At 42.3% G+C, this 96683-nt stretch carries 93 protein-coding genes, 2 tRNA genes, 1 other RNA gene and 1 pseudogene; 42 read left to right on the forward strand and 55 right to left on the reverse strand.

The genetic code is table 11. The features are described from left to right. Window positions 1-174 precede the first annotated feature (174 nt). The 4 genes from AC13CC_RS16440 to AC13CC_RS16455 all read right to left on the reverse strand — a co-directional run bounded on the left by AC13CC_RS16440 (window position 175) and on the right by AC13CC_RS16455 (window position 3292). Window positions 175-1158 carry an MlaD family protein gene (locus AC13CC_RS16440; RefSeq protein ID WP_482877053.1) on the reverse strand — a complete coding sequence of 328 codons (984 nt, stop codon included), beginning with the start codon at window positions 1156-1158 and terminating at the stop codon, window positions 175-177. A 1-nt stretch (window position 1159) separates the two neighbouring features. Continuing rightward, a complete protein-coding gene (locus AC13CC_RS16445; RefSeq protein ID WP_482877134.1) occupies window positions 1160-1942 on the reverse strand; it encodes an ABC transporter ATP-binding protein in 783 nt (260 codons plus the stop codon). Then, the gene (locus tag AC13CC_RS16450; protein WP_482877136.1) at window positions 1942-2733 is read right to left on the reverse strand and encodes an MlaE family ABC transporter permease; all 792 of its coding nucleotides are present in this window, start codon (window positions 2731-2733) and stop codon (window positions 1942-1944) included. Before AC13CC_RS16450 ends, AC13CC_RS16445 begins: the two co-directional genes overlap by 1 nt. 172 nt (window positions 2734-2905) lie before the next feature. After that, window positions 2906-3292, reverse strand: coding sequence for a hypothetical protein (locus AC13CC_RS16455; protein WP_482877055.1), 387 nt, complete (start codon window positions 3290-3292; stop codon window positions 2906-2908). A 121-nt stretch (window positions 3293-3413) separates the two neighbouring features. Between AC13CC_RS16455 and AC13CC_RS16460 the strand changes: the two genes are divergently transcribed. Next, entirely contained in the window at window positions 3414-3794 is a 381-nt protein-coding gene (locus AC13CC_RS16460; RefSeq protein WP_482877057.1) for a hypothetical protein, read from the forward strand. A gap of 14 nt (window positions 3795-3808) precedes the next feature. Here AC13CC_RS16460 and AC13CC_RS16465 read toward each other — a convergent pair whose 3' ends face one another. From AC13CC_RS16465 to AC13CC_RS16480, 4 genes are all read right to left on the reverse strand, one after another. Then, window positions 3809-5524, reverse strand: coding sequence for an adenosylcobalamin-dependent ribonucleoside-diphosphate reductase (locus AC13CC_RS16465; protein ID WP_482877058.1), 1716 nt, complete (start codon window positions 5522-5524; stop codon window positions 3809-3811). A 49-nt stretch (window positions 5525-5573) separates the two neighbouring features. Continuing rightward, window positions 5574-6422 carry a universal stress protein gene (locus AC13CC_RS16470; protein ID WP_482877059.1) on the reverse strand — a complete coding sequence of 283 codons (849 nt, stop codon included), beginning with the start codon at window positions 6420-6422 and terminating at the stop codon, window positions 5574-5576. A gap of 165 nt (window positions 6423-6587) precedes the next feature. Further along, window positions 6588-6719 carry a hypothetical protein gene (locus tag AC13CC_RS16475; protein WP_326278018.1) on the reverse strand — a complete coding sequence of 44 codons (132 nt, stop codon included), beginning with the start codon at window positions 6717-6719 and terminating at the stop codon, window positions 6588-6590. Beyond that, a complete protein-coding gene (locus AC13CC_RS16480) occupies window positions 6716-6970 on the reverse strand; it encodes a hypothetical protein (RefSeq protein ID WP_326278019.1) in 255 nt (84 codons plus the stop codon). Before AC13CC_RS16480 ends, AC13CC_RS16475 begins: the two co-directional genes overlap by 4 nt. Window positions 6971-7253: 283 nt before the next feature. On the opposite strand from AC13CC_RS16480, the gene AC13CC_RS16485 reads away from it, so the two are divergent. Then, window positions 7254-7874 (forward strand): phosphoribosyltransferase, encoded by a 621-nt coding sequence (locus tag AC13CC_RS16485; protein ID WP_482877061.1) that lies wholly within the window; start codon window positions 7254-7256, stop codon window positions 7872-7874. Between the two features lie 47 nt (window positions 7875-7921). Here the strand turns inward: AC13CC_RS16485 and AC13CC_RS16490 are convergent, their stop codons facing one another. From AC13CC_RS16490 to AC13CC_RS16505, 4 genes are all read right to left on the reverse strand, one after another. Next, window positions 7922-8332 carry an archease gene (locus AC13CC_RS16490; RefSeq protein ID WP_482877063.1) on the reverse strand — a complete coding sequence of 137 codons (411 nt, stop codon included), beginning with the start codon at window positions 8330-8332 and terminating at the stop codon, window positions 7922-7924. Beyond that, window positions 8329-8967: a class I SAM-dependent methyltransferase gene (locus tag AC13CC_RS16495; RefSeq protein WP_326278022.1), complete on the reverse strand. Its 639-nt coding sequence runs from the start codon at window positions 8965-8967 to the stop codon at window positions 8329-8331. The genes AC13CC_RS16490 and AC13CC_RS16495 overlap by 4 nt, the downstream gene beginning before the upstream one ends. A gap of 126 nt (window positions 8968-9093) precedes the next feature. Then, entirely contained in the window at window positions 9094-9306 is a 213-nt protein-coding gene (locus AC13CC_RS16500) for a dodecin family protein (RefSeq protein WP_326278023.1), read from the reverse strand. A 48-nt stretch (window positions 9307-9354) separates the two neighbouring features. After that, complete coding sequence (locus tag AC13CC_RS16505) at window positions 9355-9864, reverse strand: nicotinate-nucleotide adenylyltransferase (RefSeq protein WP_482877064.1); 510 nt, start codon at window positions 9862-9864, stop codon at window positions 9355-9357. A 968-nt stretch (window positions 9865-10832) separates the two neighbouring features. Here AC13CC_RS16505 and AC13CC_RS16510 point away from each other — a divergent pair. Both AC13CC_RS16510 and AC13CC_RS16515 read left to right on the forward strand, forming a co-directional pair. Continuing rightward, window positions 10833-11234 (forward strand): DUF302 domain-containing protein, encoded by a 402-nt coding sequence (locus AC13CC_RS16510; protein WP_482877065.1) that lies wholly within the window; start codon window positions 10833-10835, stop codon window positions 11232-11234. A 21-nt stretch (window positions 11235-11255) separates the two neighbouring features. Continuing rightward, window positions 11256-11438 (forward strand): zinc ribbon domain-containing protein, encoded by a 183-nt coding sequence (locus tag AC13CC_RS16515; RefSeq protein ID WP_482877066.1) that lies wholly within the window; start codon window positions 11256-11258, stop codon window positions 11436-11438. 27 nt (window positions 11439-11465) lie between these two features. Here the strand turns inward: AC13CC_RS16515 and AC13CC_RS16520 are convergent, their stop codons facing one another. Next, complete coding sequence (locus AC13CC_RS16520) at window positions 11466-12143, reverse strand: WG repeat-containing protein (protein ID WP_326278027.1); 678 nt, start codon at window positions 12141-12143, stop codon at window positions 11466-11468. Window positions 12144-12391: 248 nt separating this feature from the next. Here AC13CC_RS16520 and AC13CC_RS16525 point away from each other — a divergent pair, with 248 nt between their 5' ends. From AC13CC_RS16525 to AC13CC_RS16535, 3 genes are all read left to right on the forward strand, one after another. Beyond that, window positions 12392-12934, forward strand: a complete 543-nt coding sequence (locus AC13CC_RS16525) for a flavodoxin domain-containing protein (RefSeq protein WP_326278028.1) — start codon at window positions 12392-12394, stop codon at window positions 12932-12934. Between the two features lie 310 nt (window positions 12935-13244). After that, a complete protein-coding gene (locus AC13CC_RS16530; protein ID WP_482877068.1) occupies window positions 13245-14048 on the forward strand; it encodes a helix-turn-helix domain-containing protein in 804 nt (267 codons plus the stop codon). A gap of 90 nt (window positions 14049-14138) precedes the next feature. Further along, the gene (locus tag AC13CC_RS16535) at window positions 14139-14684 is read left to right on the forward strand and encodes a cupin domain-containing protein (protein WP_326278030.1); all 546 of its coding nucleotides are present in this window, start codon (window positions 14139-14141) and stop codon (window positions 14682-14684) included. Window positions 14685-14814: 130 nt separating this feature from the next. Here AC13CC_RS16535 and AC13CC_RS16540 read toward each other — a convergent pair whose 3' ends face one another. From AC13CC_RS16540 to AC13CC_RS16555, 4 genes are read right to left on the reverse strand one after another with little or no spacing between them, the layout of a single operon-like run. Further along, window positions 14815-15258, reverse strand: coding sequence for a hypothetical protein (locus AC13CC_RS16540; RefSeq protein ID WP_326278031.1), 444 nt, complete (start codon window positions 15256-15258; stop codon window positions 14815-14817). Window positions 15259-15298: 40 nt separating this feature from the next. Further along, window positions 15299-17068, reverse strand: coding sequence for a carboxypeptidase-like regulatory domain-containing protein (locus AC13CC_RS16545; protein ID WP_482877070.1), 1770 nt, complete (start codon window positions 17066-17068; stop codon window positions 15299-15301). A gap of 10 nt (window positions 17069-17078) precedes the next feature. Then, complete coding sequence (locus tag AC13CC_RS16550) at window positions 17079-18407, reverse strand: DUF4249 domain-containing protein (protein WP_482877071.1); 1329 nt, start codon at window positions 18405-18407, stop codon at window positions 17079-17081. Next, on the reverse strand, window positions 18407-21160 hold the full coding sequence (locus tag AC13CC_RS16555; RefSeq protein ID WP_482878290.1) for a TonB-dependent receptor: 2754 nt from the start codon (window positions 21158-21160) through the stop codon (window positions 18407-18409). Before AC13CC_RS16555 ends, AC13CC_RS16550 begins: the two co-directional genes overlap by 1 nt. Before the next feature lie 294 nt (window positions 21161-21454). Between AC13CC_RS16555 and AC13CC_RS16560 the strand changes: the two genes are divergently transcribed. Beyond that, entirely contained in the window at window positions 21455-23065 is a 1611-nt protein-coding gene (locus AC13CC_RS16560) for an amidohydrolase family protein (protein ID WP_482877073.1), read from the forward strand. Between the two features lie 62 nt (window positions 23066-23127). Here the strand turns inward: AC13CC_RS16560 and AC13CC_RS16565 are convergent, their stop codons facing one another. The 6 genes from AC13CC_RS16565 to AC13CC_RS16590 all read right to left on the reverse strand — a co-directional run bounded on the left by AC13CC_RS16565 (window position 23128) and on the right by AC13CC_RS16590 (window position 27717). After that, a complete protein-coding gene (locus AC13CC_RS16565) occupies window positions 23128-23730 on the reverse strand; it encodes a hypothetical protein (protein ID WP_326278036.1) in 603 nt (200 codons plus the stop codon). A gap of 164 nt (window positions 23731-23894) precedes the next feature. Further along, window positions 23895-24170, reverse strand: coding sequence for an ATP-dependent Clp protease adaptor ClpS (locus AC13CC_RS16570; protein WP_326278037.1), 276 nt, complete (start codon window positions 24168-24170; stop codon window positions 23895-23897). A 23-nt stretch (window positions 24171-24193) separates the two neighbouring features. Next, on the reverse strand, window positions 24194-25027 hold the full coding sequence (prmA, locus tag AC13CC_RS16575) for a 50S ribosomal protein L11 methyltransferase (RefSeq protein ID WP_482877074.1): 834 nt from the start codon (window positions 25025-25027) through the stop codon (window positions 24194-24196). A 3-nt stretch (window positions 25028-25030) separates the two neighbouring features. Next, entirely contained in the window at window positions 25031-25780 is a 750-nt protein-coding gene (gene tpiA / locus AC13CC_RS16580; RefSeq protein ID WP_482877075.1) for a triose-phosphate isomerase, read from the reverse strand. A gap of 48 nt (window positions 25781-25828) precedes the next feature. After that, window positions 25829-26968: a BT_3928 family protein gene (locus AC13CC_RS16585; protein ID WP_482877076.1), complete on the reverse strand. Its 1140-nt coding sequence runs from the start codon at window positions 26966-26968 to the stop codon at window positions 25829-25831. A gap of 182 nt (window positions 26969-27150) precedes the next feature. Continuing rightward, window positions 27151-27717: a DUF1599 domain-containing protein gene (locus AC13CC_RS16590; RefSeq protein WP_326278041.1), complete on the reverse strand. Its 567-nt coding sequence runs from the start codon at window positions 27715-27717 to the stop codon at window positions 27151-27153. Between the two features lie 95 nt (window positions 27718-27812). Here AC13CC_RS16590 and folP point away from each other — a divergent pair, with 95 nt between their 5' ends. Further along, the gene (gene folP / locus AC13CC_RS16595; protein ID WP_326278042.1) at window positions 27813-28646 is read left to right on the forward strand and encodes a dihydropteroate synthase; all 834 of its coding nucleotides are present in this window, start codon (window positions 27813-27815) and stop codon (window positions 28644-28646) included. A 44-nt stretch (window positions 28647-28690) separates the two neighbouring features. Further along, window positions 28691-29479: a diadenylate cyclase CdaA gene (gene cdaA, locus AC13CC_RS16600; RefSeq protein ID WP_326278043.1), complete on the forward strand. Its 789-nt coding sequence runs from the start codon at window positions 28691-28693 to the stop codon at window positions 29477-29479. A gap of 8 nt (window positions 29480-29487) precedes the next feature. On the opposite strand, the gene AC13CC_RS16605 is transcribed toward cdaA, so the two are convergent. Further along, window positions 29488-31260, reverse strand: a complete 1773-nt coding sequence (locus tag AC13CC_RS16605; RefSeq protein WP_482877077.1) for an ABC transporter ATP-binding protein — start codon at window positions 31258-31260, stop codon at window positions 29488-29490. Continuing rightward, window positions 31244-31999: a tRNA pseudouridine(38-40) synthase TruA gene (truA, locus tag AC13CC_RS16610; protein ID WP_482877078.1), complete on the reverse strand. Its 756-nt coding sequence runs from the start codon at window positions 31997-31999 to the stop codon at window positions 31244-31246. Before truA ends, AC13CC_RS16605 begins: the two co-directional genes overlap by 17 nt. Window positions 32000-32087: 88 nt before the next feature. On the opposite strand from truA, the gene AC13CC_RS16615 reads away from it, so the two are divergent. Further along, complete coding sequence (locus AC13CC_RS16615) at window positions 32088-32582, forward strand: metallophosphoesterase family protein (protein WP_482877079.1); 495 nt, start codon at window positions 32088-32090, stop codon at window positions 32580-32582. A gap of 66 nt (window positions 32583-32648) precedes the next feature. On the opposite strand, the gene AC13CC_RS16620 is transcribed toward AC13CC_RS16615, so the two are convergent. Continuing rightward, window positions 32649-33059, reverse strand: coding sequence for a DUF4293 domain-containing protein (locus AC13CC_RS16620; RefSeq protein ID WP_163625981.1), 411 nt, complete (start codon window positions 33057-33059; stop codon window positions 32649-32651). Window positions 33060-33250: 191 nt separating this feature from the next. Here AC13CC_RS16620 and rho point away from each other — a divergent pair, with 191 nt between their 5' ends. The 4 genes from rho (at window position 33251) to AC13CC_RS16640 (ending at window position 37136) form a co-directional block, all read left to right on the forward strand. After that, window positions 33251-34876: a transcription termination factor Rho gene (gene rho, locus AC13CC_RS16625; protein ID WP_482877080.1), complete on the forward strand. Its 1626-nt coding sequence runs from the start codon at window positions 33251-33253 to the stop codon at window positions 34874-34876. 133 nt (window positions 34877-35009) lie between these two features. Further along, on the forward strand, window positions 35010-35651 hold the full coding sequence (locus AC13CC_RS16630; RefSeq protein WP_293168958.1) for a hypothetical protein: 642 nt from the start codon (window positions 35010-35012) through the stop codon (window positions 35649-35651). Between the two features lie 128 nt (window positions 35652-35779). Continuing rightward, complete coding sequence (locus tag AC13CC_RS16635; RefSeq protein ID WP_293168960.1) at window positions 35780-36346, forward strand: hypothetical protein; 567 nt, start codon at window positions 35780-35782, stop codon at window positions 36344-36346. A gap of 103 nt (window positions 36347-36449) precedes the next feature. Further along, a complete protein-coding gene (locus AC13CC_RS16640; RefSeq protein ID WP_482877082.1) occupies window positions 36450-37136 on the forward strand; it encodes a hypothetical protein in 687 nt (228 codons plus the stop codon). Window positions 37137-37199: 63 nt separating this feature from the next. Here the strand turns inward: AC13CC_RS16640 and rpsT are convergent, their stop codons facing one another. The 4 genes from rpsT to proS form a co-directional block, all read right to left on the reverse strand. Further along, the gene (gene rpsT / locus AC13CC_RS16645; protein WP_207032733.1) at window positions 37200-37451 is read right to left on the reverse strand and encodes a 30S ribosomal protein S20; all 252 of its coding nucleotides are present in this window, start codon (window positions 37449-37451) and stop codon (window positions 37200-37202) included. 35 nt (window positions 37452-37486) lie between these two features. Beyond that, a tRNA-Glu gene (locus tag AC13CC_RS16650) sits at window positions 37487-37558 on the reverse strand. A gap of 74 nt (window positions 37559-37632) precedes the next feature. Continuing rightward, window positions 37633-37704: transfer RNA gene (locus AC13CC_RS16655), tRNA-Glu, on the reverse strand. A gap of 80 nt (window positions 37705-37784) precedes the next feature. Beyond that, the gene (proS, locus tag AC13CC_RS16660) at window positions 37785-39260 is read right to left on the reverse strand and encodes a proline--tRNA ligase (protein WP_482877084.1); all 1476 of its coding nucleotides are present in this window, start codon (window positions 39258-39260) and stop codon (window positions 37785-37787) included. Window positions 39261-39355: 95 nt separating this feature from the next. Between proS and AC13CC_RS16665 the strand changes: the two genes are divergently transcribed. Both AC13CC_RS16665 and AC13CC_RS16670 read left to right on the forward strand, forming a co-directional pair. Beyond that, complete coding sequence (locus AC13CC_RS16665; RefSeq protein WP_482877085.1) at window positions 39356-40657, forward strand: hypothetical protein; 1302 nt, start codon at window positions 39356-39358, stop codon at window positions 40655-40657. A 36-nt stretch (window positions 40658-40693) separates the two neighbouring features. Continuing rightward, on the forward strand, window positions 40694-42196 hold the full coding sequence (locus tag AC13CC_RS16670) for an OmpP1/FadL family transporter (protein ID WP_482877086.1): 1503 nt from the start codon (window positions 40694-40696) through the stop codon (window positions 42194-42196). Between the two features lie 161 nt (window positions 42197-42357). On the opposite strand, the gene AC13CC_RS16675 is transcribed toward AC13CC_RS16670, so the two are convergent. Both AC13CC_RS16675 and AC13CC_RS16680 read right to left on the reverse strand, forming a co-directional pair. Beyond that, window positions 42358-43797, reverse strand: a complete 1440-nt coding sequence (locus AC13CC_RS16675; RefSeq protein ID WP_482877087.1) for a T9SS type B sorting domain-containing protein — start codon at window positions 43795-43797, stop codon at window positions 42358-42360. 113 nt (window positions 43798-43910) lie between these two features. Further along, complete coding sequence (locus AC13CC_RS16680; protein ID WP_482877088.1) at window positions 43911-45713, reverse strand: T9SS type B sorting domain-containing protein; 1803 nt, start codon at window positions 45711-45713, stop codon at window positions 43911-43913. A 133-nt stretch (window positions 45714-45846) separates the two neighbouring features. Here AC13CC_RS16680 and folE point away from each other — a divergent pair, with 133 nt between their 5' ends. Both folE and cysS read left to right on the forward strand, forming a co-directional pair. Continuing rightward, entirely contained in the window at window positions 45847-46527 is a 681-nt protein-coding gene (gene folE, locus AC13CC_RS16685; RefSeq protein ID WP_482877089.1) for a GTP cyclohydrolase I FolE, read from the forward strand. 15 nt (window positions 46528-46542) lie between these two features. Next, window positions 46543-48024 (forward strand): cysteine--tRNA ligase, encoded by a 1482-nt coding sequence (gene cysS / locus AC13CC_RS16690; RefSeq protein WP_163625991.1) that lies wholly within the window; start codon window positions 46543-46545, stop codon window positions 48022-48024. Here cysS and AC13CC_RS16695 read toward each other — a convergent pair. Beyond that, window positions 48021-48929: an AraC family transcriptional regulator gene (locus AC13CC_RS16695; protein ID WP_163625992.1), complete on the reverse strand. Its 909-nt coding sequence runs from the start codon at window positions 48927-48929 to the stop codon at window positions 48021-48023. The genes cysS and AC13CC_RS16695 overlap by 4 nt on opposite strands. A gap of 213 nt (window positions 48930-49142) precedes the next feature. On the opposite strand from AC13CC_RS16695, the gene exaC reads away from it, so the two are divergent. From exaC to AC13CC_RS16735, 8 genes are all read left to right on the forward strand, one after another. Then, complete coding sequence (exaC, locus tag AC13CC_RS16700; RefSeq protein ID WP_482877090.1) at window positions 49143-50666, forward strand: acetaldehyde dehydrogenase ExaC; 1524 nt, start codon at window positions 49143-49145, stop codon at window positions 50664-50666. Window position 50667: 1 nt separating this feature from the next. Continuing rightward, the gene (locus tag AC13CC_RS16705) at window positions 50668-51054 is read left to right on the forward strand and encodes a DUF779 domain-containing protein (protein WP_163625994.1); all 387 of its coding nucleotides are present in this window, start codon (window positions 50668-50670) and stop codon (window positions 51052-51054) included. Between the two features lie 63 nt (window positions 51055-51117). Next, entirely contained in the window at window positions 51118-51339 is a 222-nt protein-coding gene (yidD, locus tag AC13CC_RS16710) for a membrane protein insertion efficiency factor YidD (RefSeq protein WP_163625995.1), read from the forward strand. Between the two features lie 293 nt (window positions 51340-51632). Next, complete coding sequence (lgt, locus tag AC13CC_RS16715; RefSeq protein WP_482877091.1) at window positions 51633-52595, forward strand: prolipoprotein diacylglyceryl transferase; 963 nt, start codon at window positions 51633-51635, stop codon at window positions 52593-52595. Window position 52596: 1 nt separating this feature from the next. Then, window positions 52597-53085, forward strand: coding sequence for a DUF192 domain-containing protein (locus AC13CC_RS16720; protein ID WP_326278060.1), 489 nt, complete (start codon window positions 52597-52599; stop codon window positions 53083-53085). Further along, the gene (locus AC13CC_RS16725; protein WP_482877093.1) at window positions 53086-53610 is read left to right on the forward strand and encodes a GNAT family N-acetyltransferase; all 525 of its coding nucleotides are present in this window, start codon (window positions 53086-53088) and stop codon (window positions 53608-53610) included. It abuts the gene before it with no gap. A gap of 31 nt (window positions 53611-53641) precedes the next feature. After that, window positions 53642-54892: an ATP-binding cassette domain-containing protein gene (locus AC13CC_RS16730; RefSeq protein WP_482877094.1), complete on the forward strand. Its 1251-nt coding sequence runs from the start codon at window positions 53642-53644 to the stop codon at window positions 54890-54892. Between the two features lie 131 nt (window positions 54893-55023). Further along, window positions 55024-56487 (forward strand): glycosyltransferase, encoded by a 1464-nt coding sequence (locus AC13CC_RS16735; RefSeq protein ID WP_326278063.1) that lies wholly within the window; start codon window positions 55024-55026, stop codon window positions 56485-56487. Window positions 56488-56574: 87 nt separating this feature from the next. Here the strand turns inward: AC13CC_RS16735 and secDF are convergent, their stop codons facing one another. Together secDF and AC13CC_RS16745 are read right to left on the reverse strand one after the other, a co-directional pair. Then, on the reverse strand, window positions 56575-59541 hold the full coding sequence (secDF, locus tag AC13CC_RS16740; RefSeq protein WP_482877095.1) for a protein translocase subunit SecDF: 2967 nt from the start codon (window positions 59539-59541) through the stop codon (window positions 56575-56577). 226 nt (window positions 59542-59767) lie between these two features. Then, a complete protein-coding gene (locus AC13CC_RS16745; RefSeq protein ID WP_293168991.1) occupies window positions 59768-60694 on the reverse strand; it encodes a malate dehydrogenase in 927 nt (308 codons plus the stop codon). A 246-nt stretch (window positions 60695-60940) separates the two neighbouring features. On the opposite strand from AC13CC_RS16745, the gene AC13CC_RS16750 reads away from it, so the two are divergent. After that, on the forward strand, window positions 60941-61312 hold the full coding sequence (locus AC13CC_RS16750; RefSeq protein WP_326278066.1) for a hypothetical protein: 372 nt from the start codon (window positions 60941-60943) through the stop codon (window positions 61310-61312). 76 nt (window positions 61313-61388) lie between these two features. On the opposite strand, the gene AC13CC_RS16755 is transcribed toward AC13CC_RS16750, so the two are convergent. The 3 genes from AC13CC_RS16755 to asnB form a co-directional block, all read right to left on the reverse strand. After that, window positions 61389-62399 (reverse strand): DUF6588 family protein, encoded by a 1011-nt coding sequence (locus AC13CC_RS16755; RefSeq protein WP_482877096.1) that lies wholly within the window; start codon window positions 62397-62399, stop codon window positions 61389-61391. 73 nt (window positions 62400-62472) lie between these two features. Beyond that, window positions 62473-64413 (reverse strand): DNA topoisomerase (ATP-hydrolyzing) subunit B, encoded by a 1941-nt coding sequence (gyrB, locus tag AC13CC_RS16760; protein ID WP_482877097.1) that lies wholly within the window; start codon window positions 64411-64413, stop codon window positions 62473-62475. A 259-nt stretch (window positions 64414-64672) separates the two neighbouring features. Further along, window positions 64673-66343: an asparagine synthase B gene (asnB, locus tag AC13CC_RS16765; RefSeq protein ID WP_326278069.1), complete on the reverse strand. Its 1671-nt coding sequence runs from the start codon at window positions 66341-66343 to the stop codon at window positions 64673-64675. Between the two features lie 239 nt (window positions 66344-66582). Between asnB and AC13CC_RS16770 the strand changes: the two genes are divergently transcribed. Next, entirely contained in the window at window positions 66583-67116 is a 534-nt protein-coding gene (locus AC13CC_RS16770; protein WP_326278070.1) for a DUF2911 domain-containing protein, read from the forward strand. 150 nt (window positions 67117-67266) lie between these two features. Here AC13CC_RS16770 and AC13CC_RS16775 read toward each other — a convergent pair whose 3' ends face one another. The 3 genes from AC13CC_RS16775 to AC13CC_RS16785 all read right to left on the reverse strand — a co-directional run bounded on the left by AC13CC_RS16775 (window position 67267) and on the right by AC13CC_RS16785 (window position 73758). After that, window positions 67267-68886 (reverse strand): amidohydrolase, encoded by a 1620-nt coding sequence (locus AC13CC_RS16775; protein ID WP_482877099.1) that lies wholly within the window; start codon window positions 68884-68886, stop codon window positions 67267-67269. Between the two features lie 81 nt (window positions 68887-68967). Beyond that, window positions 68968-70722 (reverse strand): TonB-dependent receptor, encoded by a 1755-nt coding sequence (locus AC13CC_RS16780; RefSeq protein ID WP_482877100.1) that lies wholly within the window; start codon window positions 70720-70722, stop codon window positions 68968-68970. A gap of 12 nt (window positions 70723-70734) precedes the next feature. Continuing rightward, window positions 70735-73758 (reverse strand): tetratricopeptide repeat protein, encoded by a 3024-nt coding sequence (locus tag AC13CC_RS16785; protein ID WP_482877102.1) that lies wholly within the window; start codon window positions 73756-73758, stop codon window positions 70735-70737. Window positions 73759-74207: 449 nt separating this feature from the next. On the opposite strand from AC13CC_RS16785, the pseudogene AC13CC_RS16790 reads away from it, so the two are divergent. The 4 genes and pseudogenes from AC13CC_RS16790 (at window position 74208) to ppgK (ending at window position 76824) form a co-directional block, all read left to right on the forward strand. Further along, a pseudogene (locus AC13CC_RS16790) lies at window positions 74208-74657 on the forward strand (LemA family protein). Window positions 74658-74754: 97 nt separating this feature from the next. Continuing rightward, window positions 74755-75189, forward strand: a complete 435-nt coding sequence (locus AC13CC_RS16795) for a hypothetical protein (protein WP_482877103.1) — start codon at window positions 74755-74757, stop codon at window positions 75187-75189. A gap of 95 nt (window positions 75190-75284) precedes the next feature. Further along, window positions 75285-75968, forward strand: a complete 684-nt coding sequence (locus tag AC13CC_RS16800) for a cell division ATP-binding protein FtsE (protein WP_326278075.1) — start codon at window positions 75285-75287, stop codon at window positions 75966-75968. Between the two features lie 97 nt (window positions 75969-76065). Beyond that, window positions 76066-76824 (forward strand): polyphosphate--glucose phosphotransferase, encoded by a 759-nt coding sequence (gene ppgK, locus AC13CC_RS16805; RefSeq protein WP_482877105.1) that lies wholly within the window; start codon window positions 76066-76068, stop codon window positions 76822-76824. 376 nt (window positions 76825-77200) lie between these two features. On the opposite strand, the gene typA is transcribed toward ppgK, so the two are convergent. The 4 genes from typA to AC13CC_RS16825 form a co-directional block, all read right to left on the reverse strand. Then, entirely contained in the window at window positions 77201-79000 is a 1800-nt protein-coding gene (typA, locus tag AC13CC_RS16810) for a translational GTPase TypA (protein ID WP_482877107.1), read from the reverse strand. Between the two features lie 97 nt (window positions 79001-79097). Then, a complete protein-coding gene (locus tag AC13CC_RS16815; RefSeq protein WP_482877108.1) occupies window positions 79098-79655 on the reverse strand; it encodes a hypothetical protein in 558 nt (185 codons plus the stop codon). A 65-nt stretch (window positions 79656-79720) separates the two neighbouring features. Next, entirely contained in the window at window positions 79721-80080 is a 360-nt protein-coding gene (locus AC13CC_RS16820; protein ID WP_482878291.1) for a hypothetical protein, read from the reverse strand. Then, complete coding sequence (locus tag AC13CC_RS16825) at window positions 80050-80307, reverse strand: hypothetical protein (protein ID WP_482877111.1); 258 nt, start codon at window positions 80305-80307, stop codon at window positions 80050-80052. Before AC13CC_RS16825 ends, AC13CC_RS16820 begins: the two co-directional genes overlap by 31 nt. Before the next feature lie 73 nt (window positions 80308-80380). Between AC13CC_RS16825 and kdsA the strand changes: the two genes are divergently transcribed. From kdsA to AC13CC_RS16855, 6 genes are all read left to right on the forward strand, one after another. Then, window positions 80381-81199: a 3-deoxy-8-phosphooctulonate synthase gene (gene kdsA, locus AC13CC_RS16830; RefSeq protein ID WP_482877113.1), complete on the forward strand. Its 819-nt coding sequence runs from the start codon at window positions 80381-80383 to the stop codon at window positions 81197-81199. A 163-nt stretch (window positions 81200-81362) separates the two neighbouring features. Next, window positions 81363-83825 (forward strand): TonB-dependent receptor domain-containing protein, encoded by a 2463-nt coding sequence (locus tag AC13CC_RS16835; RefSeq protein WP_482877114.1) that lies wholly within the window; start codon window positions 81363-81365, stop codon window positions 83823-83825. Window positions 83826-83834: 9 nt separating this feature from the next. Then, complete coding sequence (locus AC13CC_RS16840) at window positions 83835-84551, forward strand: DUF4198 domain-containing protein (RefSeq protein WP_482877115.1); 717 nt, start codon at window positions 83835-83837, stop codon at window positions 84549-84551. Between the two features lie 3 nt (window positions 84552-84554). Beyond that, window positions 84555-84887 carry a hypothetical protein gene (locus AC13CC_RS16845; RefSeq protein WP_482877117.1) on the forward strand — a complete coding sequence of 111 codons (333 nt, stop codon included), beginning with the start codon at window positions 84555-84557 and terminating at the stop codon, window positions 84885-84887. Window positions 84888-84890: 3 nt separating this feature from the next. After that, window positions 84891-85190: a hypothetical protein gene (locus tag AC13CC_RS16850; protein WP_326278085.1), complete on the forward strand. Its 300-nt coding sequence runs from the start codon at window positions 84891-84893 to the stop codon at window positions 85188-85190. Between the two features lie 4 nt (window positions 85191-85194). Further along, complete coding sequence (locus AC13CC_RS16855; protein WP_482877118.1) at window positions 85195-86766, forward strand: PepSY-associated TM helix domain-containing protein; 1572 nt, start codon at window positions 85195-85197, stop codon at window positions 86764-86766. Here AC13CC_RS16855 and AC13CC_RS16860 read toward each other — a convergent pair. From AC13CC_RS16860 to AC13CC_RS16870, 3 genes are all read right to left on the reverse strand, one after another. Continuing rightward, the gene (locus AC13CC_RS16860; RefSeq protein ID WP_326278087.1) at window positions 86763-87131 is read right to left on the reverse strand and encodes a DUF1801 domain-containing protein; all 369 of its coding nucleotides are present in this window, start codon (window positions 87129-87131) and stop codon (window positions 86763-86765) included. The genes AC13CC_RS16855 and AC13CC_RS16860 overlap by 4 nt on opposite strands. A 22-nt stretch (window positions 87132-87153) precedes the next feature. After that, window positions 87154-88023 (reverse strand): DUF808 domain-containing protein, encoded by an 870-nt coding sequence (locus AC13CC_RS16865; protein WP_326278088.1) that lies wholly within the window; start codon window positions 88021-88023, stop codon window positions 87154-87156. A gap of 103 nt (window positions 88024-88126) precedes the next feature. Next, complete coding sequence (locus tag AC13CC_RS16870; protein ID WP_163626030.1) at window positions 88127-88585, reverse strand: COG2426 family protein; 459 nt, start codon at window positions 88583-88585, stop codon at window positions 88127-88129. 214 nt (window positions 88586-88799) lie between these two features. Between AC13CC_RS16870 and AC13CC_RS16875 the strand changes: the two genes are divergently transcribed. Continuing rightward, window positions 88800-89915 (forward strand): Sb-PDE family phosphodiesterase, encoded by a 1116-nt coding sequence (locus tag AC13CC_RS16875; protein WP_326278089.1) that lies wholly within the window; start codon window positions 88800-88802, stop codon window positions 89913-89915. A 1-nt stretch (window position 89916) separates the two neighbouring features. Here the strand turns inward: AC13CC_RS16875 and AC13CC_RS16880 are convergent, their stop codons facing one another. Both AC13CC_RS16880 and AC13CC_RS16885 read right to left on the reverse strand, forming a co-directional pair. Continuing rightward, entirely contained in the window at window positions 89917-90186 is a 270-nt protein-coding gene (locus AC13CC_RS16880) for a hypothetical protein (protein ID WP_482877120.1), read from the reverse strand. Between the two features lie 80 nt (window positions 90187-90266). Then, the gene (locus AC13CC_RS16885) at window positions 90267-91472 is read right to left on the reverse strand and encodes an NAD(P)-dependent oxidoreductase (RefSeq protein WP_482877122.1); all 1206 of its coding nucleotides are present in this window, start codon (window positions 91470-91472) and stop codon (window positions 90267-90269) included. A 223-nt stretch (window positions 91473-91695) separates the two neighbouring features. On the opposite strand from AC13CC_RS16885, the gene ssrA reads away from it, so the two are divergent. Beyond that, window positions 91696-92095: a transfer-messenger RNA gene (gene ssrA, locus AC13CC_RS16890) on the forward strand. 72 nt (window positions 92096-92167) lie between these two features. Here the strand turns inward: ssrA and AC13CC_RS16895 are convergent. From AC13CC_RS16895 to AC13CC_RS16915, 5 genes are all read right to left on the reverse strand, one after another. Next, entirely contained in the window at window positions 92168-92674 is a 507-nt protein-coding gene (locus tag AC13CC_RS16895; protein ID WP_482877124.1) for a hypothetical protein, read from the reverse strand. Between the two features lie 30 nt (window positions 92675-92704). Next, window positions 92705-93268, reverse strand: a complete 564-nt coding sequence (locus AC13CC_RS16900; RefSeq protein WP_482877126.1) for a hypothetical protein — start codon at window positions 93266-93268, stop codon at window positions 92705-92707. Further along, the gene (locus AC13CC_RS16905) at window positions 93268-93441 is read right to left on the reverse strand and encodes a hypothetical protein (RefSeq protein ID WP_482877128.1); all 174 of its coding nucleotides are present in this window, start codon (window positions 93439-93441) and stop codon (window positions 93268-93270) included. The genes AC13CC_RS16900 and AC13CC_RS16905 overlap by 1 nt, the downstream gene beginning before the upstream one ends. 640 nt (window positions 93442-94081) lie before the next feature. After that, the gene (locus AC13CC_RS16910; protein ID WP_482877130.1) at window positions 94082-95320 is read right to left on the reverse strand and encodes a type II toxin-antitoxin system HipA family toxin; all 1239 of its coding nucleotides are present in this window, start codon (window positions 95318-95320) and stop codon (window positions 94082-94084) included. Next, window positions 95317-95571 carry a helix-turn-helix domain-containing protein gene (locus AC13CC_RS16915; RefSeq protein WP_326278095.1) on the reverse strand — a complete coding sequence of 85 codons (255 nt, stop codon included), beginning with the start codon at window positions 95569-95571 and terminating at the stop codon, window positions 95317-95319. Before AC13CC_RS16915 ends, AC13CC_RS16910 begins: the two co-directional genes overlap by 4 nt. Before the next feature lie 388 nt (window positions 95572-95959). On the opposite strand from AC13CC_RS16915, the gene AC13CC_RS16920 reads away from it, so the two are divergent. Beyond that, complete coding sequence (locus AC13CC_RS16920) at window positions 95960-96292, forward strand: DNA-processing protein DprA (RefSeq protein ID WP_482877132.1); 333 nt, start codon at window positions 95960-95962, stop codon at window positions 96290-96292. Window positions 96293-96683: the final 391 nt, after the last annotated feature.

A 96683-nucleotide genomic window follows, 5' to 3' on the forward strand; every position in this document is an offset into this window, starting at 1 on the left:
TTTGAAACCAACTATCCCAAGGGCATGCCACAGGGGGTATTTCACTCATCCCATTTTGACGCCAGGGTCAAAAACCGAAATTCCATTATTGGATTCCCGTTTTCACGGGAATGACAGTTGCAATGGAAACCCCGATGCAAGCATGCGGGGAATTCCTTTCGATTAAATAACCCTTCAATCTTTTTGGGCCTTGGCCTTTTCTTTTTCCAGTTTCCGAAAATACCTCCTCGTTAAAAAGTTGTGTTTTAGGGCCTCCATATTCTGGTTGAACTTATCCGTTCCCTCTTCTATGTTGTGCATTGTCTTCATAAGAAGCTTCGCCATAGTCGTATCTTGGGATACCAAATGGAGCATCCCTTCCTCCGTGTCCATACCTTGGACCAGTTTGGTCAGCTCGCGGGTCATTTGCCTAATTTCTGCGCTTGATGTCTCCAAATTTTCAATGCTGCTTCTGATATTTTCAGCTGCCACGGTATCAGTCAGTATTACCCCGGCAACACTTTCTTCCATATCAATTTGTCCCACAATGGTCTCCAGTTCCATGAGTGTGGTATTGGCATGATGGCTACTCCGTTCAAGATTTTTTATGATCCCCTGTAAGTCCTTTACCATCACCGTATCATTGAGCAAACGGCCCAAAACCCCTTTTCCTTCCATCAAGGATTGGGTCACCTTCAAAAGATTGGATGTCAACAAAGCTGCATTTTCGTTCGTAACGTTGAGCGTACTGAGCATATCTTGGGATGAAATCCTACTGTACGATTGGAGTTCATCTCCGTTTTGCACCAAATCGGCCTTTCCCACACTTGGAACGATGTTCACTAACATGCTGCCCACCAAACCATCGGAGCCTATTGTGGCAATGGCATTTTTTCTGATGTGATCGCGCATTTTATCCTCAATGGTCATGTAAACATAAATGGTGGTATCGTTCACCATTTCCATTCGGTTTACCGTACCAATGTTAATGCCCGAAAAGCGCACATTGTTGCCATTTTGTAATCCGTTCACATTTTTGAAAACAGCGCTGAGGGTGAAGGTTTTCACAAACATGTTCTGTCGGTTTCCAATAAGATAGGCCGCGATGAGCAGCAGTAAAGTTCCGGCCACCACGAAGATGCCTAGCCTTAAATTTTCAGAAGAAGTTTTAGAAGCCATATTACTTTTTAAAAAATGCGTTTACCATAGGGTCCGACGATGCCAACAGTTCCCTGTAAGTGCCCTCGGCATAATTTGTTCCATCCACCAGCAAGACCATCCGTTCCGAAACAACCCTTGCACAATCCACATCGTGGGTAATGATCAAAGCCGAGGTGCCATACTTTTTTTGGATGTTCCGCATCAACTCGATGATTTCCTTTGCTGTTATGGGGTCCAATCCACTGGTGGGCTCATCGTACATGATCAATTTTGGCCTTAAAATAATCGCTCGGGCCAAAGCAACCCGTCTTTTCATTCCTCCCGATAATTCAGCGGGCATCAAATCCAAGGTGTGGGCCAAGCCAACATTCTCCAAGGCTTCCATAACAAACGGAAGCGTATCTTGATCTGCACCAAATTTATTCCTGTGCCTTCGCATGGGAAATTCCAGGTTTTCCCGCACCGTCATGGAGTCGTAAAGGGCACTCCCTTGAAAAAGGAACCCGATATTGGAGCGGAGTTCATCCAAAGCATGCTGGTCCAGGGTACTGATGTCCTCACCAAGAACTTCCACATAGCCCTGATCTGGATTGATGAGCCCTACCATGCACTTGATCAGCACGGACTTGCCCGAACCGGATTTTCCCATAACCACCAAGTTTTCCCCCTTCTTCAAAACCATATTGAACCCTTTTAGCACATGGTTGTCCCCAAAACTGATGTGGAGGTCTTTGATCTTGATGACTTGGTTCCCATTGGTTCCAAAATCGGTCCTTGTTTCAATTTGCTCTTGTCTTTCCATCATAGCTCATAAAAAATATCAGAAACAAAAACAGCAATGAAATCGACCACGAACAAGAGCAGGGATGCCATGACCACGGCCGAATTTGCCGCAACACCCACCCCTGCGGTCCCCTTATCCGAGTTATATCCCTTGTAGCAGCCTGTAAGACCAATGACAAACCCAAAGAAAAAGGACTTGATGGTCGCTGGCACCAGGTCTCCGAAGGAGAGTGCATCAAAAACCGTGTTGAAATACAACCTGAAGGAGACATCCCCCTTCATGTTTTCCACGAGCGAGGAACCATAAAGAGCTACCAGATCCCCAAAAATGACCAGCAAGGGAAGCATGAGCGTAGCGGCCCAAATACGGGTCACTACCAAATATTTAAAGGGATTGGTGCCCGAAACCTCCATGGCATCTATCTGCTCCGTGACCCGCATGGAACCGAGTTCTGCACCAAAACCAGAAGCTATCCGGCCCGAACAGATCAGGGCGGTAATCACAGGGCCAATTTCACGCACTATGGAAATCCCTACCATGTTGGGCATCCAAGAAACAGCCCCAAATTCTATGAGTGTTGGCCTGGATTGTAAGGTAAGTACCAGACCGATGATAAAACCTGTGGCCATCACCAAGAGCAGGGACCTGTTCCCCACTTGGTAACATTGCCTCAACAATTCCTTGAATTCGAATGGAGGGTTCAGGGCCTGTTTAAAAAAACGGCCCGCAAAATGGGAAAGACTGCCTACCTCTTTAAAAAAGAGTTTGGTCCTTTCCTTAACCTTCATGGGAATTGCCAAGTCTTCCATACTCAAAAATAGCTTGGCAAAACGGGCGCTGAAATGACGGCTATCATAAAAACCGTCATCTAGGTTGAAGGTCAACTGGTTTTATGAAGTATTGGACCTTCCATCAATCAGCAAATACAACTTCCCAAATTTTGTCCGCACATGGGGAATCGGCCATGACAAGCTGTTATTTTTACATGTGTTGCGACAAGAATCGAAAGAATTCCTTCTTCAAATCTGCATAGATCTGTCGCTGTTCTTCCATTTTCTTTCGGAAATCAGAATGATTCTTGACCAGAATGGTATCCAGTGCGAGCCTGCCCGTACTTTCTTGGGCCGCTATGCTTGTTTCATGGATTTGTATTTCTTCCTGAAGTTTTTCGATGACACCTTTGTGGAGCGTGAACTCGTTTTGGTAGTGTTCCAATTTTTGGAGCACCTCCTTTTTGGTCCATCGGTTTACCAATTCATTCAAGCGAAGGTTGAACGATTTCAGCTCATCTTTCCAAAAAGCAAGTTCTGAATTCCACTGTTTGTGTTCAAAATGCAGGTCACTGTTGTATATAGTTACTTTTTCCATGATTATTAACCGTTTAATGTTCTATCCCAAAACTATCCCGTCCAATGCTTTCGTGGAATGATCTGGATCATTTTTCCTGGGCTCTCCTTTACATTACTTTGTCTTACTAAAATGGAATACCATGAAAAGAATTTGGTCATACGCAGGAATGTTCCTATTGTTTATGGCAATGCAGGGTTGTGGCCCGGTATTGGTTTCGCACAATTTGGCAGACCCTCCCCCACCCTGGTTTTACCCAAATAGGGTGGAGACGGTACGATATGTTTATTTCCCGGAATTGAGCATTTATTACGATTTATCTGCCAGAACTTACATTTATTTGGATGGTGGGGTATGGTTAAGGAGAAAAGTATTGCCACCCCGGTATCGTACACAAGACTTGAACCGATCTAGGTATGAACGCATCAGGAATTACTACGAGGATGATATCAGGCGGTATCACAATCAGAACAATGCGGACAGGGGACGAAGCAATAGAAGTGTTGGGAGAAGGAACAAATAAGCTATGAAGGTTCTTCAGCAATTGGGGCTCCTGTTCAGCCTACAGGCTTGCAAAACTTGATCCGCTTTGCTGCCGTCCCTGTATATGGTGATTCCCTTCAAACCATATTCCCAAGCGTTCCAATATATCTCCGAAACGGTTTCCACTGGGGTTTCTCTGGACAGGTTTATGGTCTTTGACACGGCATTGTCCGTATATTTTTGAAAGGCACGTTGGTGGCGCAAATGATATTGCCAGGGTATCTCCAAACTGGTCTCGAACAACTTTTTGAGCTCTTTTGGAACCATTTTCGAGTGCTGGACACTTCCCGTTTCCAACACCTCCGATTTCAACTTTTCCGTCCATAGCCCAAGTGCCTTCATACTTTCTACAAAAAAGGGGTTTATCTCGGTCTGGGTTTTGTTCCCCATGATTCCAACGCGACGATATCCAACGGCATACAAGGGCTCTATGGAATATGAAGTATCCGCGATGATCGAAATGTTTCCCGTAGGGGCAATGCTGTTGCAGGTGGCATTTCTCATGGGTCTGTTTGGATGGAAAACGCTATTTGACCATTTGGGAAACACGCCTCGTTCCCCTGCAAGGGATTCGGATACAGCATAACTTTTGGATTGAATGAACTGCATGATTTTTTCTCCCAGTTCGACAGCTTCCACAGAGGCATAGGGGATTTCCAATCGGGCCAGCATTTCCGCCCAGCCCATCACGCCCAGTCCCACCTTACGGGTATTCGTGGTCTGGGTCTCAATCTGGGGCAGTAAATAATGGTTTGCTGAAATTACATTGTCCAGAAACCTCATTGAGGCTTCGATGGTCTTTTCGAGCATATCCCAATCAACCCTTCTTTTACCATTATCTGTTTTTAGTATTTTGGAGAGGTTAAGGGAACCCAGATTACAGCTTTCATATTCAAGAAGGGGCACTTCCCCACAGGGATTGGTGCTTTGGATAATACCTTGGTCGGGAATTGGGTTATGTTTATTGATCGTATCCAAAAAAATAAGCCCGGGATCCCCGGTTTTCCATGCTTGGGAAACAATCAGTTCCCATAAGGATTTCGCCCTGATGGCTTTTGTTGCTTCTCCTGTTCTTGGACTGATCAGGTTCCAATCCGCATTGGCGCTTACCGCTTTCATAAAATTATCGGTGATACCCACGGAAAGATTGAAGTTTTGGAGTGTATTGCCTTCGGATTTTGCCAAAATGAATGCTTCAATATCCGGATGGTCCACATTTAGGATTCCCATATTGGCTCCTCTCCTTTTACCGCCTTGTTTTACATGCTCCGTGGCCGTGTTGTATATTTTGATAAAGGCGATGGGGCCCGAGGAGGTCCCTCCGGAAGATAGAATTCTGTCTCCGCGGGGCCGAAGCTTGGAAAAATTATACCCTGTACCCCCTCCATTTTGATGGATCAGGGCTGTGCTCTTCAGTGTGCTAAAAATACCGTCCAAGCTATCCTCTACCGGAAGCACAAAGCATGCACTCAACTGTCCTTTGGGCAATCCTGCGTTCATCAAGGTCGGTGAGTTGGGCAAAAAGTGGAGATTGACCATCAAATCGTAAAATGTACCCTCCCAGCCGGCTTTATTCTTCTCCTCTACACTTGCAACATGTTTGGCTACTCTCTTAAAAAGCCCATGGGGCGTTTCAATAATTTTTCCCGAAGGGTTCCTGAGCAAGTACCTTGCCTGGAGCAACTGCTGTGCATTGGATGTGCGTTTCATGGTATTTTGAAATAATCCCCTCAACTATGGTGGAAACCATGTCTTGTGTTTACTTCCCTTCGAGATGGGGCAAGACCATAAAAGGGATATTGAGATGCATACCTATTTTTCTGATAACCGGCCGGATGAACAGGCTTTCCAAAAAAGTATGCTTGTTCATGATCATAGCCAAAAGGTTTATCCTGTCCTTTTTTTGAAAGTCATTGATACCCTCTATAACCCCATTGACAGGTGTTTCATGAAATATATAGGTATGTGGTTTTAAAAGTTGGTCGAGCTTTTTCTTGTTCCTCATCTGGAATTCTGTCATACTATTACCGGTTGAAATATGCAGGATATTGATGTTCCCCTTATTTTCACTTGCCAAATAAAGAAGTTCCTCAATTATTTTTTTATCATAATCAACCTCAAAATCCACAGGAAATAAGATCTGTTTAGGGCTTTCGTATTTAAATTCCCCAGGGACTGCTATAAGTGGGCATTTTGCTTTTTTAATGGCATGGACGGTATTACTGCCAAACAGCAATTCCTTGGCTCCCGTGACCCCCTTTGTTCCCATCACAATCAAGTCTATTCCTTCTTTTTTTACCACTTCCCCTATTTCATCCACGAGTTGATTGAAGGCTCCTTGCAATACAAATTGGTGCTTGGGGTTTGCATGGTCAGCTTCCAGTTCTTCCTTCAATGCATTTAGTTGATCCATTGTTTCCTTTTGGTAATGGGCTATCGGGTTTGATTCGTGGAAATCCATCGTCCAATTTTCAATACTGTACACGGGAATGCCATAAGCGTGCAATAAGTAAAAGGTACATGGTGTATCCTTATATAGCTTTAAAGCATAGCTAATGGCATTTTTTGCATTTTGGGAAAAATCAGTTGGAAGCAATACCTTTTTCATATTACATCTATTTGGATATGTCCACCAAAATTAGAATATAAGAAGCGACCAAACCATGACTTAGGTCATTTCCAAAACCTTACCGCACATTATCTGTTTTTTGCGAACCAGAGAATCCTTGAAAGTACTACTCTGTGTTGCAATAAGCAGTTTCTTGTCAAAAGTTTATGAATACATCGCGTATGGTTCCGCAGCGTCCATCGCATACATATTCTTGTACCAAACTGCAAGTAAAAAGAAAAGAACCAAGGCACCGATCAATATCCAAACCACTATTTTGTACCATTTCACTTTCATGTTTTCCTTTTTTGATGTTCTTTTTTTTGTGTTGGACGGATACCATAATTATGGGTTTTTACATGATGCCCCAACAGTTCTTGTAAACTTTGTAGATAGTCCTCCAAGGCCTCTTTGCCAACATTGGGATGGCCCAACACAGGAAGGGTAACGGGGTCTTCGTCCAAAAAGTGGTACAGTTCAGGGTATTGCGATTCCATGGTATGGGTCAACATGGTAATACTGTTCAATAGGGAATTCAACTCTCTCATGGTTTTTGGGCAACTGTTAACTACAATGTATGTACACTTTGTTCACTTTTTAGGATGATTCAATAAAAATAATGGCTGGGATGCACTTTGAAAATGATCTTAATCACCCTAGAACAACTACCGTGAGTGACCAATGTCATTGATGTGGGCAGGTCTTTGCCCTAACTTTCCGTTTAAATTGGGCAAGACGCGGTGTAAGACATTTTTTGCTCCCCATTTATGGGGGTAATGCTTAAAATTCCAATGCTATAAGAATCTATAAATTTCAAGCAAAGAGAAGATCATGTTTAGAGACAGGGAAGATGCCGCACTGCAATTGGCAGAAAGGCTTGAAAAATACAAAAATCAGAATGTAGTGGTACTTGCCATACCCAAAGGCGGGCTTCCCTTGGGTGTCATCATTGCCAAAGCCCTAAATGCCTCGTTGGATGTAGCCCTTTCCAAAAAAATTGGACACCCCTACAACAAGGAATACGCCATTGGGGCGGTAAGCTTGGAAAATGTGGTTCTCACCAATGACCATGGAGTGGCCAAAAGCTACATCACTGAAGAAACGGAACGAATCCGTAAAAAACTTCAAAGCAGATTTGAAATGTACCACCGGAACAGAGAGCCCATATCTTTGAAGGGCAAGACCATTATTATTGTGGATGATGGTATCGCCACCGGAAATACCATAAAAATAACAGCCCAGTTGGTCCAAAACCAGCATCCACAAAAAACCATAGTGGCCGTTCCTGTAGCCCCTCTGGGTGCCATCCAAAACCTTCAGGATTATAAATACATTGATGAGGTAATCTGCCTGACCACTCCCCATAACTTTCATGCAGTTGGGCAGTTCTATTCGGAATTTGAACAGGTCTCAGAAGAAGAAGCCTCAGAATTGCTGAGGCGGACGAGTTAATATTTGGAAATGTGACATTCAATTAAATGATACATTTGGCCACTCATCTACATATCAAAAATGACATGGCTTTCCCAAACATTTTCTTCATTCCTTTTTACATGGGTGCCGAGATAAGAAACCCCTCTTATCCTTTCATCAAAACCACCCAACCATTTGCCATATAACAGGGCCGAGATGCTATTCTCCGAAAGCTCGGCAAAATAAACATTACAGAAAAGGATTTTTTGCATATAGGTAAGGGAAAGAGTATCTGAGAGGAAATCGATCAAGAGGTCGGTCGCATTATCGGTGGAAATCTCCGTACACATTTGACAGTCAAAATGACCCGCTTTGTCACATCCTCCCTTTTTCAGGATATCGTTCATGATTCCAAGATTATCCCTTAAAAGTACTTCAAGCGAAGGTGCCAAGATCTTTATCTCAATTTCTGTCTTATATTTTACCGACCCATTCATGGCTTAACCGCTTTAACGGTGACAAAAGACCCCGTTCCGTAGCCGTTTTTGGGCATTTGTACTTCCTCTATGTCCTCAAGATCTCCAAAAAGGGTTTGGTTATACACCAAGTTCCTAAAACCTACATTTTTGAGCAATTGTTCCACTTGGTCAACCGAATGGAAAGTGGCCGTTTTGTAAAAATTGCTTCGATCTCTTTTGGTCATGTACGCTTTTGCAACACTTTGATCCCTATCCAAAAAACCAATAATTATAGCTCCATCGGACTTTAACACCCTATACGCTTCGGAAAGGGCTTTCTTAAGGTTTTTCAAGTAACAAATGGTAACGAAGAGCACAAAATCAAACTGCATGGCGGCATAGGGCAAGTGCTCTGCTTTTCCCTTCATAACCTCAACGCCCCTTTCAAACGCTTTTTTTGCCATTGCCACCGAAGGCTCAATTCCTTCCTTGATACCCAAAGGTTCGGAGAACCTTCCTGTGCCCAGACCTATCTCAATGCCCCTAATGTTATGGGGCAGCTCCAAAAACTGCTCTTGTAGTGCCAATATTTCGGATTGGTACACTTCGGGATGGTCCTCGTACCATTGTTCGTATTGCGATACGTGTTCATCAAATACTTCTGTAGTTGCCATAGCTTGTTGTTTTTTAAAAAATCCAGTTATTGGTTGCACCGGCCACAATAATACAGGTCAACCCTTGCAAATTATATGGTCCGAAGCCAGGAGACCGGCACGGACCATACAAACAAAACCGACTAACTAGGAATTATTCCCATCAATTCCGAAAGTGACCTTTGCATTCACACGGTATTCGGTAATTTGGTTGTTTTTTACACAAACCTGCATGTCCTTCACATAAACAGACTTGATGTTCCTCACTGTTTTTGATGTCTCCTTGACAATGTTGTTTACGGCATCCTCAAAACTCTCTTTTGAGTTTCCCATGATTTCGACGACTTTTAATACTGACATAACGATTGATTTATTGTTTAATAATTAGACCAAAGACGACCCCGGTTTCTATAGAAACTCACCTTTTTCATCCACTTTTACCCGCAGCGTCTTATCTCCATTTTCCAGTTTCAATTTGTATTTTTTGGAAACGCCCTTTTCGTTGTGATAAGTAACCCGGTAAACATCCTTGCTAATGGTCCATTCCGGAAACCTATCCAAGATGGCCTTCTTTACGGAATTTGGCAGGTTAATGTTTTTAAACCTCTCGGCAGTTCTGATGATTTTACCGTCTTTGTCGTAGGCGGCAAGGATTTTTCCTTCCGGGATAAAGAAATTGATGTTGTACAGATCATAGTCATCCTGATAGAATTCAGAATCTTTCACATCGAAGGCTGCGACTTTTCTTCTGAGCATTTCTACAGGTATGGAAGCTTCTTCCTCTGTATCTATGTTGTTCAAATACTTGTAATTGGTCGCATACACAATTACCTCGGACAATTCTTCCGTTTTGATGATCTGGGAGTGCAAAGAGATTGCGAGTCCCACGGAAAATAGGGTCAATACTATTTTTTTCATAATCTTAGTGTTTTTGTTAATACTTCAATGGCTGCTGAGCCATCCTTTTAAATTATCGCTCTATACATTCAAAACTAGTAGAGATAGATACATTCAAAACTAGTAGAGATAGGTTCTTCGCACAATGACCCAGATCACCCTAAATTATTTTAACCGACTCATTTACAAGCCATTGAAAACAGCACGATTATTGCTAAAATTGGCATACAGAGAATCTGATGGACTGACCCAAGTCATAGGGAAATATTTGCCGTGCCTAAAAGTTTGTCAATTAAATTGTAAGGCATGGATGTTTACATCAATCCTTTCAGGGCAATACATTTTGATGGAGAAATTAATGCCCAAAATGTTAAAATTCGAAAAATAACGCTAAGATGACCCAGGTCATTCCACAAGCTCAACAATCGTCTTAATTTAGTGCCAGGATTACGATACAATACGTTCTTTGAAGATAAAACCAATGGTGTAAGAAATACAGAAGGAGATACAACTATTCTTTGACTCCTCTTGGAATTGCGAAAACGTTTAGTGATAAACACAAGTAGTTTATACAAGAAAAAGAGCGTTGGATAGGATAACTTCTTCTGTGGAACCGGGGCATTAAAACGCCCCGGTTTCTTCAAAGACTACAAAAAATAGTCAATTGGAAAAAAAGCCAACGGTTATAAAAGGTGTTTTAAGGCACGAGGATTTGAATATCAACCACATTCGTCCTCCTCTCCATAAAAAACACCCCATAGAATGTTTATGGTCTGGGAAGATGCATAAACTAGAAAGGTTTGGATTGTCCACTGAACAAGCGTTCTTAAGCATTTTAGCAATAAGATGGTAAAGAGAAAGTTTAAGGCAGAAAGCAACTCAAGCCTTTCGAAGAAACAGGGAGTTTAGGCTCCCTGTTTCCATTTAAATTCCGTCCATTTTCCTTAGCAGTGCCACATTATTTACCTAATTAATTCATTCTGATAAAAATGGAATATTACTTTAATACCGTTCTCAGTGATACCACTTTCGAGAAAGCCATACAAAAAACAACACAAGCCCTTAAAAATGAAGGTTTCGGGGTTTTGACTGAAATTGACATCAGTGATACATTGAAGCAGAAATTGGATGTAAACTTTCCCAATTATACAATTTTGGGAGCATGTAACCCATCGTTTGCCCATAAAGCATTACAGGTTGAAAATAAGATTGGAACCATGCTACCGTGCAATGTTATAGTACGTAAAGCCGAAGGGGGCAACATAGAGGTGGCCGCCGTAAACCCAATTGCTTCGATGATGGGGGTTCACAACGAGGCTTTGATGGGCATTGCCGAGGAGGTCCGGGACAAACTAAAGAGGGTGATAGAAGCCCTTCAAGAAAATCATTGATCCATACCGATAAATAACACCATGGAACCTTCAAATATCTGCGAACATTGTGGCGTGCCCATGTACCACCTTACCGATTTTGGCACCAACCGGGATGGCAGTATCAACACAGAATACTGTCACAAATGCTATAAAAAAGGTAGGTTTATCCATGCAGGGGAGGAAAACTTTGATAGTTCTTACTCCTGTGACACCCCGCTATAATTGTACCCGTTGCATTGTCCAGTTCCTTTATGGTTTCTGGGTTTGTTCACTGATCTTGCAAATTTGTAAATCATTGTCACCTGTCTTTATCAGTATCAGATCGGACGAGATGAAGGATGCGGCCATGTTTGGTGTCTGGTACCGTCTTTTGGACATAGAAATGTCTTCCCTTTTGCTGATGGGCCAAATAATTTCACCCATGTTGTTTAGCACAACTTCGGTAAGGGCATAATCATAAATATTCAATTGGAAGTCGTTTTTCCCCCTGAAAGTTCTTCTACAATAGATTCCTATGGCCCTATCATCTTTAAAACCGGTAACGTTTAAATACTCCGGTTCGATTGCGACCTTTCCTTGGGTGTTCATAAAACCATAGTACGGGATTCCCTCATCCTTTATCATTTGTATGGCACATAGACCATTTTTAAATTTCGGATACTTGATGCCCTTGATATCATTACGGGATTCATCCGCATTTTGATTCCATACCACGTCATCCCTAAAATCTACGGCTAAATTACCTTCCATATCGATGAAGCCCCATTTACCGTCTTTCCGGACGGCTGCCAAACCTTCACTGAAAGGCCCGACTTCTGTTAGTTCCTTTATTTTAATTGTAGGATCATTGATCGTTTCAAGGGTTTGTGCGCCCATTAAAAATGGGATGGCCATAAAAGCCAAACCCACCAAATATTTTAGTCTCATAACTCATGTTTTAGATTATATGAAGGTAGTGCGCAAGCTGGTCTACAACAATGACCTAAATCATTGTGCCACGCAAGGCAAGGGGGTAAGTTTACATTTAAGATAAAACCTATTTGGAGTTTTGAAATGTCCTGCAAGAATTATGTGGACAGACGTGGTTAAGTACATCAACCTTACTAAAAATAATGGAAAAGGAAGTCACAAAGTAATTATCGTTACCCAAATATGAATCACTAAAATTAGACAAAATGAAAATCCTAATTGTATATGGCACAAGTGAGGGGCAGACCCGAAAAATTTCCAGATTTATGGAAGAAGTGCTTCAGGGAGGAGACCACAAGGTGGTTATTGCGGATGCCACGGATGAGCCTCCTTCCCCTGCCCATTTTGAGGTTGTATTGATAGGTGCCTCTGTTCACATGCAAAAATATCAAAGCTCCGTGACCAATTATGTAATGCAACATTTGGACATTCTCAATAAAAAACATTCCGCATTCTTCTCGGTTTCCATGGCCATTGCTTCCAACATAGAAAAGGAGCACGAAGAAATCAAAAAAATTGCTTTGGATTTCTTCGCAAAAACAGGATGGAAGCCCAATGAAGTGCGCCATTTTGCAGGAGCATTAAAATATACCCAATACGACTATTTTAAAAAGCTCATCATGCGAATGATTGCAAAAAAAGAGGGAGGCAGCACAGATACTTCCCGTGATCATGAATATACGGATTGGGACAACGTAAAGTCGTTTGTCCTCAACTTTTGCGCAGAAAATGTACAATCGACTGTGTAGGGACAGGTAGGCTTAAATTATCCTAAAAACCATTTTTTCAAAGCGGTACATCCACATGAAATAGACCTCTTTACCTTTGCCTCTTTTCTTGCAGGTCAACTTCGGGCAACTCTTTTAAGTAATAAATTTGGTTTACATACTATCCAATTAAATGGGCAAATGGAAGGATTTTTGCTGATTCAATCAATAAAACCCCTACTTTACTTTAACCCAAATGTAAATCTTCTTTCATTTTTTATGTAACTTCCTGTCTAAGAAGGAACAAAAAACCGATTTTAATCGAGTGAACACTACTTTGGGCGGCTTAAAAATGAATATAGACACCCTTAAAATATCACGTATTCTACACAAAACAACATCCAATCAGAACAGTGGTTGCTATGCTGTTTGTTGGGTTCAAAATGGTGCTGAGGCAATTGAAATAAACAAGATTTTGTACAACAATGTATCGAACGCTGTTTTTTTCTTAAGCCCAGATCATGACTGGAAAATCTTAAAGAAGGGTACTACAACTTCATCGGGGTATGTGCTTTATATTCCCAAAGGTGTTTTAAACCACCCCACTTTCAAAAATCTCCACATAACTGAAGTCCGTCTTTTAAACAGCAATGAAATACCGAAAATCAACCTTTCTCCAGGTATAGAAACACGCATAAAAGCTATTCTTGAAATGATGGACGAGTTGCCCAGCACTAACTTAAAACATCGTGAAGAGGCTATACTTTCCCTCTTAAATACCTTTTTTGTTTATTGTGACGGTAAGTGCAACATCAAGTCGGTGATTACGGACAACAATTCAAGGTCTGCATTGGTTTATAAGTTCAAAAAAAGCATTGACCAAAACATTACTGAACATCATGAAGTGGGCCACTACGCCAAAAAGCTCAATATATCCGACAAATATTTAAATGAATGTGTCAAGGAAGTTTTGGGCATCAATGCCAAGCATCTTATAGATGAACAACTGGTCATGCGCGCAAGGCATAACCTGAAATTCACGGATAAGACCATTAAAGAAGTTGGCTACGAGCTGGGATTTTCCTCGCCCGACTATTTCAGCTATTTCTTTAAAAAGCATACTGGAATCACTCCATCCCAGCTTCGGAAAAGCTGATTTTCCGAAAATCCAAGGAATAGCCGTGTTTTTCACAATATTCGAATAACTCCCACCCCTTATTTTTATCCAAACAACAAACCAAATGTCATGGACAGAAAAAAATTCATTCAAACTTCGGGTTTGGGGCTTGGGCTCGCCTTGGTTCCTGGAATCGCCAACAGCAAACAACTATTCAAAAAAGCAGCATCTCCCAACAACCCCAGCCCAAAAATCATAAAGGACAGCGAAGGCGATGTTTTGAATGTTATTGGGGATATCCAGACCCATAAACTGGTCGGTAGCGACACCAATGGTCAAATTGTGGAATGGGTCGACAATGTAGGTCCCGGAGTTGGTATTCCTCCCCATATTCACACAAAGGAAGATGAAATTTTCAGGGTGATCAAAGGACAAGTTGAAATAATGGTGGATGGGAAAACCACGGTTTTGGAAGCTGGTGATACCGCCTTTGCCCCGAAAAATATTCCACATTCTTGGAAGGTTGTTGGAACTGAAAAGGCTAAAATGATCACAAGTGCCTTTCCCTCAGGAATTGAAATCATGTTCAGGGAATTGGCCGATTTACCTCCTGGTCCGCCAGATTTTGAAAAAGTCGCCATAATATGTGGAAACCACGGTATCTCTTTTCTCTGAAAATTGTTTACAACCGCAAGTTTGCTTGTTGGAAACAAGCATTTACTTTATTGTACCAAAAAATGGGTGAGGCAACGGCAGAATATCCATATGCCTCTCCTTAAAAGGATTAACTGGTCACTAAAGTAGTTTAATACGTCAATGTATTATACCCCTTGGCCTGAAGTTGGAGTATTCGTACAGACCACGTTGGTACCGGCACCAATCCGTCGATAAGTTGCTTCGTCGACACATTTAATTTTTCCATGGCCACACTGCATATACTAACGCGCACCTTGGACTTGTATTTTTGAAAAAAGGTTTCCAATTTGGATCCCTTTACCAACTCGGCAACGACCTTTCCTTTAACAACGACTTCGTAATCGACTATCTCTACCCCGTTTTCCATCAAAAGATCATACATGTTCAATGCGCCTTTAAAATGGCGTTCATCGCTGACCCCAATGGCAAATTGCTTGGTGCTTTTTAAATCGTTGACCGTTTCGGCATTCAATTGAGCTTGCGCAAAAACATCAACCCTGTAAAAAATAACTAGGGCAATAAATATGATCAATGTTTGGAGTGATCTTGTCATGGTTTATATGATTTTAAAAAGCAATGCTTTAAAGGTACAATTATTGACTTGTATTTTTTACAACAATGGTTTTATAGACGGTTATTGGTTTGCCATAAGAAGTAAATCCGTCCAAAACCACTTCAAACTCCCCTGTAAGGTCAGAGGTATAGAACTCAAACTGTAAATCGGACTCTCCTACCTCAACATGGGGTTCCCACAACAACACTCTTCTGTAATCGGGAATTCTCTTGCCCATTTGCTGCGTAGTATAACGCTGCTTAAAATAATTCTTTTTAGACATAGGTTTTTCAATAGGAACATTAATACCATGGGTAGGAGCATAGTTTTCAAAAAAATCGCCATCTATGGTCTTTACCGCCATCATGCCTTGATAAACCTTGCCTGCCATCCTAAACTGATCTCGAACCAAACTGATGGATCGTATTTTCCCAGCATCAAAGTCCTTGATTTTTTCATGGTCTGGAATATAAACCCCGTCAAACAGCACAATGGCAGGAAAATCGTTGGCCTCTTCGTTATAGGTTTCAAAATCTTGGGCTATGCGAATGTAATCGCTTCCATCGGGGTTGTTTCTATACCCAGCATAGTTGAGTACCTCCACCAGCGTCTCCTGAAAGGTACGAAAGCGTGTAAACTCATCCAATTTTATGGTTTCGGGCATACCACCATCAAAAGGATCTATGGGGGTTCCCAGAAGAATGGAATCCGGTTTTACGGAATAAAATTGATTCTCCAATTGATTGTGTATGCTACGTTGTGCAATAGCTTCGGAATATTCGGGTTTTATATGGAATTGATTAAATGTCAGTTGGGAAGCATCAAGGTTAGGAACCTTACCAAGAGAGACCTCAACGTCTTGAGCGTTTGCTGCAACTTGCACAATGGCCCTACCCAGTTTGTAATTTTTTCTCAAATAGGTATAGAAGTTGCCATGATTGTCCGTTGTGGTAAATTTTAGTAGAAATTCCTCACCGGGAACGGACACCACCATTTTGGCATCGGAAACAGGGCTTCCTTGTCCATCGGTCACTTTTCCATACAATAGCTCTCCGCGCTGTTCCGGCAGAAACAGACTGTCGCCAACCGTTTTATCCAATGCTCCCTTTGCATTAAAATATTCGTTGGCGTAGGAAATGGCATTTGCAGCGTGCCGGACCTCCATTCCATCCTTCTTTTGGACCCTCAGCGTGTAATTTCCATGACCCAACCGCGCCTTGTAGTTTTTTAGGCTTAAGGCCACTCGCTCCCTTGGCCCAAAGACATCCCTCTCCATTTTTATTTGAACAACCGACGAGTCGATAGGCCTATTCATTTTTTCGGCGTGTATTGAAGCTTCTTCCGAATTATCGGACAATAATTGCGACTGATCTACTTGGTAGGGGTTGATGATGACCAAATCATCCTTAAATATTTGCTCCATCCCATTGTTCTTCATCCATTGGGTATAGCCGAGCAATTTGTAATTTCCTGAAGGTATGTCGGTATTGACAAAGAAATCGCCTTGGGATTTGCCCTTTTGAAATCTCACCTTCTGTTCCAACACATATTCCCCTTTTTGGTTTACCAGGGCAACATAACCCACAAAACTTACATTGCTGGCCCGGTTGTTCTGCGCATTGAAGCAATAAAAGGCATAGTGCAGGTACTCTCCCGTAAACACAATGGGGCCGGTATGGTGTAAATACACCTTTTCTTGCGGTAGGCTTTTTAAGTTTTGTAACTCGTCCACACTACTTATCACATATTGAGCATGAGCGTGCAAGGATAGTGCTGTGAGAACCATAAGTATTGCCCATTGTTTTTTCATAAGCTGTGTTTTAATCGATCCAGAAATCCGGCTTTACATTACTTCCCAAAAGGGTACAATCTCCACATATTCGGGGCACAAACACATATGGTCCAGGACAGGATGCATTGGGCACCAAATTCTCATCGTAGCCCGAAAAATAGCTAATGGTCCCTATGTTCACTCTTTCTATTATGGATTGTGGACAGGGATTTGAAACAGGTTCTTGAATACAGTATGACGGGTGGGATTCAGGAACGGATTGCAAGAAACAATCAAAAGGAAAGGCAGGTAGCTCTTCGTCGGGGAAAAAATCCTCAAAATTAAAGAACAATCTCCTGTCCGACACCCCCACGGCCTCTACATACCCCAAGACATTTTCACTTGTCCCATCTTTTCTATGCACGTTTGCATAAAGTGCTCCTGGCTGTATCTGGGAAAATATATTATCCGATTGCGAAAAACTACTCAGGGTCTCGTAGAACGAATAGGCATCGGCAGACTGCACTTGCTGTTGCACCAGAATACTATATCGTTCCGAAATAATAAAATTGTCCTTACCAATAAAACGTACCATGTACTTGGAAACTTTGCTTTCAGGATTTCCTGCAGTACTCAACTGTTCAATGGTATTGGAAGAAACGGTGTTATAACATACCCTATTCTCCACTTCCTTGGGTACAACTTCTAAATTGTATGTAGGCACAGGCAAAGCACAGGGGTCATAATCTGTTAACACAAAATCACTGCCTGTCCAAAAAGGAGAAACTATTTTATAGGTTTCTTCAAAAGTATATCTATAAAACTCCGTGTTTCCTTGTTCAGGGGCACTATCCACATAAATGGCCACACCTTCCGCTCCGCTGTCGCTGACGGCCTTTTCGGCATACACATTGGTGAGCTGTGACTTTCCCTGAACGCTCAAAGGGTCCGACACGTACTCTTGGCCATTGCTGGTCTGGATTTCCAAGGTGTACCCAACACCCATTTCCAAGGCAAACTGTTGGTTGGAGAGGTAGATGCCCTCCTCTCCTTCCGTAAAAGCGTATTGGGCACCATTGTCACCCAATACACGAACCGTGGCACCACTTTCCATATCCACGGAATCAATGGGGCGACTGCCCAAGGGAAGGTATGGGTTGTAAACCGTGTCCGTCTCAAGATCCAAACGAAGACTGCTCCTGCTCAAATACACTTTTTGGGTAATCATCCCATCGGTCAGCACAGCTTCCACCACCAAAGCGGCGGTTTGTTCCTCCTCGTCAAGCGTATCAAGTTCGAGTTCGTCCAAGCATGCGCCCAAGATCATCAATGAAACTAGGCTCAAAACAATCTGATATGTAAATTTATAGCGCTTCATCAAAACTTGAAATTATAGGTTATGGAAGGTATGGGCATTCCAAAAATGGAACTTTGCAATGCTTTGACTTCCCCATCATCCGTCACAAAAAAAACAGAGTACGGGTTGTTCCGGCCCAGCACATTGTACACCTGAATGGTGATAAAACTATGGGCCAATTTGTCCTTCTTATGATTCCCTTCAATGTTGATTCCCAGATCCAAGCGATAAAAATCGGGTATCCTGTATTTATTACGATCACTGAACACGACATAATCGGCATTGTTGAACCTATAGGTTCCCACGGGATAGGTAATGGGTCTTCCTGTCTGATATACAAAGTTCATGGATACGCTATAACGTTTTGTAAATCTGTAATTGGCAATGACACTCAGGTCGTGCGGTTTATCAAAATTGGACGGAAAAAACTCCCCGTTGTTGATGCGTTCCTCACTGGTTTCCCCATCAAACCTATATTTGGAACGGGAATAGGTATAACTTAGCCATCCATTCAGGTCCCCCCTGTTCTTCTTTAAAAGAAATTCCACACCATAGGCCTTTCCTTCTCCTTGGAGTACTTCGGTCTCCACATTTTCATTGAGCAAGAGGTCGGCACCCGTTTTAAAATCGAGCACATCGTCCATTCGTTTGTAATACCCCTCCAAACTCAATTCATACATGTTCTCATTGAAATTTTTGAAGAATCCGAAAGTTGCCTGATACCCTTTTTGAGGCTTGATATTCAAATCCGAAAGTTTCCAAGTATCAATCGGGGACACCGTTGTATTATTGGAAAGTGTATGTATAAATTGATACGAATTATTGAAACTGGCCTTTACCGAGAAGTCCGGGGCAAACAAATATCTGGCAGCAACCCTAGCCTCCGGTCCACCATACGTTTTAATAAATTCACCGCTATCATAGCTTATAGTGTCCCGCACAGTAGATTCGCTTCGCGGTGCACCCTCTTGGTAGGTATTTTGTGTGGCTTCGCCCATGGCCGCATAAAAAGCGTATCGGGCTCCCACATTGAGCAGCAGTTTATCGGATATTTTAAACTCGTCCCCGACAAACAAAGCTCCTTCCAATGCCTGTTCCCGATCTATGTCAATAGGTTCTACATTGGAATCATTGCCTTTAGGTTCAATGCTTCCGGGTTCCACCGAGTAATATTTACCCGATATACCATAATCGAGTGTATGGGCATCGTTCAAACGGGTGTTCAACCGATACCTGAGCTCTGATTCGTTGATGGTATAGTCCAGTTCAAAATCACTGTTCCCATCGTCATCGTAATCAATTCCAAAATTATAATTGCTGTTACTTGCCGTGAGCACTCCGGTGCTTTTCTCGCTCAGCTTATGTGCCCAACGTACGGAGCCCAAACGGTTACTGTAATTATAAAGGGAATCGGAAGTGATGCTAAAATTGTCCTTGCTGTAATAGGCGGTACCACGAATTTCGCTGTTTTCACTGAATTTATGATGATATTTTACGATTCCATCAAAAAATGATGCCTCGCTGTTGCTCAGGTCCTCATCATCCAAAGCTTTCAATATCCAATCGGCATAGGCGCCCCTACCTCCTATAACCAAGGAGGAAACCTCCTTTTTCAATGGAATTTCCAAAGCTAGGTTTCCGGTAACCGGGCCTATGGAGCCCTCTCCCGATATTTTTTGGGTATCCCCGTTTTTGGTCTCAATATCGAGCACCGAAGAAAGCCGACCACCAAATTCCACGGGCGGTGCCCCTTTGTAGATGTTGACTTTTTCCGTTGTGAACGGGTTCAATGCCTGAAAAATCCCAAAGAAATGGGTTGGGTTGTAAATGACGGCATCGTCCAACAAAACAAGGTTTTGGTCGGTCTTGCCCCCTCTAACATTGAGCCCAGAAGCCCCTTCACCGGCCGAGGAAATCCCGGGCAGGGCCTTGGCCACTTCCAATATATTGCGTTCCCCGAGCACCAAAGGGATATCCTTGGACTCCTCGGAGCTTATCTCTTCGCTGCCGGAAACTGCCTCTTGAACATTGCTCACTGCATCTGCTTCGACCACAACTTCCTGCAACTGTTCCAGACTTTCCTGTAATTGAAGGGTCAGGGTGCCTTCGTTGTACATGATGACTTCGCGTTCCGAATCCCTTATTCCCATGGCACTGGTAGAAATAAGGTTATATCCGGCCGGCAATACCAACTCGTACTCCCCTTGCTCGTTTGTAACGGTTACACCACTCCTACCTTTCACCCTAATGGCCAAGTCAGGTATAGGGGCACCTGTTTCGGCATTGATTGCCCTCCCGGACAATCGGTAGGTTGGCCTTAAATACTTTTCATCGGCTCTTCCTATACGAACAACTGGAACTTTTTCCGTGGTTTGGGATACTTCATCATTATAAAATGTGGGAGGAGGAATATTTCTTTGACCTTGCACAACCGTTGTATTCCCTAAGGTGTCCTTTGTTTGATGAAAGCTGGGAGGGAGTTCATCGTAGATAACCGTGTTTTGAAGCAAAAACACACGTTTTTCCTCTTCAAAAAGGTAAAAGTTCAATTGAGTCTCGGATAGAACGATTTCCAAAATATCGGAAATAGTAGCCTCTTGAAAGTTTTGTTCCACCTTAAGATCTTCAACCCAGGCATCGAGGTAGAAAAAGGAATAACCGGATTTTTCCTCCAATTCCTTAAAAAATTCAGGGAAGGTCCTTGATTCGCCCAATAGAGTTATTGGAGCATTTTGCGAGAAAGTAAATTGCACCACAAAAAGGATTGCGAACAAACTTCCTTTCTTTATCGAAAAAGAACGAGGTTTAGTAAAAAAAGTCAATGGTTTGTTGAATTAGCTTGTAACAATTTAATAAAAAATCAACAGCTTGGTTAAATTAGCATGTCAAAAAAAATGTTTTAATACGTAAAAATTGCATTTGGATTCCCGTTTTCACGGGAATGGCAGTTTCAATGGAAACCCCAATGCATGCATGCGGGGAATTTTTTTCGATTAAAAAAACAACAACATCCTTACAAAGACCTTTATAAAACTTTTGCCTAATTTACATCCAACCAAACCGATCCTATGAAGAATCTCAAAGCCAAAACTTTTCTATTTGCATGCTTGTTATTAAGTATTTATGTGAAGGCTCAAATTGAAAAGGCCCCTCCAAGAACCGATGGAGAAGGGCCTTGGTCGCAATTAATTATACGGGGGGTAACCGTAATAGATGGAACCTTGTCGCCTCCTATCGGCCCAGTGGACATTGTAGTGGAAAACAATCGGATTTCCTCCGTGCAAGTGGTAGGTTTCCCGGGAATGGACATTGACCCTAACAGAAGACCAAAGCTCAAACCTGGCGGAAAAGAGCTCAATGCGGAAGGTATGTACTTGCTCCCTGGGTTTGTGGATACGCATGCACATATCGGGGGCACCTCACAGGGAACACCTGCCGAATATGTTTACAAGTTATGGATGGGGCATGGCATTACCACCATTTGCGACCCAGGTTCGGGCAATGGAATTGATTGGGTGCTGGACCAAAAGGAGAAAAGTGCAAAAAACGAAATTACCGCTCCAAGAATACAGGCTTACACTTGGTTCGGCAGCAATTTAAACGGAGAACGGGGACGAGGGGACATCACTACCCCCGAAGCTGCCCGGGAATGGGTCAGGGCCAACGCCAAAAAAGGTGCAGATGGCATTAAGTTTGGTGGAGGCCTGCCCGAGGTAATGACCGCGGCCTTGGACGAAAACAAAAAAATGGGGCTGCGCTCCAAGACCCATCATGCCCAATTGTATGTAGGCAGGTGGAATGTGCTCCATAGTGCTAGAGCAGGACTTACTTCCATGGAACATTGGTACGGATTACCGGAAGCCATGTTCGATGACAGAACTGTTCAAAACTATTCTTTGGATTACAATTACCAAAACGAGCAAGACCGCTTCGGTGAGGCTGGTCAACTTTGGGCACAAGCTGCAAAGCCATTTTCCAAAAAATGGAACGAGGTGATGGACGAACTGATTTCCTTGGATTTTTCCCTCTCGCCCACCATGGTTATTTACGAGGCCAACAGGGACTTACAAAGGGCCAGACGTGCCGAATGGCATGAGGAATACACACTCCCCTCTCTTTGGGAGTTTTATGCGCCGAGCAGACAATCCCATGGATCCTACTGGCATTATTGGGGTACGGAACAAGAAATTGATTGGAAGGAAAACTATGAGCTTTGGATGGCTTTCTTGAATGAATATAAAAACAGAGGAGGAAGGGTCACGGTGGGCACCGACGCTGGATTTATCTATCAGCTTTATGGTTTTGCCTACCCCCGGGAGATGGAACTTTTGCGCGAAGCCGGTTTTCATCCCTTAGAGGTAATTAAGGCCGCTACCCTAAATGGTGCGGAAGCCCTTGGCTTGGATGATGAAATAGGAACCATAAAAGTTGGGAAACTGGCGGATTTTGTGATCATCGAAGAAAATCCCTTGGAGAACTTAAAAGCGCTCTACGGTACAGGGGCCATTGAACTACAGCAGGACAATAGCATTGAACGTGTTGGAGGAGTAAAGTATACCATAAAAGATGGGATAATCTACGATGCCAAAAAGTTATTGGAAGATGTAAGGAAAATTGTCGAGGAAGCTAAAGCCAAGTCCAATTACCAAATCGTTCAGCCTGGGATGAAGCCTGAATAACCATAATTGCAATAAAAATCAAAAGGCGATGACCGGAATTGGTTACCGCTTTTATATGAGGTTTATTTTGCCAATGAGTCCAACATACGTTGGGTGTTTTCCAATTCCCGTTGCATTTTCTCGTTCTCCAAAATATACTGTTCTCGCAACTGATCTATTTTTCGTTCAAACTCGTCGGCAGGGACATATTCCGGCTCCAGGAGAGTTTCTTTAAAGATACTGACCAATGTAAACAAAAAGCTGATCGCCACCGCTACTATAAGTCCTACGAGCATCACTTTTTCCCGTTTCAAATCTGGAGTGTTCTTCTTCAGTAGTTCCCTTTCCTCCTTGGTCAATTTTGGCGTACCCGATAACTGCCCTAGAAACGCATCCCACTTCTCCTCTTCCTTTACATAAAGATTCATAAATCCACCTTCATCCAAAAAATCTTCGGTATGGGATGTAGAGGCCAACATAAAAATATCCATACCATTGCCACTCATTACATCCAGTAAATCGGGGTCGTAAGTTTGGATTTCATGCACCAATTTTTGAGCATATTCCAGACTATAATTGGGTCTTAAAAATTCATCGTAAAGGGTTTGGATTTGGAAGTAATCGCTTCGCTCCAAGGCATATTCCAAAAAACGATCTTTTAATTCAGCCTTAAAAAATTCACTCATTTTTCAGAATGGGTGGTTAGTGGGTTGGTTTTTGGTTGTTTAGGCTAAATATGAAGAATTGGGATGGTAAGAGATGCTAGTTCAAGGTAAAGAATTCATGAGCTTTAGTTTTGAAATATTGTTATGTCGGTTTGAGGTGGAGAACTTTTGCTGGAATTGGCAAGTTAAACAATCTCGGCACTTAAGCCCGCCTGCAACAGCTTACTGCATTTAGGCTTTAGGGCAGCATACTCTCCCGTTTTTACGGTGCACTTTCCTTTGTAATGCACAATCAAAGAGCACTGTTCGGCTTGTTCTGGCGTATGCTCACAAACATTGATCAGTGTTTGAATAACGTGATCAAAGGTATTGACATCGTCATTAAAAAGAACTATCTCGTGCTCATTTATGGTCTCTTCGTCCAGAAGGACACCTTCCAACTCTTTTTCTTTAGTTCCCATAATCTCTTGGAGTTTACGTATTTCTAATTTACATATTTTGCTGCAACCCAGTTATTCTTCTCAATATTTTTTTCAAATTCCAAACCGTAGGCGTCACATTTTGAAGAAATTGCATCTAAATCCTCCAAATAGAAGCCACTTAAAAATAAGAAACCTCCCTTTTTTAAGCAAGTTGTGTATATAGGAATATCTTCCAATAAAATATTCCGGTTGATGTTGGCCAGAACAACATCATATTTTTTTCCATCCAGCAAACTACTGTCGCCCTGAAAAACTTTTATATCTGCACAGTCATTGCGCTCCACATTTTCCTGGGTATTCAAATAACACCACTCATCAATATCAATGGCCTCTACTTCGGCAGCTCCTTTCTTTTTGGCCAAAATGGCAAGAACACCTGTTCCGCAACCCATATCCAAGACCGATTTTCCTGAAAAATCCGTATCCAGAATATGTTGCAACATCATGTGCGTGGTTTCGTGGTGACCGGTGCCGAAACTCATTTTCGGCTCTATGACAATATCATAATCAACCTCAACGGCCTCGTGGAAAGGTGCACGAACCATACATTTTTCCCCTACTTTAATGGGATGGAAGTTCTTTTCCCATTCTGCGTTCCAATTCTGCTGTTCAATTTCTTTACTGGTCCAGCTTATCTCAAAATTTGGATTTTGGCATACGAACAGATCCTCCAATACCCCATCACGCCATTCGCATTTTAGGATGTAGGCCAAAAGTCCTGTTTCATTTTCCACAAAACTTTCGAAACCCAATTCCCCCAACTCCGCAATCAAAATATCTGTCGCGGGTTGGAGCGGGTCAATCTTAAAATCGTATTCGAGGTATATCAAGGACATGGTTTAAATCGCCTTGATGATATCCGTAAAATCGCTAGCCACCAAAGAAGCGCCACCGATCAAACCACCGTCCACATCCGGCTTTGAAAATATCTCGGCCGCATTGGCAGGCTTTACACTTCCTCCGTACAAAATGGAAATATCTTCGGCAATGGAAGCATTGAATCCTTCGGCAATTGTCTTTCTGATGAACGCGTGCATTTCCTGAGCCTGCTCCGGGCTTGCAGTTTCACCTGTACCAATGGCCCAAACCGGTTCATAGGCAAGTACTATTTTACTCCAAGCGCTGGGATCCAAATCAAAAAGGGCGTTTTTCAATTGGCTTTCCACAACAGCAAAGTGCTTATCGGATTTTCTATCTTCCAACTCTTCTCCAAAACAGAAAATAACCTTCAAATCCTTCTCAATGGCTGTTTTTACCTTTTTGGCCAAAAGAGCATCGTCCTCACCAAAGTAAGCACGTCTTTCGGAGTGGCCCAAGATTACTACATCCACACCTAAACTAAGTAGCATATCCGCTGAAATTTCTCCTGTATAGGCGCCACTTTCGGCAAAATGCATGTTCTGCGCAGCAACTTGCATTTTGGAATCCTGAAGTGCTTGTTGTGCAGCTTGGAGGTTTACAAAGGTCGGTGCTACGATTACATCGGCATCGGTATCGGGTAGTTTGGCGGAAAGCTCGGCCAACAATTCCTCCGTTTCTTGAAGGTTTTTATTCATTTTCCAGTTTCCTGCCACAATCTTTGTTCTCATGTTATTTGTTATTATGTTATACTGTTTGGTGTTTCGATTCCTTTATGATCAGAAAGTAAGTTCATCAAAATCGTTGTAGTGTACTTTTTGCTGAATGGTTCCCTTGCTGAGCACCAAAATAGCTGGATTGGAACGCACAATGGTCTTCAATGTGGTCTCATCGGTAAAATAAAACTCAAAGTCCAGTCCGTAGGTATCTATCAACTTATTGGCCATATCGCTGCTCGAAGCGGACATCCCAATGACTTTGTATCCTTTTTGTTTTGCTCTATCGACTGTTTTCTTGAGCTCAGGATAAATTTCATTTTGTGCGGCCTCAATTTCTTCATTGGTTGCACCTGTGGTCAAACCACCTGTTTTTCTTAAATCATAGGCTATCACCATCACCAATTTATCTTCTTCCAAAAGTTCCGCTGCATAATCCTGACCTTCTTGTTCTATGGTAAAATCGTGGATGGGTGGTTCGTACCCTGCTTGGATTTCGGTAGTTTCCACATCAATAAATTCGCCATCCACCGTTGGGTAATCTCCCTCAGTAATATAAATTTGCTCTTCTCCGTTTACCATAAAACGCCATGCATACTCGTAAATAGGTTGTGGAGCATTATCGGGGACGGACATTCCTTCTTGGATATTTGCCCCAATTTTATAAGGCCTAAAATCTACCGTAGGTAAATGGGCCAAAACATGGTTGGCGAACAAAATACAGGCCAACAATGCCACTCCCCCAACAATCCAATTGGTTTTGGGACTGAACAAGGGTTTGATATATTCTCTGCCGAAAAACAGTATCAGAATAAATATCAGCAGAACCACATCCTTGGTGAAGGATTCCCACGGGGTTAGTTTGATGGCGTCCCCAAAACATCCACAATCGGTTACTTTATTGAAATAGGCCGAGTAAAAGGTAAGAAAGGTGAAGAAGACAATCATGAGTAAAAGACTCCAAACCGTGAATTTGGGTTTAAACCCGATTAGGAGCAAAACTCCAAGAATCACCTCAACAATCACTACAAAAATGGAGATTCCCAATGCCAAGGGGGTTAAAAAAGGTAAGTCCAACACACCTGGGCTAAAGTATTCTTCCAGTTTAAAGGAAAACCCCATGGGGTCGTTCAGCTTTATAAGCCCGCTGATAATGAACAGCACCCCCACTATAATTCTTGATATCCAAACTAAATATTTCATATACTATCAAAATAATTTTTTCACGAAACAAAAAACGCCGACCTGACGCGGATCCCACCAATTTTCAACAAAGTATAGGAAGCCATAGACACAATATGTGATTGACGATAAACCCAACTATCTTCTTTTGTCTTTGTTCTTGTCTCTTTTCCCCTATATCCACATTGCTCTGTCATGCGCTGTTATTTGGATTTTGGTGCTTGGATTTTGGAATTTTCGCTCAAGTGTATGAGCGCAAAAACTGCATAATTAACCATATCCTGATAGTTGGCATCCACACCTTCACTCACCAAGGTAGCCCCTTGATTGTCCTCAATCTGTTTTACGCGCAACAACTTTTGCAAAATTAAATCCGTAAGTGAGCTTACCCGCATATCCCTCCAAGCTTCACCATAGTCGTGATTTTTGTCTTCCATCAATTTTTTGGTGATGGTGACTTCCTCATCATAAAGTGCAATGGCTTCATCAGCCGTTAGGTCCGGTTGTTCCACCACACCTTTTTTAATTTGAATAAGCGCCATAATGGAATAATTGATAATTCCGATAAACTCCGAACGCTCATCCTCATCCACTTTACGCACCTTGTTCTGTTGAAGGCTTCGAATGCGCTGGGCCTTTATAAAAATCTGATCTGTTAATGACGGTAACCGTAGGATTCGCCAAGCTGTGCCGTAATCCTTGGCCTTTTTCAAAAACAATTCCCGGCAGGTTTGTATCACCTCATCGTATTGTTGGGAAGTATGCTGCATGTATTGTTGCTAATTTGCGTAAATTTCGTCCAACTTGCTTGTGCCCAAAAGCACTTTGCCAAAGATAATGAAACCCAACAAAGCAGATATTTTTTATGACCATAAACTGCAAAGGTGAACTTGTAGACCTAAAAAGGCCCAAAGTAATGGGCATCCTCAACCTTACACCAGATTCTTTTTTTGATGGTGGAAATTACAAGAATGAAGGTTCCATACTCACCCAAGTTGAATATATGCTCGACCATGGTGCCACTTTTATTGATATGGGCGCCTACAGTTCGCGACCTGGTGCCGAACATGTTCCAGAGGATGAGGAATTGCGCAGAATGGTTCCCGTTATCGACCTTATCCTAAAAAGGTTTCCCGATACTTTGATTTCTGTGGATACATTCAGAAGCAAGGTGGCTGCAGAAAGTATTGAGCATGGTGCGGCCATTATTAACGACATTGCTGCTGGAAATTTGGATGATGAAATGTTTGGAACCATCGCAAAGTACCAAGTTCCGTATATTATGATGCACATGAAAGGCACCCCGCAATCCATGCAAAAAGAAGCTACCTACCATAACTTGATCAACGACCTCAGGATTTATTTTTCAGAAAAAGTCCAGAAGGCCACATCCCAAAAAATAAATGATCTTATTATAGACCCAGGCTTTGGCTTTGCCAAGACAACGGAACAAAATTATACGCTTTTAAACCATTTGGATATGTTCCAAACCTTTGGTTTGCCTATTTTGATTGGGTTGAGCAGAAAATCCATGATCTACAAAGTGTTGGAATCATCCCCACAAGAGGCATTGAACGGCACCACGGCCCTGCACACCATTGCCCTTTTAAGGGGTGCAAACATTATTCGGGCCCACGATGTAAAAGAAGCTACGGAATGTGTTAAACTTGTGGAAGCCTTAAAAGAGAACGCACTCTGATTTGAGGTTCTCCTATTTTTGCTAATTTTACAAAAACACTGCGGTTGGATTTTTTAAATTTTCTCGAGTTCAAGATTACGGATATTATCGACATAGTCCTCGTGGCCGCACTCCTGTATTACATTTACAAATTGGTCAAGGGTACGGTCGCCATCAATATTTTTATTGGGATAGTGATTGTTTGGGCGCTGTGGAAACTAACCGAATTGCTGCAAATGAGAATGATCAGTAGCATGGTCGGCGGCTTTATGAACATTGGCTTGATTGCCTTGATCATTGTGTTTCAGCAAGAGATTCGAAAGTTTTTGCTGATGATCGGCTCCACCAACTTCGCCTCCAAACGCAATATTTTTAAACATTTTAAATTCCTAAAGCAAGAGGCCATTGCCACCAATACCGATGTGGATGCCATAATTGGTGCCTGCGAACGCATGGGCAGCTCCAAAACGGGGGCACTGATCGTAATTGAACGCAACAATTCCATGGATTTTGTTAAATCTACGGGGGATGCCATGAACATAAAGGTGACCCAACCTATATTGGAAAGCATTTTCTTTAAAAACAGCCCGTTGCACGATGGGGCCATTGTGATCCAAGATAACTTTATTACCGCTACAAGAGTGATTCTACCGGTTTCCAACGACCGAAACATTCCCCTCCGTTTCGGATTGCGACATAGGGCTGCCGTGGGAATCACGGAAAAAACCGATGCACTGTGCTTGGTAGTGAGCGAGGAAACAGGTTCCATATCCTACATTAAAAATGGGGAGTTTGTTCCATTTAAAGGAAGAGAGGAATTGATACATCGTATTAAAAAGGATTTGGAGCAATAAAATCCAGATTAAGCCACCTCCTCGGCCAAAAATTGTGCAGTGTACAAATCGTTGTAGTAACCGCCTTTTTCAAGAAGTTCTTTGTGGGTGCCGATTTCGACAATCTCCCCCGCATCCATCACTATGATCTTATTCGCTTTTTTGATGGTCGCCAAACGGTGTGCAATGATAATGGAAGTCCTTCCCTCGGTAATCTTATCCGTAGCGCGTTGTATTAATTGCTCGGAATAGGTATCTACGGAAGATGTGGCCTCGTCCAAAATCAAAATACTTGGGTTGCTCACATAAGCGCGCAAAAAGGCAATAAGCTGACGTTGACCACTGGAGAGCATGGTGCCGCGTTCCTTTACATTATATTGGTAACCTCCCGGCAAACTTGAAATAAACTCGTGTACGCCAATTTGCTTGGCCGCGGCTTCAATCTGTTCCGTGGTAATGGACTCATCGCGAAGCGAAATGTTGTTTGCAATGGTATCGGCAAACAGAAAAACATCTTGCAGTACAATCGCAATGTGGGAACGTAGTGATTTTAAGGTGTAGTCGTCCAAACACACATCATCCACCAAAATTTTTCCGGAACTGATTTCATAGAATCGATTGAGCAGATTGATGATGGTAGATTTACCCGCACCCGTTGCACCAACTATGGCCACCGTTTCCCCTGCTTTCACTTTAAAGGAAATTCCGTGAAGTACTTCTTCATCGGGCACATAACCAAAACGGACATCTTTAAATTCAATATCGCCTTTTACATCTTCTTTCTCAACGGTTCCCTTATCATCAATATGGCTGTCGGTATCCAAAATCTTGAACACACGGTTGGCAGCTACCATCCCCATTTGCAGGGTGTTGAACTTATCCGCAATCTGACGAAGTGGTCGGAACAACAGATCCATCAAGAAAAAGAAAGCGACAATGGCCCCTTTGTTGTCCATCCCCACATTTTCTATATTCTGAATCACACCGAAATACACCACCAATCCAATACCAATGGAGTTGGAAATTTCCGCTATCGGAAAAAATATGGAGTTGTACCATACCGTTTTCAACCAAGCGTTTTGATGCTTTTCGTTGATGGCCCGGAACTTTTCCTTTTCAATTTCCTCACGGTTGAAGAGTTGCACGATTTTCATTCCTGCGATGCGCTCTTGCACAAAGGAATTAAGGTTGGACACTTGGGCGCGCACTTCCACAAAAGCTACCTTCATGGCTTGTTGAAAGAGACGGGTGGCAATCAAAATAATGGGCATAATTGCAAAAACAATCAAGGCCAGTTTCCAATTAATGACCACCATAATGATGGCTGCCGACAACATTTTAAGGGCATCGGCCACAATCATAAAAAATCCCTGACTGAATATTTCCCCTATTCGCTGCATATCCGCCACCGCCCTTGTGACCAAAACGCCGATGGAAGAATTGTCGAAATAGGTCATTTTAAAGCTGGTCATCTTCTCAAAAAGATTGATTCGGATATCGCGTATTACAGACTCTCCGAGTAAGTTCGCGTAATAGTTGAACAACAATTGTGTGGTTACCTGACCCAACAAAAAGGCCAACATGTACAAGACGTTCTGAAGCAGCTGACCCGAGTCCTTATTTTCCAAAGATTGATTTATGATGGTTTTGACCAACAACGGAATCCCAATGGCAAATGCTGCGGAGAGGATGGCCACAATGGCCACCAACCAAAAAATGCCCCTATAGGGTCTGGTCCGTGAAAAAACCCGTTTGAACAGTCTAAAATCAAACGCTTTTCCTACATCATCCTTTTTGCTCATCAAAAATTTCTTTTGGATATGAAACCTTGGTCAAATATAATCCTTTTGCTGGGACGGAGACACCTGCCTCCCCCCTATCTTTACTCGCAACAATTTGATGGATATCCTCAGGAGGCATTTTTTCCATGCCCACATCCAACAAAGTACCTACCACAGCGCGGACCATATTTCGTAAAAACCGATCGGCGGTTATGGTGAACACCCATTTATCACAATCAATTTTCCAGTGAGCTTCGCGAACATCGCAATTAAACGTTTTTACATCGGTATTGGATTTGGAAAAACATTCAAAGTCGGTGTATTCCAACAATATTTTAGCTGCCTTGTTCATGGCTTCTATATCCAACGAATGTTTTACAAAATGGGCATGATCGAAAAGAAATGGATCTTTTTCTTTCACCAACCAATATTCGTAGGTACGTTGCACGGCATCAAACCGGGCATGGGCTTCAATAGCAACTTGATGGATTCTTTGCACCGCGATATCATCTGGTAAAAAAGCATTCAACCGATATATTAAGTCATCTGTATCGGAGATGGGCTCAAAGTCAAAATGGCCAAACATCTGCCTTGCATGTACACCTGCATCGGTTCTACCGGCTCCCACCACTTCCACCTTTTTACGTAAAAGTGTGGACAGTGCCTTTTCCAAAACCTCCTGCACGGTTATGGCGTTCGGTTGATTCTGCCATCCGTGGTATGCCTTACCGAAATAAGAAAATTGGATAAAATATCTCAATGTGATCCCTTACTTTTAAGCCCATAAAGATAATTCAATCCTTTCCAACACAAATTCAACCTTGAGGTTTTAGCATATTTTTAGCGAAATGACGAAGATTTTATTGCTTTCCGACACCCATGGCCACATGGACAACACCATTTTAAAGTATGCCGCACAGGCTGATGAAATTTGGCATGCGGGCGATATTGGAAGTTTATCCGTTACCGACCAGTTGGAAGCTCTAAAACCTGTTCGGGGGGTACACGGGAACATTGATGACCATGTGATTCAAAAAGAATTCCCGGAAAACAACAGGTTTATGTGCGAGGGTGTGGATGTATGGATCACGCACATTGGGGGTTACCCCAACAGGTACGATGCTCGGGTACGGGAAGAAATTAGAAATAATCCACCTAAACTTTTTATTTGTGGCCACTCCCATATTTTAAAAGTGATGAACGATAAAAAATTGGGGGTTTTGCACATGAACCCAGGAGCTTGCGGCAAATATGGTTTTCATCAAATGCGTACCATGCTTCGTTTTGTGATCAATGGGGATAAGATTAGCGACCTTGAGGTAATTGAACTGGGCAAACGATAGCCCAAAACATAAAAACCCCGGCCAAAGCCAGGGTTTTTTCGCACTAATACTACTAAGATGTTAGGTTCAACGTAAGCGATCGACAGATTTTACAAGATCTTCATCCTTTTTGATAGCCCTGTTGGCCAGGACAAGAAAAACGATAGAAAATACAGGAATCAGCATCCCAATACCCTTCTCAGAAACCACAGTTTCTCCGGATAGGCTTAGTGATCGATAAACGAAAAATCCTAGTAAAAAAAGGTTCAATATCATATTCAATCTGTTTACCACAAATTGATTTTGTCTTTTCTTGTACATTACAATCGAAACTACGGCCAAGACGGTTACCACATAAAAAACCAAGCTTACAATAACTTGATCTTGGGCAAATACTTCTCTTCCGCCTACTTCCACCCATAAATTCAGAAAAAACGGAAGTATGCCCGATATAAGGCCTACTATCAGTAAAAATAACGTTTGTATTCGCTGAATCATTGTGCAAATTGATTTCGAATGCCAAAAATAGGCGTCTTTTTGATAAATAAGGCCTTATTCTTGAAAAATTATTTGTAATATTGTCACGTTATTATAAAGCACCTACCTCGGAATTCTTACTCCAGTAGTATCCAAAGATAACTTTACTTCAAATTTTAGAATAACACAAGTTTAACTTATTCCATTACTTAATGTTCGAGATTTCAGATCTAAAAGCTAAAAAGCTTCCTGAGTTGCAAGAAATTGCAAAGGGTCTTAATGTTCCCAAATTCAAATCATTGAAAAAATTGGACCTAGTATATCAAATACTGGACGTCCAAGCATCCAACCCTAAAGCTGTTGCAGAAACTGTTACAGCAAGCGCAGACGAAAAGCCAGCGCCAAAACCTAAAAAGCCCAGAGCTCCTCGCCCTAAAGCTTCGGAGACGAAAAGCACGGAAGGTGACGCTCCAAAAAAAGCACCTCAAAAAAGAGAGCCCAGGAGCAAAAAAGAGGACTCCAAACCTCAAGGAAAACCTCAGAAAAAGGACAACAAGCCACAGGACAACAAGTCTCAAGACAATAAAGCCCACGGCAGCAGCAACTCCCAAAAGAACCAAAACAACAGGAGAAACAACCAACATAACAAACCACACCACGATAAAAAGAACAGCAATTTTGACAAGGATTTAAAGAACAGGTACAAAGAGCCTGAATTTGAGTTTGATAGCATTATTGAGAGCGAAGGTGTGCTGGACATTATGCAGGATGGTTACGGATTCCTACGGTCCTCCGATTACAATTACCTGTCTTCTCCCGACGATATTTATGTTTCCCAATCACAGATAAGATTGTTCGGACTTAAGTCCGGGGATACAATTTTAGGAAACATTAGACCTCCAAAAGAGGGTGAAAAATATTTCCCGCTGATCAAAGTGAACAAAATCAACGGATTGGACCCACAAGTGGTTCGTGACAGAGTGGCTTTTGAGCACCTTACCCCATTGTTCCCTAAGGAAAAGTTCAAGTTGGCGGAAAAACAAAGCACTATTTCCACAAGAATTATGGACCTGTTCTCCCCTATCGGGAAAGGACAAAGGGGAATGATCGTTTCCCAACCCAAAACGGGTAAAACCATGTTACTTAAGGATATTGCCAACGCCATTGCAGCTAACCACCCCGAGGTATATCAAATCATTCTATTGATCGATGAGCGCCCCGAGGAGGTTACCGACATGCAACGCAACGTACGTGGTGAAGTAGTTGCCTCTACCTTTGACAAGGAAGCCACCGAGCACGTAAGAGTAGCCAACATTGTATTGGAAAAAGCAAAACGATTGGTGGAATGTGGTCATGACGTAGTGATCCTTTTGGACTCCATTACGCGTTTGGCCCGAGCCTATAACACCGTACAACCAGCATCTGGTAAAGTATTGAGTGGTGGTGTGGACGCAAACGCACTACATAAACCAAAACGTTTCTTTGGTGCGGCCCGTAACATTGAAAATGGTGGGTCATTATCCATTATTGCAACGGCCTTGACCGAAACCGGTTCCAAAATGGACGAAGTTATCTTTGAGGAATTCAAGGGTACAGGTAACATGGAGCTTCAGTTGGACAGAAGAATCTCCAACAGAAGAATCTTCCCTGCCATCGACCTTATTTCTTCCTCAACACGAAGAGATGATCTGTTGTTGGATGAAAACACCATTCAACGTATGTGGATCATGCGCAAATATCTTGCAGACATGAACCCTATTGAAGCAATGGAGTTTATGGAGCAACGTATAAAGCAAACCAAGAACAACGAGGAGTTTTTACTCACCATGAACGAGTAAAACCACACAACACTCCATATCATAATGTTACAGGCCCTTCAAGTTTTTTGAAGGGCTTTTTGTTGAGCCAATTTATAGAAAAGGCATATCTTTAGTCCGGTTTCCTCAAAAACTGAACATTAAATACTTAACTATGAAAAACAACCAAAAGGCCGTAATTGCATTTTTTGGGGCCATATTACTTTTACTTGGAGCTTGCCAACAAGGGCCCAAGAAAGATGAACCAACCGAACCAGAAGAAGTTTTACCACCCGAAGGCATTATTTCTTTAGAAGAATCCAAATCACTCTACGATAATTACACCAAGAACAGGGTAGGTGTAATCGAAGAATATGAAATGGAGCGATATCCTGACAGAAAGCATATTCCCGCTCGCTTTACATCCTTTAGCTATGCAGACATAAAAGACTATATGGCCTACGTAGAACAAGAGGCCAAAGAAGCTGGCGTTGAAGTTGCATCGCTACGTCTATATTTTGCCAATTATCCGGATAAAGAAAGGTTTCCCGACGGAAAAAAAGTTGTACATCCAAGGCAGAATTCTATTTTTTTAGTCCCCACCACAATTATTGATGGCAAAGAACTCGGATTCTATATTGGTGCAGACGGAAAGGCAAAACCAATAAAAGGTGTTGTGGGCAACTCGGAAACAGGTGAAAAAGATGGAACAAACACATCCCAAGCGGGTTTTGCCCCATCACTCTTTCAGGATGACATTAAGAGTTTGAACCTCAACCACGGAGGTTCAGGACCACCCCCTTACACCGACTTCTAAAAAGTATGTTTGAAGAGCTCTTTAAATATCTGACTGAGCATTTTTATGTACCACTATATCTGATAACTTGGGTAATATCGATATTTCGGTATCGTAGGTATTTCGACACACCGCTTAAATATCTCCCAATGATAATCATTTATACTTTTTTCACAGAGCTCTTGGGCGTACTGATTAAATACAACAACAATTTTCAGTTTTTCTCTGATGGCAGATATGCTTGGCACAATGTTATAATTTATAATGTTTACCAGATTGTGTTTTTTATTTTCTTCTTTGAGGTATACCGAAAAGTGGCCCAGAATGGAACGATCAAAAAACAGATTCGTTATTTAAGTATTCTTTGCATACTATCCTATATTGCCAATGCAATAATCTACAATCCCTTGCACAATCAAATGACCTATGGCCATATCATAGGATCTCTCATGATGGTCTATGTCATTATTCAATATTTCAAGGAAAAAATACAAGAAGAAAAGACGCAACCATTAAAATTCAATCTAATGTTTTGGATTAGTTCGGGTTTGATGGTCTTTTACACATTGTTTCCCATAATTTCTGTAATCTATCTGTTAGATCTTAATATAGGCATCCAAATTTATTTTAGACCATTATTGTTAACATCCATAGCCTTAATGTATGGACTTATCATTTTGGGCCTGCTCATAGGAAAAAGAAAAGCATTCAGGTAAAAAAAAGCCTTCCAAGTAAAAATTTAAGCCTCCAACCTCGAAGGCTTTTATTTCTTATCTTGATTTACCTTTAAAAGCTTTGAGAACCAGACAGCAACCAATAATGGAAGGATTTTACAACTTTATTACCGAACAATACATTCTTCCATTCTATCTTATCGTCTGGATTGTGTCCATGGCCTGTTACCGATCGTATTTTGACACCCCACTAAAGTACTATCCCATTTATTTGATGTACACTTTCCTTACGGAGCTATTGGGGTATTTCATTAAACACTATAACGAATTCCAAGTAGTGAATGTTGAAAAGTATAGTTGGTACAACGTCATTATATTCAACATCTATTCCGTGATTTCATTTTTGTTTTTCTACTATATCTACTGGAAAATGGTTCAAAACAAAAAACATAAAAAGTGGATACAAATTGGGGGCTTGGCAAGTATTTCCGGTTATGTGATAAGTCTATTTTTTCAAAATCCTTTGTACAGCAACCTTTACTATGCCGACATGATCGCTTCCTTTATTTTACTTTTTAGTATATGGCTTTATTTAAAAGAAAAAAAGAACGAACCTACACCCTACCCCAAGAAATACAACCTCATGTATTGGATGGGTTTGGGGTTGATAATCTTTCATTCCGTTTTTCCATTTTTGTTTTGGGTTGGATATGAAGCCCCAAAAATTTGGGTAGATTATCACTTTCGGAGCATATTAAGAATATTGATCCTTATCATGTACGGCACTTTTCTCTTGGGCGTACTTATTCATAAAAGAAAGGCTTTCAGATAAGATTGTTAAAAACAAAAACGCCCCCAATTTGGAGGCGTTCAGAATATTGTGGTCAAACTAAAATTACATTGCTGCAACTTGAGTCATCAATTTACTCTTTAGGTTTGCGGCCTTGTTGTTATGAATGATATTTTTCTTGGCCAATTTATCAATCATACCAACTACGGTAGGCAACAAAGCCTCAGCAGCTTTTTTATCTTCCTCGTTACGCAATTTTTTGATGGCGTTACGCACAGTTTTGTGCTGGTACCTGTTACGCAAACGTACTGCTTCGTTTCTTCTGATTCTCTTTAATGCTGACTTATGGTTTGCCATTGCTTAAATTTAATTCTTTCTAAATCCTTTTGTTGTAGCCCGTAGGGGAATCGAACCCCTGTTACCAGGATGAAAACCTGGCGTCCTAACCCCTAGACGAACGGGCCATTATTTCAATTTCAAAATTTTAAGCTACAAAGTTAAAAAAATAAGCAGCTTTTTAGCCTAAAACTTTTCTTCGTAGCCCGTAGGGGAATCGAACCCCTGTTACCAGGATGAAAACCTGGCGTCCTAACCCCTAGACGAACGGGCCATTTGGTTGCGTAATTGCGGATGCAAAAATACAACTATTTTTAAGTCTTGCAACAGTAATTATTATTTTTTGCAACCTACCTAATAGGCCTTTGCAAACAACACCCGCTGAACAGATGGTTTTCCTGTTACAATACACTTTCCTTCCTCCTTTTCTGCATGCAGTGGAATACAGCGAATAGTGGCTTTGGTCTCCTCTTTTATTCTATCCTCTGTCTCCGTTGTTCCATCCCAATGAGCCGAAACAAAGCCACCCTTGTCCTCAATAATTTTTTTGAACTCATCATAGGAATCCACCTTGGTGATATGGTTTTTTCTATAATCCAACGCCTTGTTAAAGATGTTCTCTTGGATTTCATCCATCAGGGAAACCACCTTGTCCACAACTTCATCGGCCTTTACAATTTCCTTGGACAGGGTATCCCTGCGAGCCACTTCAAAAGTTCCATTGGCCAAATCGCGCTGACCTACTGCCAAACGCACAGGAACACCTTTTAATTCATATTCATTGAACTTAAATCCGGGCTTGTGCGTATCTCGGGTATCATATTTAACTGTTATGCCCCTATCACGCAATTCTTTTACCAATGGCTCCACTTTCTCCGAAATAGCGTCCAATTGATCCAATCCTTTATATATAGGGACAATTACAACTTGAATTGGCGCCAACTGTGGCGGCAATACTAGACCATTGTCATCGCTGTGGGTCATTACCAAAGCTCCCATCAATCTTGTGGAAACACCCCACGACGTGGCCCAAACATACTCTTGCCCACCTTCTTTGTTGGCAAACTTCACATCAAAAGCTTTTGCAAAATTCTGACCCAAAAAGTGAGAGGTACCGGCTTGCAGGGCCTTTCCGTCCTGCATCAATGCTTCTATACAATAGGTTTCTTCCGCACCCGCAAAACGTTCGCTCTCTGTTTTGGTCCCCTTTATCACGGGAACCCCCATATATTTTTCAGCGAATTCGGCATATATATCCATCATAAGCTCCGCTTCTTCCAAAGCTTCTTCACGAGTGGCATGTGCGGTATGCCCTTCTTGCCATAAAAACTCAGCAGTCCTCAAAAAAAGCCTTGTCCTCATTTCCCAACGTACCACATTGGCCCATTGGTTGATCTTCAAGGGAAGGTCTCGGTAAGATTGAATCCACCTTCTGTATGTATCCCAAATAATGGTTTCGGACGTGGGGCGAACAATCAGCTCTTCTTCCAATCTTGCATCTTCATCCACCACAATGCCACTTCCATCCTCGGCATTCTTCAATCGGTAATGGGTAACAACAGCACATTCCTTGGCAAAACCCTCTACATGACTGGCCTCCTTACTCAAGTACGATTTTGGTATGAACAACGGAAAATAGGCATTCTCATGACCTGTCTCCTTGAACATCTTGTCCAACTGCCCCTGCATTTTTTCCCATATGGCATATCCATAGGGTTTTATCACCATACATCCTCTAACTCCCGAGTTTTCAGCCAAATCTGACTTTACGACCAGTTCATTATACCATTTGGAATAATCTTCCGCTCTACTCGTTAACTTTTTACCCATCTATTGTAGTTTGGCACAAAACTTGCGACTTTATTAATAAAAATGATTGGGTAAAACTAATTATTTTTAGTATGTTCAACAATAAAAATTGCGCCATGTTAAAGACTTTACTCCATAAAAAATTACGAATCCCGTCCATTTTGATGGTCAGTGCCATCTTTATGGCATCTTGTGGTTCTTATCAGCAAGCTTCTTATTACGATGATGGCATCTATTCCACCAACAACCGTGTTGTCGGGGTTGAAAAGAAAAATGCCGAAGCAGTAAGAATTGAAGAACAGGAGAACAACATTTACGGCGATTATTTTGGCGACAAAGCAAACGAATACGGTGAAATTTTGGATAGCGAAGTTTTTACCGATATAGACAGTTATTCGAGTCAGGCCCAAAACGACACCATTCCTTACGGAGAACAAACCGATTACATTGCCTATAATAACAACTATAACGGAAACCCTGGTTGGGGCGACAATCCTACAAGCATTTCCATCAACGTTTACGACAACAGTTGGGGCTGGGGCGGCTATTATGGTTGGAACGACCCATGGCTATGGAACGGATGGGGATGGAATGCCGGCTGGGGCTGGGGAGGCCTTGGCTGGGGATGGAACAACCCATGGAGATATAACCGTTGGGGCTGGGCCGGGTATTACGGCTGGGGATACCCCTACAACGGATGGGGCTGGGCTGGTGCTGGCTTCGGATGGGGTGGATACTATGGCTGGGGCGGCTATTACGGTGGTTATTGGAACCGCCCATACTATAACAGAGGATACTATGGCAGAAACTACGCCTACATGTCAGGACGGAGAGGCTATGCTTCCCGTATTCCAGGAACTACACTAACATCTAGATCAAGCGGATATTCCTCTAGGTTCAGAAACAACAGTGGACGTTCCAATGGAACAGTTTCCAGAAACAACGGCTTGGCCAACAGAAGAAGTTCCAATGGCTACAGTAACAGGTCCAACGTTAGAAGGTCGGTAAGCGCAGACGCCGTTGCCAGAAATAGAAACTACAGAACAAGTAGAAGCACAAGAACTTCCCCAAGTTACAATAGAAGTTCAACAAGCTCACGTCGTTCCTATGGGACAACTCCTTCAAGAAGCAGCCGAAGCTACAATAGAAGCAGTTCTCCCTCATCCAGAAGCTATAATTCTGGACGAACCACTAGGAGCTATCAATCCAGAAGTGCTACGCCAAGTAGAAATTACAGTCGTTCTTCCAGTAGGTCGAGCTCCAGAAGTTACCGTAGCAGCGGCTCATCAAGAAGCAGCAGATCCAGTGGCACCTACCGAAGCTCAGGAAGTAGCTCTAGAAGCTCAGGTGTAAGTAGATCTTCAGGAGGCGCATCACGTTCTTCCGGAGGTAGAGGCGGTAGAGGTGGCAGACCATAATCCACAAACTATTTTGATTAATCTAAATCATAAGAAATGAAAAGAATCTCAACTTTCATAATGGTATTGGCATGCACTTTCGCAAGTGCACAGACCATTGATGATGTATTGCGCTACAGCACGGAAAACATTCAAGGAACCGCAAGGTTTCAGGCTATGGGCGGTGCATTTGGAGCCTTGGGCGGTGATTTATCCGCACTAAATGTAAACCCAGCAGGTTCTGCCGTATTCAATTTTAGTGAATTGTCCATAACGGGTTCCAACTATCATAGAAACAACGACGCCCTTTATGGCAACACCCTAAGCAACACTACTGCCAACTCTTTGGATTTTAACCAAGTGGGCGGAGTGTTCGTATTCAATTCATCTACCGATAGCCCTTGGAAAAAAATTGCATTGGCCTTCAATTACGATATGGTGCAAAATTTTGACAACGAGTTTATTGCATCCGGAACAACATCCGTGGGTATCGACAACTACTTCCTCAACTTTGCACAAGGTGAACCCCTGGGGCCACTGCGCACACAAGAGGGGGAATTTATTGAAGATGCCTATTTGGATATTGGTGCCAATCTCGGCTACTCTGCCCAACAGGCATTTCTTGGCTTTCAGGCGGGGATTATAGAACCCGTTGAAGATGACGATCAAAACACTTCCTATTTTCCCAATGCTCAATATAGCAATGTCAATCAACGATATTTACAGAATACATCCGGATACAACAGCAAGTTCACTTTGAATTTTGCCAGCCAATATAAAGAAGATTTGTATTTAGGTGCATCCGTAAATTTCCACAATGTACTGTATGATAGAATTACCTATTTGGACGAGGAAGGCTATGATGCGGAATCGCCCATCCAATACACCTCTTTCGACAATTTATTGCACACGGAAGGTTATGGTTTCTCCTTCAGCTTGGGAGCCATTGCCAAAGTAAACCAATCCATTCGTGTGGGCGGTAGTTACCAATCGCCAACATGGTACACTTTGACAGATGACACATCACAAAGAATCAATTCCAATTTGGCGGTATCGGATATTGACTTTATCAACTTTGGTATTGTAAACCTTTATGATGAATACAGGATAAAAACACCTGAAAAGTTTACCGGTAGCGTGGCATTGGTTTTTGGGCAAGATGGACTTATCAGTTTGGATTACTCCTATCAAGATATGTCCAAAGCAGAGCTTAGACCCACTTCCGACCCTAGTTTTGCCGCAGAGAACGATTTTATTGCAGGTACTTTGGGTGCGGTCAACTCCTACCGTTTAGGAGGTGAATATAGGATAGACCAAGTTAGTCTTAGGGCAGGTTACCGATTTGAAGAAAGCCCTTATGCCGACAGCGATTTTGTGGGCGACCTCAATGGATTTTCCGCAGGTATTGGTTACAATTTTGGGGCAAGTCGCTTGGATTTGGCCTACAGTAGAACCGAGCAAGATGTGAATTCCTATTTTTTTGATGGAGGGATTGATAGTGCTGCCCTCATAAGCAGAATAAACACCAATATCTCTCTAGGGTATACTTTAAAATTCTAAAGCACAGAAAAAGAAAATATAATACAAGAGGCTGTCCAAAAGCAATAAAATTTTGACTTTGTCAGGTTGAGCGCAGTCGAAACCCCTTGGTTATCAGCTTGACTTAGGTTCTCGACTGCGCTCGAACTGACAGATAACAAGCTTTTTAGATTGCCTCTTTTTTATCGAACCAAAGAAAAGTGCCGCCGAACAGATTTGGCCACTAAAATGCCCTCGTCATCACGCTCATACTCCAAACGGAACCAGTAATCGGAGGAAGGCATATCCCTACCATTATAGGTTCCATCCCATCCTACGTTCACATTAATTTGTTTTAAAAGCTTGCCATAGCGATCAAAAATGTAGACCACAGGGTTTGTTAACTCCTCTACCCCGTAAACAGTCCAATTGTCGTGAAACCCATCATTATTGGGCGTAAAGAATTTTGGATACCCCACCACCAAAAACTCTTCAGGTTCCGACATTCCACAACCATTTTTATCGTTAATGACCACAGTGTTTATTCCAGGGGGCACATCCCTAAAAACAGGATCATCCTGAAATTCACCCCCATTAATGGCATATTCATAGTTGCCATCCCCCACGGGAACAATCTCCACATTGTATGGGTCTGTCTGGTCACTGTGCACCAAATCATCTATAACACGCACCTCATCCAGCTCTGGAGTGCCGTAAAAAGTTATCAAAACATCATCGTTATATGTTTGTCCCAAATTATTCTCAACAATAACATAATAGCGCCCTGAATTTGGACTAGTAACAACATACTCCGTTTGACCAGGACTTGTTGGCAAGACCTCTATATTACCGTTATCTTCTCGATCAACGATCCAATCTACTCTACTAATATTTGGACCAAATGGAGAATTCAAAGCTGACAAAATGATATCCGGATCGCCTTCACAAGCAACAATATCAAACCCTAAAAATTCATCCCTAAGTGTACAATCCAAGGCACTGTTTTGATCCTCATCTACCGAAGTTCCGGTAAAAGTCAGCTCAAAAGATTCCGGTTCATCATCAAAATTGGTGTTGTAGTTATTAATATAGAGGTAATAGATTTCTCCTTCCCTAACATTCAACCATTCATCATAAGTGTTCTGACTCCCCTTTACAAAGGGTGCTCCTTCTCGTCCATCTACAGGGTTTACCCCAATTCCTGTAAAACCCGTATCGTTGTATTCATAGTTGCATCGGATGGGCTGCGCACTTCCATCGCCGATTATGGTACAAAAATTTTCATTGGAAGTTTCATCAAAAGGGCCGTACAGTGCAAAATCCCACTCTGCGGTAATTGGGCTGCCAGGGTTTACGGGCAATGCTTCAATATCAAAACCAATTTGTCCATCGACACCTGCTCTAAATACATACCATTCCGTATTGTTCTCAATATTGGCCGAGCTCACACTTCCTTTTTCCAAACAACCTGTTTGGGTGATCACCTCTGGATCAAAATCATCAATATCGCCGCTGCCATCGGTAGTTCCCAAAATGGGTTCATCGGCGCAAACGGGTATGGCGGTTCTGCAATCTGGTGAGTTTTGGGCGCTAACTACTTGAAATAGAAAGAAACAACAGATAGCACTGAATAGAGCTCTCATAGAATTTGGGGCTAGTGGTTACGCTACTTACACCCCATATAACTCTATTAATAATCCTTTTAGTATGTATTTATGCAATAAAATTTGATACTGATGAAAAAACGGGCTGCTTGTTATCGGCGAAGGGAAAAATGGCTTTGTAAATACTTGGCATAAGTTCGGTTGCCATCATCATCAACATAGGATAGTTTGAACCAATAATCTGTGGATGGCAATGGCTTGCCTTGAAAACTTCCATCCCAGCCCGTATCGAACTCGTTCATCTGTTTGATGAGCTTACCATAACGGTCATAAATCGTAACAATCGGCGAGTTTAAGGTAGAAAGCCCCTCTATCTGCCAAGTTTCGTTCAACACATCGCCATTGGGAGAGAAAATCGCCAAATATCCAACCACTACAATATCTTCTTCGACCTCCCCGCAACCATAAGGGTCGCGCATTCTCACGGCATGCACGCCCGGTGGAACACCTTCAAACACATTGCTGCTCTGGTATTCGCCCCCATCTATACTGAACTCATACGCACCATTGTTTTCCGTATTGATGGTTACTGTATTGTTAGCGCTCATATCGTCAATATCAATACTTGAAATCTGTGGCATGGTTGAAATTTCTACGGACACCGTCCTACTCGCTTCACAAACAATTCCATTGGATTGATTGGTGACCGTTACCTTATATTCCCCAGCTTCCGAAACCATAATGGATGGTGTTTGCTCACCCGTGCCCCATTGATAACTATAATTGGCATTCGGTTGCGTTTCCCCGATTTCCAAACTTCCAACGGCCTCGCAAATGACCACTTTCTCATCAAAGCTCAACACAGGTGCCTCTATAGCATTCAAAGCAAAGCTTTGGGATGCATCATAACAATCAGGGTTTGCCAAGGAGGTGGTTCGAACGTAAATCGTATCAGAAACACCTGTCAATATATAGTGTTTTTCCAAAGGATTTATCCCTGCTTCGGCATCGGTCTGTGAGTTATGGTAGCTGACCACAAAATCATCTTGATCCATATCGCCCAATGCCTCATAATTTTTACTGTTCAAATCAAAGGTCATATCCGCTTCGTAACAAAAAGTTTCGTCCAAAACTGTTCCTGTAATCGGAACATCATTAAAACCAACCTGCACATCGCTCACAATGCTTTCTGCGGATGTATCTACCACAACACGGTACTGACCAGAATTTTGAACAGTATGGGTTGCACCATTGGCTCCCGCGATTAATTGATAACCACTTCCCGAGTCCATATACCATTCGTAATTCATGGCCCCAGAGGTAGAGGCATCCAAAACCACACTATCGCCCTCGCAAGCAGCAATGGGCGGTCCCAACAAATTGCTTACAATGGAACAATCCAAGGCACTATTGGGGTAGTTTGCCCAAATATTTCCCGTAAACTGGATGGAAAAGCCCGAATTTATATTGCTAAAATTATTGATAAAGAGGTAGTACTCCTCGCCCGCTTCCACTTGAAGCCAATCCTCGTAATGCACCGAATCCTCATCGCCCGTAGGGTCTTCCCCTACACCGATGAAGCTGGTGTTTTCACTATTATCAAAAAAATTACAACGGATAGGCTCCCCTAAATCACTACAATCGCTCGCACGATACAGGGCAAAATCCCAATCTTCGTTACTATTATGACCAATATTAAAGCCCAACTGACCAGATTCAGCGGTTCGAAAACGGTACCAAGCTGAATTGGATTCAATTACACCCGTAGTGGTCTGCTCTAGGCATCCACTGGAAGCCGCACCATTAAAATCATCAATCCCAAAACCATTTGTTCCACCATTTATAGGCGTATTGCTGCATATAGGAACGGCATTAATACAATCTTGGGCCACCTGCGCTTGCGCAGTTTGCCAAAATAGCAGCAACAGTAAGGTCTTGGCAAAAGGTTTAATCATAAAAGACTGTAGGTTTGGATATTATAAAAGTACCGTGGTACTTGCCTTAACAATAATTTATGTTGTCAAACCTCGACAAGCAGATGTTAAATCCCTCATTAATGTATATCTTTGCTCTCCTTAAGCAATAGCTATGAAACTAGAGCAGGCATTGGAAGAACAATATGAAGAAAGAGGAAACGACCACGTAGGTTCCTCATCGGACACACCTTTAAGAGACGATGCTTTTGTATTGAGCGATGAAGAAAAAATCGAAAGAATACAAAAAAGCGTAAGGGAAATTATGCTTACCCTGGGTCTCGATTTGGATGACGACAGTTTAAAAGGCACACCTAAACGGGTGGCCAAAATGTACGTACAAGAAATTTTTGGCGGATTACATCCCGATAGAAAACCAAAATCATCCACTTTTGACAACAAGTACAAGTACGGCGAAATGTTGGTGGAAAAAAACATTGTGGTTTACTCTACCTGCGAACACCACTTATTGCCCATTGTTGGGCGCGCGCACATTGCCTATATTTCCAATGGAACGGTCGTTGGTCTTTCCAAAATGAACCGTATCGTGGATTACTTTGCAAAGCGTCCGCAAGTTCAGGAACGGATGAACATCCAGATTGTAAAAGAGCTTCAAAATGTGTTGGGAACGGATGATGTTGCCTGTGTTATCGATGCCAAACACCTTTGTGTAAATTCCAGGGGCATACGGGATATTGATAGTAGTACCGTAACCGCTGAATATGGTGGGAAGTTTAAAGATGAGGCCACAAGAAGGGAATTTTTGGACTACATCAATCTCGATACCGAATTTTAAACACCAACCGTTTAAATGCAATTGTACAAAGACCAATCCTTACGAATCCATAATTCACTTACTGGGAAAAAAGATGTATTCAAACCTATAAACGAAGGCCATGTGGGCATGTACGTTTGCGGTCCCACCGTTTATAGCAATGTGCATTTAGGCAACTGCCGCACTTTTATGTCTTTCGACATGATTTTTCGCTACTTCAAGCACTTGGGGTACAAAGTGCGCTACGTCCGTAACATTACCGATGCAGGGCACTTGGAAAATGATGCAGACGAAGGTGAAGATAAAATTGCAAAAAAGGCCAAGTTGGAGCAAATTGAACCTATGGAAGTGGTTCAACGCTACACCGTGGATTTCCATAACACCCTACAACAGTTCAATTTATTGCCGCCAAGCATTGAGCCTACGGCTACAGGTCACATTATTGAGCAGATAGAAATCATCAAGGAAATCCTTGAAAAAGGATTCGCTTATGAGGTAAACGGTTCCGTTTATTTTGATGTGGTCAAATTCAACCAAGATCACGATTACGGCAAGTTAAGCGGTAGAAGGTTGGAGGATATGATCACCAACACTCGCGAACTTACCGCACAGGATGAGAAAAGAAACCCACAGGATTTTGCCCTTTGGAAAAAGGCAGAGCCGCAACATATTATGCGCTGGCCATCGCCTTGGGGAGATGGTTTCCCTGGATGGCATTTGGAGTGTACGGCCATGAGCACCAAATATCTGGGCGAAACCTTTGATATCCACGGTGGCGGAATGGATCTTAAATTCCCCCACCACGAGTGTGAAATAGCACAAGCCGAGGCCAGTACGGGAAAATCCCCTGTCAACTATTGGATGCATGCCAATATGTTGACGCTTAACGGTAGAAAAATGTCCAAGTCCACGGACAACAACATTTATCCTTCGGAAATCTTTAGCGGGGACAACAATATTTTGAGCAAACCCTACACCCCGGCCGTGGTTCGCTTTTTTATGATGCAAGCCCATTACACCAGTATTTTGGACCTGAGTGATGAAGCCTTGCAAGCATCCGAAAAAGGATACAACCGTTTAATGGATGCCCTAGATAGCATCGATACATTAAAAACAGGTGATACGTCGGATTTTGATGTGGCCGCTTGGAGGCAGAAATGCTACGATGCCATGAACGATGACTTCAATACACCGATTTTGATTGCACAGTTGTTCGAGGCCGTGAAGCACATCAACCTCATAAAAGAGAACAAAGAAAGTATTACAGCCGACGACAAAGAATTATTGGCCAATACATTAAAAGCCTTTGTTTACGACGTTTTAGGCGTAGAAGGTCAAGCCTTGGCAAAAGACGATTCCAATGCTTTAAAAGGAGTTATGGAACTATTGATCGAGATGAGAAATGATGCCCGCGCCAAAAAGGATTTTGCAACATCCGATAAAATCAGGGACGAACTCAATGCTTTGGGCATCCAATTAAAAGACGGCAAGGACGGTACAACCTTTAGCGTAAACTAGTGTTTCACAAATTTTGATTGGTATTCACCTGGTGAAACATGGATTTTTCGCTTGAACAAGCGGTTAAAATAAGAACGGTTCTCAAAACCGCATTCCAAATAAATCTCCTTTATTTTCCTATCGGGATTTTTTAAAAGGTCAATGGCCATTTTTATTCGCTCGCTATTGATATAGTCAATGGGTGTTATCCCCAATTCTTCTTTAAAAGTTTTATGGAAATGGGATTCGCTCATGCAAGCCTTTTTGCTAAGCTCGCCAACGGATAGTGTTTCGTGTAGGTGTTGGGAAATATATTCAATCACATAGGCCAACCTATTACTGGAACTTAATTTTGAAGCGTTTTGGGTATATTTTTCTCGTGTATTGCCCTGTAAAATTCGAATAATCAATTCTTGCAGCATATTGTCCACAAAAAAGTCCTTGGACGGATGGTTTTCCGTAAACAAGTACAATAACCGCTGAATGATTCCATAAATGCTGGCATCGTTGGTAAAATGATAATTGTAATCCATCAAAGCCCATTCAGACCCATCGTGCTTAGGCATGGATTCGTTCATCAAGTTGATAACCTTATTGATTTTTTCATCTGAAATCGCCATGGCCAAACAACGTGTCGGATTCTCTTCGTTCGCCTCAGGAAAATCAATACACATGACTTCGTTGGAAGGAAGTATCAAGGATTCACCTGGAAGAAAGTCAAAAGATTTTTTATCCCGAAGGTGCATTATTTTTTTCCCTATCAACATAGATGCAAGTACAGGTTTATTAAATTGAAGGAGCACCTTTTCTGCTTGTAAGTGGGTTTCAAAAACATGCATGGAGGCATTGTTCAATGTATATGAAGTTTGGTTCTCGACCAAATTTTCAAGTTTTCTTTCCTTAAAAAATTTATCTGGCAACTGCATATTTAAATACCTACTTATCAAATTAAAACCTCAATACTTACTAAATATAAAAAATATGACTCCATTTTTTGTTAAAACCATAAAAACAAAGAGGATTGGTCATGTCATTAATAGTATACGTCAGATGTACAGGATGTAAAATCAATACTTTTATAATCAGTCACTTGCACAAAGTAGGCAGATACATAAAATTTAACTTTAATAAACAGTATTATGAGCAATGTTCAAACTACGGAACAAAGTGTTTTGGAAAAACCTAAGTTCAAAGATCAGTATGAAAACTACATCGGTGGAAAATGGACCCCGCCGACCAAAGGAGAGTATTTTGACAATATTTCGCCAGTAGACGGAAATGCATTTACCAAAATTGCCCGATCCACTGCCGAAGATGTGGACAAGGCCATTGATGCCGCTTGGGCAGCCGCCCCGGAGTGGAACAACTCCTCGGCTACCTACCGGAGCAATCTATTATTAAAGATCGCCGATGTAATGGAAAACAACCTGGAAGCCCTGGCCCGTGCCGAAACCTGGGACAATGGTAAAGCCTTACGCGAAACCCGTGCTGCAGATATGCCATTGGCCGTAGATCATTTTAGGTATTTCGCTGGAGTGATCAGAGCCGAGGAAGGTTCGGTAAGCGAGTTGGATTCCAATACCGTATCCATGAATATTATGGAACCTTTGGGCGTTGTGGGCCAGATTATTCCATGGAACTTCCCTATTTTGATGGCAGCTTGGAAATTGGCACCAGCATTGGCTGCGGGGAACTGTGTGGTATTAAAACCTGCAGAGCAAACACCTGTTGGAATCCTTATTTTGATGGAGCTTATAGAGGACATTCTACCCGCGGGTGTACTCAACATCGTAAACGGATTTGGCTTGGAAGCAGGAAAACCATTGGCTTCCAGTCCACGTATTAAAAAAATCGCCTTTACGGGAGAAACCACCACAGGGCAATTGATTATGCAATATGCCTCTAAAAACATCATTCCCGTTACTTTGGAATTGGGCGGTAAGTCCCCAAATGTTTTCTTTGAAAGCATTATGGATGCCGATGACGAATTCTTCGACAAATGTTTGGAAGGTGCCGTAATGTTCGCCTTAAATCAAGGTGAGGTATGTACCTGCCCATCCAGGATTTTGGTACAGGAAAGTATTTATGACAAATTCATTGAACGTGTTGTAGAACGCACCAAAGCTATCAAACTGGGGCATCCCCTAGACCCTAACACCATGATGGGTGCCCAGGCATCCAACGATCAGTTTGAAAAAATCCTGAACTACATCCAAATCGGCAAAGAAGAAGGATGCGAAGTGCTAGCTGGTGGAGAAGCCGCCTACAACGAAGGACTTGAGGGCGGATATTACATACAGCCCACCATCTTAAAAGGAAACAACAAAATGCGCGTATTCCAAGAAGAGATTTTTGGTCCCGTGGTCTGCGTAACAACCTTTAAAGATGAAGCTGAAGCACTGGAAATCGCCAACGACACCCTTTATGGATTGGGCGCAGGAGTCTGGACAAGGGATATGCACCAAGCCTATAAAATATCCAGACAAATTCAGGCCGGTCGCGTTTGGGTAAACTGTTACCACAACTACCCGGCACATGCACCGTTTGGAGGATACAAGAAGTCAGGTATCGGAAGAGAAAATCATAAAATGATGCTCAGCCATTACACCCAGACCAAGAATATGTTGATTTCTTACGATAAGAACAAATTGGGCTTTTTCTAGGATGGAGCAATTGATAAAACGCGTGTTGGTATCGGACAATGCCATAAAAATCATTGATCAATTGAGGGAACGCCATGGTGAATTGATGTTTCACCAAAGTGGAGGCTGTTGTGATGGCTCCTCCCCCATGTGCTTCCCTAAGGGCGAGTTAATGCTCGACAACAACGATGTAAAATTGGGCACCATTCACGGAAGCGACTTTTTTATGAGCAAGGACCAGTTCGAATACTGGAAACACACACAACTCACGGTCGATGTGACTACGGGACGTGGTGCCAGTTTCAGTCTGGAAATTCCACTGGGACTCCGTTTTGTCATCAAGTCACGATTGTACACGGATGAGGAGCGGGAACATTTGGAACCCGTGCAACCCGCCGAAGAAGTTTAAATCAGGCCCCGACTTTATCGGGGCTTTTTGCTACCTTGTAACCATCTTTTACCAATAGATAGCATGAAGAAAATTTTGATAGCGCCATTTGTTCTGTTGGTACGGTTTTACCAACTTTTTATTTCCCCTATGTTCCCTTCTACATGTCGCTATTCCCCCACATGCTCTCAATACACCTTGGAAGCTTTAAAAAAGCATGGACTGTTCAAAGGTGGTTGGCTTTCCATCAAACGGATAGCGAGTTGTAACCCTTGGGGCGGAAGCGGTTATGACCCCGTACCTTGATGAAGTTCAAGCTTCAAGTTCAAGTGCAGACTTCGGGCATCGGGCATCGGGCATCAAGTCCCGAATTCCAAAAAACAAATTCCAATAACTCAATAACAAAATAACCCAGCAACCTAAACCCAAAAACGGTAATTGGCAGTAAAAAAACTTAGCCTTCAAACAAAGTACGACAAATCCCATAAAGTATGTATGGAGCAAAAAGGAGGTTTAGAAAAGTTAATAGTGACCAAAAATCCTACAAACCAACCGCCTAACCATTCAAAGTAGTTATATTAGTCCCAAAATTTATCTAAATGTACTTTCTAGGATTTGACTGGAACCCCGAAGGAACCCTTTTTAAACTGGGCTTTTTACAAATAAAATATTACAATCTTTTGTGGATTGCAGCCTTTGTTCTCGGCTGGTTCATTATGAAGAAAATCTTCCTGAACGAAAAGAAATCCATGGAAAAACTGGATTCCCTTTTTATCTACACCGTGGTATCCATTATGCTCGGTGCACGTTTGGGGCATGTCTTTTTTTATGACTGGGACTATTACAAGGACCATTTGGCCGAAATCCTTTTGCCCATACGCGAAAGTGCAGACAGTTCGCTCTTCGGCATCATCAATGGTTATGAGTTTACCGGCTTTACCGGATTGGCCAGTCATGGGGCTACTATCGCTGCCATTATTGGCATTTGGTTGTATACCCGTAAATGGAAGGACATTAAAATGCTTTGGTTATTGGACAGATTGGTGGTTCCATCTGCCATCGGAGCAGCATTTGTAAGGTTCGGTAATTTCTTCAACTCCGAAATCAACGGAAAAGTAGTGGACAAATCTTATTTTTTGGCCACAAGGTTTATAAGGGATTCGGATGATATGCCGGCATATCAAGCTATGGCACTCACCAAGGAACAAACTCCGAATGCCGCTTACAAAGCCATTCAACATAACCCTGAATTTTCGGAGATTTTACAATCCATTCCCTATCGCCATCCTGCCCAATTGTACGAAGCGGTTTGCTACATATTTGTATTTATGGCCCTATACCTTTTATATTGGAAAACAGATTGGAAGAATAAACCGGGCTTTCTCTTTGGTTTGTTCATGGTGCTATTGTTTGTAGTTCGATTCTTTGTGGAGTTCTACAAGAAAAGTCAAGGTGGCTTTGAAGATACTTTGGGAATGCTCTCCACAGGACAATGGCTCAGTATTCCAATGATATTTATTGGCATCTATTTTATGCTTAAACCGCCTCCTGTAGAACTTTAATATGATATACAAATTTGAAAAAATAGTCTTTTTTGTTTTAGTCCTTGTTCTGGCATCGTGCAAAACGGAATCCAAACAAGCACTTAAAACAGAATCCATATCCTTTACCAAGGAAGGGGATCTCGCCGTGATAGCTGCGGAAACTGATTCCATAAAGGCAAGTTTTGATATAGAGATTGCAGAAACGGATTATGAGACCAAAACAGGGCTCATGTATAGAAAATCCATGGAAAAGAAGCAAGGAATGCTGTTTATACAGCCTACCGAATCCTTGCAATACTTTTATATGAAGAACACGGAAATCCCTTTGGATATCATCTACATTAGTCAGGCCCAAAAAATAGTCAGCTTTCAAAAAAATGCAAGACCGTTTGATGAAAACACCCTGCCCTCCAATGCACCTGCAAAATATGTACTGGAAATAAATGCGGGGCTTTCAGATCAACTAGGGTTGCAAGTGGGTGACAGTATTAGCTTTTCACGTAATTAAATGCCCAAATATTTACTAGAAAACCAAGCTTCGGAGCGATTGATCTTTCGAAAATTGAAAGCATCGGATTTTGATGATTGGCTGCCCTTTTATCACAATCCAAAATCTACGCAATTTTGGGAAGGGCTCCCCACAGACCCCGTTAAAGCTTGTCGAGAACAGTTCAATCGGGTTTTTGAACGTTATGAGAACGATTTGGGCGGGATGAATGCCCTAATTTCAAAAGAATCGGGAGAATTGGTAGGAATCTGTGGCCTGCTTGTACAAACCGTGGATAATGTACAAGAATTGGAAATCGGTTATTCCATACTACCAAAGCATTGGTTGCAGGGCTACGCTATAGAAGCTGCCCAAAAATGTAAGAAATATGCCTTTGACAATAACTTTTCGGACTCTTTGATCTCCATTGTTCATGTGGATAATGTACCATCCCAAAAAGTTGCCAAGAAAAATGGCATGTGCTTGGACAAAACCAGGACCTACAAGGATAATCCAGTCCATATTTTTAGGGTGAATCGAGGATAATCGTATTTTTGGGACAATACCATTTTACCACATGAAGCTACCCAAAAGCTACGCCGTCCTAACACAAAACAATTCCAATACACAGCAATTGGTGCATAACCTGCTCCGCAACCAACCTATTGATGGTTTAAAGGAACTACAACCATTGAACGGGCTGCTTTTTTCACGGTCAGAAATCAATCGCTACATGGATGAAGAAGAACGCCATGATATCAAAATTTTGACCCAGAAAAGTGACCAAGCATTAAAAACCATGAGCAGCGGCGAACAAAAAAAGGCCTTGCTCAACCATTTACTGCAACAAGATCCTGATTTTATGGTTTTGGTGAATCCTTTTGATAATTTGGATATGACCTCACAGACCAAGTTGAAAAAACAGCTTTTGGATATTGCTTCCAACAAAATCCTGGTTCAATTGGTGAGTCGATTGGATGATATATTGCCCAACACTTCCAACTTTTTTAAGCTTGATGGAGGTAATCTTCATCAATACGATTCGCCCGAAGCTTTTTGGAACGAAAACAAAAACGAACCCATCAGCTTTAGCGGTGCAATTCCATCACCCTTGTCCCCGGTTAAAGTCGAGGGCACGGAATTGGTCAGTTTTAAAAAAGTATCCGTTAGTTTTGATGGGCGCCAAGTACTGGACCAAATCGATTGGACTATCCAAAAAGGCGAGTTTTGGCAATTGATCGGCCCTAATGGCAGCGGAAAATCCACCCTTCTATCCATGATTACAGGTGACAGCCATAAGGGCTACGGCCAAGATTTGACGATTTTCGGGCAAAAAAAAGGGAGTGGCGAAAGTGTTTGGGACCTTAAACAAAAAATCGGCTATTACACCCCTGCCATCACCAATACGTTTGGAGGCTATCACAGTCTGGAAAATATGATCATATCCGGCCTTCACGATTCCATTGGGCTCTACGTGCAACCTACGGATAGCGAAAAACATTTGGCCAACCAATGGTTAAACCTTTTAAACCTAAAGGGCAGAAAAGAAGACCACTTCCGAGATTTGACCACTGGGGAAAAGCGGTTGGTAATGGTCGCAAGAGCCATGGTAAAGCACCCTCCGCTTCTTATTCTGGATGAGCCTACGGCGGGCCTGGACGATGCCAGCGCCAATCTTTTTGTTGCCCTAGTGAATAAAATTGCCAAAGAAAGCGACACGGCCATCGTTTTTGTTTCACACAGAAAAGAACCTCAATTACATCCAGAATATATTTTTGAGCTCCTTCCTTCGGAAAAAGGCTCAACAGGCATCAAAACACCATCTTAAGCTGTTGTGTATTATGAAGCCAACAAAATACACAACGGGACAACCTTAATTTACTTATAAACAACAACTTAGTCAACTCAACCGTTTTTTTGCTATCTTATTGGGAATTCAAACGTTAACTATTCCCTCACATGCAAAAAATCAATGTTAAGCCAGGTGCCAAACTTGCAGATTATAAGGCGTACGGATCCCTTTATTCTTCTGTGCTGGATTTTATGGAACAGGCCAAGGAGCCTATTGAATCCCTTAGGGGACGAACCATTTGGATGATAAATTCCACTGCCATCGGTGGTGGTGTGGCCGAAATGCTACCTAGTCAAATGCGGATACTCCGCGAACTTGGTGTATCTATCGAGTGGCTGGTCATCGAAGCCGAAAAAGATGCATTTTTCGATTTGACCAAACGTATCCACAATGCTATTCATGGCAGTGGCAACGGGATTTTCACTGAGGAAGACCGAAAAATTTATGAAGAAGTCAATCAAAACAATCTTTCCAAAGCGTTGGAACTGATCAAGGATGGCGATATTGTCGTGGTACACGACCCACAACCTATGCCATTGGCCGCCATGATAAAAAAGAAAAAGAACGTTTCCATTATTTGGCGGTGCCATATTGGTTTGGAAGAAGATACTGAGGTAACGGATGCGGTATGGAAATTTTTAGAGCCCTACACCAACGATTATGACCATTTCGTGTTCAGTTTACCGTCATATGCGCCTAAGTCGTTACAAAAAAGAACATCCATTATTCCTCCAGCGATCGACCCATTGAGCCATAAGAATCGGGAGCTTCAGTTACACAAATGTATCGGCATTTTGTATCAATCCGGAATTTTGGATGACCACAAGGCGATTCTTTATCACCGTTACAAACATTTGGTAAGAAAAGTGATGCCCGATGGCTCTTTTGATTTTTTAGATGCGGATAAGAATCTGGATTTAATCTATCGCCCGATTATTACCGAAATATCTCGATGGGATAGACTCAAAGGTTTTAAAGAGTTAATGGAAGCCTTTATTAAAATGAAACTGGACAACCGTAAAAATGGCGACCCAAAGAGCCTTGAATACAAACGGATTGAAATGACGCTTCTGGTAATGGGTGGCCCCGACCCTGCTTTTGTGTCCGATGACCCCGAAGGCAAAGAAGTCTTGCAAGAGCTTACCGAAACTTATAAGGATGTGGACAGCAACATGCAAAACGACATTGCCATTTTGCTGCTTCCGTTGGACAATCCAAAAGAAAATGCCTTGATCGTAAACGCCCTTCAACGAACCTCTAGTTTTATCGTCCAAAATTCCATCCAAGAAGGGTTTGGACTTACCGCAACGGAAGCCATGTGGAAAAGGAAACCTGTTTTGGTATCCAATGCGGCCGGACTGAAATATCAGGTAGTTCACAATAAAACAGGGCAAATTAATCCAGACCCAACCGATATAGAAAGTTTGTCCAAAACCATGGCCTATATGCTCAACCATCCAAAAGAGCGTGACAAATGGGGTTTTAATGGACAGTTACGGGTAATTCAGAACTTTACCCTGTTCAGTCAATTATTGTCATGGTTGGAAACATTATCCAAAAATAAAGCATAACCCAATACACGAACAAAGCGTGATCATAAATAAACAAAGGGCCTTAAAAGGCCCTTTGTTATAAAGTGTAATATAAAAAACGAAAAACTATGCTCCTGTAGCAGCAGCAATTTTCTTCTTTAATGAATCGAACATTACAGGTGTTGCAATAAACACAGAGGAGTACGTACCTACAATTACACCTATAATCATTGCAAACATAAATCCTCGTAAGCTTTCACCTCCAAAAGTAAAGATGGCCAATAGCACGATCAATGTGGTAAGGGATGTATTCAACGTTCGGCTCAATGTACTGTTTAAGGCTTCGTTGATATTTTCACCCCCCTTAAACCCTTTAATAAGAGTGATTTCACGGATACGGTCGAATACTACCACCGTATCGTTCAGGGAATAACCGATTACCGTAAGAATGGCCGCTATAAAAGCTTGGTCAATTTCCATATTGAAAGGCATAATGCTTCCAGTTAGGGAGAAGATGCCCAATACGATCATTACATCGTGGAATACCGCAACAACGGCACCCAATGAGAATTGCCATTTTCTGAATCGCAATAGAATGTAAAGGAAAACTACCGCCAATGATCCAATAATGGCCAAAAAGGCATTTTTCTTGATATCATCCGCGATGGTCGGTCCTACTTTAACGGATTGCAGGATACCTATTGATTTTTCGGAAGCGCCCACTGTAAAATCTTCAAAAGAAGTGCCGTCTGGCAAATAATTTTGCAGCGTGGTATAAAGCATATTTTGAATTTCGGTGTCCACCTCAACCCCTTCTTCATCTACTTTGTAGGGCGTAGTAACTTTTATCTGGTTGGCATCTCCAAAAGTCTTCACATTGGTTCCACTACCGAAAACCGTATTTAGTTCAGAAGCAATTTCTGATGGGTTGACCGCTTTTTCAAAACGAATTTGATAAGAACGTCCCCCGATAAAATCAACCCCTTGATTCAGTCCATTTGTAAGCAATGAAAAGGTGCTCACGGCAAGTAAGATTCCGGAAACAACATAGGCAATCTTACGCTTGGACAAAAAGTCAATATTTATTTTGGTGAACAGGTTTTTGGTGATTCCTGTACTGAAATCCAGCCTGCGTCCTTTCTTGTTGGTATAGGCCTCGATCATCAATCTGGTCACAAATATCGCTGTAAACAAGGAAGTAACAATACCGATCATCAAAGTAGTGGCAAAACCTTTAATGGGTCCTGAACCAAAAATAAACAGGATGATCGCGGTCAATCCAGTAGTAATATTGGCATCCAAAATGGAGGACAAAGCGTTTCCAAAACCATCTGCAATGGCTTGGGCCTTTCCTTTTCCGCGGGCCAATTCTTCTTTTACCCTTTCAAAAATAAGTACGTTGGCATCAACCGACATACCTATGGTCAAAACAATACCTGCAATACCCGGTAAGGTCAATACTGCCCCCAAACTGGTCAACACCCCAAAAATCAATAAAATATTGAATATCAAAGCAATATCGGCAAAAACCCCAGCCCTTCCGTAGTAGAATATCATCCAGACCAATACAAAAACCATGGCAATGATGAAGGACATAAAACCACTATCAATGGCTTCTTGTCCCAAGGACGGACCTACAACTTCCGATTGAATAATATCGGCCGAAGCAGGAAGTTTACCTGCGCGCAATACGTTGGCAATATCTTTGGTTTCGTTTACGGTAAAGGTACCCGTAATTTCGGAACGTCCTCCAGAAATAGGCCCTGAGGAAACACCTGGTGCGGTGTATACTTTATTGTCCAAAACAATGGCTATACCTGTTTGATTGTTATAGGCATCTCCCGTCAACTCTTCCCATTCCTTGGCGCCACGTGTGTTCATGGTCATGCTAACGGCAGGTTTGTTGAACTGGTCAAAGGTATCCTGTGCATCAGAAACTACGTCTCCGCTTATTCTTGGAGTACCTTCCCTGTTGGATTTCAACGCATACAGATCAGCTACTTCGGAATCTTTTGCCGGACGCTCCCAAAGAAACCTGGTGAACTGGATGTCGTTGGGCAACAATCTTTTAATTTCCGGCATCCTTAAGTACGCACCAAGCTCGGCTGTGTCGGAAACCATGGCACGTGCGATGGCATGACTACCTGGATTGGCAGGAAGTAGTTTACCCAATAATGGATTGGCCTCTTGGGTCATGTCCAAGGAGTCTTGGGATACATCAGAGAGCAATGAATCAATTTCCGATTCAGGTTTTGAAACCTCTTCTTCCGTAGTTTCAGGCTCCAAGATATCTTTCAAACGCTCGTTGGCATTTACCAAAAAGTTTCCTATGCTTTGGTTGCTCTGCGGGTAGGTTTCCCAGAATTCCAATTGTGCTGTACTGGACAACAATTCTTGGGCACGGGCAATATCCTTTGCACCTGGAAGTTCTACCAAAATTCTTCCTGAGTTTCCTTCTCTTTGAATGTTGGGCTGGGTTACCCCAAATCCATCGATACGTTCACGTAGTACCTCAAATGCAGAAACAATGGATTCATCAATCTTTCTTCTGATAATGGGCTTTACCTCATCATCCGTCATTTGAAAATTGACTTCATCGCTAAGACCTTTATTGGCAAAAATATCGGGTGATGCCAATTTGGTATCCCCTTTGATTTTGTCAAAGGCATCAAAGAACAACTCCAAATAGGTGTCATCACTATTGGTCGATGCTTCATCGGCATCGGCCAATGCTTTGTTGAAAACCGGGTTTTTGGTATTGTTGGCCAATCCTTTCAAAATATCCTTTACGGAAATCTGCAAGGTTACATTGATACCTCCCTTGAGGTCCAATCCCTTGTTCAACTCTTTTGTCTTGGCATCCTCATAACTCGTAAAGCCCAAAACAGTGTTGTCACTGATGGAATCCAAATACGATGCCTCTAAAGCTTCACGCTTTGCAACATAATCTTCCTCAGCTTCCGAAATTTGGCTAACTGCGTATGCTTCAGCATCCTTCTCCAACTTACTTGTAATGAAAGTATAGGATAACTGATAGATGCTCACCAAGCCAAAAAGGATCGCGAAAAGCCTTATAATTCCTTTATTCTGCATTGATTGTTAATTTTTTAGAAGTTTTCTTAAACAGCGTGCAAATATATCATTTCCGATAAGATTTGACAATAGAAATTGATGTAATTGCAATTACAGTTGACGGTTATACCCTAAAAATGAAATTGTCATTCCGGACAACCCCAGAAACCACCACCTCAATCGATGGGCAATTTCATTACGGCAATGTCCAAAATGACAATTTAGTTGGTTGTTATTATGATCGCGTTTAAACCTCTAGCAGTCCGTTGGTTTTTTTAACGCCAGCCGCACTTTCCTGCATTTTGGCCTTTTCGGCATCGGATAGTTCAATTTCCACGATTTTTTCGATTCCGTTTTTGCCCAAGATCACCGGTACCCCGATGCAAATATCGTCCAAATCGTACTCGCCCTCCAAAAGGGTGGAACATGGGAACATCTTCTTTTGGTCGCAAGCAATGGCCTGGACCAATCCAGAAACCGCTGCACCTGGGGCGTACCATGCGCTGGTGCCCAATAATTTGGTCAATGTGGCTCCTCCTACTTTGGTTTCTTCCACTACCCAGTCCATTTTTTCTTCCGATAGGAATTCGGAAACTTTTACACTGTTTCTGGTAGCATGCCCGATCAAAGGTACCATTCCAGTATCGCTGTGTCCTCCTATCACCATACCGTCTACATCAGATATCGGTGCTTCCAAAGCTTGGGCCAATCTATATTTGAATCGGGCACTGTCCAATGCACCGCCCATACCAATAATCCTGTTCTTTGGCAATCCAGTGGCCTTGTGCACCAAATAGGTCATGGTGTCCATTGGGTTGCTCACAACTATAATGGTTACGTTTGGAGAGTGCTCCAAAAGGCTGGTTGCTACCGTTTTTACAATACCTGCATTGATTCCGATAAGCTCTTCGCGCGTCATTCCGGGCTTACGTGGTATACCCGAGGTAATCACTGCGATGTCGCTATCCGCTGTTTTGCCATAATCGTTGGTGCTTCCCGTGATTTTGGTATCAAAACCGTTAAGGGAGGCGGTTTGCATCAAATCCATGGCCTTTCCTTCGGCATATCCTTCTTTGATATCCAATAAAACTACTTCTGATGCAAAATTTTTCATTGCTATGTACTCAGCACAGCTTGCTCCAACTGCGCCTGCTCCAACTACGGTAACTTTCATTTGTATAGATTTAAATTTTAGTCTTCAAAAATAAGGCATTTGGCTCAGAAAAATGCTGACTTTTACCAGTTTTAGCCAGTTCAAGCATTCAAAACGTACAAATCTGATGTTCGATTAAAATAGGGGGAAGAAGATTCATTAATCCCCAAGAACACAAGAAATGCAAATATTTTATCTTTTTTATGCAATAGTTTCCTACAAACTTACGTTCTAATAGTCCCAATTTCAATTTAACCTACTTGAACCATGAAAAAGCTCTTTTCATTGTTGTGCATTGTTGGCATAGTTGCCATAAGCAACTGTACCCGAGTACCAGAAAACCACGACCCTATTTTGGGCATCTGGGCAAAAACAGAGTTATCCAGTATTGAAGGCAAAAGCGCCGGCACCGTTCGTGAAGAATGGATTTTTAACGATGTATACCTGGGCCGGTACCAGAGATATTCCGATTCCGAATTGATTTTTTATACTGACTTTAAATGGTCCGAAGACAATGGGACCTATTCTATTATATATGGCGACCCCCAAGTGACCGATATTACGGTAAGCTTGGAAAAAGCCAAAGAACCTGAAGTATTGACCTTGGACAATGGCTCGGTCTTCGCCACCAGGGAATAACGTGAAGACTACATATATGAAAATAGGAGGCCCCGGAAACGGGGCCTTCTTTATTGGTTGGTTGATTTGGTTTTTTCTATCTGAATCCAAAATTAACACCAAAGGTGAAAGTACTGAATTCAGAAATATTGTATTCTGCGTTGAGCCTAAAGAAGCCCAGCTTTAATCTTGTACCCAAGTTGGCCGAAACTCCGCTTGCATTTTTGGAAACGGAGAACGGATCTTCCACTGTCTCCGAAAAGAAAGGCCCGTTGGCCTGGTACGTACCCAATAAATCAATGTCCGACTTACCTGTAATGTACCCCAATCCCCCATAAAAATTGATTACGGGGATATTTTTTGTGGAAACCACAGCGCTGAAATTCCATGTTTTGAAGGATGCATCAATACGTTGGTTCTCACCTTCGATAAAATTAGAATCCGTAAAATCGTATTCTCCGTTCAAGTTGGTATAGCCGATTACCGCCGAAATGGCCACTGGCAACATCTTGTCTGCCGGTAACATTTTGGTAAAGTCATATTGCAATCCTGCACCAAAGAGGCCAATTTTTGCATCGTCATCAAACTTGATCTTGGGCAAAAAGCGTGCTTTGACTTCCAAACCTTTAATCAAACCAACGCTTCCTTGAAGGTACCCTGATGGGATAAAATTGAGGTTTTCAGCCGAAAGACCTGTTGGAAGCCCAAACTCCTCGCGAAAAACTCCGCTTTCATCTTCAACAAAAACCTCCACGCCTTCAATATCTCCCAAGCCCGTGGCCACCATTCTCGCCTGACCGGGGTTATTCACAAAGTCCAAGTTTTCATAATCGGCAGGGTCTAACAAGAATGCCTTTTTATCGTCTTTATTCTTGAACCCGGTCATGTTTCCGATTATGGAAATTTCAAATCCCCCCAAAGGCTTGGCTTCGGCGGTATTGTACCATCCATTGGAAATACTGTAGATGGATGCTTCTGACACAGGGGACAGATATGCATTGGCAAATCGTTCGGCATCTGCCACACCTGCGACAAAAATATCGTTCAAGTCCTGGGCTTTTCCCATGGATACGGAAACTAGCGCTAATACTAAAATTATTCTTTTCATGATGTTGAAATTTTACCCAAAACTAAAAAACTCGCCTTTGAGGGGCGAGTTTTTGTTGTGAAATGGCTATTATCTATGCATCTATATTCGCATAGACGGCATTTTTCTCTATAAATTCACGTCTTGGTGGTACTTCATCCCCCATTAACATGGAAAATATTCGATCAGATTCCGTAGCATTGTCAATCTGCACCTGACGTAATTTTCTGAATTCTGGATTCATGGTGGTATCCCAAAGCTGCTCGGCGTTCATTTCCCCAAGACCTTTGTATCGCTGGATACTTGCCCCGCCGTTCATTTCCGCATTGATTGCATCACGTTCCTTATCGTTCCAAGCATATCGTTTTTTGGACCCCTTTTTTAACAAATACAAAGGTGGAGTGGCGATATAAACATGGCCGCCTTCTATCAACTCCCGCATGTAGCGGAAGAAGAAGGTCAAAATCAAGGTTTCAATGTGGCTACCATCAACATCCGCATCACACATGATCACTACTTTATGGTAACGCAGCTTTTCAAGGTTCAATGCCTTACTATCCTCTTCGGTTCCAATAGTTACCCCAAGAGCTGTATAGATATTTTTGATTTCTTCGTTTTCGAAAACCTTGTGCTGCATGGCTTTTTCCACGTTAAGGATTTTACCACGTAATGGAAGAATGGCCTGAAAGTGCCTGTTTCTTCCTTGTTTGGCCGTTCCGCCTGCGGAGTCCCCCTCAACCAAAAACACCTCACATAGCGTAGGGTCTTGTTCGGAACAGTCGGAAAGCTTTCCGGGCAATCCCCCCACACTCATCGGGTTCTTACGCTGAACCATCTCACGGGCTTTTGCAGCAGCGTGCCTAGCCTGTGCTGCAAGTTTTACCTTCTCCACAATTTGCTTGGCATCATCAGGGTGCTCCTCCAAGTAAATGGTCAACATTTCGGATACGGCCTGACTCACCGCACTGGTCACCTCACGGTTACCCAATTTGGTTTTGGTCTGCCCTTCAAATTGTGGCTCCGCAACTTTTACGGAAACGATTGCGGTCAATCCTTCACGAAAATCGTCTCCTGATATTTCGAATTTCAATTTGTCCAGCATTCCCGAATTATCGGCATATTTCTTTAGCGTGGATGTTAATCCTCGTCTAAAACCAGATAAGTGGGTACCCCCTTCGTGGGTGTTAATATTATTCACATAGGAGTGAAGGTTCTCGGTATAGCCCGTATTGTAGACCATGGCCACTTCCACAGGAATGCCGTTCTTTTCCCCTTCCATGGAGATTACATTCTGGATCAGCGGCTCACGGGTACTGTCCAAAAACTTGATAAATTCCTTTAGCCCTTCTTCAGAATAGAATGTCTCGGCTATGTATTCCCCTTTTTCGTCCTTATTTCGTTTGTCGGTAATTGTTATGGTAACCCCCTTGTTCAAATAAGCAAGCTCGCGCATCCTATTGCAAAGGGTTTCATAACTATATTCTGTGGTCTGGGTGAAAATGGTATTGTCCGGAACAAAAGTGACTATGGTACCCGTCTCATCACTTTCGCCAACACTTTTTACGGGATAGAGGGTCTTGCCTCTTTCATATTCCTGTTCCCAAATTTTTCCATCTCTATAAACCGTGGCCTTTAGATGTACTGAAAGGGCGTTGACAACGGATACCCCAACACCGTGGAGCCCACCGGAAACTTTATAGGAATCTTTATCGAATTTACCACCGGCACCAATTTTGGTCATAACCACCTCCAAGGCAGAAACCCCTTCTTTCTTGTGGAGGTCTACAGGGATACCCCTACCGTTATCCTGTGTGGTAATTGAGTTATCTTCATTGATGATTACGTCTATCCGGTCGCAATGGCCGGCCATAGCCTCATCAATAGAGTTGTCCACTACTTCGTACACCAAGTGGTGCAAACCTCTGACCCCTACATCTCCAATATACATGGAAGGTCTCATACGCACGTGCTCCATTCCCTCAAGGGCCTGGATACTATCCGCCGAGTATTGTTTCTTATTAGCTTCTTCGCTCATATATTTTTAAGTATTTGCCTCAATTTTTCAAATCCTACAAATATAATCAATACCCCATGCAAATGGTCTCTAAGAGCCTGTTGAACAGCTTAAGTTATCAACAAATCCTGTGGAAAAACGGCCTATTTTCAAAAGTATGCAAGCACACCATGCGAACCAACTAAAAAGCCCCTTGGATAAGGGGCTTTTCGGACTAATTAAAAAATGAAACATTTAAAATTTACTGCTTCATTACGTTTGGTTGGTTTAAACGGGGGGGTTATTTCACATACGCATCGGTATGGACCTTAGCCACAGCCCTACCCGATGGGTCGTTCATGTTTTTGAACGCCTCGTCCCACTCCAAGGCAATCTTGGTACTACAGGCCACGGAAGGTTCTTGTGGAACGCTCAATGCCGCTGCATCTGACGGGAAATGACTTTCAAAAATGGAACGATAATAATATTCTTCTTTGGATGCCGGTGTTTGGATAGGAAACTTGAAATGGGCATTTTCCAACTGCTCATCGGTAATCTCCTCTTCTACCAAGGCTTTTAGAGTATCTATCCAACTGTATCCCACGCCATCTGAAAATTGTTCTTTCTGTCTCCAAACCACACTATCGGGTAAATAATCTTCAAAAGCTTTGCGCACCACCCATTTCTCCATGCGCTCTCCGTTGATCATCTTATCTTTTGGGTTAATGCTCATTGCCACATCCATAAATTCCTTGTCCAAAAAAGGCACTCGTCCTTCTATGCCCCAAGCCGCCAACGATTTATTGGCCCTAAGGCAATCGTACATGTGGAGTTTATCCAGTTTTCTTACGGTCTCCTCATGAAAATCCTTTGGGCTTGGTGCCTTGTGAAAGTACAGGTATCCTCCGAAAAGTTCGTCTGCCCCTTCACCCGAAAGCACCATTTTTATCCCCATGGATTTAATCACCCTTGCCATTAAATACATTGGAGTCGAAGCTCTTATGGTTGTAATATCGTAAGTTTCCAGATTATATACAACATCTTTTATCGCATCCAACCCTTCTTGAATGGTAAATTTTATTTCGTGGTGCACTGTTCCGATATGATCTGCCACCTTTTGAGCGGCTGCCAAGTCAGGTGAACCCTCCAATCCTACGGAGAAAGAGTGCAACTGTGGCCACCAAGCGTCGGCGGTATCACCGGACTCTATTCTTTTTTGAGAATATTTTTTTGCAATGGCCGATGTTACGGAAGAATCCAATCCTCCGGACAACAGCACACCGTAAGGCACATCGGACATTAACTGACGGTGCACCGCTGCCTCCAAAGCCTCTTTTATTTTTGCTATACTGGTTTCGTTCTCCTTAACGGCATCATACTCCATCCAGTCCCGTTTGTACCATTTTACAAACTCCCCATCGGAGCTATGCATGTAGTGTCCGGGAGGAAACAGTTGGATTTTTGAACAAGTCCCTTCCAAGGCCTTCAGCTCTGAAGCCACGTAAAAAGTTCCGTTCTTGTCCCAGCCAATGTACAATGGAATGATACCCATGTGGTCACGGGCAATGAAATATTCATCTTTTTCTGAATCATAGATGGCAAAACCGAAGATTCCGTTCATTTCATCCACAAAATCAGGGCCCTTTTCTTGATAAAGTGCCAAAATAACTTCACAGTCGGATTTTGTCTGGAAATCGTATTTTCCATCAAACTGTTTTCTTAACTCTTGATGATTATATATTTCACCATTGGCGGCCAGAACCAATTTCCCGTCCGCACTTAACAATGGCTGCTTTCCTGAAGCAGGATCCACAATGGCCAACCTTTCATGGGCCAAAATGGCTTTGTCATCGGAGTAAATACCACTCCAATCTGGCCCACGGTGCCTTACTTTCTTCGACATCTCCAACAATTGGGGCCTTAGTACTTCTGTACTTTCTTTTACATCAAATGCGCAAACAATACCACACATAAAATTAACTTTAGTAACAATTTTGAAACAAAAATGATATTAAATATTATCAAACAAAATCATTATTCTAATTTAGGTAACAATTAATAACTTTATTTAATAAAAATAAACATAATTGTAATTTATATTGAAATTTATTGTTTAAACCCGAACGCTTTGTAAGGCCTATTTAAATTTTTCGTCTGTATATTGAAACAACATTTAATTAACTAGTTTTACAAGGAACTTAAATCGCAATCATGAAGAAATTTACATTACTACTTTTAGTGCTTTGCACCAGTTTGGTGTTTACTACTGACGCTACGGCCCAGAAGTTTAGTGGACTTGACAAAAGTCCGGCAGACATTGCCTACTACCCTGCCAGCTCAAGGGAAACCAATAAAGCTGCCCGTGTTATTTATAGCCGCCCGCAGCTAAAAGGGCGTAGCTTGGCAGAACTTGCCCCTGTTGGGAAAGTCTGGAGAACCGGTGCAAACGAAGCAACAGAAATTACGTTTTACAAGGACGCCAATGTTGGCGGAAAAACTGTTAAAGCTGGGTCCTACGCCCTATTTACCATTCCTGGTGAAGATGAGTGGACCCTTATCTTGAACAGCAACCTACACCAATGGGGTGCTTATTCGTACGATAGTGACGCCGATGTGGTTCGAGCTACTGCCGCTGTTTCGAATGACAGTGAGGAACTGGAAGCATTTGGTATTGCTTTTGATGATGACGGAAATATGGTTATGGGATGGGGAACTATGCGGGTTACCTTGCCTATCAGCTACTAGAAAGTTTTAGTTTTAAAGTATAAAAGCCCCGAAATGGGGCTTTTTTTATTGCTCTTTCATCGCATAATGTTTCAACAAAAAGGGGGGTTAATAGATTCTTTACCATCCCCTTCGAATGCTCAGGGCGACAGTTCAGGATGACAAACAGTATTATTTTTTCCGAACACCGCCCAAGAACACCCGCTCTGCCGTTACATTGGGAATCTCTTCCGCAGGTATGGTCATAATATCATCGCTCAATATCACAAAATCAGCGAACTTACCCGGCTCGATGCTCCCTTTTTCATCCTCCTCAAAATTGGAATAGGCCGCCCAAATGGTCATACCCTTCAAGGTTTCTTCCCTGCTTAAGGCATTTTCCATTTGAAAACCGCCTTCGGGATATTGCTCCACATCCTGACGGGCTACCGCTGCGTAAAACGTTAAAAACGGACTTACCTGCTCAACGGGGAAATCGGTTCCCAAAGCCACCAATCCAGCCTTGTCCAGCAAATCTTTATAGGCGTAGGCACCCTTGACACGCTCTTCACCCAATCTATCTTCTGCCCAGTACATATCGCTGGTAGCATGGGTAGGCTGCACGGATGGAATGATGCCATTTTCAAAATAATCGAAATCGGATTGCGAGATTACCTGAGCGTGCTCCACTTTCCATCTGCGGTCGGTTTTACCGTCCAAAGCCTTTTCATATGCCCTTAGCACCACAATATTGGCAGAATCCCCAATGGCATGGGTATTCATTTGGTAGTCGGTGGCAGCTATTCGCTGCGCCAAGGCTTCAATTTGGTCCACCGGGGTCACCATGGCACCAAAATGTCCGGGTTTATCGGAATAGGGCGCCCTCAATGCTGCCCCTCTTGAACCCAAGGCACCATCGCCATATACTTTTACGGAGCGAACATTCAATCCCTCTGTTTTGATGATGCCCTTGTCCAAAAAATAATCCAGGTTCTCCGGGTAGTTGGAAACCATGGCATATACCCGAATAGATAACTCGCCGGCCTGCTGTAGGCTATCAATCAATTCGATGATATCTCTGGACAAACCGGCATCGTTTACCGTGGTCAATCCATAATCCAAGGAAATCCGCTCTGCATCTTTAAGTGCTTGTATTTTTTGCTCCAAACTGGCTGGCGGTATCACCTTGTTGATCGAACCCATAGGGTTATCAACCAAAACCCCGGTAAGTTCACCGTCTTCCTTTACGATTTCACCGCCCTCGGTTTCGGTATCAGCAGTTATGCCCGCCATATCCAATGCCTTTTGGTTCACGAGATAGGCGTGGCCATCGATACGCTCCAAAGCCACTGGGGTATCAGGAAAAATTTCATCCAGTTTATCCTTGGTGGGAAATTTCTTGACTTCCCAATCGTTCTGATCCCATCCCCTACCTAGAATGAAGCTTGATGGACGCTCCTCTTGAAAGGCCACCACCCTGTCCACAACCTCATCAAAACTTTGGGTACCTACCAAATCCACTACCTGTTGATTCTGTCCCAACCCATAAAAGTGACAATGGGCATCAATGAGCCCTGGAACAATCGTCTTGCCCTCGGCATCCAATTGCTTTTGGGCTTTATATTTTTTGGAGATTTCTTCCGTATCGCCAACGGCCACAAATTTTCCATCTTTTATGGCTATGCTGGACGCTTTGGAAAAAGCATCGTCCACCGTGTAGATATTTGCGTTATAGACAATAAGGTCGACCTCCTCTTTAGTAGTACAAGAAAAAACTAAGGCGACGCTGATAAGAAAAAAGAACTTTTTCATTTTTGATGGTTTCTACCAAAAATAGAAAATACAGGGATAATGCTATCGTGTTTACCCGAATAAAATTTGTCCGAATACTGTTTAAAAATCAAACTTATACGATACACCCGCCAATGCTTGGAAACCTTGCACCCTAAAATTGGCCCAACGCTGGTAATTGTTGTTCGCAATATTGGATGCTTTTACAAAAATGGACAATTGTCCGTTAAATCGATACCCTACATGGGCATTGGCATCAAAAAAGCCGTCCAAAGTGACCGGTGTGTACACTACAGGCGGATTTGCCATGTTTATCGGACTGATTGTTGACAATAAATCATCCCTTTCTCCCACATAGAACAAGTTGGCCCCCATATACCATTGATCGTTTATTTGATAATCCATAAAAACAGATGCTTTAATGGAAGGCAAGTTCCAAGCGGGGTTATCCGTTTCGGTATCGTAATCATAGAATTCTCCATTTACGCCCAACGAAAAGTTACGGTTAACATCCACATTGATTTCCCCGAAAACGCCCAAGGTTTTTACATCATCATAAAAAACCTGAAAGGAGTTGCCATAGTAATAGCTTTTTTCTTCCATTCTGGATGTATTTACGGTATTGTGAAAGTATAAAGGTTTTCTGTTTTCTGCCATATAGGAACCTTTGATGTTATACCCCACATTGGAGGTTAACTGGCCCTTTAACCCCAAATATCCCTCATACTGCTGGTCGGTCGGAACAATATCCAAAGTCGGAGACACATAAGGGTTGTCATCTACAAAATCGTGATAGGAGTTTTGCTTCAACTCTCCTTCGATTCCCCCGTAGGCAATTACATTTTCGTCCATAACACGATAGGATGCGTTCACTGCCGGGTAGATATAAAAGTTGTTCTCGCTGTTTTCCATATCCAGTCCGTAGACAAGGTTTGCTCCCAAGTTGATGGTAAGGTCATCACGCAAAATCAAAAGACTTGGAGTTACCCCTGCCTGTAGATTGCTATATTTTTTTTCTCCATCGTTTGCCCCTTCTGTAATGGAACCATTTTGAAAACTGCCCCCTACATAATCCACCTTCGCGGAAATCGTAATCAATTCCTCGGTAATGGGCAGTTCAAAAGTGGGGTTGATCACCGCACGGTTCTCTGCGGACTCGGTAGCGTCCCAAAATCGTCTCAACAATATATTTCCACTCTTAAAATAGGAATCTTCCATGTTGAAGTGTGCCTTGGCCTCCGCATTTAAATAATTTTGCTGCTCGTCCATGGCATTGACCTCATCCTCACTGAACAAATCACTCTGAATTCCATACCAATTGTAAAGCTGGTGCTGTAGCCCAATGGCCGCGCCCCAATCCATATAACGGTCCTTTTTGGTATAGGAAGCATTCAATTTGGTGTCGTAAAAATCGGTTTCCAAGGGTGTAGAGTCCAAATCGCCACGTGATGAGTTGTGGGAAAGACCAAAGTCCAACAGATCCTCTCCCCTGTTAAAATCCCTACTGGTATAAAAATCCACCAAAGCATTGTTGTAATTGCCCAAACCAACCGATGCATACGAATTGTACAAGGTGGGCGGTGGTGTTTTTTCCACGCCCGAGGCCTTGCCCTTCGCAGGGGTAAAGGTTGATGCCACTGGAACGGAAAATATGCTGTAATTGATCTTCTTCTTTTGAAGCACAATGGAATCGTTCAAGGATGGAGACGATTTAATCTTAAAGGCATCCGAAACGGTAGGGGAATACGGCTTTACCACCGTTACCGTTTCCGTACCAATGCTATCTTCTTCTTGGGCGATAACGGCTCCGCAAAGGCTCAAAAAAAGTAATGAAAATATATAGGTTCTCTTTCGCATGCTGTGTCTCGTTTAGTTTTCGTTGGGGTCTACGGATGAATTGCTTTCGGCTTCTTTGGCTTTGATCGTGGCCAGTTCAGTTTGTGCATCCGAAACGATTTCATCAAATTCCGAAAAGTTGGTAATTACGCTTTCCAGAATATAGGTGGCCTGAAAGGCATCTCCCAAGTTGTAAAAATTCTTGGCCATGATCACCAACCCCTTTCCTGCCCACTCTTTGTAGGCAGCATAATCCTTGGCCAATTTTTGAACGGACTCATTGGAAGCCTCATAGGCCTGTTCCTTATTTTTAAAATAGGCATCGTAGTACCAAGCTTCGGCAGCGAGTTCTCCAGAAGCTATCTTCTTCACATCTTGGTAAGCCGTTTTTGCCAAACTTTCATTATCGGTGGCAATGGCAGAACGCGCTATCATAATCTGCGCATCACTCTTGATGCGGTCATCGATTTTAGGGGCGTTCAACACTTCCTCGGCATAGGCTATGGCCTGCGAATACTCTTTTTGACCATAAAAACCTTTCATCAAATTGGATTGGGCAAAGGTTTTGTTTTCAGAAATATCTGCCGTGTTTTCCAATCTTTTCAAATACGGAATAGCACTGTTGTAATCTTGTTTTTCCACATAAATTTCACAAACACGGGTCAAGGCCTGTTCGGTATACTCCCCATTGCCCCCATCGGCAACGGCTTTGTATTTTGGCAGCGCCTTTTCTTTTTCGCCGTTTGCAAAATAAAGTTGTGCCAAAGCAAAATTGGCGTTCTGGGCGTGCAATCCGTTGGGGAACTCTTTCAAATAATCCTCGTAGCCGCGAATGGCGGCCGGAGTTTTACCTTCGATTTGTTTTCTTTCAGCAGATTCAAAACTGGCATTGTCAAGTTCCCTATCCGTTACCTCAACAAAATCCAAGTTCCGCGCCCAAGCGGCATATTCGCTTACCCGACCTTCGTCCACATAAACCAATTTGGCTGTAGCAACGGCTTGTTTGGCTTCTTGGGTGTTGGGGTATTTTTGAACCACCTCTTTTAACTTGTCCAACGCTTGCTCGTTTCGACTGGAATTGTAATAGACCAATCCAGACCGCAGTAATCCTCGTGGCGCAAACTTGCTGCCCGAAAATTCATCCACAATACGGTCGTAGGTTTGAAGTCCTAAACTTTCTTGGTTGTTGTTGATATAGGAATTCCCCAATTCAAACAAGACATCATCGCGCAATGATGAGCTTGGGTACATCGTCAAAAATTCATTCAATCCATCGATTTTTGCTGAATTATTGCCCAAAAATCCATCACATAGTGTTTTCTGGAATGCGGCATAATCCCGTTCGGGGCCGTTCATTTTTGATGAAGCATCGTAAGCCTTCTGCGCCAATTGGTATTTGCTGGTCACAAAATAGCTGTCCCCCAAGCGCAGATATCCGTCATTCTTTCTTTGGCCGTCAATAGCATTGGAGTTGACCACATTTTTAAAATAGGATATGGCATTATTGTAATCTTTCAATTTGAAATAGGAATATCCCAAATTGTAATCCAATTGATCATATTCCGGAAGCGATTTTGCCACGGGTGAATTTTGAAACTTGACAAAATCGACCAAGGCCTCCTCGAAACGGTTTAACCTGTAGGCAGATTCTGCCCTCCAATACAGGGCACGAGCTTCAAAATTGGGGTTCTCCGCACTTTCCAAGGATTTATCCAACCGTTCCCAAGCTTCTTCATAATCACCATCTATAAAAAGTTCAACTCCACGATAGTAGGCCACTTTTTGATAGGTTTCTTTGCTCGCGTAATTTTGATTTTCTTCTAAAAGCTGCATAGCACCTTCAAAATTTCGGGAGGTAATGTAGGAGTCCACCAAAAGTTCTTGAATCTCCAATTGATGCCCATCCTTTGGATAAGTTTCCAGATAGGTTGTCAACACCTGTGGAACGGGTTCGTAAGCATTACCTATTTCGTAGCTCAAACGGGCATAGTTCAACCAAGCATCTTTTTGGATTTCTGGGCTGAACTCCATTTGGGAAGCATTTCGAAACGCGTTCAAGGCTTCTGACTTTTTATCCAACTTCAAATAGCACTCCGCCAAGTGATAGTATGCATTTTGGGAAACCGCATTGCTTCCGCCTACAATTTTATTGAATTGCTGGATGGCTTTTTGATAATCGCCCAACTTGTAATGGCTGTAACCCAACAGATAGTAATCGGTATTGTTCCATTTGCCACGCTTGCCCTTGTATGCTTCCAAATAGGGAATGGCCTCGGCATATTGTTCCAAATTGAAGTAACTCTCACCAATGATCTTGTTGAGTTCCGAAACTTCTTGACGGTTGGATTTTGGCAATTGTTTTTTGGCCACGGCGATGGCCTCTTCAAACTTGCCAAGTTTAAAATTAAGGTCGGCTTGATAGTAGGACAGCTTTTCATCGAGCAATTCGGGGTCCTGAATTTGGTCGAACCGGGCGCTTGCAGAATTATAGTCGTCCTGCTCATAGGCAATATACCCCAAATAATATTTGGCCTGCGAACCATATTTTTGGGAGGTGGTGACCTTGTTCAAATAGCGTTCGGCCTCCTTTGGACGTTTAGATGCGTACAAAGCGTATCCGTTGTTAAAATTAAAACGGTCGCGCTCAGAATATGGCATGGAGTTTTCGTCCACTTTTTTGTACCATTTTAAAGCGTAAGGATATTTTCCTGTCTCAAAATAGTAATCGGCCACGTCAAGAAATGCAGAGTTTCGCTTTGTGGATGTAGGATAACGCTCCACAAAATCTTCCATCATTTTATCGGCTCCACGCTGGTTCAGTCGAATCGCGGCATTAGCGGCATAATATGCGCTATTGGCTTCGGTCTCACCATCTTTGGTATTGGCCTTTACGGACTCAAAAATGTTTTGCGCGGCTTGGTACTGCTCATTATTATAGAGCGCCAAAGCATCTTGATAGGCTTTGTTTTCGTGTGTATAGATCTTGGTTTCCTGTGCTGAGAGCACAAAAAAACTTCCCATTAAAATGGGAAAAATAAAGAGGTTTTTTCGATTCATAGTGTTCTACGCTGTTCTCGATTGACTTTACTCATAACGTCAAAATTAAAGCCAAAGTATATTTAAAATGTCATTTGCCGAAATTTACGGATATCTGCTTATACAAAATCCATTTATTGTTACTTTTACCACCAAGTTGCCAGACAACCCCACTGGCCAATCGTTTCAAAACACACATTTAAATACAATCCGCCTTTTGTTCAAGGAGATGGAATCTGTTTTTAAAACAACAAGTTCAAACCTCAACATTTAGAATTAAAGCGTTAACCCCTTCAGCTTTGAAAAAAGGACAATCCTGAGATTGTTCCAAGTGTTCAATGTAAATTTTTTATTGTGACCTACTTAATTATTATTGTGCCGGTCTTTTCGTTGCTCTTTATATTTATATACAACAATCTGGTCAGCAAAAAGAACAAGACCGAAGAGGCCCCTACAGTAGCATTGATGTAATGCTCAAGAAAAGAACGGACCTGATTCCGCAGCTCGTGAATACCGTAAAAGGCTACATGAAACACGAAAAGCAACTCCTGACGGACATTACGAAGTTAAGGCAGCAAATAGTCGATCAAAAGGTATAGGATCGCGAGAGAATACAACTCGAAGACCGGTTGGGCGGTAAATTGGGAAAACTCCAAGTATCCGTTGAGGCTTACCCAGATCTTAAGGCCGGTGAAAATTTTCTTTTGTTACAGAGCGGTTTAAATGAAGTGGAGGAACAACTTTACGCTGCAAGACGGTCTTACAATACAGCGATATATGCTTCCAACACCGCTTTGGAGATGTTTCCACCCAACATTGTTGCCAAATTTACCGGATACATCCAAAAAACCATGTTTACCATAGAGCCTTCGGATGCCGAAGTTACCAAGGTACCATCTAAAGCTCGCGTTTTATGGTAGCCTTTGGTAGCATCAAAAAACAATTGCTCCCCTTACTGGAAAAAGCTGAACCGCCCACAAAAAATATCGCAGATACAAGACGGTAAGTTCCCTATTTATGCTTTTATTTTTAAGTAGCATCATAGTCCTTCCGCTTTTATCGTACTTGTTCAGTTACAATTTTATCGAATGGTTCGGGGGTATGCACCAAAATGAAATATGGCTCACATCCCTGCAAACGCCGATGCTTTTGTTCATTGGTGCGTTCCATGCCGTATATGCGATGGCCAGCTCCCAAAAAAGAAAGTACCTGGCTGTTGAGAAAGAAATTCCGGAGGCTCTTTTGGAAAAAATTGTTCCCACATTCCATTTTGATGCAAACAAACAGATTGATGCCCGGAATATCGCAAACAGCGAATTGCCGGCAAGGCACAACCCTTTTGTTAAGGACAAGTCAAGGAAACAGTTCTATAACATGAACCAAGGAGTGCTTTTCCGGAAAATAGACATTATGGAAGACCTCAACCTGAACACTAAGATTTGGACGAAGTGATGCCTTTTATTTTTACAAAAAATAAGCTTTAACCATAAATTTTGATGTTGATCGCTTAATTTCAAATACTTTTGTGTAGCTTTTGAATTGAAATTATGCCCGAGACCATTGTTAAATTAAAGGACGTAGCCGTATTCCAAAACGAGAACTTGGTTCTCAACAATATTGACCTTGAGGTTAAAAAAGGGGAATTTGTTTATGTGATAGGAAAAACCGGTAGCGGGAAAAGTAGTTTTATGAAAACGCTTTATGCGGATCTCCCGTTGAAACAAGGTTCAGGGGAAGTTGTGGATTTTGACCTAAAAACACTCAAAGAAAAAGACATTCCCTTTTTACGTAGAAAACTGGGTATTGTTTTTCAGGATTTCAAGTTACTGCCAGACCGAAACGTGAACAACAATCTCCGCTTTGTACTGAAGGCGACCGGATGGACGGATGCTTCCAAAATGGACGAAAAAATAGAGGAGGTGCTGAACAAAGTAGGCATGAAAACCAAAGGTTTTAAGTTTCCGCACGAACTTTCCGGTGGGGAGCAACAACGTATTGCCATTGCCCGTGCCCTTTTGAACGACCCAGAACTTATTTTGGCCGATGAGCCCACCGGGAATTTAGACCCACAGACCAGTGTAGAGGTAATGAAAGTATTACAGGGTATCAACCAAAACGGGCGCACCATCATCATGGCCACGCACGATTATGCCCTTATCCTAAAATATCCGCACAAAACCCTGAAATGTGATGGCAGTAAAGTTTTTGAAGTCATCCAAAAAGCGATATGATCATCAAAATATACATGTAGCTCATTGATTTTCAATGCAATTACCTGATCACCAAAAGTTTTTGTTACTTTGTTCAAACTAATATTGCTTCCTATATATGGAAATTCTTGGTATAGATATAGGCGGATCGGGCATAAAAGGTGCCTTGGTAAACGCCGAAACCGGTGAAATGTTGACCGAACGTTTTCGAATTCCGACCCCAAAATCAAAAAAACCAAAAGACATGGCCAAAGTGGTGGCCGAAATTGTGGACCACTTTAATTATAAAGGCCCTGTGGGCTGTGGTTTTCCATCCATCGTCAAAAACGGGATATGCAAATCTCCGGGAAACTTGGACCCAAGTTGGGTCGGCGTGAATATTGACGAACTTTTTACCGAATACACCGGTAATGAATTTACTGTTTTGAATGATGCCGATGCTGCCGGATATGCCTCTATGAACTATGGGGTAGGCAAAGGAAAAGATGGATTGGTGGTTATGATCACCATTGGGACCGGACTGGGCAGCGGCGCTTTTTACAACGGCATACTTATCCCCAATTTTGAATTGGGCCAGATTCCTTACAAGAAATTTAAGAAGATTGAAAAATGGGCGGCTGCGTCTGCCAAAGAAAAAGAAGATCTCAGTTTTAAAAAATGGGGCAAACGCTTCAATAAGTTTTTAAAATTGGTGGAACTCATTGTTTGTCCAGATCTTATAATCGTTGGGGGCGGGACCTCCAAAAAATGGGAGGAATTCAGTCATCACATCAAAATTGAGACCAATGTGGTAAAGGCCGAACTTATGAACCACGCCGGAATTATTGGAGCTGCCGTATCTTGTTTACGTGAGCAGCACCATGGACACTTGCATTAATTTTTTAGGATTCAGGATTTTAGGGGTCAAGGTTTCCACTGTTTTTCGGTGCAGAACCAATGTTTTGCACGAGTTTCACCAATAATCTATTTGGTCAAGGAATTTTAATCCATATTATTACATTCCTCGCTCCTGACAATGAACTCATTTAAACTCTTTTCAACCTGCCCGTCCGGAACGCGGGTTGGCTAAAAATCACTTAGCCTTTTGTTATTCCGGACCTAGTGAATAATCTCAAGAATCTGATTTCTATGTTCAACAAAAACGGATTCCGTGTCGAAGCACGGAATGACAGAGACCTCATCTTTAAATAAAAAAAAGCGAATGAAGAACTGGTTTCCTCACCCGCTTTCCTAAATTTTAAAGTTGTTCTTGATTACACTACTTTGTTTCTTTTTCTGTCCACCTCTTTTAGGTATATTTTTCTAATCCTCAAGTGGTTTGGCGTTACCTCAACGTATTCATCCTTTTGGATGTATTCCAAAGCTTCTTCCAAGGAAAATTTGATGGCTGGCACAATCTTGGCCTTATCATCGGCCCCGGAAGAACGGACATTGGATAGTTTTTTGGTCTTTGTAACGTTCACTGTCATATCATCTTGACGAGAGTTCTCACCGATTACCTGACCTTCATAAATATCTTCTCCTGGATCTACAAAGAATTTACCTCTATCCTGAAGTTTGTCAATGGAATAAGGAATGGCCGTTCCGTTTTCCATAGACACCAAAGAACCATTCAATCGTTGTGGAATATCACCTTTTAAGGGTTGATACTCCAAAAATCGGTGCGCCATAATGGCCTCACCTGCTGTAGCTGTCAACAATTGGTTTCTAAGACCGATGATTCCTCTGGAAGGTATGATAAATTCACAAACCATTCGGGAACCTCTGGCTTCCATACTGGTCATTTCTCCTTTACGGATAGACACCATTTCCACAGCTTTACCAGATACTTCTTCCGGTAAATCGATGGTCAAGTTTTCCACTGGCTCACATTTTACGCCATCAATCTCCTTGATGATTACCTGTGGCTGACCAATTTGCAGTTCGTAGCCTTCGCGACGCATAGTCTCTATCAAAACGGAAAGGTGCAATACACCACGTCCGTACACCAAAAACTTGTCGGCACTGTCAGTTTCCTGAACGCGAAGCGCCAAGTTTTTCTCCAATTCCTTTTCCAGACGTTCTTTAATGTGCCTGGAAGTAACAAACTTTCCATCCTTACCAAAAAACGGACTATCGTTGATCGTGAAAAGCATACTCATGGTAGGCTCATCAATAGCGATTGTCTTTAGTTTTTCAGGATTCTCAAGATCCGCAACGGTATCACCGATCTCAAATCCCTCCATTCCCACAATGGCACAAATATCCCCTGCAGCTACTTCCTCTACTTTTAAGCGACCAAGACCTTCGAACGTAAAAAGTTCTTTGATTCTGGTTTTCACAATCGAACCATCTCTTTTTACCAAAGAAACCTGTTGTCCCTCACGAAGTTTACCTCTTTGCAATCTACCAATGGCAATTCTTCCGGTAAATGAAGAAAAGTCCAACGAAGTGATCAACATTTGGGTTGTACCTTCTTGTGGCTTAAATTCCGGAACATGTTCAATGACCATATCCAGTAACGGCTCAATGTTTTCGGTGGGCTCTTTCCAATCCTCGCCCATCCAGTTGTTCTTTGCGGAACCATAAACGGTAGGGAAGTCCAATTGCCATTCTTCCGCACCCAATTCAAACATAAGGTCGAACACTTTTTCGTGCACTTCCTCTGGGGTACAGTTTTCCTTATCAACTTTGTTGATTACCACGCAAGGCTTCAGACCAAGGTCAATCGCTTTTTGAAGCACAAAACGGGTCTGTGGCATTGGGCCTTCGAAGGCATCCACCAGCAACAATACCCCATCGGCCATGTTCAAAACACGCTCCACCTCACCACCGAAATCGGCGTGACCAGGGGTATCTATAATATTGATCTTAGTGTCTTTGTAAACAACGGAAACGTTCTTGGAAACGATGGTAATGCCGCGTTCCCGTTCCAGGTCGTTGTTGTCCAATATCAGGTCGCCTTTGTTCTCGTTATCTCGGAACAACTGGCAATGGTACATAATTTTATCGACCAAGGTAGTCTTACCGTGGTCTACGTGCGCAATGATAGCAATGTTTTTGATTTTGGACATAACCTAAATTTTAAGCCTGCAAAGATACTGCTATTTTTTGTTGTGCAACACACCTAAATGTTATTTTTATCTTATTGATTTAGTGGGAGTTCCGAATCTACAGACCCACACACCAGCGTTTTTCGCTTATAATCCAACCAATACTCAGGTTCACCACGGGTTGAACGGTTCCTTTGAACGGCCCCATATAATAGCCCGCACCCGCATCTATAGAGAAACTAAAACCCGAATCATAACTACGCTGAACCCCGTAAACCAATCCGCCGTAGCCGTGAATACCATCCACTATTTGCCCCTCCACCAAACGGTCTCCTGGAGAAAAGATGGCCGCAGTGGGTGCTATGTAATTTCCCGAATTTCCATAAATGGATCTTCTGCGCCTTTCTCTACTATTTAGGTTGTGATAATATCTGTTCTGAACGGTCATGGCGGGGAAAAAATCGAAATCTTCCAACGGTTGTGAGCTGGCAGGCTCCAATGCCGCTTGGTAGGCCACTCGAATATCCAAGGTGCTGTTTACGCCCAAAGCCATTTCGTACTCGATACCCGGATTAATGGCATTGAGCTTAAACTGACGGATTTCGCAGTTTGTACCGTATTGGGCACGTACAAAACATCCTGCGGACAGAAATGCCAAAAGTAGTAAGCGACGCATTGTAGGTTAATTAGGTAATAGTATAACCCCAACTTTGTCAAAATAGTATGTTTACATGGCTTAATTTAATCAAAGTATGGATCTTTTTTCTTTCTTTTGGTAGCTACCCACCCAAAAGTAAAGTTGATTAGGGGTCCATAGCCATCGGGCACACCATCTCCTTTGTAATATCCTGCGCCAAGTTCCAGATTAAAATTAAAGCCTTTTGGGCAGGTACGCTGAACACCGTAGGCCATTCCGTAAAAACCGAGATTAAAATCGTCCGGGCCTTCTACATCCTTGGAAATTCGTAGTTGCGAAAAGAAAATGGCCTGAGCCGCGGCGATATAGTTTCCCGAATTGCCAGTGGTGTTTTTGTTGAGCCGCTCCCTCCTATTAAAAATTATGGTAATACCTATAGGAGCGGTTGTTGGATGCCAGCCCAAAAACATAACCCTCTTCGTACGTGGGCGGTGGCCAAACCCAAGTTGGTGGAAATACCCTGGTCTTTAAAAAGACCCAATTCATAGGTAAATCCCGGGCTCAGCAAATCGACCTTAAATTGATGGCGCTCCAGATGTGCTAAATCAAAAGTACTGCCCCTTTCCTGCCATTGGGCATGGGAAAAAGAAGAAATAAAACACAGGGCAATAAAAACGAATTTAAACTTCATGGTTGATGGTTTATGTGGATAAATCTAAAAAGGATACCATCGTTTAATAGTATATTTGTTCAAACTTTAAGAAATGGACATCACCAAAATTCCACAGATAAAACACACGGACAGCGATAATTTTTTCTTGCTGGCAGGCCCCTGCGCCATTGAGGGAGAAGATATGGCCATGCAAATTGCCGAAAAAGTGGTCGGTATTACGGACAAACTGAACATTCCGTATGTTTTTAAAGGGAGTTTTAAAAAGGCGAACCGAAGCCGGATTGATTCTTTTACTGGAATTGGCGATGAAAAGGCACTTAAGATCTTGAGAAAGGTTTCCGAAACGTTCAAAGTTCCTACGATCACAGACATCCATGAAATTTCCGATGCCACAATGGCCGCAGAATATGTGGATGTACTCCAAATCCCTGCCTTTTTGGTGAGACAAACGGATTTAGTGGTAGCTGCTTCCGAAACAGGCAAAGTGGTCAACTTGAAAAAGGGTCAGTTTATGAGCCCTGAAAGCATGCAACACGCCGTAAAAAAAGTAACCGATTCCGGCAATGAACAGGTTTGGATCACCGATCGCGGAACCATGTTCGGATATCAAGACATGATCGTGGATTTTCGTGGTGTGCCCACCATGAAACAATACGCCCCGGTGGTACTGGACGTTACACATTCCTTACAACAACCCAACCAATCTTCGGGAGTTACAGGCGGTAGACCTGCGTTGATCGGAACTATGGCACGAGCAGGAATTGCCGCTGGTGTTGACGGTATTTTTATGGAGACGCATTTTGACCCCTCAAACGCCAAAAGTGATGGCGCCAATATGCTGGATTTAAGTTTATTGGAAAAATTATTGACGGACTTAACAGCCATCCGAAAGACCATCAATTCACTATAACTACGCTTTAAATTGTTAAAATTTTGATTTCACAACTCTGTAAATCAACAATTTAAATCACTTACAAAAACTTTATTTATAATTAGTCTAAATATTTTTTGCTTGATTTAGCAGTGGAACATACATTTGCAGCTCAAACTTATTTAGACCAATTACAAATAAAATGAAACATATATTACTCATTCTTAGTTTCGCTGCTTTTTTCACTTCTCAGGCACAAACTGGAAATTTAAAAGGAAAGGTAACCGATCAAAGAAACAACCCACTTGGCAATGTCAATATTGCGGTGTCCAACACCAGTTTAGGTACAAATACGGACTATTCCGGGGAATACGAAATTTCAAACCTTGCCCCTGGCTCCTACACCTTAACGTTTTCGATGGTAGGTTTTGGCACACAGAACAAAACCGTAACCGTTTACGCTAACCAAACCACCAACATACAGACCATCAATTTGGTGGAAAGGCAAGAACAGCTCAATGAGGTTGTAGTCGAGGGGAATCAAACCAACAAATTCTCGCGCAAAGGAAGTGTCTATGTGTCAAAAATGCCCCTCAAGGACATCGAAAACCCTCAGGTTTACAATTCCATCTCAACTGAATTATTGCAAGATCAGGTCGTTACCAATTTTGATGACGCCCTTAAAAATGCACCTGGGATCGATAAGCTTTGGGAATCTACGGGAAGAGGAAGCGACGGCGCTGGTTATTTTTCATTGCGTGGTTTTGCGGTGCAGCCCACAATGATCAACGGCTTGCCCGGTTTGACCAACGGCAGCCCAGATCCAGCAAATATTGAATCCATCGAGGTAATCAAAGGTCCTTCCGGAACTTTGTACGGTAGCAGCCTTATTTCTTACGGAGGTTTGATCAACATCAACACCAAAAAACCATTCTACGGTTTTGGAGGAAATATCTCATACACTTCAGGCAGCTACGGATTGAACCGAGTGAGTGCAGATGTAAACACCACTTTGGGCGACCAAAACAATATTGCACTTCGCGTTAATACTGCTTACCATACCCAAAACAGCTACCAGGATGCCGGATTTAGAAAGTCCTTCTTTTTTGCACCATCATTGGCATTTCAGGCAAGTGACAGACTTTCGTTCAACATAAACACTGAATTTTACAATGGTAGGAGCACCAATCAAACCATGTTGTTCCTAGATCGTGGTTCGCCACTACGTGTGACCAACTTGGATGAATTGGGTTATGATTTTAAACGTTCCTACACCAGCAACGACTTGTATATCGATACACCAACGTATAGTCTGCAAGGCCAGATGAACTATATTTTGAGTGATTCCTGGACCTCCCAGACGGTAATCTCAAGATCCAATGCAAAGTCAGACGGATATTACTCTTACTTGTACGAAGTAACCACAACGGCAGAAGGTCTTTCAGAAAACCCTATTTCCGATGGTATTATTTTGGCACGCTACACAAGCAACCAAAATTCCGAGACGTTGGGAACCGACATCCAACAAAACTTTATCGGAGATTTTACTATCGGAACCATGCGCAACCGTTTGGTCGTAGGATTGGATTACCTTAAAACCAGAACCATCAACAACAGTACGGGCTATGGGAACCAAGGTTTTGTCTACGTAGGAAGAAATGTAGATGAATTCCAAGCGGTGGTTCCAGCTCTTCACAATGCTTTTGGCACTCCCATGGGAACAGGTTTGTACGATTCCGGTGTGTTGACACAGGCAGGTGCCGACGCAGGGATAGCAACTTTGGCCAATCCGGGAGCACAATTTAGCGAGGCTGAACAGGAAATTTTCAGTGCCTATGCCTCCAACGTGATCAATCTATTGCCAGAATTGTCCGCAATGGCCAGTTTGCGTGTGGACCGTTTTTCCAATGACGGGTACAATCAGACCGCCTTTTCACCAAAGTTCGGATTGGTTTATCAGCCTATTTTAAACAAAGTATCCCTTTTTGCGAATTATATGAACGGGTTCAGCAACGTGGCCCCTGTTACTGAATTATCAAATGGAAATACATCCGTGAGAGCTTTGAACCCAGAGCACGCCAACCAGTTTGAGATGGGTACCAAGTTGAACTTGTTCAACGATAGGCTTTCCGCAACTTTCAGCTACTACGATATTAGCGTGAGTGATATGGCACAACGAATCGATACCGATGCCGACAACTATTTCTATACTCAAGATGGAGAACAGACCAGTAAAGGTTTTGAGGCCAGCATAACTGCCTCTCCCATTGATGGATTGAACATTGTGGCGGGATACAGCTACAACGACAGCAAATTGGTGGAAGGAAATGCCAGTTTTACAGGTTTTAGACCAGAAAGCGCAGGCCCCATGAACTTGGCCAATGTTTGGGCCAGCTACCGATTTACACAAGGCACATTGGAAAACTTTGGCCTTGGATTTGGAGGTAACTACGCCAGTGAGAACAAAATCTTCAATAGAACCAATGGTACGTTCGCCATTGATGGGTACACCATTCTAAATGCATCAACCTTTTACGATGCAAGGGATTTCAGAATCACTTTGAAGTTGGACAACATAGCCAACAAGGACTATTACAAAGGTTGGTCCACCATCAGTCCGCAAAACTTGAGAAGTGTTTCTGCCAACTTCACTTATAAATTTTAATAAAACAAGATGAAAAAACTAATCGTAACCCTATTACTCATCACTTTGCCCGTATTGTCTGCCTCCGCACATTACCTGTGGATTGAGACCAACGGCAACGGAAAACTTGGTCAAAAACAAGAAATCCGCGTCCATTATGGCGAATACACCTATGGTGTTATTGAAAAAGTGAAGGGAGAAGCTTTTCCCTTGGTTTCAAAATTCACATTATGGGTCATTGCTCCGGATGGCACAAAAACTGAATTGAGTACGGAAGCCAAGGAAGACCATTACCTTGCCAGCTTTACACCATCAAAAAACGGCGTGTACACCATCGCCTTGAACAACAATGAGATTGATGTGATTGATTATACCGAATACGACTTCGGCATTTTCAAGACACACTATCATTCAACGGCCAAGGTTCTAGTAGGAACAGATGGTGACACAAAAACCGCAAATCCTGAAGGAATTGTAGTGAAGCAATTGGAAAATGATGGGGAGGAAATCAAGCTTCAAGTAGTGTACAAAGGAAAGCCATTGGCCAAAAACGAACTTAAGGTCTATGTTTCCGACCTTTGGTCCAAAACATTGTACACCGACGACAATGGAGAGGTTTCCTTTGCCCTGCCATGGAACACCAAATACATTGTGGAGACCACGACCAAGGAAGAAATTCCAGGCACTTATAATGGTGATGACTACGAATTTATTTGGCACTGCGCCACCTATTGTATAAAACGATAACCTATGGCCACCGGGATTACCTTTCTCACTTTTCTAGCTTTTTATCTGCTGTACCGTACATCCCAAAAAATGGCTGCCGTAGATACACTAGGCTTGGAGAAATGGACTGGTACGCATAAAAGAGCATCTCAATATGCCAGTTTGGCCCTAATGATCTTATCATTGGGGCTTAGCTGTTTTTATTGGGGCTTTGGCTCTGGAACATTTACCTTTTTTATTGTTTTGATGACGGTTGCCAGTTTGGTGATACTGCTAGCGCCATTGCGATTGTTGAACTACACCTTTTTAACCTTGATATTTGCTTGCTCCCTTATTTTCGAAACGCTATTGTTTTAAACTATGCCCGCCAATAAAAAATACCTGACCCCATCACCATGGCAACGATTTGCCAAAATATCCGCCGCCATATTCGGTGGATTTATTGTTGCGATTATGTTTCACATGGCCTTGGCCAGTTGGTTCGACCATGTAGCCGTGATCATTACCAGTACATTTTCGGCCTTTGTTTTATGGGCGGTTTTAATGGTAGTTGCCTTTATGGGCAAAAATGGCTGGAAAGTTTGGGGCATTTATCTTTTGGCCAGTATAGTGCTCGGCGTCGCATGCTATTTCGGAAACCAAACCAACCCGATCATATAAAACTATGGGAAACCGTATCTACAACATTCTGTTCCATACCCATACTGTAAGCGGTATTGTAATCAGCGTTGCTCTTTATGTAATTTTCTTTACAGGTTCTTTTTCCTTTTTTAGGGACGAGATCGCCAATTGGCAACGTGGGCACACCGTTAGCCAAGAAGATGCCCTGCCCAGTGACATCGACGGTCACCTTAACGATCTTTCCGAAGCATATAACCTGTATGGTCGTGATGTGGAACTGCGGCATTATTACAACGATAGAAGTATTTCAGTTAATCTAGGTGCATCCAAAGATTCGCTGGCTTCGGAAGATGATCGGGCTCCTGTATTCTTTTATTTGGATCCCGTTGCCAAAACCAAAACGGAAACCTATGCAGACAACTATCATTTGGGGGAGTTCCTTTACCGACTGCACTTTTTAGACCAAATTCCCTACCCCTACGGGAGATATTTGGCGGGATTGGTGGCATTCTTCTTTCTATTTGCCATTATAACAGGAATCTTGGTGCATTGGAACAAGATCGTTTCCAACTTTTACACCTTCCGGCCTTGGGCCAAGCTCAAAACCATGTGGACCGATGCCCATACGGCCTTGGGAGTGATAGGGTTCCCGTTCCAGTTCGTATATGCGGTTACCGGAGCTTTCTTTTTGCTCAAAGGTATTTTGATTCTTCCGGTTGTGATGGGACTATATGATGGAGACCAGAACAAATTGTACGAAGACCTGGAATACAACCATCCAGTTTACGAATTTCAGAACGAAAAATTGGCCAACACCATCAATTTAGACCAATATGTGGATGAAATGAAGGCAGATTGGGGCGATTTTAGAGTGACGGAAACCCACATTTTTAACTACGGAGACAAAAATATGCATGCCGCCATCAGCGGATATCTTGGTTACAAAACCAAACTGAATGGTTTGGGATATCGTATTTATAAAGTAGCAGATGGCTCTATTGCCCAAGAAAAGGTACCCACCACCAACAATTCGTACTTGGATGGGGTAAAAAACATGATGTTCCGCCTACATTTTGGCGATTACGCCGGTTATGGGTTACGTGTAATTTCTTTTATCCTTGGGTTGGTCTCGTGCTTTGTTATACTCTCAGGAATTATGATATGGTTAGTGGCACGGGACAAAAAGAACATCCCGGAAAAGCGTCGTAAGTTCAATAGGCAAGTTGCCAATTGGTATATGGCGATATGCCTTAGCTTGCTTCCCGTTACCGCTTTGGAATTCATTATTGTAAAGTTTGCCCCAGAAGTGAACATGGGCTTCCTCTACCAAACGTATTTCCCCATCTGGTTGGTGGCCACGGTGTTCTTTATCCTTAAAAAGGATATCGCCTTCACCAACAAATGGACATTGATTTCAGGAGGAATTTTGGGTTTATTGGTTCCGATCGCTAACGGAATTGCCACGGGAAATTGGTTATGGACAGCCTATCAAAATGGACATCAGCAAATTCTTTTGGTGGATCTGCTATGGTTGCTTTTAGCTATTGTTTCCCTTTGGATTGCCTTCTTTAAACTGACAACCAAAAGGTCCGGACTGGTTCCGAGCAAAAGCTAGCTCTTGTAAAATCCTTTGTGGTTAACGGATTTGGCTTCCCGTAATAGTTCAACAACAATCTTGCCGTCAATTTCGTCCATATTAAAATACCGTAGGGACTTCATTACTTTTCTGCCATCGGTCACCAATTTATCCAAATGGACGGTAAGGTGTGCCGAATTCCAAAGGCACATATCCACATGGCCTTTTTTGCGGGAGGCATTGAAGTAACAGAAGGGTCTATCGTTCAAGTAATAGAATGGCAACCTATATTTGAAGTCCAGCCTTAGCTCGGGCACTGTGGTTTCCACCAACACTTGTAATTGGATCAAAATGCTTTTGAACGGTTCGGGTTGATTAAGAATGTAATCTTCTGCTGGGTTCATATACAATTTCCGTAGCGGTATCCTATTTGCTTTTGAATAGTTTTTTTAACAATTTCATTAAAAAAACAGCTACAAAACCTATGACCAGCCCGACCAGAAAATCTTTCAATAAGCTTGGAAGACCAGGTAACAGATGATGAAGATAATCTATGTTGTGATTGAATATCCCCCCGGACACCAATAGCAATGCCAGGGTACCTACAATTGAAAGGCCCTTTATGATATGGGGCAGTGCATTCACCAACACCCCGCCCACTTTGTCAGAAAAACTATCGTCACGATCGTTGAGACGAATAAGTCTGTACCCATAATCGTCCATCCGAACGATCAATGCCACCACGCCATACACACCAACGGTGGCCAGCAGTGCCACCACGGAAACGGTTGCAATTCGAATGGTCAGCGTTTCGTTGACCACGGTGCTCAATGCAATGATGACAATTTCAATGGAAAGTATAAAATCGGTAACAATGGCCTGCTTTATTTTTTTTTGCTCCAGTTCGGGCAGTTCTTCTTCGGGAATATCAATGGGGTCTTCCGCATGTCCTTCCTCCTTACGATGAAAAAGGTACTCATATACTTTCTCCGCTCCTTCATACGCAAGGTACACCCCTCCTAAAATAAGTATGATTGTAATTGCGGTCGGAAGATAGGCACTCAATAAAAATGCGATGGGGAGAATGATCAGTTTATTTAAAAAGGAACCTTTGGTTATGGCCCAAAGCACAGGAATTTCCCTGTTGGACAAAAAACCGGTCGCTTTTTCGGCGTTTACCGCCAAATCATCACCCAAAATGCCTGCTGTTTTCTTGGTCGCAATCTTGCTCATGGAAGCCACATCGTCCATAAGTGCAGAAATATCATCCAAAACAGCAAAAAAACCTGAAGCCATATATGTGTTTTATGGTTAAAGAAACGTCATTGATCACAAGCAAAATAAACAAATCCAAGCATAATGGAGTATTAAAAAATCCAAAAATGCCTCGTTTGCAATGTTATTTAACGCCTTCCAAGGACAATAAAGTGGTAACCCAAACAATTACAGAGGAAAAGAAGATTCCGATGGTATTGGCTGCAAAGGCCTCCCGTTTTTTCATTTTGAAAAGGTACGCCGCTATACTGCCCGCATATACACCTGTACCTGGCAAAGGAATCATTACGAACAGGACAATGCCCAAAAAACCAAACCGCTGTACCTTTTTCCCAGACCCTTTCTTGGCCCTTTGGCCCACATAAACAGCAGACTTTTTATAGAATCGCCATCTGATCAAATACCGATTGATGTGCTCCAAAAAAAACATCATAATGGGGAACACCAATACATTGGCCAAAAAACAGGCTATAAAAACCATATACTCGTTCACCCCTTGGTACATGCCATAGGGTATGCCAACTTTGGCCTCCCCAAAAGGAGATAGGCTCCACAGTATTGCTATGATCAAATCTTTATGCAAGGAATACCATTTTTTACAACCGACAAACCTAGTGAGGATTTTGCTTATTTCCACTTTTGGAAACCTTAAATATTTATTAATTGTGATTTCCGAACAATACCACCAATACCAAAAAAAATGTAACTACTTTACCCTCAGGTTAACAGTATGTAAAATATACTTCTTGCGATTGAAGCATATCATATAGTTTTATAGATTTGACAAAACCATCAACATGAAACTCCAACCTTTTCTAACCTTATTTCTCGCAACCTCCGCTCTATTTGCACAAGAGCATTCGCACCAAAGTTCCAGAACCCTTGTTTTTCCTGATGTACCTGGATACAAAACCTTGAAAACAGACTTGCACCAGCACACTGTTTTTTCAGATGGCAATGTTTGGCCCAATATTAGGGTCATGGAAGCCCTTCGGGATAATTTGGATGTGATTTCGCTTACCGAACACCTTGAATACCAGCCCCACGCAGCAGATATTCCCCACCCCAATAGGAACAGATCGTACGAAATTGCACTTAATGAGGCCAAAGACCATGATCTGCTAATTGTTCATGGGTCCGAAATTACCCGCCAGGCACCCATGGGGCATAGCAATGCCATTTTTATAGCAGATGCCAACAAACTTTTGAAAGACGAGGCCGAAGAATCGTTTGCAGAGGCCAAAAAGCAAGATGCCTTTGTATTTTGGAACCATCCCGCATGGTATGCCCAATCGCCAAGCGGAAACCCTGTTTTGGACGATTTTCAAAAAGAGCGGATCAAAAAGGGAGAGTTGCACGGAATAGAGGTCATAAATACGGTTGATTATTCTGAAGAGTCATTGGCCCTAGCCCTTGAAAATAATTTGACCATTATGGGCACCAGCGATATACATGGCCTTATTGATTGGGATTATGTGGAAAAGGGGCACGACCGCCCCATAACCTTGGTTTTTGCCAAAGAAAGGTCTATTGAATCCTTAAAAGAAGCCTTATTTGCAGGAAGAACGGTCGCTGTTTTTAATTCGCTTTTGGTTGGAAAAGAAGAAAATCTGGTTCCTTTACTCAATGCTTCATTACAATTTGAGGAAGCCAAATACATTAACAACACTTCCATTTTAGGGATTACCTTAAAAAATGTGACCAGCAGCGATTTGATATTCGAAAACCAAATGCCTTACACCTTCTATTCCAGTTCGCCGGTTTTTACAGTACCGGCCGGAGGCACCAAAACCCTACAGATCAAAACGCTGGAAAAAAAGGCCGACCTAAAAATAAAGCTCAAAGCATTAGGGGCTTATACTGCTCCCAAAGAGCATCCGATCGTTACTTGGGATATTAGATTGGAGGAATAGTTTAAGCTACAGAGGAAAAAGAGGACCCGTTGATTACCTGGTCAAAGCCTGTCAATATTTTGCTGACGTACTCTTTTGGGGTTTTATCTGAGATAGACACCCATTTTTTGTCCACATCAACATTAAAGTGAAAACAGGAAAAGTCTGTATCAACATCCAATCGGGACAACAGGAATCGCATGATTCTAGGTCTGAGGCTGTATTCCAAATCGATACAGGTTCTTTGCATTGCTGGATTGTCATCTCCAGAAAACACCCAATTAAATGTCACAGGCTTTTAAGGATTAGGACATACAATATACTAAAAAGCAATGCATTACCAACCTCTGGAAGGCATTTTTGGCTAAAAAGCTATTCTTTTCCGTCAACATAATCTTGAAGATAGGCATACCGAGGGGTGAGCTTTCCATTTTGGGTCATGCGGGCCCGATCGAGAATCCCATCCTTATCGTTGTTAAAGAAGGACGGAATTACATGCTTGGAAAATGCTTCTCCAAAACCTACGCTTGCATCTCGGGGCAATTCACAAGGCAAGTTGTCCACGGCCATTACGGCAATGGCACTTTCATTCTTAAAGTCGGTTTCCGTTTCGGATACGGGGTCGTACCCATAAATGGGTTCTGCTATGGTAGACGGGCGAATGGTTGAAGCCACTGGACCATCGATATCGCAACTGATATCAGCAACTACTTTTATGTTGAAATCGGGCTGTTTGGCATCTTCTCGGGTATACAGATACGGGGCTCCATCCCCATAAAAATGACCTGCTATATATAAATCGGTTACCTTGGCAAAGCGGAAAAAGTCGGATTCATACAATTTTGGGTTTTGGAAAAAATCGGCTTTACTGCCTTTGGTTCCATCTTTACGTTTGGTGTAATGGGACACATCTATTTGGCAATAGACAGGTTCGTTGAATGTGTCGGATAAGTATTCGCCAGGAGACACTTGCTTTACCCCCATGGCATCGAGCATTTCCTTCGCGCCATTGCCCACTCTCCCTTTACCTGTCAGCAATATTTTGATGCTGGGAAGTTCTATCTTTTTCAATTCGACGATAAGTGCCTGTTGATCCAGTAGACTTTCCGCCTTGGGTAATTGGAACAGATCATATTTGAGTCCGTGGGCCCTGAATCCATTGTAGGCACCTACGATGCCAGCATATCTGCCAAAGGCCACAAGTCTACTCCCTTTTTGGTTCGTTATCACTTCGTGATCGTACAATTCGATGTTCTTCTCCAAAATAGCTTGAAGGAGTTCGCGGTTATAGGGTTGTTTTTTAATGGTATGGGAAAAGAAGAAATACTTTTTGTTGGGAATCAATGCCTCTACAGGTACTTCCTTGACACCGAAGAGTACTTCACATGTGCCCATATCCTTGACAACGTTTAGACCTTTATCGGTATATTCTTGGTCCGAAAACACCCGAATTGGGGACGATTCGACCAAAATTTGGGCTTTTGGATATGTGGAAAGGACATTTTGGCATGCTTCTGGGGATAGCACCACCCTGCGATCGGGCGGATTTTTTCGTTCCCTAATGATTCCGAACTTCATATAGTATTTTGGTATAATTGTTGACCAAAATAAGAGTAATAGGCAGGGTAAGCAAACTTTTTATTGTTTGATGGATATAAGTTACCTTTGCCGACCGCTTTAGGGATAGAGGCGATAGCCCGACCGAAATGTTGCGAAGCCAAGCTTTGGTAACGCCCGTATTGCGAAAAGCGTTCTTTGATAAAAAAGTGGGAGATTCCTGCCTTTGCGGGAATGACATTACGGGGCCGACCGGTTTTGACAGCAAGACCAATGGCGATGTAAGCATGTCGAGCGCTGGGATATAGCTCGTAAATCTCATGTTTCACACTTTTAATTGGCGAAAATAATTACGCTCTTGCCGCATAATCTGAATTATAGTAGGATGTGCCTCGTCCCTACAAGGTAGGGAAGCGAGATGTTCCTGAATAGCCCTTGTTGACGGCGATTCGTTTAGGAGCACCAAAAAAGTCAACACAAGGGTGTCCGCTCGCTTTGGCGACACCTCTAAAACCTAAAGAAGCTAAGTGTATGTTAGGCCGTATCTGGTCAGGTATACATCGAAAATTAAGCAGATACTAAGCATGTAGAAAGCATGGTTATTGCTTGTTTGGACGAGGGTTCGAATCCCTCCGGCTCCACTAGATACCCTCGAAACGCTAATGTTTACGGGGGTTTTTTTATTATGGTTGTCAATTTAGTTTGTAGTTTTAAGATTAGGCCACCTCTAAGGCCGCCCTACCTTTTCTCATCATTTCAATCCAGTCATTTAAAGATGCGATAAACTTATCATAAGGCATAATGCCCATATTAAAATACGCCTGATGATGGACAAAAATATCCCTAAAATCCTCATATGCTAAGTTATGGGTAAATGTAATTACCTCCTCCTTGCTTGTTCCCAATACTAAAAACTCAACTTCTCCCGGGAAATAAAAATCAAAGTGTGATAAAGATGAGATGGCTCTTCTAAGTTCTTCCAGTTTTTTGGTTTCCAAGAAGTACCGTTTGCTCTCTTCGTCGTTAAACTTGGTTTTTGGGTTCAATACCTTATCCAATACAATATAGAATATTTCAATATCGATTCTCAAAGGGCTTTCTGTTTCCTCCAACAGTATTGCCTTATACCTTGGCAAGTTCAATGAAAAAGAGGAACAACAAAGAGTTTTTCCTGTTTTTAAATTTTTACCGGACAACAATGATTCATAATGTAATTTTTTCAATCGGCACTCTGTGGATTGATAAAATAACTTCTATCCATTTATTTGATGAAGGTCTGGGTAGTCATGTGTGAGCTTTTTTCTTATTTCCCTCTCGTGTGCATCAACGTTTTTAAATGACTTGTTTATTAAACTGTATGCGCTTCCCGATTCATATTTGTAATGTTCAAATGTTTTACCCCCTATAAGTTGTGGAATATGCTCACTATACAACTTAAACCTTTGGTTATTTTGTAACGGCTCAAGTCTATTGCTTCTGGTGTCGAACGTTCTTGAACCAAAAAAACCAAAAGATGCTTTCGGGAACAATCTCAGAAGGTAGGGAATAACTTTAGCGGCAGTTACAACTACACCGGCCACATCTCCCTTATTCACCACTATTTGATATTTCCTGTCACTTTTCCGGTGTCGCTTTGCGTAAAACTTGATTGCAAAAAAATCAAGTTCATGTAGCTCAGCCCTTACTATATAATGAAATTTTGTTTTTTTAGACCGAAACTTAAAAACATAGGTTTTTATATGACACGTTGTGTCATAACTTGGAACAGGATGAGTTTGAATAAATTTTAAGGGATAACCTTTATGAGTGATTTTCATTAAGGCACAAGAAGTGGCTCTGAATCAGAATTTAAAGTAACATTCTTCCTTCTTGATAATACTTTTTTGAGAGACTTATTCTTTACATCACTAACCAAAGACCAACCCAATCTCTCTCCTTTAGAGTTAGAAGAAGACGCAACAGATTTTTTGTGTTTAAGACCTTTTTTCATGTCAGTCAAATGTTTAGTTTAAATAAAGCTTTATGATACAAAAGTATTACAATAATAATAATATACAACATATTTAACAACACAAAGTATCACGTTCACAACATATTATAACGAAAAGCGTGTCAAAATCCAACATTTTTAACACTTACCTTTAGGTACATCAACAACTTAATGCTTAACTATATATAGGACGCTGAAAACCAGTAAATATTACATTGAATAGTTGATTTTTCGATATGTTGCACATATGTTACATTAAAATCTAAAAAACAGCCACCCCCCAACCTTGAAACAGCCCTTCAACATCCTCTTTCCTAAATAAAGGATTCTTAGCTTCTTTTGGAGCAGTAAGGTATTGAACACTAATTAAAACACCTCCAAATCAACAAAGGAATGAGGGTGTTCGCATTGAAGAAAGCAATTAAAACAAAAGAATGAAATGGATTGAAAATTACATTTTAAAAAGCCAGTACCGGGCTCTAATGTTAAATCCTTATGTCAAAAAGAAACTATGCCCGGTATACTAGCCTACATTTGAGTAAAAACAGTCAAAGAATGCAACCATAACTCCGCTTTGAAATAAAGGAAGAATCAATCATCACCTACTTATCAGTATATTACAATGCCACGTTTGTTTCTATTAAACAGTTACAATTCTGGATCTAATAAACTTGATATTCGTTTTTGTCACACCGTATTCCTGTGCCAAAACCTCCCAATGACTTAGGGCGTACTTGGTTTGATCTATGATTTCATTGACCTTGGATTCTTTTAGATTGGCTTCCTCCCCTAATTTCAATAAATGTCCAATTGATGGCGATTGTCCTTCTCCCATGACCATGGTACTCTGTTGTCCCCTTGGACCTGATGAAAAGGTCAGATCATAGGCGGGGGATAATTTCCACTCCCCTTTTTCTCCCATAAGAAAGGAAAAGTTTTTACCATGGTCATCCCGGTTATGGGAGAGCACATTGAATACTGCGAGACGGAACATTTTCTCTACTTCTCGCACATCCTTGGTAAGTACCCCGGTAAGGGCGATCAAATCCTCATAGTCCAAGGACGGTATTCTAAAGTTCGAATGCAGTAGACCACTGGCAGTATGCATATGAAGTCTTTTGTCTCCTTTCCTGTCGAAGCGTTGGGTAGCAAAATAACCGGAACCCTTTGCCGCTTCAAATAGATGTACGGGCATCATCTCCACACCAGCATCCTTGGCCATAAGGGCATATACATACTCGATTGCACCGGCATCGATACCATCGCTACCATTGGCAAATTTGACCAGCCAATACTCATGGTTAGGACCAAGGTCATGTTTTCCCGAGATAATATGGGTTTTCGTCCTATCCAAACCAATAAGGGCTTTTGGACGTGCTCCCGCGGATGAACCATTCAGATCGATCAGCTCCTTCAGCACCTCATCGGCCGTTCCATCCAAAATCTCCTGTGTGTACCGGGAAAGTATATCCAGATTTATCTCATCCTTTTCAACGTCTATCTCACTATAATCAGGTTCATACACCAAAGCCCCGAGTCCTGTTTTACCAACATGGGCCAACCGGTCCAGAGAGGAAAAATCATCTGGCAACAAATTTTGACTTCTAATATACCGATCAAACAGCAGCCGCCCCCATCCATCCGGCAGGCTGTCATTAAAGACACCGGGCAACCCCTCGAAGGATTGATAATCGAACACCTGAAGTCCCGGACCAAGAGGAAGTTTGATCGGGGATATCTCCAAGCCCTTTTTTATGAAATCCGTGTCGTATTCAAAATATGTTTTATAATCACGAATGGCCAAACGGCCCACTGGGATAATCTTTTTTCCAAAATCTATCCCGACCTTTAATTCATTTACAGAAATATAAGTGCTCATCCGTGTTTACCCCTTTTAGGCTTTTTGTCATCTTTGGCCAATACATCATCGATGGATGAGAAATTGCTTTCCATGGGTTCAGTAGCCTTTATAAGCTTATCCATGCATCCAAGCGTCAGGGCCAACTTCAAAAAAGATTCCAGGGAAATGCTTCCCTTTTGTTCGAACTTGCGCAAGGAGGATAGGCTTACCCCTGAGCGCTCTGACAACCCCTTTTGGGTCAGCCCCCTTCCAAGACGCAGATCCCTCATGTTCCGAGTGATTATTTTTTGGGCTTTATTTTGCGTTATAAGTGACATTATAGTATTAGTTATGTGTAAATATATGAAATAATTACTATTATAATAGTAGTTATATTGGAATTTACTTACTTTTAAAATGAAACGTATTTTAAGAAATTCAACCTCAACTCCTACGTAGAATGTCATCTGTGTCCGAATCTTTCAAAAAATGACCATAGTATACCTTTTTGTCGGATAAAATGAGTACCGTTCCAGATATTACAAAAATCTGATTTTCAACTCAATTTAGTCAAATATTGAATGGCTAAAATTTTCCGTTCTTGTGGTCTCAACCATCCAGCACATCCACATAGCCAATACCCCTTAGAAATAAGCCAATAATATTTTCTTTTATTTTGTGTCTAGTCGTATCTACCACTATAACTACCTAGGCATTGAAACCTATTTTCAACTATTGGCAGATGCCGAAAAGAAGCATTTCCCTGAAAAGTTGGTTTTTGGTGGAGAAGAAGACTTGCTCTATGAGAAAAGAAGAGTTTCCGTTGTAGGTTCAAGAGCCGCTTCAAAGGAAGGTTTACAACGGACAAAGATCATATCAAAAACTTTGGTCAAGCACGACATTATAGTAGTAAGTGGATTGGCAAAAAGAATAGATACAATAGCCCACCAGACAGCAATTGATTCAGGAGGTAAGACCATTGCAATTTTGGGGATGTATTTAAACATTTGATATTCAATATTTTACAACTAAATTCCTAATACATAGATTTCCCCAAATATGAAGAAGAACCATTTTCACCGGATTGTGCAGCCAGGGGGGCAACATGCTCCAGAATAATCTAAAACTTTAGATATCTTATTTTTGTAAGGGGGGGCAGCATCCGCCAGAACGGCAGTCGCCTATAAGCCGGGCTGTAGAGGGGTCAGCATGCTCCAGCGTATCCACCTGGGCCGCTTTGCGGCCACTGAGCCCTTGTTTAAAATATAATCGTAATAGTTCGCGTACTTCTCTCATACCTATCGGATTGTTGGCCATTATCCCTTCCTTTAAAAGTTAATGGCTCTAAGATGGGAAAAGTGTCCGTTTTGCCCCGGAACAGCTGTCCGCTTTGAAACGGAAT

Source organism: Flagellimonas sp. L-11 (genome assembly GCF_056857735.1).

What these genes read in the sequence shown, in the direction of transcription:
- AC13CC_RS16440 (WP_482877053.1), bottom strand. Translation starts at nt 1,158, where the DNA reads ATGGCTTCTAAAACTTCTTCTGAAAATTTAAGGCTAGGCATCTTCGTG.
- AC13CC_RS16445 (WP_482877134.1), bottom strand. Translation starts at nt 1,942, where the DNA reads ATGGAAAGACAAGAGCAAATTGAAACAAGGACCGATTTTGGAACCAAT.
- AC13CC_RS16450 (WP_482877136.1), bottom strand. Translation starts at nt 2,733, where the DNA reads ATGGAAGACTTGGCAATTCCCATGAAGGTTAAGGAAAGGACCAAACTC.
- AC13CC_RS16455 (WP_482877055.1), bottom strand. Translation starts at nt 3,292, where the DNA reads ATGGAAAAAGTAACTATATACAACAGTGACCTGCATTTTGAACACAAA.
- AC13CC_RS16460 (WP_482877057.1), top strand. Translation starts at nt 3,414, where the DNA reads ATGAAAAGAATTTGGTCATACGCAGGAATGTTCCTATTGTTTATGGCA.
- AC13CC_RS16465 (WP_482877058.1), bottom strand. Translation starts at nt 5,524, where the DNA reads ATGAAACGCACATCCAATGCACAGCAGTTGCTCCAGGCAAGGTACTTG.
- AC13CC_RS16470 (WP_482877059.1), bottom strand. Translation starts at nt 6,422, where the DNA reads ATGAAAAAGGTATTGCTTCCAACTGATTTTTCCCAAAATGCAAAAAAT.
- AC13CC_RS16475 (WP_326278018.1), bottom strand. Translation starts at nt 6,719, where the DNA reads ATGAAAGTGAAATGGTACAAAATAGTGGTTTGGATATTGATCGGTGCC.
- AC13CC_RS16480 (WP_326278019.1), bottom strand. Translation starts at nt 6,970, where the DNA reads ATGAGAGAGTTGAATTCCCTATTGAACAGTATTACCATGTTGACCCAT.
- AC13CC_RS16485 (WP_482877061.1), top strand. Translation starts at nt 7,254, where the DNA reads ATGTTTAGAGACAGGGAAGATGCCGCACTGCAATTGGCAGAAAGGCTT.
- AC13CC_RS16490 (WP_482877063.1), bottom strand. Translation starts at nt 8,332, where the DNA reads ATGAATGGGTCGGTAAAATATAAGACAGAAATTGAGATAAAGATCTTG.
- AC13CC_RS16495 (WP_326278022.1), bottom strand. Translation starts at nt 8,967, where the DNA reads ATGGCAACTACAGAAGTATTTGATGAACACGTATCGCAATACGAACAA.
- AC13CC_RS16500 (WP_326278023.1), bottom strand. Translation starts at nt 9,306, where the DNA reads ATGTCAGTATTAAAAGTCGTCGAAATCATGGGAAACTCAAAAGAGAGT.
- AC13CC_RS16505 (WP_482877064.1), bottom strand. Translation starts at nt 9,864, where the DNA reads ATGAAAAAAATAGTATTGACCCTATTTTCCGTGGGACTCGCAATCTCT.
- AC13CC_RS16510 (WP_482877065.1), top strand. Translation starts at nt 10,833, where the DNA reads ATGGAATATTACTTTAATACCGTTCTCAGTGATACCACTTTCGAGAAA.
- AC13CC_RS16515 (WP_482877066.1), top strand. Translation starts at nt 11,256, where the DNA reads ATGGAACCTTCAAATATCTGCGAACATTGTGGCGTGCCCATGTACCAC.
- AC13CC_RS16520 (WP_326278027.1), bottom strand. Translation starts at nt 12,143, where the DNA reads ATGAGACTAAAATATTTGGTGGGTTTGGCTTTTATGGCCATCCCATTT.
- AC13CC_RS16525 (WP_326278028.1), top strand. Translation starts at nt 12,392, where the DNA reads ATGAAAATCCTAATTGTATATGGCACAAGTGAGGGGCAGACCCGAAAA.
- AC13CC_RS16530 (WP_482877068.1), top strand. Translation starts at nt 13,245, where the DNA reads ATGAATATAGACACCCTTAAAATATCACGTATTCTACACAAAACAACA.
- AC13CC_RS16535 (WP_326278030.1), top strand. Translation starts at nt 14,139, where the DNA reads ATGGACAGAAAAAAATTCATTCAAACTTCGGGTTTGGGGCTTGGGCTC.
- AC13CC_RS16540 (WP_326278031.1), bottom strand. Translation starts at nt 15,258, where the DNA reads ATGACAAGATCACTCCAAACATTGATCATATTTATTGCCCTAGTTATT.
- AC13CC_RS16545 (WP_482877070.1), bottom strand. Translation starts at nt 17,068, where the DNA reads ATGAAAAAACAATGGGCAATACTTATGGTTCTCACAGCACTATCCTTG.
- AC13CC_RS16550 (WP_482877071.1), bottom strand. Translation starts at nt 18,407, where the DNA reads ATGAAGCGCTATAAATTTACATATCAGATTGTTTTGAGCCTAGTTTCA.
- AC13CC_RS16560 (WP_482877073.1), top strand. Translation starts at nt 21,455, where the DNA reads ATGAAGAATCTCAAAGCCAAAACTTTTCTATTTGCATGCTTGTTATTA.
- AC13CC_RS16565 (WP_326278036.1), bottom strand. Translation starts at nt 23,730, where the DNA reads ATGAGTGAATTTTTTAAGGCTGAATTAAAAGATCGTTTTTTGGAATAT.
- AC13CC_RS16570 (WP_326278037.1), bottom strand. Translation starts at nt 24,170, where the DNA reads ATGGGAACTAAAGAAAAAGAGTTGGAAGGTGTCCTTCTGGACGAAGAG.
- prmA (WP_482877074.1), bottom strand. Translation starts at nt 25,027, where the DNA reads ATGTCCTTGATATACCTCGAATACGATTTTAAGATTGACCCGCTCCAA.
- tpiA (WP_482877075.1), bottom strand. Translation starts at nt 25,780, where the DNA reads ATGAGAACAAAGATTGTGGCAGGAAACTGGAAAATGAATAAAAACCTT.
- AC13CC_RS16585 (WP_482877076.1), bottom strand. Translation starts at nt 26,968, where the DNA reads ATGAAATATTTAGTTTGGATATCAAGAATTATAGTGGGGGTGCTGTTC.
- AC13CC_RS16590 (WP_326278041.1), bottom strand. Translation starts at nt 27,717, where the DNA reads ATGCAGCATACTTCCCAACAATACGATGAGGTGATACAAACCTGCCGG.
- folP (WP_326278042.1), top strand. Translation starts at nt 27,813, where the DNA reads ATGACCATAAACTGCAAAGGTGAACTTGTAGACCTAAAAAGGCCCAAA.
- AC13CC_RS16605 (WP_482877077.1), bottom strand. Translation starts at nt 31,260, where the DNA reads ATGAGCAAAAAGGATGATGTAGGAAAAGCGTTTGATTTTAGACTGTTC.
- AC13CC_RS16615 (WP_482877079.1), top strand. Translation starts at nt 32,088, where the DNA reads ATGACGAAGATTTTATTGCTTTCCGACACCCATGGCCACATGGACAAC.
- AC13CC_RS16620 (WP_163625981.1), bottom strand. Translation starts at nt 33,059, where the DNA reads ATGATTCAGCGAATACAAACGTTATTTTTACTGATAGTAGGCCTTATA.
- rho (WP_482877080.1), top strand. Translation starts at nt 33,251, where the DNA reads ATGTTCGAGATTTCAGATCTAAAAGCTAAAAAGCTTCCTGAGTTGCAA.
- AC13CC_RS16630 (WP_293168958.1), top strand. Translation starts at nt 35,010, where the DNA reads ATGAAAAACAACCAAAAGGCCGTAATTGCATTTTTTGGGGCCATATTA.
- AC13CC_RS16635 (WP_293168960.1), top strand. Translation starts at nt 35,780, where the DNA reads ATGATAATCATTTATACTTTTTTCACAGAGCTCTTGGGCGTACTGATT.
- AC13CC_RS16640 (WP_482877082.1), top strand. Translation starts at nt 36,450, where the DNA reads ATGGAAGGATTTTACAACTTTATTACCGAACAATACATTCTTCCATTC.
- rpsT (WP_207032733.1), bottom strand. Translation starts at nt 37,451, where the DNA reads ATGGCAAACCATAAGTCAGCATTAAAGAGAATCAGAAGAAACGAAGCA.
- proS (WP_482877084.1), bottom strand. Translation starts at nt 39,260, where the DNA reads ATGGGTAAAAAGTTAACGAGTAGAGCGGAAGATTATTCCAAATGGTAT.
- AC13CC_RS16665 (WP_482877085.1), top strand. Translation starts at nt 39,356, where the DNA reads ATGTTAAAGACTTTACTCCATAAAAAATTACGAATCCCGTCCATTTTG.
- AC13CC_RS16670 (WP_482877086.1), top strand. Translation starts at nt 40,694, where the DNA reads ATGAAAAGAATCTCAACTTTCATAATGGTATTGGCATGCACTTTCGCA.
- AC13CC_RS16675 (WP_482877087.1), bottom strand. Translation starts at nt 43,797, where the DNA reads ATGAGAGCTCTATTCAGTGCTATCTGTTGTTTCTTTCTATTTCAAGTA.
- AC13CC_RS16680 (WP_482877088.1), bottom strand. Translation starts at nt 45,713, where the DNA reads ATGATTAAACCTTTTGCCAAGACCTTACTGTTGCTGCTATTTTGGCAA.
- folE (WP_482877089.1), top strand. Translation starts at nt 45,847, where the DNA reads ATGAAACTAGAGCAGGCATTGGAAGAACAATATGAAGAAAGAGGAAAC.
- cysS (WP_163625991.1), top strand. Translation starts at nt 46,543, where the DNA reads ATGCAATTGTACAAAGACCAATCCTTACGAATCCATAATTCACTTACT.
- AC13CC_RS16695 (WP_163625992.1), bottom strand. Translation starts at nt 48,929, where the DNA reads ATGCAGTTGCCAGATAAATTTTTTAAGGAAAGAAAACTTGAAAATTTG.
- exaC (WP_482877090.1), top strand. Translation starts at nt 49,143, where the DNA reads ATGAGCAATGTTCAAACTACGGAACAAAGTGTTTTGGAAAAACCTAAG.
- AC13CC_RS16705 (WP_163625994.1), top strand. Translation starts at nt 50,668, where the DNA reads ATGGAGCAATTGATAAAACGCGTGTTGGTATCGGACAATGCCATAAAA.
- yidD (WP_163625995.1), top strand. Translation starts at nt 51,118, where the DNA reads ATGAAGAAAATTTTGATAGCGCCATTTGTTCTGTTGGTACGGTTTTAC.
- lgt (WP_482877091.1), top strand. Translation starts at nt 51,633, where the DNA reads ATGTACTTTCTAGGATTTGACTGGAACCCCGAAGGAACCCTTTTTAAA.
- AC13CC_RS16720 (WP_326278060.1), top strand. Translation starts at nt 52,597, where the DNA reads ATGATATACAAATTTGAAAAAATAGTCTTTTTTGTTTTAGTCCTTGTT.
- AC13CC_RS16725 (WP_482877093.1), top strand. Translation starts at nt 53,086, where the DNA reads ATGCCCAAATATTTACTAGAAAACCAAGCTTCGGAGCGATTGATCTTT.
- AC13CC_RS16730 (WP_482877094.1), top strand. Translation starts at nt 53,642, where the DNA reads ATGAAGCTACCCAAAAGCTACGCCGTCCTAACACAAAACAATTCCAAT.
- AC13CC_RS16735 (WP_326278063.1), top strand. Translation starts at nt 55,024, where the DNA reads ATGCAAAAAATCAATGTTAAGCCAGGTGCCAAACTTGCAGATTATAAG.
- secDF (WP_482877095.1), bottom strand. Translation starts at nt 59,541, where the DNA reads ATGCAGAATAAAGGAATTATAAGGCTTTTCGCGATCCTTTTTGGCTTG.
- AC13CC_RS16745 (WP_293168991.1), bottom strand. Translation starts at nt 60,694, where the DNA reads ATGAAAGTTACCGTAGTTGGAGCAGGCGCAGTTGGAGCAAGCTGTGCT.
- AC13CC_RS16750 (WP_326278066.1), top strand. Translation starts at nt 60,941, where the DNA reads ATGAAAAAGCTCTTTTCATTGTTGTGCATTGTTGGCATAGTTGCCATA.
- AC13CC_RS16755 (WP_482877096.1), bottom strand. Translation starts at nt 62,399, where the DNA reads ATGAAAAGAATAATTTTAGTATTAGCGCTAGTTTCCGTATCCATGGGA.
- gyrB (WP_482877097.1), bottom strand. Translation starts at nt 64,413, where the DNA reads ATGAGCGAAGAAGCTAATAAGAAACAATACTCGGCGGATAGTATCCAG.
- asnB (WP_326278069.1), bottom strand. Translation starts at nt 66,343, where the DNA reads ATGTGTGGTATTGTTTGCGCATTTGATGTAAAAGAAAGTACAGAAGTA.
- AC13CC_RS16770 (WP_326278070.1), top strand. Translation starts at nt 66,583, where the DNA reads ATGAAGAAATTTACATTACTACTTTTAGTGCTTTGCACCAGTTTGGTG.
- AC13CC_RS16775 (WP_482877099.1), bottom strand. Translation starts at nt 68,886, where the DNA reads ATGAAAAAGTTCTTTTTTCTTATCAGCGTCGCCTTAGTTTTTTCTTGT.
- AC13CC_RS16780 (WP_482877100.1), bottom strand. Translation starts at nt 70,722, where the DNA reads ATGCGAAAGAGAACCTATATATTTTCATTACTTTTTTTGAGCCTTTGC.
- AC13CC_RS16785 (WP_482877102.1), bottom strand. Translation starts at nt 73,758, where the DNA reads ATGAATCGAAAAAACCTCTTTATTTTTCCCATTTTAATGGGAAGTTTT.
- AC13CC_RS16795 (WP_482877103.1), top strand. Translation starts at nt 74,755, where the DNA reads ATGCTTTTATTTTTAAGTAGCATCATAGTCCTTCCGCTTTTATCGTAC.
- AC13CC_RS16800 (WP_326278075.1), top strand. Translation starts at nt 75,285, where the DNA reads ATGCCCGAGACCATTGTTAAATTAAAGGACGTAGCCGTATTCCAAAAC.
- ppgK (WP_482877105.1), top strand. Translation starts at nt 76,066, where the DNA reads ATGGAAATTCTTGGTATAGATATAGGCGGATCGGGCATAAAAGGTGCC.
- typA (WP_482877107.1), bottom strand. Translation starts at nt 79,000, where the DNA reads ATGTCCAAAATCAAAAACATTGCTATCATTGCGCACGTAGACCACGGT.
- AC13CC_RS16815 (WP_482877108.1), bottom strand. Translation starts at nt 79,655, where the DNA reads ATGCGTCGCTTACTACTTTTGGCATTTCTGTCCGCAGGATGTTTTGTA.
- AC13CC_RS16825 (WP_482877111.1), bottom strand. Translation starts at nt 80,307, where the DNA reads ATGAAGTTTAAATTCGTTTTTATTGCCCTGTGTTTTATTTCTTCTTTT.
- kdsA (WP_482877113.1), top strand. Translation starts at nt 80,381, where the DNA reads ATGGACATCACCAAAATTCCACAGATAAAACACACGGACAGCGATAAT.
- AC13CC_RS16835 (WP_482877114.1), top strand. Translation starts at nt 81,363, where the DNA reads ATGAAACATATATTACTCATTCTTAGTTTCGCTGCTTTTTTCACTTCT.
- AC13CC_RS16840 (WP_482877115.1), top strand. Translation starts at nt 83,835, where the DNA reads ATGAAAAAACTAATCGTAACCCTATTACTCATCACTTTGCCCGTATTG.
- AC13CC_RS16845 (WP_482877117.1), top strand. Translation starts at nt 84,555, where the DNA reads ATGGCCACCGGGATTACCTTTCTCACTTTTCTAGCTTTTTATCTGCTG.
- AC13CC_RS16850 (WP_326278085.1), top strand. Translation starts at nt 84,891, where the DNA reads ATGCCCGCCAATAAAAAATACCTGACCCCATCACCATGGCAACGATTT.
- AC13CC_RS16855 (WP_482877118.1), top strand. Translation starts at nt 85,195, where the DNA reads ATGGGAAACCGTATCTACAACATTCTGTTCCATACCCATACTGTAAGC.
- AC13CC_RS16860 (WP_326278087.1), bottom strand. Translation starts at nt 87,131, where the DNA reads ATGAACCCAGCAGAAGATTACATTCTTAATCAACCCGAACCGTTCAAA.
- AC13CC_RS16865 (WP_326278088.1), bottom strand. Translation starts at nt 88,023, where the DNA reads ATGGCTTCAGGTTTTTTTGCTGTTTTGGATGATATTTCTGCACTTATG.
- AC13CC_RS16875 (WP_326278089.1), top strand. Translation starts at nt 88,800, where the DNA reads ATGAAACTCCAACCTTTTCTAACCTTATTTCTCGCAACCTCCGCTCTA.
- AC13CC_RS16885 (WP_482877122.1), bottom strand. Translation starts at nt 91,472, where the DNA reads ATGAAGTTCGGAATCATTAGGGAACGAAAAAATCCGCCCGATCGCAGG.
- AC13CC_RS16900 (WP_482877126.1), bottom strand. Translation starts at nt 93,268, where the DNA reads ATGAAAATCACTCATAAAGGTTATCCCTTAAAATTTATTCAAACTCAT.
- AC13CC_RS16905 (WP_482877128.1), bottom strand. Translation starts at nt 93,441, where the DNA reads ATGAAAAAAGGTCTTAAACACAAAAAATCTGTTGCGTCTTCTTCTAAC.
- AC13CC_RS16910 (WP_482877130.1), bottom strand. Translation starts at nt 95,320, where the DNA reads ATGAGCACTTATATTTCTGTAAATGAATTAAAGGTCGGGATAGATTTT.
- AC13CC_RS16915 (WP_326278095.1), bottom strand. Translation starts at nt 95,571, where the DNA reads ATGAGGGATCTGCGTCTTGGAAGGGGGCTGACCCAAAAGGGGTTGTCA.